Here is a 115,343-nt window from a genome sequence, read left to right on the forward strand (position 1 = left end):
GGTGCCCCAGAGATCAACGCTTGCCACCCAGGATACGGCATCCGACGCGGCAAGGCGCAACTTTACCGAGACCTTCGGGCGAGCCGCCGACCGGACAATCCAGCGGAATATGGACGTGCAGCCAACGTTGCAGATTCGGCCTGGCTACAAATTTAACGTACTGGTGGATCAGGACATCATATTTCCAGGCCAATACAATTGAAAAACGCGATGCATGTAAGATCCAGGCCGAATTAGTGAGGATCAGTTGCCCGAAGACCGGCCGGTATCTCTGGATGTGAAAAATCTCATTGTGCGCACTGCGGCAAGCGATACCAAAGACCACAATGCGAGGCATGCAGTGCTTAACGCGAGCAGTGCACCGAGGAAGAGAATGATCGCCAGTTTGCGCTGATCGGAAAACTGAATTGGGGCTCTCTTAGAGAAAGTTGGTTTGCTTGATCGGCTCACCGGCCTTTGATCCAATCGATGAGCACGAAGATGTCTCGGCTTCGCGGACGGGGCCCTTGCGGAGATCGATGCCGCTCACCGGTCCCGCGCGACCATTGGAAGACAACGACGTTTACCGGAGCGCTTAGGCTATCCGGAATGAGCGCCCCCATGGTCCTGGACGGTGCGATGAACGGGGTGGCGTTCCAGGCCTATGTCGAGGCCGGCGATATTGTAGTTGACACGATTGGCGTCGGCGATGCTCCGGGAGCGAACCTTGACGAGACATGCGTTCTCGCCGCAATCAAAAAAAGGCTGCGGAAGACCTGAAGTAAACCCCGTCCGTTCGCGACGGAGATAGCAGGGTGGATGACGGGCTTAGCCAGTCCGGAGTTCCACCTCCGCCGAGGCGCGATTTTCTGCGTGGCAACGATGATACAATCACCCCGGCGCGCCCCAGATGAACCTCATCAGGTGCCGCGAACTATCACTTTGGGCGTCAATACAATGTTTTTTTGCGACAGCCTGCGATGATCTATCTCCGCCAGCGCGAGCTCCATCGCTGTCTCGCCAACACGTTGGCTTAGCAGGTCAACGGTACTCAATGGGATGCGGCCGTTGGCCGCAAAGGCGTTATGGTCGCACCCAATGACGGAGATATCCGTCGGCACACGAAGCCCAGCTTCCAGGAAAGCAAGTAGCATTTCGGCGCCAATCACATCCGTGGCTGCGATCACGCCATCGACCTGTCCCATCTGCGCCAGGCGCGCAATGTCCTTTGCGTGGGCTGCCGCTGCCTGCCGCGACAGGCCATGGACGTCGGACCGCATCACGGATATTGGTCTTGCAGCTTCTACAGCTCCGGTATAACGATCCTCCACAACCGCGCGAACTCCGTCCGGGCCAACAAAATGCAGGCGTTTCTTGCCAGCCGACAGCAGATGACGCGATGCCAAGCGGCCTGTTTCCAGGTTATCAATTCTCACGCTCGGACAACCGAGAGCTACACCGTCGTAGTCAATTAGGACTAGGCGCGTGTCTCTTGCGATCGCTTTTTTAATTGACTCATCCGAGTGCGGCATCGGCACGAGGATAACGGCTCCAACTCCTGCGCCATGAAAATATCGCAGGTGCTTGTCCTGCAACGACTTGTCGTGATTGCTGCAGGTTATGACCATATGCAATCCTTCACGCAGCGCAATCTCTTGCGCGCTGGTGATCACTTCTGACGAGTAGGAGTGGTCGAAGCCGGAAACGACAATGCCAATACTATCTGCGCGGCCCGCTGCAAGCCGCGCTGCAACACTATTTCTGACGAATTTCAGTTCTTCCATCGCGATTGTAACCGCAATTCTGGTTTCCGGTTTGACGCGATCGGGGTGATTGAGGACATTGGAAACTGTAGCGCGCGAGACGCCAGCTATGCGCGCAACCGCCGCCATATTCGCCACTTGCGCTCGTTCCTCGCTCATGAATCTCCTCCCTGTCGCCCACCGCGCGCCCATGTCGTGAAGACGCAACTCATAGGCACCCGGTATCACAGATCAGCACGTTTTACGACATGGTAGCGATATCCCGGAGACGAATGCGCAAACGGTCCTCCTCAATGGTCGGAATGGATAGTCCAACACATCGGCTGAGCTCTTCGAGCGGCCTATCAAGATAAGGAAATGCTGCTGTTGCAATCTGCTTGGATGTCCACAGCGGGCGAGACTCCCTGATCGCTACCTCGACCCTGTCCCAAGTCTCCTCGTCATCTATTGCCGCGCGCGTGAGAAGTAGGGAGTGGGCGACGCTGGAGCCGTTCGCGAAATCGAGAATTCGCGACAGCGAATGTGTTCCCGGACGAAGTGCAATGCTTTCTTGTGGCAAATTGACCACTGCGCTAGTTCCTTCTGGAACGCTGATGCGCACGTGTAGCTGGCCGTCCCCATAGTGCCATGATGCACTGATGCTGCCGGACGGACTGTCGAACTGTGCTTCGGCTTGACTGAGACCGCTCCAGGTTGGTGGGGTAACGGAAAACGTCTTCCAGCCAACGCTTTCGCTGCGCAAACCGGCCAAATTGCGATGCATCCAGTCGGCCACTGCACCGAAGGCGTAATGATTGAAGCTTGTCATTTCGCCGGGGTTGACGGTTCCATCGGGGAGCATGCTGTCCCAACGCTCCCACATCGTTGTTGCTCCCATCGTTACCGGATACAGCCATGAGGGGCATTGCGTCTGGGTAAGTAGACGCATAGCCACATGTTCATTGCCGGTTGCTGTCAGGGCATCGAGAATGACTGGCGTGCCGAGGAACCCCGTCGCAATCGTAAATCCGGTTTTTCTCACGAGATCAGCGAGGCGGTGACCTGCATGTTGCATCTGTTTTCCATGCAGCAAGCCGTAGCTGATTGCGATGGCGTATGCGGCCTGCGTCTCAGAAGTGAGGCGGCCTTCCCGAGTGACGAAGGTCGCGTGAAACCTGTCAAATATTCTGTAGGATAAGTCACGGAGCCTCTTTTCGTCGACTTCGCGATCGAGGGTACGTGCACAGTCGGCAACGATCTTCGCGGACCTGTAGAAGCAGGCTGTCGCAACAAGGTCCCGGTCGGTCATGGCGGCTGCAGGATCGTCGGGTGGGGCGGTCGGATCCAGCCAATCACCGTATTGATGCCCGCCTCGCCAGATAAGATCCGGGCCTGTCGATCTCTCGATGCGCTCGAGCCAGCGCAACATCGTATCAAATTGCGATGCGAGTATTTCCTCGCGACCTGAATGATTGTAGAGCACCCAGGGAACGATCGTCGCGGCATCACCCCACCCCGCCGTTGCAACCGACTGACGTCTGTAGATATCCGGGACGATCACCGGTACCGACCCGTCCGGACATTGCGACAATGTCAGATCCTGTAGCCAGGATTCAAGCAGGTCCATGCAGTTGTAGAGATACAGGGCAGTGGGTGCAAACACCTGGATGTCGGCAGTCCAGCCGAGACGTTCATCCCGTTGGGGGCAGTCCGTCGGTATCCCCACGAAATTTCCTCTGAGACTCCACACGACATTCTCGTGAAGCTTGTTCAGCAAGGAGTTGGAACAAGAAAACCATCCTGTCCTGTTCATTGCAGATCCGATGACGACGGCTTCAATGGTCGCGATCTCGTCTTCGCGAACACCGTCGATCGATGCGTAGCGAAAACCATGAAACGTAAATTCGGGTGCCAGGATACTGTCATCGGGGCCGGAGAGATAATAGGTGTCGGTCGCCTTGGCATCTCGTAGTGGGCGCAGTGCCAGGCGCCCATTCTCAAGCGTCTCGGCATGCCGAATGACAACCTTGCGGCCGCTTTCGGGTTTCTTGAGCGATAGTTTTACCCAACCGACGAGGTTCTGTCCGAAATCGAATAAAAGGGAACCATCATCCTGCGTTCCGAGAGCGTTGCCGTGGCGCATCTGGGTGACCCTAATTCCGGGAAAATTTTGACGCTCAAGGATTGTTGTGTCAAACGCGATCCTTTCGACACCAAGAGCCTGCGGCTCATGCCGAAAATCCAAAGAACAGCCATCATAAAGGTCATCCGACTGGATGAACGAACTTGACGCCGTCCAACTCTCGTCGCTGGTTACTATGATAACCTTGCCGCTCTGCAGCGTGATCTTGAGCGACGCCAACAAGCCAAGCCGATCGCCATAAAAATCTCTGCGCGATGGCCGGCCAAGTTTGCCTCGATACCAACCGTTCCCGAGCAGCACATCAATGGTGTTCCGACCAGTACTGATGTGTTTCGAAACGTCGTACTGGCTGTACATGAGCCGATATCGATAGTCGGTCCACCCCGGCGCAAGGACGTCATCGCCAACTCGAACACCATTGATTTCGGCCTTGTACAAGCCGAGGGCCGTAATCGACAAAATGGCCGAAGCGATTTCTCCATCGACCAGAAACTGCTTCGAAAGACGAGGCGCGCCGGCCGACAGATCCTTGGCTCGGGAAGGCCCTATAAGATCACATCCTGCGAATGGATCATCATTTCCTACTGAAAGGCTCATCAAATCGACGGCGTGATTTTCTGTCTCCTGAGCAGCCCGGTCTGACCGGGTAAACGTATTGGTTCTGGAAAGATTCATGATCGGGCCGCTCTGGTTTTTTGGCATACGTGCGTTTTGCTAGTTGCAGATTGCGCCGCTAAGCGATTTCCTCGGCATGGGTTTCCGCACTTGCAACCGGCTGACGTGCGGTCGTGCGGATAATGATGTGGCCGACGAAAGCTGAGACTATGGCAAGACCGACAAGCATCCAGAAAAGAGCGGAAGGGCTCCAAGCTATGATGGTCGGAGTGACAAGCGCGAAGCCGGCGAATACAAACCGGGCAATGGCGTAAGTGAAACCTTGCACGGTTGCGCGCGCGTTGACCGGAAAAGATTCCTGGCTCCAGACTTTGTAGATCGCCTCACCCGCAAACGGGTTGCTGAGATTGTAAAGAACCAGGACGCCCAGCATGATCCAGAGTATTTTGCCGCCAGACAGGGCTGCAATCGTCAAACTGATAACGAGTAGGACAGCACCGAAATAGAACAGTTGATTTCTCTGCTCGCTGTCCGCCGAGCGGGCGAACAGCGATGCGCAAGCGAGACCGATCAACGTTGCTGCAAACGAGAATCCCGTTGCAGTTGATTGGGTTGCTTCGCCAACCGTCACAAGGAAATAGGTCTTGAATTGACCGAACGTGTTGGCGACGAGACCATAGAAAATGTAGAAACCGGCCGTCAGCAAAATGCCCTTGACGAAGTGCGGCGCTGTTAAAATCATCTTCAGCGGGATGGCGATTTCATCTTCATTTACAGTGTTCCTCGCCTTTGTTTCATCCTCCAGCTCCTGGAACGACTTGCTGAAAAGCCGTACTAGCAACGTCGGCAGCGCAACAATGATGAGATGCGCGAACAGTATTTTTACGCCAGTCATCCCAAGGTTCGCGACGACGAAGCCCAGAAGGGTGCTCACCACGATGCCTATTGTCCACATGACTTGCGTGAACGCCACAAGCCGGCCTTGGCCATCCTTTGGTGCGCGCTCCGAAATGACCGCGATCGACGTTGGAAGATCGGCGCCAGCAGCAAGTCCTGTTACTATAACGCCTGCTATGAGAGCATTCTGGCTCGGAGCGAGAATAATGATAGCGACGCCTAGTATAAAGAGCGTCAGATCGAGGTTGAAGATCAACCGACGACCGAAAACGTCGGCAATCCGGCCACCAACCAGTGCCCCCATGGCGATGCTTAATGTAAGAGCTGCACTAATGAAGCCGACCGCCCACGGATCCATGCCGTAAGCGGTCTTCCAGATCGCGAGACTGATGCCGACTGAAATGATGGCTGACGAATCCAGATATGATGCCATTCCACCGGCAATGGCGAGTTTCCAGTAACGTGCATCCAGTGCCGGCGCACGGCCAAAGTCTTTCATGAGAACCTCCTCAGATATTTCCCCCTCCGGGTACCAGTCGATACTTAAAATAGAAAATTGTCGCGCGTCAATTGGCATTTAATAATTATTGTCGCGCGTCAATTTGTGAATTGGAGCGATGTGTTGATGCAATCCAACTGGAGACGGCGTTTGAACTAAGTGACGTGCGCAAGTCGCTGAGGCCGATTATCTGGCCAGCATCACAGGTTGGTCGATGCGCAAGGATGCTTGTTGCAACGGTGGACAACGATCCATAGCCTTGGCTTCGGAAGCCGACATGTAATCCATGCATGCCCGTGCGGCGGATGAAGGCCATAGGCTGAGGCAAAATCGTCCCTAGAAACGTATCTGAACCAGCAGGCAATTTTCGATATTGCCGTGAGGAGAGACGAGATTGATTTCTTGGAGGTGAACGACTGCGTTCAGGTCGAACATCCGGTCACGGAGGAAGTGACGGGTATCGACATCATCCGGAATGTTCACTACCGTCGAAGGGAACTCACTCCCGTTCTCGAGTATGCTAGTGAGGGATATCCATCGAATTCCGTATCAACGCCGAAGACCCTTGGGCTGATTTCCGCCCAGTCCCAGGGAAGTCCGAAGCATGGTGTTGCCGGAAAGTCCGGGTGTACGTCTGGACTTCTGATATTTTGAGGGCGACACGATCTCGCCCTACAACGATTCTCTCATTGGCAATCTGATTGTGACCGGTCGAGACTGCAAGCAGGCTACTGAGTGACTTGCGCGCCATCAGCGACTATGGATTGCGCTTTTTTCAGGGATGGGCGAAATCGTTGAGCCGTTTATGTGTCGGTAAACGCAGAAGTGGCTGCAGACTATTTTACTGCGCCGCCAAGTGAAAAACCTGCTTTAAATTGACGAGACATCCCGAGAAACAGGAGGATCACCGGGAGCGAGTAGACAATCGAATAGGCGGCTATTCCACCGTAGTTGATCGAGTTCGACCCCATGAATCCGAACAGCTGAACAGGGGCGGGCTGATGCGACAGGCGGTTGATCAAAACAACTGGCATCAGGAAATTCCCCCAAGCGTTCACGAAGCCAAAAATCGCGGAAGAAGCAAGGCCGGGTCGTGTCAGTGGCAGAATAACGCGGGTCAATATCTGAAACGTGCCGGCCTGTTCGAGTGCTGCGGCCTCCTCGAGTTCGACCGGTACGGCGTCGATGAAGTTTTTTAGCTGGTAGATCTGGAACGGAATAGCGGTCACACCGAGCAGAACTCCCGTCGGAATGATTGACAGCCACCCCAGCGTCGAAAACATTTTATAAACGGGGACAATCAATATCGAGATTGGAACACCAGAAAGGAACAGGATGGTCAACAAGAGGGGATTCTTGAAAGGAATGTTGTGTTTTGAAAAAACGTAGGCGGCAGTGAATGCTGCAACTGTTCCAACAACCGTTGCGACCGTTGAAATAAGGAGGCTATTGCCGAGCGCGGCAAGATTGCTCGCCTGGACTGCAACTAGGTAGTGCTCTGCAGTAAGATCGGGAGACCTTAGCTGATTTGTTGCACCGTGATCAACGGAGGCAAGCACCATCCACAACATCGGCAGCGCGAAAAAAACCGCCAGAAAAATGGCTGTCGAATTTGCGACAATCCACTCCGATGTATATTTGTTTGGTCTATTTGCTTTCTGTCCATGGGGTGGGCTTGAAGCTGGCATGGCAGAGATATTCTGCATCGCAGTAACCTTTTATAGTGAGCCTGGTGTGAAATTCTTAACTATTGCGGGCGACGAGCTTTCGTCACCCAAACAAACATCGCGCCGAGGCCAGCGGATAGAAGGACCATGATATTGCCCAATAGAGCGGCATAACCCAGGTTGTGAAACTTAAATCCCTGTTGATAGGTATAGACGGGAAGAATATTCGTTTCGTTATTCGGACCTCCGCCCGTCATCAGGTATATCAGCGTGAAGTTGCCAAACGTCATCAGCATCATGAGCAGTGCGCATGTTACGATTGTTGGTTTAAGCATCGGCAGGGTTATTCGCCGCAATGACTGAACGGAAGTGGAACCCTCCAACTGGGCGGCCTCCATCAGGTCTTCAGGTATGTTGCGAAGAGCTGCGGAAAACATGGTCATAGCCAGCCCGGCCAACGACCAGGCGTTTGCAGTCGAAACTACGAACATGGCGTGCTGGTATAGAAGATCAAGGCGCTGATTGCCGGCGAGGATGGAGATGAGACCCGATTGAGCACTCGTTGCCATCCACAAAAAAGCGATGGTGGTTGGCGGCAGCGTCCAGGCAAGGATGGCGGCGGCGCTTGTTATCCATCTTATCGGGGCCGAGCATTTCTGTATTGCCAAGGCCAAGACCAATCCAAGCAATGTGGTCGCAATCGCACCCGATCCAATGACGAAAATCACGGTAAGCCAGAGTGATTTGTAGAAGATCATGTCGTTCAACATGAATATGATATTGCGTAGTCCGGTGAACCGATAATTGACGGCGTTGACCCCTATCAGTTGGAGATTGGTGAAGCCGAGATAGACTGCATAGAGGACGGGCCCAAGAAAAAGCGTGGCAAGAAGCAACGCCGCCGGGGAGAGCAGAACGAAGCTTATGGCGTTCACACGCGGCTCGTCCAGACGCGGGTTATTCTCCGGCCGGGAAGCTATCGAACCTGCGTCCTCGGGGCCAGTCGAACGAACTGGCCCCTCGTCGGTCCTATGTGTGTACTTCGAATTCAAGGCATGGTCTCCAGGTTTTCCTCTCCCACCTGGTTCGCCATATAGGATCGCAAAATCTTTACACCCTCCTCGATTGTCGTCGCGGGCTTCAGTACCATCGCCTGGGTTGCCTGCTGAAACGCATTGCCCCAAATCGGAAACTCCGCCTGGGACGGCATTCCCCTGGAGGTCGCGCTCAAATCAGCGAATGCCTTCTGGAAGGGTGATCGGCTCAGCGAGAGATAGGAATCGTCGGACTTCAAAGACTCTACGGCTGGTACAACCGCCACCCAGGCGGCGATGTCCTGCATGTTCTGCTTTTCCTGCATGATTTCAATGGCTGACCAGGCGAGGTCGGGATCCGAAGGGTTCTTGGACATGGACAAGACGACCCCGTTGAAACTACTTCCGGTTCCTGGTGCCTGTCCGTCAGATGTCGGAACTTCGGCAAAGCCGATCGTCTCTTCCTTATCGTCCCAGCAAGGAGCGCATACGGTCTTGCCCCAGAACATCGGGATCCAGTTTCCAGCAAAGGAAATCCCGAACTTGTGGTCATGCATTGCCTGGGCTGGGTTGTTGGCGCCGTTGGCATCCATCATTTGTGATGTTGGCGCAAGGAGACCTTCCGTCGCCGCGGTCTTGTAGAAGTTGAGAACTTCTCGGATGCCCTTGCTATCGACGACCCATTTTTTCGTTTGGGTGTTGTAGATGGTCGGTGTGCTCGATGCGGAGAGAAGCAGGCCGGGGCCTGCGACCACGCCAAATGTGCCCTGGGCTGTTCCTGTCACGACGTAGAGGGGCGAGGCGTCCGGAGACGTTTTCTTGATCGCCCGTGCGGCGTCAAGAATGTCGTTCCAGCTTTTCGGCGACCAATCCGCAGGAAGGCCTGCCTTGCTGGTCAGAGTACGATCAAAAAGCATGCCATAGGTGTTGATGCCCTGTGCTACCGAATAGACTTTGCCATCGAACTTACCAGATTCTTTCACGGCATCAGGAACCTCCTTCCACCAGGATGCATCGGCGACCCTGTCATCGAGCGGGGCGAGAAGCTCACTGGCTGCGAATTGGCCGACGTTAATATCGAAATATTGGACAATATCCGGCTTTGTGTCCGCCGAGTTGTAGAGAAGGCTGAGTTTGGTGATAAAATCATCGTAGGTGCCGGGCAGGGGGACGAGTTCCATCGTGTCACCCGGATGTTTCGCCTCAAACTGTGTTTTGATCGCTCCAAACCACTTTTCGGCTAGCTTGGGATCGGCGAACGTCCAGTTGAGTGCGAATGCAACCTTTACATTTGCAGCCTGTGCAAAGTCCAAAGGTAATATGGAGAAAGCAGTGGTGGCCATAAGTGCGGCCAGGTAGTATCGATGCAATATAGGAAGCTTGGACCTAATATTTTTTATTATTCCAGAATCGATCTGTGGTGATGTGGGGGGGTGATGGCGGTTGACGCCAGATTTTTTGTCCGAGTTGATGCGCATCGGGGTGTAAATATTTCGCGCTTGCATGTGTATTTCTCCCGTTTTCGAGCTGTTCCACTAATTTTTATTGTTTGACATGAATTTTATGCTTTTCCCGGTTTCTGAATCGAAAAGATGCAGATCTGCGGGATCAAAGACCAAATCGACCGAGTCTCCGCGCTTCACAGGAGCAAAGCTCGGAAATTTGGAATTCACTTCCGTTCCCTCGACATCGACCAAGACAAAAGTGTCCGACCCGGTCGTTTCGAGCGATGTAACAATGCCCGTTATTTTCTCGGTACACCTTGAAGGTGCATCCTTTATCCATTGGATCTCATCCGGCCGAATACCCAATTCGATCTTGCCTGACAGCCGGTCCTTCGGAAAATGACAGCCCTCCATTGAAAAAGTCGTACCGAAACAACGGATGTTGACAGTCTCACCTGCGAGGGAAACATGAGCCGGGAGGATGTTCATTCGCGGTGAGCCGATGAACATGCCGACGACCTTGTTGGCCGGTGCACGATAAAGTTCCGCTGGCGTTGCAACCTGTAGAATGTGGCCATGATCAAATACGGCGATCCGGTGCCCCATGGTCATTGCTTCAACCTGATCATGTGTGACGTAAACGGCCGTCACACCCAGTTGCCGCTGCAGCTCGACAATCTCTGTGCGCATATGAGTGCGCAAGCTTGCGTCCAGATTTGACAGAGGTTCATCGAGAAGGAATATCCGGGGACGACGGATCATCGAACGCGCCAGGGCTACTCTCTGTCGCTGCCCACCGGAAAGTTCGCTTGGAAAGCGGTTCAGCAACGTATCGAGCCCAACAAGACTTGCTACCCTGTCAATTCCAGCCGCGATGTCAGATTTCTTATCACCACGAATCTCGGGCCCAAACGCAAGATTCTGGCGGACCGTCATATGCGGGTAAAGCGCGTAACTTTGAAACACCATTGAGATGTTGCGTCGACCAGGCGGCGTCAGCGTTACATCTTCATTCCCAAGCATGATTTTGCCGTATGTCGGGGTTTCCAAACCCGCAAGCATTCGAAGAGTTGTGGTCTTTCCGCATCCGGAAGGGCCGACGAACACCATGAACTCGCCATCTTTGATTTCGAGGTTGAGGTTTTCGATAGCGGTGTGCGTACCAAATTGCTTCCAGACATTTGCGAAAGTGACTGAAGTCATAAGCTCTCCTTCACAGGGTCAATCGACTGCTGAAACTGAATGACCTAGAGGGCAATGTGCACCGGAGCGCTTGCGCAAGCGTGCGCCGCTAATCGCTCCGGGCGCGAGACTTAGCTTCTCTCGCCCTTGATCCCCTTTTTTTGTTGAAGGCAGTGAACACTATGATCCGACATGATGTCAATGGGATCATGTGATCCTATCGATTTATTTGTCGCTCGTCTGCGTGCCCTTAAATTGAGAGGGGCAACGTTGGCGTTCACGCAAGAGGGTGTAACTGCATGCATACTTGTCGCTGGCTTGCCCGTGCTGACGTCAATCCAGCAAATTTCGTCGAAGGCTTTTTTCTCAACCCGGTCCGGAAAGGAAGCGGGATTTTGGCAATAAGCGGAGACGCGTTCCCCCGCCTTCGTCCCGAGCGGAAGGAACATGCTAAGGATCACTTGATCCTATTGACATAATATGGGATCATAGTGTTCACTGGTTTGAAAGCAAGGGAAACGTGCATTCGGGTGCAGTGTGGTTTCGCCAATGCTTCGTAATGCATTTTATTCGGAGCCACTTTTCCGGTTGGCAGAGCCGTATGCCGCGAATGACGCTGACTTTGGACCGACCCAATCGGATGCCTGAAAAACCGGTTGACCGCCCCATCCGCGCTGCGAGGTTTGCCAATGAGGTGCTGGACGCGCCCGATGCTGGCGAGTCCGGGGTAGCTGTCGGGCATGGCTTGCGGGATAAGTAATAGAGAGGACAATATTGATGAGCGAAGCTAAATTTTGGGTAATGCACACAATGGTGCGTGTAAAAGACCTTGATAAATCAATTGATTTTTATACGCGGCTTTTGGGAATGAGCTTGCTGCGCAAGTTAGATTATCCTGAAGGCAGGTTTACACTCGCCTTCGTCGGTTATGGTCCGGAAGAGTCCCACGCGGTGATCGAGCTCACCCACAACTGGGATCAAGAAACTGCTTATGATCTTGGGACCGGCTACGGGCACGTCGCACTCGGTGTCCGGAATATCTACGGCATCTGCGATGAGTTGGCGGCGAACGGTGCCCGGATTCCCCGACCTGCAGGACCCATGAAGCATGGGACGACCGTGATTGCCTTCGTCGACGATCCCGATGGATACAAGATCGAACTGATCGACCTCGACACGACGAACTGAAGCCCCATCAAATTCTTATCAAATGCGGAGAACTGACAAGATGACTATGGCAAATGAGACGGGGATTATCCTCGTCGCTCCCCACCGCTTCCCGAATGTAAACAGAGAACGTGCGCTCGCTGAACGCTTCGGTCGAGAGATGGTGGTTGCCGAGGATCAGGAATCTTTCAGCAGTCGCATGGCCGATGCGGAAGTGGTCATGGTTACACCCTACGCCAAGATGACGGCGAAAGAATTTGGCATGTTGCGGCGCTGCAAGGCCGTGGTGCGTTACGGCGTCGGCTACGACAACATCGATGTTGCGGCTGCAAATAACGTCGGCGTTCCCGTGACCATTGTTCCCGACACCGCGTCCGAGGAAGTCGCGTCACATGCTTTTGCGATGGGATTAAGCCTGGTGCGGCGAATCCCGCAAGGTCAGGCTGCCATCAGCGCGGGCGAGTGGGCGGGAATGATTGGTCTGGATACACCTAAACTGTCGAACCTCCAGGTTGGCATAGTTGGAATGGGTCGCATCGGGAAGCTGGTCGCCAGATGGTGGGCTGCTATCGGCGCGAAGGTCCATGCCTTTGACCCAGTGTCAATCTTTTCAGATGTCCCTGTCGCGACCCTGAAGCAGGTGTTGGAAGAGTCGGACGTCATCTCACTTCATCTGCCGCTCACCGCAGATACCCGCCACCTTATCTCGGCTGACGTATTGGAGCGCATGCGTCGCAATGCGGTGATCATAAACGTTTCGCGCGGTGGCCTGATCGACGAGGAGGCGCTCGCCATTGCTCTTCGTGCAGGACGTATTGCCGGCGCAGGCATTGATACGTTTGCCCAGGAACCTTTGCCGGTTGGCCATCCGTTACGCGCTGCGCCGAATACGGTCTTTACCCCTCATGTTGCCTGGCGTTCGACCACGTCACTGGATGCGTTGCAAGAACAGGCCGTGGAAAGGGCGCGGCGGGCGCTTCAGGGAGAAGCCCTTCCCGATCTGGTGACGCGGTAACGTTCTTGGCGTTTAAGAACTGCATTTGTGATTGTCGCCGACTTGGGTGCTGAAAAACGGATGCGGGTCAGGCGTCGATAAACGGAACATTGCCGATGCAAAAAATCGACAGCGTGCTTTTGGATCTGCCTGCCGAGGTGGTAACGAAAGACCAGGATATCGTATCGTCCTACGTCACGGATTTTCGCCGACAGTATTTCGGAGCGACAACCGCCTTGTTGCGTCCACGCAATACTGCGGAAGTTCAGGCGATTATCCGGGCATGCGCGAAGCATAAGGTTGGTCTTGTACCCCAGGGGGGGAATACCAGCTATTGCGCCGCAGCAACGCCGAACGCCGATGGGCAGGAATTGCTCATCAGTCTGGAAAGAATGAATAGGCTCCGCGATCTGGACCCCGGAAATCTCTCCGTCACCGCGGATGCAGGCATCATACTCAGCGATTTGCAGCGGGCCGCCGATGATGTGGGCCTATTGCTGCCCCTCGCTTTGGGCTCACAACAGTCATGCCGCATCGGCGGCAATCTCTCGACCAATGCCGGCGGAACCAACGTCGTCCGATACGGGATGGCACGCGATCTGGTGCTCGGGCTTGAAGCCGTATTGCCAGACGGATCGCTGTTTAGCGAGCTTAACCCGCTTCGGAAGAATAATTCAGGCTATGACGTGAAGCAGCTTTTCGTCGGGGCTGAAGGAACGCTTGGGGTTATCACCGGCGTTTCCCTCAAGCTGGCAAGGAAACCCAGCCAGACGATTACCGCTTTTCTGGCTGTGCGCGACATTGCCTCGCTTGTTACCATCCTCGATGCGGCCCAGATACAAAACGGAGAGGCGATTACGTCATTCGAGTATATTTCCAGCACGTCATTAAATCTGCTCCTCAGCGCCAAAGGCCATCTCAGGAATCCGCTTGGCGAGGAAAGCGCGCATTACATCCTTCTGGAGGCCGCGACTTCCTCTCCTGTATTGAACCTGGGAGAATGTATGGATGTGCTTCTTGCCGGGCTGTTCGAATCCGGATTGATCAGCGATGGCACAATTGCCGCGAGCAAACAGCAACGGGCAGACCTTTGGCATCTGCGCGAGACTATACCCGAAGCCGAGGTTCACCACGGCGGATCGGTCAAACATGATATTGCGGTGCGAACATCCCGCCTTGCCACCTTCATTGAATCGGCGTGCCAACTGATTCGCAGTCATCGGAGCGATGCTATTCTCTCGGTCTACGGCCATGTCGGTGACGGCAACGTCCATTTCAATATTCTCTCCCCTGAAGGACATGACAAGGAAGGTTTCAAACGCTACGTGGAACTGAATATCTCTCCGGAAATCTACAAGTTGGCGTTTGAAATGGGAGGAACGTTCAGCGCTGAATATGGGATAGGGCGCGTCAAGCTGGATCTATTGCGGCTCTATGGCGCCGAAGGGAAAATCGACTTGATGAAACGGATAAAGACTGCGATCGATCCGCACGGGCTGCTGAACCCCAACAAAGTAATCCCCTAACACCGTACACGTGGCTGGAATTTGACGATGTAGCCGTCCCGGCCTCCACGGCTGTCGGGAGGCGTGCTCTTGACGAAAGAGAAGTCCCGGCGAACGGTTCCAACCACAATCCGATCGAAGTGAGTGGGCGTTTCGCGCAGTGACGTGACAAGATTTCTGTTTTTCAGATTTAGGCGGGGGCTGATTTTTCCCGTACATCTAGAAAGACGGCTCCTCTGGATTGGATCCGTTCGACCGTCTCCATGATCTCGTCGTAGTCCGGCGTCTCGTACAAGGCTTCCTGTCCCGGATATCGCAATTTTCGGGCGACAGCGTCGTCCAGGAAAAAAGCGCCGGCAATTAAGAACGAAATGACATAGAAATCGTCGGCGCCGAGAGAGCGGATCGTGTCCAGTGGATCGTTCGGCCGCGCGTCAGGGAGCCGCGACAGCGCCTTGAAAAATGCCGGCGCCATATCGTCGCGCTCCTTCAGGGCGCGGGGCAGCAGGTGATCCAGCATGCCGGCTTCCATGGCTGAAGGCATGTCAAGATTTGCGTCTGACGGGATAAGGGCGTCGGCGACCCATGTAATCCTCGTGTGAAAGTCATCAATGATAGTCGTCATGGCTTAAAATCCCACCTTTTGCGCTTCGGCAGCCCGGCTGACGGGCTGAGAGCGTCGGTTTTCAATCATCGATTCGGCGTTTCGCAGCGCCAGCGCTGTCACAGTACCGGTCGGGTTGACTGCACCCGACGTCGGCATAACGCTGCCGTCCATGACGAAGAGGTTTGGCACGTCATGCGAACGCCCAAACGAATCGACCACCGATGTGCGCGGATCGCCGCCCATTCGCACCGTTCCGAGGATATGCCAGCCGGTTTCTCGCATCAGCGGCGTTTCCGCCACTTCATACGCACCCGCTTCCTTCATGGAATCCGATGCGCGCGCCAAGTTGTAGTTCAGGAGATCCGTTGTGTTTTGCGATGCCTTATACCTGACCTTCGCGGCGGGCATTCCATGGGCATCGGCCAAATCGGGATCGAGAGTAACTCTATTTTCCTCATCTGGCAGATCCTCCGCCATGATCCCCCAGTAGGCTGAGCGCCCAAAACGCTTGTGCACGGTTGCATGGAAATTTTCGCCCCAGACATCGTCGTTGCTGCCCCATGGCCAACTTCCCACCGATGCCAGAGGGCCGCCCATTCCCATGAGCTGCCATTTTGCTCCTCGGATGAAATTCGTATCCTTGCGGGTCTCGGCAAATTCCAGCGAGTAGGCCCGTTGGCCATAAGGTCCCTGCCAATTTTCGAAAAAATCGTCGAAAAGCCCCGTTACGGTCCTGTACGGGTGCATCATCAATCGCTTGCCTACTAGGCCGGAGGAATTTGCCAACCCGTTCGGGTGGTCGTTCGAAGCCGAGTTCAAAAGTAGTCTGGGCGTGCCTATGCCATTGGCCGAAACGATGACAGTCCGGCCTGGCTGAAAATGTGTATTGCCTGTTTCCTGGTCTACATAGGTAACGCCCGTAGCGAGACCGTCGGCTCCGGTTTCCACACGCATAACGCGCGCGTTCTGCACGAGTTTCACACCAAGTTTGATGCATGCGGGCCAATGCGTACGATCAACGGAGGCCTTGGCGCCGTCAAAGCAACCCCAAGCGCAGGCGCCGCGACGAACGCATGGCAAGAGCCCATTGTGCCTCACCGTTGCTATCGAATTACTGCCGGGCCACCAGTGCCATCCAAGACGGTCATGTGCGCCGGCAAACTTTTTCTCCATCTTTCCCATGGGGAAGGGCGGTAGCGGGATATCAAAGCCGGGCGGATACGCCGGGTCGCCTCCAACGCCGGAAACTGCAAAATCGTTCTCGACTCTTGCATAAAATGGTTCAAGGTCGGTATAGCTCAATGGCCAGTCGTCTGCGACGCCATCTACTGTCCGTACTCGAAAGTCGCTTGGCTTCAGCCTATGCCAAGCGGCTGTATAGACGATCGAGCTCCCGCCAACTCCATTCCACATCAGCGGTTCGACGTCCGAATCCGCAACATTGATCGGGTAGTCGGAGGAAGACTTTCTTCTGTTGGGGTTTGATGAAAAATGCTGAGATTTGGTCAGTTCGAACTCTAGACCCGAATGCCGAAGCTTCGTGTAGTCAGGGTAGCCGCCCTGTTCCAGACAGATAACCGACATTCCCTCTTCCGCTAGGCGTTTTGCGGCGACCGCTCCAGACGGACCGGCTCCCACAATCACAACGTCATAAACGCTCGTTTGGTCCATATGAGTCATCTAACGGCCTCCTCAAAAGCATTCGAATTGTGTCTTCGGCGCGGCTTTGCAATCGGAATATTTCCTAACCGCAGTTCCCTCAAAGCGGTCGGTTTGAACACGCAGTCGCAAGTCCGCAGCATATCCAGGGAGCAACAAAGTCACCGGAATGTGGTTTACGATTTTCTTCTCGGACTGGTGGCCCCGGTTCCAAGTCAAATAATCTTTCCGAGAAGTGTTTTCTATTTTCATGAGCGCCAACAGGCCCATGCTCTCCATCCCCGGCAATCAACATCATGATCCAGATGTATGTCAAGTGGATCAACTGATCCAAAGTCAAGATTTACTCGTTTTCTGAGCCGAATTCGGAATTTGTCGGAATTCATGGGAGTGGCCGGAGGTCGCGGCAAGCGCCTGGCCTTTTACGAGTGGGTTGTCTTTTGGCGGCATATTTTTGCACCTTCTTCCACACGCCTTCTCGGTGCGGATTACGGCGACGGCTTTCCACAAGCCAGAAAAAACAGGCATGGATCACATGATCCTGTTGACACAGTTTAGGATCATGTGTCTACTGCCACCTATTGAAAAGCGGATGGAGTATTCAATGAAATCGGGTCCAGGGCACAACAGCGGCAACGCAGTTCCAACCATCGGCGAGCGCTCCGAGGCCGCATATGTGCGAGAGCGAAAAGTGGTCCCGGGGGGATCTATGCGGGCGGCGTCTTGGCTCCAACCGCATCCGCCTTATGCTGCGCGTGGTGAAGGATGCTGGGTCATCGATATCGACGGGCGGCGACTTCTTGATTGCGCCAATAACTTTTTCTCACTCATCCATGGCCACGCATATGGCCCAGTTCTAGATGCGGTCCGCAATGCGATGACCAGAGGCACGGCATTCGGAATGCCGACCGAGAGTGAAATCCTTCTGGCCGAAGCGCTGGCCGCGAGAAGTCCGCGGATGGAACAGACCCGCTTCTGCAATTCGGGAACCGAGGCGGTCCTGGCCGCTATTAAGGGCGCGCGAGGCCTGACCGGTCGACACCGGATTGCCAAGTTCGAGGGCTGCTATCACGGGGCGTATGACTGGATAGAGGTGAGCCTCGATCCTACACCTTCCAATTGGAACGACGAGAATGGTGATCCTGCATCCATCCGTTGCAATGCCGGCACACCGGCTTCTGTTCTTCAAGAGGTAGTGGTTCTCCCCTATGATGATCCCCAGCGTTGCGCCGACATTCTTCGACGCGAAGGGGGCACGCTGGCGGCAGTGATCGTCGATCCAAATGCTTCGCGCGCCGGCGCAGTGCCGATGTCGAGAGAGACGACTGCCGTCATCCAGCAGGCTTGCGCCCGTGATGGCATCATCCTCATTGCCGACGAAGTGATCAGCTTCCGTCTTTCCTATGAAGGCGCTTCCCCTCTTTTCGGTCTCGAGCCAGATCTGATCACAACGGCCAAGATCATTGGCGGCGGATTGCCGATCGGAGCCGTATCCGGGCGCGCTGAATGTATGTCGGTATTCGATCACTCCGCCGGCAAGCCGAAAGTGTCGATGGGAGGCACGTTTAGCGCCAACCCACTCAGCATGGCTGCAGGCCTGACCTCGCTGGAGCATTACTCTCGGCCAGTGGTGGATCGGCTCAACAAACTTGGCGATGTCTTGCGCGCGCGAATTACCAGGGGGCTTGCGGATGCTGGCGTGGCCGCAACGGTTACCGGGATGGGGTCCCTCTTTCGACTTCATATCGGAGCGGGGAAGGTCACCGGCTATCGTAGTGCTTTTCCGACTGCGGAGGCTGCAGAGCGCATCCGTCGGGTCCAGTTGGCCATGTTGGATGAAAACGTCCTTCTCACGCCCAACTGCTCCGGGTCGCTTTCCAGCCCGATGACTGAGGTCGAAGTCTTTTCGATAGCGGATAAGCTGGTGAGCGTCGTCGAAAGAGAGTTTGACACACACCGGGACTCGGTCGTTTGAGGCCGGGGGCCCAGTAGCCTCTGACAGAAGATATTAGATATGGTGAAGCAACGATGAGTGGACAGCCGATGTTAATTGCACCCTACCGCGTCGGAGTTGATATTGGCGGTACCTTTACCGACCTTGTCATGGTTGACTCCAGAGGGGCCGTGCGCGCGTTTAAGGCTCCTTCGGTTCCTTCCGACCCTACGGAGGGTGTACTTTCGGCGATCCGGCTGGCGGCCGGAGCTTTGGCGATCGACGTCGAAACCTTCCTTTCCAATACCGAATTGTTTGTTCATGGCTCGACCATTGCCACAAACACGCTGCTTGAAAAGAAGGGTGCAAAGGTCGGGCTTCTGGTTACCGAAGGCTTTCGTGATTCGCTGGAAATCAGGCGCTCCATGCGGGAGTTTGTCTGGGATCACCGAAAGCCGTTTCCGGAAGTCCTGGTGCCCCGTTATCTGCGCCTCCCCGTCACCGAACGACTGGAGCAGGACGGTACAGTCAGAGTTCCTTTCGATCCCAATTCAATCGCCGCCGCCGCACGTATTTTCGAGGAAGAGAGTGTCGAGGCGATTGCGATCTGCTTTTTGCATTCCTACGCCAATCCGGCCCATGAAAGAGCGGCCAAAGCTGAACTGAAGAAGCTTCTTCCGCATGTGTGGGTCACCGCCTCATCGGAAATCGCCCCGACCATCGGCGAGTATGAACGGACGTCGACGACCGTCGTCAATGCCTATGTTGCGCGCCGCGTCGTGCCATATCTCGAGAGCCTTTCCCAGCGGCTGTCGTCGCTAGGGCTGAAGCGCAAGCTGTTGATGATCCAGTCGAACGGAGGAGCGATTTCGATCGACGAGATCGGACACGCGCCTGCCAGCCTGGTTCTGTCGGGTCCGGCGGCGGGCGTCGGCTCTTTAAAGTTCTTCGGCCAGGACACGGGATCTGAGCACCTCATGTCAATCGAGGTCGGCGGAACAAGCTGTGATGTGACGTTGATGGAACATGGTATGGTCTCCATGACCGATCAGATCGTGGTCGATGGTTACCATCTGAACATTCCCTCCGTTGACATTCACACAGTCGGCGCAGGCGGAGGCACGATCGCCTCTGTGGACGGCGCGGGGCTTCTGAAGGCCGGTCCTGAAGGTGCGGGCTCGACCCCCGGACCGGCATCTTACGGTCGTGGCGGCACACGCCCGACCGTGACTGACGCCCAACTCGTGCTTGGACGACTAAAGCCGGGTCCCTACGCGGGCGGCGTTATCACCCTGGACCGGGAAAAAGCGGTCGAGGCGATCGAAACGCATGTCGCAAAACCTCTCGGTCTCAGCGTCGCGGATGCAGCCGCAGGTATTATTCAACTCGTCGAACAAAACATCCTCCACGCTGTCGAGCAGGCGTCACTTGAGAAGGGTTATAATCCAAGGGCGTTTACGCTCGTTGCATGCGGCGGAGCAGGCCCCTTGCATGGCCCATCAACCGCAAGGCTGCTTGGCTGCTCAAGTCTTTATATTCCACGGCTGGCAGGCGTGTTTTGCGCATTCGGAATGTGTAATTCCGACCTGCGCCATGACTATGTCCGCAGCTGGCTCAAAGAGCTGGATAACATGGAGGTCTCGGGACCGGACCAATTGGAAGCGGCTTTTGCCGAATTGCAGGCGGAAGCAACGAATGTACTGGCACGCGAAGGCTTTACCGGCGAGAAAGCTGTTCTGAATCGTGCTTATGACCTGCGTTATTTTGGACAGCAATGGACCATACCCGTGGAGTGCTCCTCGACGGATGCAGTGACAATACGGTCGGCGTTTGAGCAGGTCTATCAGCGTCTTTTCGGTTATGTCCAGCCTGCGGGTACAGTTGAGGTCGTCAATCTCCGGTTGGCTGCGGTCGGTAAGCTGAATGCATTGGAAGTTGCCACGGCGTCGGCAATCGTATCCGACCCGCTGGCGATTTCCCGCCGGCCGGTCTGGATCAACAAGGAACTGGGTTTTGTTGAAACGCCTGTTTACGACGGTACGGTTCTGACCCCGCGCCAAAAACTCGTGGGACCTGCCGTCATAGAGGAGGCGACGACCACGCTTATTCTCGGTGCCGGCGACAAGCTGACGATGACCGATGCCGGCAACTATCATGTCGAGATTTTGCAGGGCGAGGCCGCATGAACAAGCACAGCATCCTTGGCCACGATTTGAAAACCACCGGATTTTTGGTGTGTCGGCGGTTGAATTCTCCGGAAGGTGAATTGGTTTTTGCTAGAATTGACGAGGTCGAACTATGAGCGCTGTTTTATCTCCAGAATACGATCCGGTCCTCATTGCAATTCTGCAGCGACAACTGGATCACATCAGCCTGCAGATGGGCACAATCATGACCAGGACCGCGCGCAGTCCGATCTTCAGCCAGAGCCATGACTTTTCATGCTTCCTGAGCAATGCGGACGGTGAGACGATCGCTCAGGCGGACGGCCTGCCGATCCATTCCGGCAGTGGCGGATTTGCCGTGCGCGCCGTCCTTCGTGATTTCTCCGGGCGTATCGAGCCGGAAGATGTCTTTATTTTGAGCGATCCCTATGCCGCCGGAGGCAATCACCTGCCCGACTGGACCCTTATACGTCCCGTTTTTGTGGAAGGCGAACTCTTCGGCTTCTGTAGCAATCGCGCCCACCAGTCCGATATTGGCGGCGGCGCGGCTGGCACTTACAATGCTAGGGCGACCGAGATTTTTCACGAGGGAATTCGCCTGCCGGTACTCAAGTTGATCGAAAGGGGCCAGTTGCGTGACGACCTGTGGCGGATGCTGCTGCTCAATTCGCGCTGCCCGGATCTGCTGGAAGGCGATCTCGGCGCAATGATCGGCTCGACACGGATCGGCGGTCAGCGGCTGGCTGACGTCATCGCCCAACTTGGCATCAAGAAGGGGCGCGCTTATCTCGACGCTCTTCTCGACTATGGTGAGCGGCGAATGCGTCAGGCCATCTCCGAGCTGCCGAACGGTGTGTGGCATGCCTCGGACTTCAGCGATACCGATTGCTTTGAGCTTGTCGATATTGAAACGCGTATAAAGATGACTATCGACGAAGACATGATCACCTTCGATTTCACGGGTACATCGCCGCAGATCAAAGGTTTCAAAAATAGCGGGATCGCCAACACGCATTCAGCGGTCTATTGCGCTCTCTCGGCTTTCCTTGATCCCGCGATCCCGCACAACGAGGGCACCTACCGGTGTGTGAAAATTATCGCGCCTGAAGGCAGCGTGGTGAACGCCCTGCCTCCCGCACCTATGACGATGAATACTGTGTTCCCGGCGATCGACATCATGAATGCATGCTGGGGAGCGTTGGCCCAGGCGGATCCCGAGCGTGCCTGCGCAGGCTGGGGCAAGTCAGTGTTCGGCATCTCCTCAGGCAAGAAACCCGACGGGAATGTGTTTGTTCTCTACCATTGGCACGGAAGTTCCGGCGGCGGCGCGGTCAAGGGGCGCGATGGATTTGCAACTTCAAGCCATCAGATGACGCTCGGCGGCATGTTCATCCCCAATGTCGAAACCTATGAGCAGTCCTATCCGATCCGCGTGCATCGCTACGAGATGCGGTGTGATACCGGGGGAGCCGGCCAGTATCGCGGCGGAACCGGTGTCGATTACGTGGTCGATGTGCTGGCGGGCGGCGAACATCTTCTCAGGGGAGAGGGCGCTCGCAAAAAGACAGCCGCTGGCGTCAATGGCGGGCATTGGGGTGAAAAGGGGTCGATCAGGGCCTTCGATCTGGCGACGGGAGCGGAGTTGTATTGCCCGCCCTACGGCGTTGAAGAGGTCAAGCCGCTCCATTTGGTGATCGAGGCTACGGCCGGCGGCGGTTGGGGACATCCGCACCAACGCGACCCCCTTTCCGTCTTGCGGGACGTTCGTGATGGCGTCGTATCCCAACAGGCGGCACTCGACATTTATGGTGTCGCGATATCCGCCGATGGAAAATCCATTGTATCGACCGAGGGGCGTCGGGTGTCTGCATAATTTCACGGTTCAATACGATCAACGCCCACTTAACGATAAAGGGGAACCCACATGAGCAAGAAACGTGCGAGCGATATTCTTCGTGAGTACCACGAAGCATGGTCGAGCGGAGATGTTGAGAAGGGTTGCAGCTACTATGCTGAAAATCTTGTCGTCCATATGGGGGGAACGCATCCTGTTCTATCCGGAGACTTCCATGGCGCCAGCGGCTTCGTCGAGGGGTGGGTAAACAAGGTCGCAGCTTATACCGACAGATGGATCGTCGGCGGCGAGGCCGGGCATGACGAACTCATCGCAGAATCGGACGATGCCATTCTGATCATGGTCCATGAGATTTGGTCGCGCGGCGACAAGCAGGTTCGTACAGACCGGCTTGCCGCCTATCGCTTCGAAAACGAGCAGATTGTAGAATGCTGGTTTTGCGACATGCGGCAGGCGGAAGTCGATGCGTTCTTCTCGGGCATATTCTAGGCGGATCGGTGCCTGTTCACTTTCGGATGTGAGTTGCTTTCGGTATACAATCAAAAATTAGGATGATGTGATGCCCGATTTTATCGTGGTAGGCGGAGGATCGGCTGGATGCGCGATTGCGGGTCGGTTGAGCGAAGATCCTGACGTCTCGGTTACGCTATTTGAGGCCGGTCCGAGGGACAGCAGCATTTGGATCCGCTTTCCAGTCACGTTTTATAAGTCCTTCAAGAGTTCTCTCCTTCATTGGTACAAAGTCGAGAAACTCCGACATCAAAATGACACCGAGCCAAATGTCGGACAAGCGCGCGTTCTCGGCGGCGGTAGCTCTCTTAACGCGATGATCTATATGAGAGGCGCACCATCTGATTTTGATCGATGGGTTGATCATGGAGCCGAAGGTTGGGGTTACAAAGATGTTCTCCCCTATTTCCGCAAGGCAGAAAACAACGAGGTCTATTCGAACGATGTTCATGGTCAGGGTGGACCATTGAGCGTTTCAAACCAGCAATATACCTTGCCGCTAACCAAAGCCTGGGTGAAGGCCTGTCAGGAGGCGGGGATACCCTATAATCCGGATTTCAATTCTGGAAACCTTCAGGGAGCCGGGCTCTACCAACTGACGACGAAGAATGGCCGTCGATGCAGCTCGGCTGATGCTTATCTTCATCCAGCTAGAAAGCGTCGGAATCTCAAGGTTGTTACCGACAAGCAGGTCACGAAGATTATTATAGAGGGCGGTCGCGCTATCGGCGTTCAGTATGTCGAGAATGGCCGCGTCGAAACCATGCGAGCGGAGCGGGAGGTCGTCATATCCTCCGGGGCAGTCGGATCGCCGCGCCTGCTTCAGCTTTCGGGAATAGGGCCTGCTACCGAACTTCAGCGGGCCGGAGTCCAGGTGGTTCACGATCTGCCAGGCGTCGGGCAAAACCTGCAGGACCATACCGACTGCTTTCTGATCTATAACCTGAAGTCGAATACGAGCTACGACAAATACAAGAAGCTTCGGTGGCAGGCGGCTGCGGCAGTTCAATATGCGTTTTTCGGATCTGGTCCGATTACCTCCAACATCTGCGAAGGCGGAGCCTTCTGGTGGGGCGACAAATCGGATCCTACGCCCGACCTTCAATACCATTTCCTGGCCGGCGCCGGCATCGAGGAGGGGGTGGAGACGACGGCGAGCGGTAATGGATGTACGTTGAACGTCTACGCCTGCCGGCCGAAATCCAGGGGTCGGATTACTCTGCGTTCATCTGATCCGAGTGTTCCTCCAATCGTGGATCCTAATTACCTCAGCCATCCCTATGACGTCGATCGCCTCGTAGACGGGATTCGCCTCGGGCAGGAGATCATGGAGCAGCCATCGATGAAGGCGTTTGTCAGCGAGTCGCATTTGCCTGCCAAACCGTTGAGGACGCGTACAGAGTTCGAGGCTTTCGTCAGGAGATATACCCAGGGAGCCTATCATTTCAGCGGCGCTTGCAAAATTGGCAGGGACGAGATGGCTGTTGTCGACCCGCAGTTGCGCGTTCATGGAATCGACGGTCTGCGTGTTGCCGACACCTCGGTTATGCCGTTCGTCTCATCGAGCAACCTGAATGCCCCGGCGATTATGATTGGGGAGCGCGCTGCTGACTTTATGAAAGGGAACCGGCTCTAGGTTCGAGCTATCTGCAGCCTTGGTGGGGCGATCGGTTTTCAGCAGTGGAAGAGGTGCCAGGCTGCGGCAATCGTCCGTTGTTTGACTCATGCAATTCTCATTTTTGACTTGAAAGCACCGGCACGGTGCAGGAGGACCAATGAAACTCGTTACGTATGATTCTGGTGACTCTTGGAAGGCAGGTATCGTAATTGATACATCGATCTTCGATGTGGATACGCTACTTGAAGGCGGGCCGGGCGGGCGCGGGGAGCCAATCTCTTCTGTGCGTGAATTACTGCGGCGACATGGGGGAGAACTGCCACAACTCTCGGCGCGACTGACTGCGGCAGCCAGGGCGAATCCAAAAGCGAATGTCGGCCCGTTCGACAAGGTGCGGCTCGGCCCGCCGGTCACGGATCCTTCGAAAGTTCTCTGCATTGGTCTCAACTACAACGACCATGTCGCAGAGACCGGCCGGGCGCTTCCGTCGCATCCCGACATTTTTGCGAAGTTCGCAAGCTCTTTGATTGGCCCTTTCGACACGATATCATGTTCCAACATCACACCGAACCTCGATTTTGAAGGCGAGCTTGCGATCATAATTGGCAAGGAATGCCGCTCCGTCTCCGCAGAGGATGCATTGGATTTCGTAGCCGGCGTGACTGTCCTGAACGACATCACCGCGCGGGATCTCCAGTATCGTGGGACACAATGGCTGGCAGGCAAGGCTGTGGACGGTTCGACACCAGTCGGACCGGTACTTGTTACACTCGATGAGGCTGGGGACCTTCAGAACCTCGATATACAGACTCACGTCAACGGCGTGCAGGTTCAATCATCCAATACGAATCTCATGATTTTTCCGGTTCGCCAGTTGGTGAGCTATATTTCTTATTTCCTGTCTCTTTCCCCCGGTGACATCATTACGACAGGTACTCCCCAGGGTATTGGCGCCAAACGACAGCCGCCGGTGTGGTTGAAACCGGGTGACGTTGTTGAAGTGGAGCTGGAAAATGTAGGCGCCCTGCGTAACATTGTTCGTTGACACTCCCCAATTGTGGGCCATCGATGACTGTGAATATCGGCCCACACGCATTCGTTTTGCGGGATTTTCCACCTGATGCTTGGAGATGTTAGTCCTTCATTGCTTTATTCGGCCGATTGGGGAAAATGGTCCACTTTGAAGACCTTATATGGCCGACGTCCAGAGAGAGTTATGACCAAACCAGATGTGATCGAGCGAGTTAAGAAAATCTGCGTTGAGCTTTCAGGGCAGACGGTGGATGCGGCTCACTACCTCATCAACAATCCTGATGAAATTCCATTCTATACCATGCGTGAAGTTGCCAGGCGGGCGAACATCCAACCTGTCAGTCTCGTCCGGCTGGCACAAAAGCTGGGCCTTGCAGGATACGGTGAGTTACGTCAGCAATTCATTGATATTGCACAGGAGCGCCAGCAAAGAGATCGACAGTCTATAAACCGTAATGAGCTTAGCGCGCGAACGCTGATTGCGGAAATGGGTAAGAATTCCGGGCTACAGCCGTTTATCGATTCGTTCTTCGCAACGGAACTGGCTGTCGTTGAACAGGCAAGGGCACATCTGTCGGAAGAGAAGCTCGAAAGGGCGGTGCAACTTCTTGCCCAAGCACCGAAGGTTTATATTATTGGTCGCCGGACGGCCTTCACGCCCGCTTTCACCCTTGCCTACGCCTTACGCAAAGCGCGCCCTAATATCGTTCTGCTAGATGCTCCCGGGGGGGCACCGGAAGGTCCACTGGACGATATCCAGCCAGGCGATGTCGTCGTTGCTGTGACTTTTGCGCCCTTCAATCGCGTAGTTCACACTTTGACCGAAAAGGCGTCGCTTGCGGGAGCCCACATCATCTCGATCACCGACAGTTTTGCGGCGCCTATCAGCAAGTTTGCGGGGCCTTTGCATTTTGTAGCGCAGTCGTCTGGCCAGGCATTTCCCGAATCTGCGCTGGGAGCTATTGCCGTCACTAACCTACTGGCCGCATTGACCATCAGCCGGCTTGGCGATGTGGCGCAACAGCGAATTCGCGAAAATGAGCGTTTCCTGGTGGATTCGGGCGAATATCTTCTGTCCGCCGCTCCAAAGAAACGGCAAAATCTGCCCCAAAAAAAGAATGAACCCCTTCGGTTATCAAAAACCAGAGGGGATGCTGCCGAATAAACGAAGTCGAGCGGTTGTGACTGCATATCGACGTCAAAGCTCACGAAACCGGTGGAACTCCGCACGATAAGCGGCGAGACGCCCTGTCACGTGGAGCGACTTCGATTTCATTGCGCATTGCAATGGCGATGCGTGGCATAGCAGGCTGATTTTCAGCAAAATGAGCGTTGAACCGACGATCGGGCAAACAGCATCGATTCAGCATAAAGCCGCCCCTGATACTCGCGCGACAATGATTTCAACGCCCAACGAAAAAGATCGATAGGAAAGCCGCCGATGAAAATCCTTGTCCCCGTTAAACGAGTCGTCGACTACAACGTGAAAATCCGCGTGAAGTCGGATGGTTCTGGCGTTGAGCTTGCCAATGTGAAGATGTCGATGAACCCGTTCGACGAAATCTCGGTGGAAGAGGCCCTTCGCCTGAAGGAAGCCGGCAAAGCCGAAGAGGTCGTGGTCGTCTCCATCGGCCCGGCCAAGGCGGAAGAAACGCTGCGCACCGCGCTTGCCATGGGCGCCGACCGCGCCATCCTGATCGAGACCGACGAAACCGTCGAGCCGCTCGCCGTCGCCAAGCTCCTGAAGGGCGTGGCCGAGGCTGAGCAGCCCGGTCTTGTCATCGTCGGCAAGCAGGCGATCGATGACGATTCGAACCAGACCGGCCAGATGCTGGCAGCCCTGCTCGGCTGGGGCCAGGGCACGTTTGCCTCCAAGGTCGTGCCGGCTGACGGCAAGGTCGCGGTTACCCGTGAAGTCGATGGCGGTCTGCAGACTGTCGAGCTGAAACTGCCAGCCGTCGTCACCACCGATCTTCGTCTGAACGAGCCGCGTTACGCCTCGCTGCCGAACATCATGAAGGCAAAGAAGAAGCCGCTCGACAAAAAGGCTCCGGCCGATTTCGGCGTCGATGTCTCGCCGCGCCTGAAGGTGCTGAAGACCGAGGAGCCCGCGGGCCGCAAGGCCGGCATCAAGGTCGGCTCGGTTGCCGAACTGGTCGAAAAGCTCAAAGCCGACGGCGTCCTCTAAGGTTTCGGAAAAGGGAGATATTCTTATGGCCATTCTTCTTCTGGCAGAACACGACAACGCAACCCTTTCCGACCTGACGGCAAAGACGCTGACGGCGGCAACGCAGATCGGCGGCGATGTGCACGTGCTGGTCGCCGGTTCTGGCGCCAAGGGCGCTGCTGACGCGGCGGCAAAACTCTCCGGCGTCTCCAAGGTGCTGCTCGCCGACGACGCCTCCTATGCCAACGCGCTTGCCGAGCCGCTGGCGGCGCTGGTTGTTTCGCTCAGCCCCTCCTATGACGTCATCATCGCGCCGGCGACGGCATCTGCCAAGAACGTGTTGCCGCGCATGGCAGCGCTTCTCGACGTGGCGCAGGTCTCGGAAATCATCGAGGTCGTATCGCCTGACACCTTCAAGCGGCCGATCTATGCCGGCAATGCCATCCAGACGGTGCAGGCAAGCGACGCCAAGAAGGTGATCACCGTGCGTCCGACCGCCTTTGCAGCCGCCGCCGAAGGTGGTTCGGCATCGGTCGAGACAATCGCTGCCGCTGAAAATCCCGGTGTCTCCAGCTTCGTTTCCGATGCTCTGGCTTCTTCCGACCGTCCGGAACTGACCTCTGCGAAGATCATCATCTCCGGTGGCCGCGCGCTTGGCTCGTCGGAAAAGTTCAAGGAAGTCATCCTTCCCGTCGCGGACAAGCTCGGTGCCGCCGTTGGTGCCAGCCGCGCGGCCGTCGATGCCGGTTACGCGCCAAACGACTGGCAGGTGGGCCAGACCGGCAAGGTGGTCGCCCCGCAGCTTTACATCGCTGCCGGCATTTCGGGCGCCATCCAGCATCTGGCGGGCATGAAGGATTCGAAGGTCATCGTCGCCATCAACAAGGATGAAGAAGCGCCGATTTTCCAGGTGGCCGATTACGGCCTCGTCGCCGATCTGTTCGTGGCCCTGCCGGAGCTCGAAAAGGCACTTTGATGACGGAAGCGATGGAACTGCCCGAACGCGAAGCGATGGAATTCGACGTTGTGATCGTTGGTGCGGGTCCTGCGGGTCTCAGCGCGGCCATCCGGCTGAAGCAGGTGGAGCCCGAGCTTTCGGTCGTCGTTCTGGAAAAGGGCGCGGAAGTTGGCGCGCATATTCTTTCAGGCGCAGTGGTCGATCCCATCGGCATCGACCGGCTGCTGCCGGGCTGGCGCGAAGAGGAGGGGCATCCCTTCAAGACCGAGGTCAAGGACGACCAGTTCATGTTCTTAGGGCCGGCCGGCTCCATCCGCCTGCCGAATTTCATGATGCCGCCGCTGATGAACAATCACGGCAATTACATCGTCTCGCTCGGGCTGGTCTGTCGCTGGCTGGCGGAAAAGGCGGAAGCGCTCGGCGTCGAAATCTATCCGGGCTTTGCCGCCACCGAAGTGCTTTATAATGACGAAGGCGCCGTCATGGGCGTCGCCACCGGTGATATGGGCATCGAGAAAAACGGCGAGCCGGGCCCGAACTTCACCCGCGGCATGGAGCTGCACGGCAAATATGTGCTTGTTGGAGAAGGCGTGCGTGGATCGCTTGCCAAGCAGCTGATCGCAAAATTCGACCTGTCCAGGGATCGCGAGCCGCAGAAATTCGGCATCGGCATCAAGGAACTCTGGCAGGTCAAGCCGGAACACCACAGACAGGGCCTCGTGCAGCACTCCTTCGGCTGGCCGCTCGGTTTCAAGACCGGCGGCGGCTCGTTCCTGTATCATCTTGAGGATAACCTCGTCGCCGTCGGCTTCGTCGTTCACCTCAACTATAAGAACCCCTATCTCTATCCCTTCGAGGAATTCCAGCGCTTCAAGACGCATCCGTCGATTCGCGACACCTTCGAGGGCGGCAAGCGCATCTCCTATGGCGCACGCGCCATCACCGAAGGCGGTTACCAGTCGGTGCCGAAGCTCACCTTCCCCGGCGGCGCGCTGATCGGCTGTTCCGCCGGCCTCGTCAACGTGCCGCGCATCAAGGGCAGCCATAATGCGGTGCTTTCGGGCATGCTGGCGGCGGAAAAGATCGCCGCGGCCCTTTCCGCCGGCCGCGCCCATGACGAGGTGGTCGAGATCGAGGCAGAATGGCGTGAAGGCGATATCGGCAAGGACCTGAAACGGGTGCGTAACGTCAAGCCGCTCTGGTCGAAATTCGGCACGCTGGTCGGCGTCGGCCTTGGCGGTCTCGACATGTGGACCAACCAGCTGTTCGGTTTCTCGGTCTTCGGCACGCTGAAGCACGGCAAGACGGATGCGCAGAGCCTCGAACCGGCATCGAAGCACAAGCCGATCGCCTATCCGAAGCCGGATGGCGTTCTGACCTTCGACCGCCTGTCTTCGGTGTTCCTCTCCTCCACCAATCATGAGGAGGACCAGCCGGTGCATCTTCAGGTGAAGGATATGGAATTGCAGAAGCGCTCCGAACACGACGTCTTTGCCGGTCCCTCGACGCGGTATTGTCCGGCCGGCGTTTATGAGTGGGTGGAGAAGGATGGCGAGGAGGTCTACGTCATCAACGCCCAGAACTGCGTGCATTGCAAGACCTGCGACATCAAGGACCCCAACCAGAACATCAACTGGGTGCCGCCACAGGGTGGCGAGGGGCCGGTTTACGCTAATATGTAGGGGAAGTCTTTGCCGCAATCCTGAAAGCAAAGAAGAGGCATTAATGGCATAAGCGGCCCGTCACGAAGACCGAGATCGAATTTGCTCAATATGTTGCTAGTCAGCCGGATGCGGCCAGCCTTGCGAATTCGATTTCCACAATGTTCGACGTAACTGTAGAGCAGTTGATTTCGATAGCAATATGGGTTGAGTAAGACGGCGCGCTTTCGCGATCCTGATAGAGTTGCGTCAACTCCAGCTGGCAGACCTTTATACGGGTCTCCGATGAAAGCGCAGCTGTTGCCGGCTGTCATTTCGACAGATCTTGGCGTGTCGGCTGGAAATGGTCAGTTTGCATGCCTGATGCTCTTGTTCGATATTCAATCTCCAGACTCGTATTGTGGCCGAAGAGGCTATGAATCCTCCGATTAATGCCGCGCGCCCGTGAGGTCGCGCGGCAGGTAGCTGCTTAAGATGCAATCGCGTAGGGCAGAAGTTCGGTTCCGTATTGATTGCCGGTTTTGAAATTTCCAATCAGCATGGCCAATCTCTCCGTCTCATGTGTAAGGCTCTGGGCGGCGGCAGTGGTTTGCTCTACCATCGCTGCATTTTGCTGAGTGACCTTATCCATCTGATCTCCGGCGGCGGAAACTTCTCGCAGACTGAGGGCCTGATCACGGGCTGAGACCGCAATATCCTTCACGGTCATGCTCATCGCGCCCACCTGCTTGACAATCTCGTTGAGAGAAACCCCGGAATCCCCGACCAGCTGAACTCCAACATCGACTTGTGTGGATGATGTGAAAATGAGCTGCTTGATTTCTTTGGCAGCATTTGCCGAGCGTTGAGCAAGCTCACGCACCTCCTGGGCGACGACCGCGAAGCCCTTTCCGGCTTCTCCGGCCCGGGCGGCTTCGACCCCGGCATTGAGTGCAAGCAAGTTAGTCTGGAATGCAATCTCGTCAATTACGCCGATAATGCTTTCAATTCGTGCCGAAGAGTTCTGAATTTCGTTCATCGCCGAGATTGCCTGGCCGACAATTTTTCCACCTCTCTCGGCATTTGCTTGGGCGGTGGAAACGGCATCATTGGCATGAGCGGCACCTTCTGCCATTCCGTTGACGCCACGCGTCACTTCCGATAGGGCTGCCACCGTTTCCTCGAGCGAGGCGGCTTGCTGCTCTGTACGGCGCGCAAGATCATTGGTCGCCGTCGAAATCTCGCCAAGTCCAGAACGGATCGTGCCAACGGCCTGGATGACGGCGCCGAATGCCCCTTCGAGGCTTGTTACAGATTCATTGAACCGATCGCGGATGACAGTATAGCGTGGATCCACTTCTCTAATCCGCGCAGTCAAGTCTCCCGAGGCCAGGGAATCCAGGCCTCTGGAAATTTCGATGAATGCCTGTTCCATTGCTGTCGCATCAGCAATACGCTCGTGCTCTTGGCTGCGTCTTTGCTTTTCCGAGGCGAGCCGGGCGTCTTCTGCTCTGGTATCGGCGAGTATCTTGGCGTGCTTTGTCTCCTGAAACACCACCAGCGAGCGGGCCATGGCACCAAGTTCATGGCGGTTAGCAGCGCCCGAGAAATCCTCGAGGTTTTCGCCTCGTGCCAATCTTTCCATTGATATAGCCATTTTCCGCACCGCGCCTGAAATTAATCGCCCAAGATAGTAGGAAAGAGCGAGGCCGATGATGACTAATGCGACGCTGACAATCAAAGTGGTGGTTGTCGCAGAAGACATTGTTTGCTCGACTGAGGCGTCCAACGAGGTCTGCGTACTTGCGACGGCTGTTTGAAGTGACTGAAAACCATTCGCGATCTTGGGAGCCAGTTCATTCAATTCCGTCTTGCGGATGTTGATGGTCTCACTCCAGACATCCCGCATCTCACGAAGGCGTGATGTGTAGTTTTGCATGAGCTGGGCGGCACCGGCAAGGCGGGTGCGTTGTAACTCATTCTGGGCGTTTTTCGTCGCAGTCGTATTTAGTCCCAAGGCTTCGTTAAGAGCGGCTTGGGCCCTTTCGTAGGCTTGGAGATCACCTGTCGCAACAAAACGCTCTGAGGCATAGAGGCTACGATTAAGTGCTTCCAGTGTCTGCGTCGTGGCGTAGACCAATTGTAAGTCGTTCTGCCTCCACCCGCTCCGTAATACGTCATTCAATGCCACACTGGTCCAAGGGCCAAACTCTGTAACTTTCGATGCAAGCAAATCGTGGCGAGCTTGCAACGACACAATTTTGTCGAATGCCTGATCGTAAGCGGATATTTGTGTTCGGATGGTAACAAGGGCTGCCAGAAGGGCAGAATTCTGCGCAATTCGCGGATCATTATTCTCGAATGAGCTGACACCGGATTTGAAGCGCTCAACCAACTCCTTCGAGGGCGCGGACCGAAATGCCTCTACAGACATCTTAATATCATTTAGGCGATCGCTGTAGTTCGAAATTGCAAGGCTTTCGCCGACCGTGGCGCGGTAAGAGGAAAAAATTGCGGTGAGCTTATCCATGCCCGATACGACATTGAGCGATAGCAAACTCATGAAAAAGATCAGAGGAAGAAATCCAATCGTTATTTGAGCTCGTATGCTCAGTTTGTTCCAGTAATTCATCACAGCCTCACGAAATCAGTGGCTTTCCAACAAATATTGTTCGACATTTTGCCGAGTGACCAACTCGAATGGGATGTAAATTTCCCGCGGTATTGACTGGCCCTGAGCAAGTTTTAGCGCCGCTTCAACCGCGCCGGCTCCTTGGGCGGCTGCATTTTGAAACACGGTAACCTTAAGATCGCCGTCGCGAATTGCTTTAACTGCTGGCGGGATAGCATCAATCCCAGCGACGATGACTTCCTTTGGCCCAATATTGTTGCGCCGGAGCGCGCTGATGGCACCAAGCGCCATGTCGTCATTGTTGGCCAGGATTGCGTCGAACTCAACGTCGGCGGCAAGCCATTCCTGTACCTGCGCGTCGGCATGTTCCGGCGACCAGTACGCGGATTGGCGTTCAACAACCTTAAGACCGGAGCATTCGCTCGTCGCGATGACATCGTCTATGTCTTGCGTGCGTGCCCGGGCAGCGGCATGAAAGGGTTCGCCGACAAGTACAGCAATGCGACCTTTGCCGCTCAGGAGTTTGCAGACTTCCTTGGCCTGAAGAGTTCCGGACTCCTTTTCGTCCGATGCAACAACCACTTGGTTCGCGGGCAAATCTGCAACATTTGCTGGCACGTTGTTCACGAAGACAAGGGGAACACCGGCGTTTGACGCGATTGGAGTCAATTGAGCGCCCAGATCACCATCCGCAAGAAGAATTATTACCGCATCGACCTTTTGCGCGATCAGATCAGCGACCTGTCTCTTTTGGAGTTCACCATCACCTTTTGAATCCGCGCTAATAACTTTGGTTCCCGACATCTTACGGGCATGATCTACGAGTCCGTTTAGTAGCGTCGTGTTGAATTCGTCGAGGCCAGCTACCGAAATTCCAATTGTCGCTGCATTGACCGATGATGTTAACGTTAACATAAACGATAACGAAATAACGAACGTCCTCATTGTTCCCCTCCTCAATCCCAAACTGATCGGAGAATGATGAACAACTTAAGTAAAAATTGATTTAATCTCCCTTACGAACCGGCCCCTCATTCATCACTTCGATGAGGGAGGTAAGCTCCTCGGCCGAGACCAATAATTGCGCAGACCGGAGACAAGACGGTGGAAATAGCAACCTAAAAACGCGTTTTGCGCACGCATTGACGTTGTTGACCTTATAGATGCTGTTAGATTCAGGTCTCTTAAAATAAAAATATATATTTTTTGGTTGGTTGGTTGCGCCGCCTGTTTTCGATTTCAACGTTAGTTATTCAGGAAATTAGATTTATCGAAAATTAGTTATCCTTTGAAACTGCCCTTCAACAATATTTGGCTAAGTCTCGCCTCCACAAGGGTTTCGGGGGCGAAGTTGAAAAATATCTGGCAGGATAAATCAGGGAATTTCGGTATTCTCAGCGCCTTGCTGATGGTGCCGCTGATCGGGGTTGCCGGTGTGGCCCTTGATGTGACGCACGGCATGACCGTCAAATCGGACCTGCAGATGGCGGCGGATGCCGCAGCGCTTGCGGTGGTTGCCGATACGTCGGCGAGCGTTCATAAAGCGAAGGAAATGTCGGGTGATGGTGTCGTTACGCTTGGCGGTGATGAAGCCTCGGCCTTCTTCGATGCCAACAAGCGGGCCAATTCGGACTACAAGCTCCTGTCTCTCGATGTGTCGGTGATCAAGCGCGGAAACGCCATCGAATCCTCCGTCGACTTCAAGGCATCCGTCGGGACCACGCTTTCGCAGATACTTGGAAAAGATCTCATCACCGTTTCGGGCAGGGCGACAGCCAAATACGAGACGGAAACCTTCAGCGACTTCTACGTCCTTCTTGATAATACCCCTTCGATGGGTGTCGGCGCCACGCCGACCGATGTTGCCACCATGGTTGCAAATACGAGCGACAAATGCGCTTTCGCCTGTCATATCGTGAAGGACGGTGTGGTGGATACGAACAGCTATTATTACAAGGCTAAAAGCCTTGGCGTGACCACGCGCATCAATGTGGTCGCAAAGGCGACAGCGAGCCTTATGGATACGGCAAAGTCCATGCGCAAAAGCAGCAATCAATATCGCATGGCAGTCTATTCCTTCGGAGAGAAAGCCGAAGATACAAAGCTGCTTGAAGTCGTGCCGCTGACATCGGATCTGGCGACAGCGAAGAAGAAAGCCGCTGAAGTCGACCTGATGTCGATCCCCAAGCAAGGGTTCAACAACGACCAGCAGACGGATTTCGACCGGGCGCTGACCCAGATTGGTGACAAGATCGGCTCTTCGGGCACGGGCGCGAGTTCGGCGAGCCCGGAAAAGATCGTCTTCTTCGTGACCGATGGCGTCGGCGATAGCTACAAGCCGTCCACCTGCACCAAAAAAACGACGGGCGGCCGCTGTCAGGAACCGATCGACCTCAAATATTGCACGAAGCTGAAGGAAAAGGGTTTTCGCATCGCCGTGCTCTACACCACCTACCTGCCGCTACCGACCAACGACTGGTATAATAGCTGGATCAAGCCGTTTCAGCCGGAAATCGGTGCACGCATGCAGTCCTGCGCTTCGCCGGGGCTGTTCTTCGAAGTCAGCCCGTCGCAGGGCATCAGTGATGCGATGACCGCGCTTTTCAAGAAGGCTATCACATCACCTCGCCTGACGGGGTGATGAAGGACAAAGCCTTTAGCCTTCAGCCTTCAGCCGATGGCGTGAAGCTTTTCGAACAGCTGATGATGGTTGCTATCGGCACGGTAGAACACTGCCGGCTCGCTGAACTGCACCGGGTTTGCCGGAGCCATTTGGTTTAAGTTATGGGCCATAGCGGGTTCGTCCAGCACGGCGTAGTAGCGTTCTTCAGCCTCGGCTGGCGGTATGTTTCCGATGGACTCCGTAAGTCGTCGGTGGTTGAACCAGTCGACCCATTCCAAAGTGGAGAATTCCACCGTTTCGAAATTCCTCCATGGCCCGCGCCGATGGATGACCTCGGCCTTGTAGAGACTGTTGATCGTTTCGGCGAGGGCATTGTCGTAACTGTCGCCAACGCTTCCGACAGACGGCTCGATGCCAGCTTCTGCCAATCGCTCGGAATACCGAATGGACACGTATTGGACGCCGCGATCCGAGTGATGCACGAGACCGCCTCCATGAGCGCGACGCCGATCATGGAGTGCGCTGCTCTAGCGCATCTAGGACAAAGCTTGCGTGTGCTGTCCGGCTGGCCCGCCAACCGACGATGCGACGACGTCGATCACGAAAGCCGCATAGACGAAGCCCTGCCAGGTGGCGACATAGGTTAAGTCTGAAACCTGCAGCCTGTTTGGTGCTGGGGCTTTGAACTGGCGGTTTACCCGGTCAAGCGGGCTTGGAGCTGTCTTGTCCGAGTACGTCGTGCGGATTGGCTTTCCTCGAATGACCCCCTTGCAGGCTTATCGATCTCATAAGCCGGGCGACAGTGCAACGGGCGGTGTCGAAGCCCTCCCGCTGCAATTGCCGCCAGACCTTACGCACGCCATAGACCTGGAAGTTCTCATTGAACACCCGTCGTATCTCGATCTTCAGACTGATATCGCTGCGGGCGCGAACCGACAGGCGGTCCACACCAAGCGCTTGGCGACGTTCTCGTAGTAGGTTGATGGAGCAATCGGCAGTAGTCTGCAGATCGGCTCGACCCCGAACACGCCACGGTGTTCATCGATGTACGAGATCATCGTTTGAAGGGGCGGTCGAGCTCCGCCTGGGCGAAATAAGCAGACGCCTTGCGCAATATCTCGTTGGCTTGGCGAAGCTCACGGTTCTCACGCTCCAGAGCCTTCATCTTCTCGGCCACGTCACTCGGCAGGCCTGCTCGTTCGCCGCTATAGAAAAAACGGCTGCCTACCGTGACGGATGTTCTGTTTCGTGATCCAGGACCATGCGGATCGCACACTCACGGACTTCAGGTGAAAGCTTGTTCGTTGTCTTGCTCACATCGGCTCCACTCTCTCAGAAGTTGGAGCCTCCGGCAAAACCGGTGCGGTTCAGTCGTCAGTTAAACTCCGCGAGATATTCCAAGGCAGATATCAGGCGGCTGGCACTTAACTCATGGATTAACTGCAGTTTTTCGCGTCGAAGATTTTCTTCGTGAAATCTTTGGCCACGTCATGCGCGAGGGTAGCGACCGCCTCTCGCAAGGGAGCACCGTTGCTCTTCAAATAACTAGCTGTGAAGTACATTTCAGGTAACGTCGCTTCACGAACTGTAAGTTCACGCAAATTTCCGTCTCTGATGTGTTTGGCAACGACTTGAGGTGGAATAGCTGCCACGCCAATTCCATCAAGTGCCATTTGAATTATTGAAGAGAGTGACGCGTTCGAAAATATTCGCATATGACGTAACCCAGCGGCTTCAAATAACGCCGTTATATGCCAGAACGGGTGTGTTTGACGTGCAAAAGTAATTATAGGAAATGCAGAAAGATCCTCAATTGCTAACGGCCTGAGCGTTAAAGGAAAATCTTTATGGACGATCCAGCTCAGTTGATAGGTGCAGAGTGATATATTCGAAAAACCCGTAGCCGCCACTGGCCCCATCAATAGTGCCACGTCCAGGCCGCCACCGATGAGAGCATTTGTGAGATTGATCGAACTATCGACACTAATTTCGAGGGTGATACCCGGATAAACACAACTCAATTGTCTAAGGAGTTCAGGTAAAATAGTATGGACGAGTGTTTCGGATACACCTAATTGTACCGTCCCTTCCAATACGTCAAATCCTGAGACTGCGGTGATCATTTCAATACGCAGCGCCAGAATCCGCTCTGCATATTGCAGGACTTCCCTTCCTTTCACGGTGAGCCTGCTGCCGCGGTTGTCCCGTTCAAATAGGCGGACTTTCAACTCATTTTCGAGTTGTGCGATGCGGGCGGAAACAGCAGGTTGAGTCGTATGAAGCTTCTCCGCCGCTTTATGAAAACCGCCAGTGCCGGCAACAACTACAAAAGTTTCCAAAGTTCGAAGATCTATCATACCGTCTCCTAAGTCTGCTTCTTGCAGTCTTGCGTTGTAGTGGCCCCCTAAATCTCCGGACACGATCTCCCACTTGTTAAGTGTTAGGAGTAATGTGCCCATTATGACCAGTCACATACCTAAGATAGAAGTGCTGTCCGGCCCTGAGCGCCGCCGTCGCTGGTCGACAGCGGAGAAGCTCGCGATAGTCCAGGAGACCTACGAGCCTGACGTCACGGTTAGCATCGTTGCTCGACGGCATGGCATTCAGCCGAACCAGTTGTTCGCCTGGCGTAAATTGGCGGCGCAAGGTGCGCTGACGGCGACGGCATCGCAGGAAGAGGTCGTCCCGGCATCCGAATACAGAGCGCTTCAGAACCAGGTAAAAGAACTGCAGCGCCTCCTCGGCAAAAAGACGATGGAAGGCGAAATCCTCAAGGAAGCGCTTGAGATAGCATCAGGGTCAAAAAAACACCTGTTGCGCTCGCTCTCGTTGCCGAAGGACGGTTCGCGATGACGGCGGTGTGCGAGACCCTGGGTGTCGCCCGATCCAACATAGCGGAACGTGTGAGGCAACGTCCTTCTCGAGCCAGAGGGCGGCCGCCGCTCGCTGATCAGAAACTGTTGGAAGAGATCAAGTCGATCATCGATGACATGCCGACCTACGGATACCGCCGGGTTCACGCGATCCTGCGCCGTAAAGCCCGCAGCGAAAACCGTCCATGGCCAAATGCCAAACGCGTCTACCGGGTGATGAAGGTCCACGGCATGCTTCTTCAGCGCCACACCGGTGCAAGTGACACTCGTCGCCACGATGGCCGTGTCGCCGTCGAGCAATCCAATCTGCGCTGGTGTTCAGACGGGTTTGAAATCGGCTGCGAAAACAAGGAGAAGGTGCGCGTTGCTTTCGCTCTCGATTGCTGTGATCGCGAGGCCATCGCCCATGTCGCGACAACCGGGGGCATCAAGAGCGAGGACGTCCAGGACCTTGTCATCACGGCTGTTGAGAACCGTTTCGGTCTCATCAACACCCTTCCAAAGCCAATCGAATGGCTGACGGACAACGGCTCCTGCTTCATCGCAAAGGACACCAGATCGCTGCTCATCGATATCGGCATGGAGCCGTGTTCAACGCCCGTTCGAAGCCCCCAATCCAACGGAATGGCCGAAGCCTTCGTCAAAACCTTCAAGCGCGATTACGTCTCGGTGAACCCCTTGCCGGACGCCATGACCGTCATCGCGCAACTGCCCTCATGGTTCGAACACTACAACACCCTTCACCCGCATAAGGCATTGGGTTATTGCTCGCCTCGTGAGTTCTTAAACCGTCAAACCGAAACCTGATCCTGTCCGGTTTTTAAGGGGCAACTCCACTTGCAGTCTTGCGTCGAGTCGAAAAGCGTCGGTTTCGTCGCGCGGGATGGTATGACCCAACTATATTCTCGCACAAGGCTTCCGTCCCGTCCTTTTATCAGTCGTCGATTCCATCCCGACATTTCAAATGCACGGTGAATACTGATAAAATTTTCTTATCACTAGTGATCGTCAAAGATGATTTGACGTGTGTGTTTCCCTCATGGAGGATATTAGGCGTAACGCTTTGGAGGAGGCGGATCGTACCGCGTGTGAATTTTAGCCTAAGCGCGCATTTTAGCCAAATCCAATTCTGAACGGTTCTATCAAGATAACGGTAGCTGGCGGCATAAACATCGCTCCCGCCAGCTTCTTGTAGCACCAATTAATCGAACTGCCGTTAGTTAGATGAACACAAAAAAGGGGAGCGGGATGGGTTACTCATCACCGCAGTGTCAATCTATCGTCAGAGAGGTACCGAAATGACCAAATTGGACTCACTTTCCGCGACACGCCGTACATTCCTTAAATATAGTGGAGCCGCGTTGTCGGCATCGCTAGCAACGCCGACGCTCATACGCAGTGCTCGGGCAGATCAAGATGAGATCACTCTGCTCACTTGGGAGACATATGCCGAGCCTGACTGGATTGCAGAATGGACGGCCGCCAACGGAGCGAAAATCAAGCCTGTCTTTGTTTCGTCACTTGATGAAGTATTTGCCCAACTTCAATCTGGCGCCGTCAAACCAGACGTAGTTTACTCGGAAGCATCGACTGCGGGTCGTTTGAAAACGATCGGGCAGATTGTTCCATTCGATATCTCGAAGGTTCCGAACACGTCCAATATTCTACCCGGCCTCAGCTGGCGCGATCCACTTTCCGTGGGGGGCGAACTTATGGGAATTCCCTGGCATTGGGGCACGCAGCCGCTTCAATATAACGCCGACGTAATCAAGGAAACGCCGATTTCCTGGGCAGCTCTTTGGGACAAGCAATACCAAGGAAAAGTGACAGTCTTTGACGATGCCACAGTAACTATCCCGATGATTGCGCTTTACGTCGGAGCGAAGGATCCGTTCCATTTGACTGACGAGGAGTTTTCCAAAGTCATCGCGGCCCTTCGCGAGTTGCGGTCGCAGGTGCGCGTCGTCACCCGGGGATTTGACGATGCGGCCAACCTCTACGCCACTGGTGAAGCGCTCCTCGGCTACTGCCACAACGTTACCGTCGTTAACATGCTGAAAAAGAAGGGTAACAATGCGAAGTACACCCTTCCGAAAGAGGGAACCCCTTCTTGGATCGAAGGCATTTTCGTAACGCCGGGGGGGCAGCGGGATATTGTTTACAAGTTCATTAACGACACGATGTCAGTTGAGTGGCAAGCCCGATTCATGAAGCTCTCCGGGAGCAATGGTGTTCTCACTGCAGAGGAGGCCCGTAAGGGCGGCCTAACGGAAGAGCAATTGCGCGACACCAACATCCCGGACGCAGATGATCCCGACTTCAAGAACAATCTCGTATTCTTCAAGGAGCCCGAAGACGTCGAGCGCCGTGTCCAGATCTGGAACGATTTCCTTGCAGGAACTCTCTAACGGTCGGTGATATTCATGACGGATACAATCGCTTCGGTGCTCACGTTGAGCAATGTTTCGAAGACCTACGATGGGGCGCGCAAGCCGGCTTTGGAGGAGGTAAGTTTCTCGGTGCAACCGGGAGAGTTTTTCTCCATCCTTGGGCCGAGCGGCTCGGGCAAAACGACGATTCTCAGAACCGTCGCAGGCTTTGAAAAACCGGACTGCGGCCGAATCCTAATGGATGGTGGGCTGGTCAACGAAGTCCCTCCGAACAAGCGCGACGTCCGCACCGTGTTTCAAAGCTATGCACTTTTCCCGCACCTCACGGTGCGGGAAAACGTTGAGTATCCTCTCCGGGTGCGTGGAGACGCAAAGGCCGTGCGACGAAAGGCGGCTGAGGAAGCGCTTTCTCTGACGGAATTGACGGCCTTCGCAGATCGTCTTCCCCATCAGCTTTCCGGGGGGCAGCGTCAGCGTGCGGCACTAGCAAGGGCAATCGTTTCTCGTCCCCGATTGCTGTTGCTTGATGAGCCGCTTGCCGCGCTCGATCTCCGCCTGCGTCAGCAGATGCAGCATACGTTGGTGGCGCTTCAAAGGGAGCTCGGCATAGCGTTTATGTACGTCACGCATGACCAGAGTGAGGCGTTATCGATGTCGGACAGGGTTTGCGTACTTAATGAAGGTCGTATTGCGCAGCTGGCCACCCCGCGAAAGATCTACTTCTCTCCGGAAAATGAGTTTGTTTCCCGCTTCGTCGGCCGTTCAAACCTGATCCCTGTCGAATTCGTGAACGGCCAGGGACTGATCGAGGGTAGGAAAATCGCCGGGCTGCAATCCGCAAAATCCGGGTCGGCTCGAATGGCTATTCGATATGAGGCCGTGACCTTGGAGCCCGCAACGGACTTCGGAGCCAAGGATGATGTCCTTGAGGGGCGGGTTGAGGACGTCCTTTTCCTTGGAACGAATTGCGAGGTCAATGTTCGCTGTGGTGGCGTGAATCTTATCGGCGCGGTGCCGGCGCTGCGGAACAACACGTTCACGATAGGCCTTCCGGTTCACATTGCATTCGACCTTTCAAATGCACAGGTGTTCCATGACTGACGTTGTTAACGATGGGTCGAGGTTGGACACGCCATATTCTCGGCTTGGACGGACTCTTTCGGTAAAGCTCACAAGCGTGCCGGTATATGCTTGGCTGCTTCTTGTCGTGTTGATGCCAAACGTTCTTCTGATCGGCACGAGTTTTTTGAGGAGTTCTTCGGGGACTATCCTCTTCGAGCCGAATTTCAGCAATTATGCAAGATTTTGGAATTCCACCGGCTTCTGGGTTCTTCTGTTTCGGACACTGGCGTATAGCTTTGGGGGTTGCTTCATCGCGACGTTGATCGCTTATCCACTGGCCTATTACGTGGGTCGTGTCGCCACCAAGAGCAAGGCTTTCCTCACCGTCTTGATAGTTTTACCGCTGTGGATCAGCCTCCTCATGCGGATATTTGCCTGGCGTGTCATCCTGGGGCAATCAGGACTCCTCAACGGGTTTCTAGTTTCAAGCGGCATCCTGGACGCGCCTTCTGAAGCCTTTTTGTATAGTCCGATCGCTGTAGTTATTGTTTTCGCGTATGTTTCGGTGCCGTTCATCTTCATCTCGACGATAAGCGCATTTGAGAAAATACCGCAGGATCTGATTGAAGCTGCCAAAGATTCTGGCGCCTCCTCTTTTCAAACCTTCTGCCATCTCATTTGGCCGCTGACGCGTAGAAATCTTGCTATCGGTTTTTCCTTGGCATTTCTGGTCACTGTGGGTGATTTCGTAACGCCCGCCATGATCGGTGGGATCGACGGGACGACATTGGGCGTCGTCATATCCACGCAGTTTGGTTTCGCGAACAATTGGCCGTATGGCGCCGCAATAGCCGTCGCGTTGATGCTGAGTGTCGTGATCCTTCTCAGCACACTGATCGCACTTACCCCTGTGAAAGGGGTGATGGTCGGGGGAGAAGGCGAAGGAGCGCTTCAGCCGAATGGCGACACATTCGGGCGGCATGGTAAGCGCCTCGGCCTCATAGGGTACGCGCTCGCTATCCTGTACTTATATCTTCCGCTCCTGATTATCGTTCTTTTCTCGTTCAACGCTGCGAATGTTCAGACGCTTCCGCTGCAAGGATGGACCCTCAACTGGTATCGCGAGCTGGCGAATGATGCGTCCCTGGTGGAAGCCGCCCAGCGATCGGTCGTCGTCGCGCTGTGTGTTGTCACCATATCGGTCGTCGTTGGAACGGCATTTGCCCTGATTGTCCACTATTTGAAACCGAAGGGCGCCCGATTCTTTGAATTGGCGTTTGCTCTGCCAGTCGCAACACCGGGGGTCGTTCTCGGTATCGAAATGGTTCTCGGGACTGAGATTCTGGGTATCCCTTCTGGCATTTCTCGCATCGTTGTAGGGCAGATGAGCTTTGTCATGCCAGTGACGTTTCTCCTGCTTCTGGTGAGGCTTCGCCGTCTGGACCCATCTATCATGGAGGCGTCGTTGGACCTCGGTGCCAGCCGGTGGCAGAGTTTCAAGATTGTCCTCTTGCCTATGATACGGGGAACCATAGCTGCAGGTGCGTTCCTTGGCATGACCCTTTCCGCCGACGACGTTATGGTAACGCTCTTTCTTTCCGGGGGCGCTCCGACATTGCCGATCTGGGTATTCAACCAGATGCGCTTCGGATTCACGCCATCGATCAATGCCGTATTTTCACTCCTCCTGATCTTTTGCTTGATCGTGGCCACTGTTGCGAACCGTAGGAGCGCATTGCCACGCGCTGGAGGCTCAACTTGACGACGTGAACCCGCTGCAGGTTCGCGAGCATTGAAATTGAATGTTCGTCCGATAACGCAAGTCCATGCGGAGTTGCGAACCCCTTTTTGCGATCAAAATTTTGAGGGAGTTGACATGACTGACACGACAAAGTGGCCCCAGGTCGGGATTGATGGATACCGAGGGGCCTTCGCCACGGTTGATGGAGTGCGTCTGCATTATGTGACGGGTGGGAATCAGGACGGAGACGTCGTGGTGCTCTTTCCAGGATTTCCGCAAAGCTGGTACGCATGGCGGAAAATTTTGCCCGGATTGGGCCAGAAGTATCGGGTTATCGCTCTCGATCTGCCCGGCCAAGGTGATTCAGACCGATTGACTGGGGTTGCTGACACGTCGGCAGCGGCGAAGTTGGTGCAGGGCCTGATGGACAGGCTTGATGTGCGCGAGCATTACATTGCGGCGCATGACGTTGGCGCCTGGGTTGCCTATCCTTATACCGCTATGTACCGGGACAATGTTCTCGGGCTTGCAATCCTCGACACAGGTATTCCCGGAATAAGTCTGCCGGACCTTTTGCCGTGGGCTGCTGACACCGCCTGGCGAACGTGGCACGTGGCGTTTCACAACCTCGTAGATCTCCCTGAAATTCTTATTGAAGGAAAGGAGGAGGTTTACCTGCGTTGGTTCCTTGAAAGGAAGGCCGCCGCCCCACGCTTTTTCTCAAACGCAGATTTCACCGAGTACCTGCGCGTGTTCGTCAAGAATGGGCTGAAGGGGGGGCTCGCATACTATCGCGGCATAACCATATCCGCCGAGCAAAATCGCCAATTGGCGAAACAACCGAAGCTTGGGATGCCGGTTTTGGCTGTGCGGGCGGACCAGGGATCAATGCCTGATCTGGTTGCGCAATTGGAGAAGGTTGCACTGAACGTTCGAGGAACGGCAATTGAGAACTGCGGGCACTACCTCGCTGAGGAGCAGCCTGATGCGCTTCTTCGCGAACTACTGAGCTTTTTCCGATGAAGGTGTTTGATGGCCCGCCCCACCCAAGAGGGGCAGATCACCCCGGCTGCGTCGGTTGACCGGAACCGCAGCCGTACACGGGGTGCCAATCCATCCACCGAATATACCAATAATCACATGGAAACCTGAGAGAGCGAGCAAATGTCAGGACTTCAGTTACCGCACGCCGAACTTGTTTCGGTTTACCGCACGATGCGGACGATCCGGCGTTTTGAAGAGCGCGTGATGGACGAGATGGCGACCGGTGACATTCCCGGCAACACGCATCTCTATGCCGGCCAGGAGGCAAGCGCGGTTGGCGTCTGTCTGCACCTGAATGGAGACGATTACATCTCGTCGACCCATCGCGGCCACGGCCATTCGATCGCCAAGGGCGTCGACATCGACAGCATGATGGCGGAGCTCTTCGGCAAGGCCAATGGCACCTGCGGTGGCAAGGGCGGGTCCCAACACATTGCGGATCTTCGCAAGGGCATGCTGGGAGCGAACGGCATTGTTGCGGCCGGTGCTCCGATCACCTGTGGCGCGGCCTTGAGTGCCAAAATTCAAGGGACGGGGCAGGTGGCGGTTGCCTTCGCCGGCGATGGGGCGATGAACGAGGGCGTGATGTCCGAGAGCTTCAACCTCGCCAAGATCTGGGACCTGCCGATTATCTTCGCCATTGAAGACAACGGATTTGGTGAGGCAACTGCAAACGAGCATGTTTCCGCCGGCAGCTTCATGCGGCGGGCCGAGAGCTATGACATTCCCGCGATTGAAGTTGATGGAACGGATGTATTCGCCGTTTATACCGCGGCAGGCGAGGCTGTCGCGCGCGCGCGCACTGGCGGCGGGCCGACGATGCTGCATATCCATGTTCCGCGCTACTACGGCCACTACAGCGGCGATCCGGACAACTACCGGACGCCGGAAGAGAAGGCGGCGATGCGCCAGGATCGCGATTGCCTGGTCAAATTCCGCAAGCACGTCAAGGATGTGTCGCTTCTTGATGCCGCCGAACTCGATGCCGTGGATCAGGCCGTGGAGGCTGAGATCGATCGCGCGGTCAGCGCTGCGCGCGCTGCGCCGTTTCCGCCGCTTTCCGCTCTCACGACCGACGTCTACGTCAAGTATCTGTAAGGACCACGATCATGGCCAAGAAATCTTTTCGCCAAGCTCTGAATGATGCGCTCCACGCGGAGATGGCACGAGACCCCCGCGTGATCATGATGGGCGAGGACCTGACCGGCGGCGCCGGGGCGAAGGGTGTGAAAGACGCCTGGGGTGGTCCGTTCGGGGTGACCAAGGGTCTGCTTGATGCCTTCGGGCCGGAGCGTATTCGTGACACGCCAATCAGCGAAGCAGCCTTCATCGGCGCGGCGGCCGGTGCAGCCCTGACGGGACTTCGGCCGATCGCAGAAATCATGTTCGTAGACTTTGCCGGCGTGTGTCTCGACCAGATCATGAACCAGGCTGCGAAGTTCCGGTACATGTTCGGCGGCCGCGCCAAGACGCCTCTGGTTATCCGTGCCACCTATGGCGCCGGCAGCCGCTCCGGTTCACAGCACACGCAGGCGCTCTATCCGATCTTCACCCATATTCCGGGTCTGAAGGTGGTCATCCCCTCCAATCCCTATGACGCCAAAGGCCTCCTTTTGCAGGCCATCCGGGATGACGATCCGGTGATCTTCCTGGAGCACAAGATGCTCTATGACACGGTCGGGGAAGTTCCGGACGGGTCTTATACGATCCCGTTCGGCGAGGCGCGCGTGGTTCGTGATGGTAAGGATGTTCTGATCGTGGCCATCGGCCGGATGGTCGGTGTGGCCGAAGAAGCGGCTCGCCAGCTTGCCGCAGAGGGTATTTCCGCTTGCATCATCGATCCGCGCACGACGTCGCCGCTCGATGAAGACACGCTGCTTGAGGAGGCCGAACGTATCGGTCGTATCGTCATCGTCGACGAGGCCAATCCGCGCTGCTCTGTTGCCACTGATATCTCGGCGCTCTTCGCGGACAAGTGCTTCGATGCCCTGAAGGCGCCGATCAAGCTCGTTACGGCCCCTCATACTCCAGTGCCCTATGCGCCCAATCTTGAGGACGCCTACGTGCCGACCCCCGACGCTGTGGCGCAGGCCGCCAAATCTATCGTGAAGAGGTAATCCGATGTCGCTTATCGAAGCCGTCACCGTTCCCAAATGGGGAATGACAATGACCGAGGGGAAAATCACCCAATGGATGGTTGGGCGCCGTTAAATGCTTTCTAACTCAAATCGAAAGGACTATTAATGACAAACTATGCGGATAAAGTAGTAATCGTCACAGGCGCAGGTTCCGGGATGGGGCGGGCCATGGTCGGTGAATTCGTCGGCAGAGGCGCATTTGTTGCTGCTTTGGACATAAACTACGACCGTGCCGTCGAAACCGTACAAAGTTTGATGAAGCCGGAGATGGCGCTTTCATTGAAGGTTGATGTTAGCGATCCGGAGAGCGTGAACAAGGCAGTGGATGCTGTCCTTGGCCGCTGGGGCAGGATCGATCTGCTTTGCAACAACGCGGGAGTTCTTGATGGTCACGCGCCTGCACATGAGACGAGCGTAGAGGAATGGCATCGTGTGATGGCGGTCAACCTTACAGGCCCCTTTCTTATGTCCCGCGCTGTAATTCCCGTCATGCTGAAACAAAAGAAAGGTGCGATTATCAACACATCATCGACGTCCGGGTTCAGCGCCGCTGGTGGGGGTACCGCTTACACTGCTTCGAAGCATGGCGTCATCGGTCTGACGCGTCAGCTAACGTTCGAATACGGCCATCTCGGAATTAGGGTAAACTCGATTTGCCCTGGCGCAACTGCGACACCGCTTGCGCTTCCAGAACATAATTCAGCATCCCCCGATATGGAACTCGCGATTAGCAAAGTTCCCGCACGCCGTTGGTGCCGGCCGGAAGAGATAGCAAAACTCGCTGCATTTTTGGGGAGTGATGATGCCGATTATGTCCATGGGAGCGAATATGTAATGGACGGTGGCTGGCTAGCGGGCGCGCGTGATCCATTCTGACGGCGTGCCTGACTCCGATTGCAATCGGAGCGGATGTGGTGGTGAATGTATACGAGAGTGAAACATGTGCGGTTCTGGAGTGGGGCTTCAGCGAACTGAAGCCCCATAGGTAATGAATGAGGAAAACATATGTTGCCATCAAGCGTGCTTGGCGCCTGTGATGCACTGAGAGAGCATCTAGATCAGACCGACTGGTCGGAATTATCCAGCGGTCGAAGAAGGATTCTTGAAGTTTTCCTGAGACTGGCCTCAGTTGAGGGGTACTCCGCGGTAACAATGCGGACCTTGGCGAAGAGTGCAAACGTTAAGGCCGCGAGTATTTATTTCCATTTTCCTGATGGGAAAAGCGAAATAGTCTCAGAATCGCTTCGATGGCACTATTCCCGCTGGGGATACACGGTCCTGAATGAGATCCAAGCCGCCGCGTCGGTGGATGAATTTTGGGATAAACTCGTTCTGTCGGTACTTCATCACCAAGTCACCCTTCCAGCGGCAGACCTATGGGACCTTCTTGTCCGCATGGATCGCGTCGGCGGCTTCTTGGAGCCAGATTTCAGGCGCGAAATCGATGCGTGGCTTACACTTTGTTTGCAACTGTTCGAAGCCGCTGCAACGGAGATGGGTTACAGACCCGACCGGCAGACAATCAAGCTCATCATGTCAATTCTCGATGCATCGACAAGTTGGTGTGAATGTTTGGACCACGAAAATCTGTTCGAGAAGTGTGGCCGGAAAGCGATCGAACTGACGCGCTCTATTCTAAGAGACCAGCAGGAATAATTGCTAACAGGATAATTAACTCGATTAATCCCCAGCAACGTACAGAGGTCACAAATGAAAAAGGGACTACCTGGTCTTCGTGGTCTTGATCACATAGGGATAACGGTGCCCGATCTTGACGCAGCAATTAATTTTCTAAGTGAGGTTCTAGGCTGCATCGTCGTCTATCGGGCGCCTGCGTTTGGGGATCAAACGGGAACCTTCATGAAAGATCAATTGAACGTCCATCCAAGGGCAACAGTCCGAGGTGTGGCATTCTTGCGATGTGGGCACATGAATTTAGAGATTTTCGAATTCCAATCATCGGACCAAGCCTTGGATTTACCCAAGAACAGTGACGTTGGGGGTCATCATATTGCTTTTTATGTCGATGATATCGAAACAGCAGCCGAACATCTAAAAAAATACGATGTCAAGATGTTGGGAAAGCCGATCGTTGAGCGCGACGGGCCGGATCTCGGCGTGATATGGCAATATTTTTTGGCTCCTTGGGGGCTTCAGATGGAGCTAATTAGCTATCCAGATGGAAAAGGTTACGAGCTGGAAACAAGTGATCGACTTTGGAACCCTTGTAATGCTTAGCGGCATCAACCGTCGATTGTCATTTCAGGTCATCAACACTCAGGCGGCGAGCAGGAGATGGCTGCCGTAAATTTTATCCGCGATTACTTTCTTGCTTTCGAGGATGAAAATGGCGGGGCGATGAATAGCGCCGAATTGATCGAAGCCATGAGTCGAAGATATCTCGATCTAACGCGACCAGGCTGTCTAGAACTCGGCGCGAAGGTTGTGAAAGGCGAATTGAAATTGGGCTGAACTGATCTTTTTGTGCCACTTCCCGAGCGTAGGGTATGAAATCAATAAGCCGAGCAACGTCTCTCACACACGATCCTAAAAAACTACCGGATCGGCAGATAAGCGTGCTTTTCCTGTAACAAGACGCCCAAGGAGTTGAGTGCTGAAGTGGCCTCAACCCCAAAACTGAGGTCGTTCACGCTACGGTCAGTGGACGCGCAGACCGCACGGTTATTCTTTCGATGAACGATCCAGTAGCTTAACGAAGCTGATCTTGGATTCTTTTTTTGTTCGCTGGAGGGCACCCAAGATGGCTCGTTCTGATTTCAGTAAATACGATTCAAGAAGGGTCAATGCAGCAGAATTATCTTGAGCCTCAATGAGAGACGTAATCCGAGCGTTGAGAGGCAGGAACGGGTCATGAAAACATGTAATGTCATCCAGCTGACCAAATACGAGACTCAATTCAGCCAATGCGAGATCGAACGCGCTATCGATTCGAGGGCTGTCGCATATCGTGACCATCGCGCGATGAAATTCAAGGTTGAGTTTCGCCGCTGTCTTCCAATCCAAATGGCTCGCCGCCAATTCTCCGGCTTCCGCCGCTGCGCGCATACGGATCACACCGGGATGTGTTTTGTAAGCTAGTTGTAACGCTCGGGTTTGGAGGGCGGACCGTACTCTGAAAATATCTATGATTGCTGCTTCGTCCGGTGCTGCAACATATACACCACGGTTGGGGATGTGTGTAAGCAACCCTTGTGCGGTCAGTAGTCGAAATGCTTCGCGCAAGGTATTGCGTGAAACTGCCAATCGAGCTGCAACGATATGCTCCGACAGCTTTTCGCCGGCACGAAACTCTCCCTCTACCATCAAGCCGCGCATGCGAGCAACGATAGCGCCAACGAGGAAGGATTCGTCATAACTTTCTGAGTTTTCTTTCATTGTAGCCTTAAGGGAAACGACGACCAAGAAAAATTGAATGCAATGTTAACGATTACATTTGAATATAAACCAAGGTTAGTCAACGTCTAGATGCCGTTTTCCTTTTTGGCGCGCTGGTGCATAAAAATTGGATTTGAAACCGTGTATTGTGTTTATGCCGAACCCCGAAAGTTAAGTTTGAACGGGACCAGTATATTCTGGCTTGCGAAAGGCACATTAGGGGGATGGACGACCAAGCGGGCGATAGCGGGCCCAAAGTCGGTCGCCGGTACAGATACTGTTGATAACCATGGGGCTAGCCACTCATTCAGGCGATTATCATCAAATCCCATTAATATGAGATCCTCAGGCACTCTCAGCCCTAGCTCCAACGCGGCGCGGTAAACACCGTAAGCGATCATGTCGTTGCCGCAAAAGATGGATCGCTTGGCGTTTGAAGACGTCAACAGCTCCCGGCCACGTTCATAGCCAGATTCCATGGTGTAGTTGCCTTCAATTTGCTGGACCACGCAAGAGTTGCCCAAACCCGCGATGAATCCGTCTAGCCGCTCGGTACTGCCCGAATAGTTTTTTGGGCCGTGAAGCGCGACGCAATTTTGGTACCCTCGTTCAGCGAAGTGTTTCCCTACGGCGAAACCCGCCGCATAATTGTCAACGCCAACATAGGGAGCGACGATACCATCCGCAGGGCGACGATTGACAAAAATAACATTGTTCTGTCGAGCGCAAATTTCCCGAAGGCGCGGCGTATCGATCGCGCCCTGCAATACGATTGCTCTCGCACGCAAACCCTGCGCATCGACAAGGAGACGGTCCTGTTGTTCGGCGTCTTCCGATGCATTTGCCAAAACCATCGAGAGGCCGACTTCTTTCAGGGCGTTCTCTACCGAGGCGGCGACGTCCGCGGTAAAGTGGTTGGTCGCGTCGGGAACCATCATCACAACGACCCTGCTTCGCGCAAGGCGAAGCGAACGGCCAATTTCTGAGGGTGTGTACCCTAGAGCTTCCGCTGCTTTTTTTACTTTCTCAATCGTGTCAGGAGCGATTGCATCGGCCTTGCCTCCGAAATATCGAGAAACGGTCGCAGTGGACAATCCAGAGAGACGGGCCACATCGTGAACTGTTGGGGGCTTGGTCATGTTGCAAAAACTCGAATACGAATCCTAGGGTGCCCAAAAAATATATCCTGGAACTCAAGCATAGCGGACAAGATGGTTGGCCGATAGGTGCGGAGTAAGGGCCATGTGGCTCTCGATGTCCTGGGCCGGAATACTTCCACATGCTTTGAGAATTCACCGCAGGGACCTTTCTGCATATGGACAGCGTGTGAGGATGGAAGCGACTGATAAGTGCGGGCCAGGAAGCCGCCACAGTGTTTTTTAGAGCAGTCCAGACCCTTCTTTCTGCATCTTACTCCCTTATGCCGGTCTATCAGATAATACAATTTCACTTTGACGCTGCCAGCGGTTCCAATCCTGTCCACTGACGGGGACACTTAACGATTTTACCTGCAATGGATATTGGCGAGCGCCCTTTCGTGGGCATCATGAGACACTACAAAAATTTAGGATGTAATCGTTGACATTATGATTTTTGTGTTGTTGTATACGTTAACATCCAGAATTTGACGGCCTTGACGGCTGCGGGAACTTACGATCAAGGGCATTGATTATGTGCTGCCCAATGGAGGCCTACCAGTGAAGAAGTTGAATGTTGCGCTTATTGGCACGGGGTTCATGGGCAAGGCCCATTCGATAGCGACGGCGGTTGTGCCGATCCTGTTCGGCGCGCCGATCGAGATTGAGCGCAAGGTGGTCGTCGATATCGACGAGGAGTTGGCGCAGAACGCTGCCAAGCAATATGGTTTTGCGGAATATGCGACTGACTGGCGGGAGGTCGTTTCACGGCCCGATATCGACATCGTTGATATCTGCACGCCCAACAGTACCCACGCCGAGATTGCGATAGCCGCCGCCAGGGCTGGCAAGCACATCATGTGCGAGAAGCCGATGTCGATGACGGTCGCCGAGGCGGAAGCCATGCTTGCGGCTGCGGAAGAAACCGGCGTTGTGACGATGGTGTCTTATAACTACCGCCATACGCCGGCCTTGCAGATGGCCAGGAAGCTGATCGAGGAGGGACGTATTGGCGACATCCTGACCTTCCGCGGTTATTATCTGCAGGACTGGGGCGCTGACCCGGAAAAGCCGCTCTCCTGGCGCTTCAACAAGGCTCTGGCGGGCTCTGGTACGCTCGGTGATATCGGGACGCATGTGATTGACGCCGCGCGCCTTCTGGTCGGCGAGTTCGCTTCGGTCAACGCAATCGTCAAGACCTTCATCCCGGAGCGTCCGCTGCCGGCGGGCCGCTTCTTTGGTCCAAGCGGGGCTGCGTCGACGGAGAAGGGCAAGGTCGATGTCGATGATACCGCGCTGACGATGATCAAATTCTCGAACGGCGCGCATGGCACGATTGAAGTGACGCGCAATTCCTGGGGTCATCATAACCAGCTCGGCTTCGAGATCCACGGCTCGAAGGGCTCGATCGCCTTCGATTATCAGCGCCTCAATGAGCTGCGCGTCGCCTTTGCCGATGATCCGGCCGATGCCTTCGGCTTCCGCACCATCTATTCCGGTCCGAACCAGCCGTTCGGCGACAAGCTCTGGCCGGTTGCCGGCATGGGGCAGGGCTACATCGATATCAAGTCGATCGAATGGTACAACTTCCTGAAGGCCATCGCCGACAAGACGGCGGCTTCGCCGGACTTCAAGGACGGCGTGCAGATCGAGCGCATCGCAGAGGCAATCCTCATCTCAGGACAGACCGGTGCCTGGGAAAATATCGAACAATCTGCCGTCTGAGGAGCGTTCCATGACCATTAAACTTGCAATGCATACATGGCCTTATGCCAGTAATCCGACATGGCTGCCGGCCTACACGCTCGAAGAAACCATTCGGCGTGTAAAAAAGATCGGCTATGACGCAATCGAAATCGGCTTGGCCAGCCCGCACGTCTTTCCCCAGACTTTGAGCGCTCAGCGCAGGAAGGACCTGGGTCAAATGTTGAAAGATTATCAGCTGGAACTGGCGGCAACCCTGCCGGCTCATGGTGGTGGTCCGGGCAATAACGTGGCTTCGCCCATTCCTGAAGAACGGCGTTGGGCCATCGACAATTACAAGGACACGGTGCGGCTTACGTCCGATTGGGGCGGCAATCGTGTGATCTGCCTGCCAGGCTGGTATATCTTCGGCACCACCTACCGGCAGGCATGGGATTGGGCGAGGAATGCGATAAGCGAGATCGCCCGATTTGCACAGGACTTCGGCGTCGAGATCGTCATTGAGCCCACGCCGGAAGACAGCAACATCGTGAATACGTGCGACAACACCATCGACATGATGAAGGACGTTGGCGAAGCAAATGTAAAGCTGATGTTCGATGCGCACCACGTTCTGGCTGAGAAAGAAGTGATGAGCGACTACGCCTATACCATGGGCAAGGACCTCGTCCACATTCACGCATCGGACAACGACCGACTTCCACCGGGTATGGGGCGAGGCGACTGGCCGGCCCTGATCGATGCTCTCTGGGAAACAGGGTTTGACGGTTATCTGTCGATGGAATGCGGCTTTCACAAGCGGGGTATCGAACCGGATTGGGTCGCCCGCGTGTCGCTGGAGTATCTCAAGCCGCTTGTCGACGCTGCAAATGCTCGCAAACCGAGGTGAATAACTAACTGGCAACATTTTGGCCGCCCCCGGGAGTGGGCGGTCCGGCTAAATCTCGGTGCCGCCGGACACCAGATATAAAAAGGGGAATATGATATGAAACAATGGATTCTTGGCGCAACCCTGGCAACCTTCACTGCGTCGGTTGCTCATGCAGGCGACATCGGGGTCACGATTTCTCACAGTGACTCCAACCTTGCGGTTCTGGTTCAGGGCGTGAAGGATGAAGCCGCAAAGGTGAAGCAGCCGCTTCAGATCGAATTTGCAGAAGGCGATGTGAACAAGCAGCTCTCGCAGGTGCAGAACTTTATCGCTGCTGGCGTGGACGCAATTATTGTCAATACGGTCGAGACGTCAGCCACCCCAGCTATGACGAAGATGGCTGCCGATGCGGGCATCCCGCTGGTGTACGTGAATAATACGCCCAGTGATGTGAAAGAGCTCGGCCCCAAAGCTGCATTTGTTGGATCCGATGAATATGTTGCGGGAACCCTCCAGGCAAAGGAAGTGTGCCGCGTTCTCAAGGATTCTGGCAAGACGAAGGATGCAGGTATCCTGATCATTCAGGGCATCCTGGCGAATGAAACGGCCGTTCTGCGAAGCAAGGCCATTCACGATGTCGCCGCTGCCCCCGATTGCAATTTCATGAAGATCATCGATGAGCAATCGGCGAATTGGGACCCGGTCAAGGCGCAGGACCTGATGACCAATTGGATAACCGCAGGCTACAAGCCCGCTGCCGTTCTCGCCAACAACGACGAAATGGCGCTTGGCGCCGTCAATTCGCTGAAGGCGGCTGGCTGGGACACGAAAGATGTCGTCATCGCCGGCATCGACGCGACACAGGAAGCGATGCATTACATGCAGAACGGTGACCTTGCCGTGACCGTATTCCAGGACGCTCTCGGACAGGGCGCAGGGTCAGTTGACGCAGCTATCAAGCTTGCGAAGGGCGAAAAGGTCGAGTCGCCGATGTGGATTCCCTATGAACTGGTCAATCCGGCAAACGTTGCGCAGTACCTGAAAAAGAACTGATCACGGTGAACCCGGCAGATGTATCCGTTGCGGATACATCTGCCCCTGCTGAGATTATGCCAGAACAGAGAGAGTACAGACGATGACGACTTCATCGGAAGCCACGGCAGTGGCGGAAAAGCGTGCACCGAAAAGGAAGTTCCAGAGCGAGATGTCGATGCTGGTTGTGCTGGTTGGCATTGCCCTGACATTCGAGGTTCTCGGCTGGATTTTTGTCGGCAATTCGTTCCTTGCCAATCAACAGCGGCTGTCGATCATCATCCTCCAGGTTTCGGTGATCGGAATTCTGGCGGTGGGCGTGACGCACGTCATCATTACCGGCGGCATCGATCTGGCGTCCGGCTCGGTGGTCGGCCTGACCGCCATGGTCGCCGCGTCCCTGGCCCAGAGTTCCACCGATCTGCGCGCGCTTTATCCCGCTCTGACCGACCTGTCGCCCATATGGCCGATCCTTGCCGGTCTGATTGTCGGGCTGTTGGCCGGCTGGATCAGCGGCGTGCTGATCGCCAAGACCGCCATTCCCCCCTTCATCGCCACGCTCGGGATGATGGTCTGCGCCAGAGGCGTCGCCAAGTGGTATACGATGGGGCAGCCGATCGCGCTGCTGACGCCGGAGTTCACCTGGCTTGGCAAGAGCTTCCTCATCCTCGGCTTCCCGGTTCCGTTGCCGGTCCTCATCTTTCTCGCGGTCGCCATCCTGTCCCATATAGCCCTCAGCTATACGCGCTATGGCAAATACACCTATGCGATCGGCTCGAACCCGCAGGCCGCGCGCGTCTCCGGCATCGACATCGGCTCGCATCTCATCAAGGTTTATGCGGTGGCGGGACTGCTCTCGGGGCTGGCCGGCGTGGTCACTGCGGCGCGGGCGGCTTCGGCGCAGCCGACCATGGGCACCGCCTATGAGCTCGATGCGATCGCGGCGGCTGTCATCGGCGGCACCTCGCTCGCCGGCGGCGCAGGCCGGATCACAGGGACCCTGATCGGTACGATCATCCTCGGGGTGATCACCTCCGGCTTCACCTACCTGAAGATCGGCTCCTATTACCAGGAGATCATCAAAGGCGCCATTATCGTCTTCGCCGTCGTCATCGACCAGTACAGACGATCCAGGAAAATAAGAGCCTAGAGCGCGGCCCGATCTGGCCTGCCCGAAGCGCAAACTATATCCACGAGGAAATTATGTCAGGACTTCAGTTACCGCACGACGAACTTGTTTCGGTTTACCGCACGATGCGGACGATCCGGCGCTTCGAAGAGCGCGTGATGGACGAGATGGCGACCGGTGACATTCCCGGCAACACGCATCTCTATGCTGGCCAGGAGGCAAGTGCCGTCGGCGTCTGTCTGCACCTGAATGGAGACGATTATATCTCGTCGACCCATCGCGGCCACGGCCATTCGATCGCCAAGGGCGTCGACATTGACAGCATGATGGCGGAGCTCTTCGGCAAGGCCAGCGGCACCTGCGGCGGCAAGGGCGGGTCCCAACACATTGCGGATCTTCGCAAGGGCATGCTGGGAGCGAACGGGATTGTTGCGGCCGGTGCTCCGATCACCTGTGGCGCGGCCTTGAGTGCTAAAATTCAAGGGACAGGGCAGGTGGCGGTCGCCTTCGCCGGCGATGGGGCGATGAACGAGGGCGTGATGTCCGAGAGCTTCAACCTCGCCAAGATCTGGGATCTGCCGATTATCTTCGCCATTGAAGACAACGGATTTGGTGAGGCAACTGCAAACGAGCATGTTTCCGCCGGCAGCTTCATGCGGCGGGCCGAGAGCTATGACATTCCCGCGATCGAAGTTGATGGAACGGATGTATTCGCCGTTTATACCGCGGCAGGCGAGGCTGTCGCGCGCGCGCGCACTGGCGGCGGGCCGACGATGTTGCATATCCATGTTCCGCGCTACTATGGCCACTACAGCGGCGATCCGGACAACTACCGGACGCCGGAAGAGAAGGCGGCGATGCGCCAGGATCGCGATTGCCTAGTCAAATTCCGCAAGCACGTCAAGGATGTGTCGCTTCTCGATGCTGCCGAACTCAATGCCGTGGATCAGACTGTGGAGGCTGAGATCGATCGCGCGGTCAGCGCTGCGCGCGCTGCGCCGTTTCCGCCGCTTTCGGCTCTCACGACCGACGTCTACGTCAAGTATCTGTAAGGACTACGATCATGGCCAAAAAATCTTTTCGCCAAGCTCTGAATGATGCGCTCCACTCGGAGATGGCACGAGACCCCCGCGTGATCATGATGGGCGAGGACCTGACCGGCGGCGCCGGGGCGAAGGGTGTGAAAGACGCCTGGGGTGGTCCGTTCGGGGTGACCAAGGGTCTGCTTGATGCCTTCGGGCCGGAGCGTATTCGTGACACGCCAATCAGCGAAGCAGCCTTCATCGGCGCGGCGGCCGGTGCAGCCCTGACGGGACTTCGGCCGATCGCAGAAATCATGTTCGTAGACTTTGCCGGCGTGTGTCTCGACCAGATCATGAACCAGGCTGCGAAGTTCCGGTACATGTTCGGCGGCCGCGCCAAGACGCCTCTGGTTATCCGTGCCACCTATGGCGCCGGCAGCCGCTCCGGTTCACAGCACACGCAGGCGCTCTATCCGATCTTCACCCATATTCCGGGTCTGAAGGTGGTCATCCCCTCCAATCCCTATGACGCCAAAGGCCTCCTTTTGCAGGCCATCCGGGATGACGATCCGGTGATCTTCCTGGAGCACAAGATGCTCTATGACACGGTCGGGGAAGTTCCGGACGGGTCTTATACGATCCCGTTCGGCGAGGCACGCGTGGTTCGTGATGGCAAGGATGTTCTGATCGTGGCCATCGGCCGGATGGTTGGTGTGGCCGAAGAAGCGGCTCGCCAGCTTGCCGCAGAGGGTATTTCCGCTTGCATCATCGATCCGCGCACGACGTCGCCGCTCGATGAAGACACGCTGCTTGAGGAGGCCGAACGTATCGGTCGTATCGTCATCGTCGACGAGGCCAATCCGCGCTGCTCTGTTGCCACTGATATCTCGGCGCTCTTCGCGGACAAGTGCTTCGATGCCCTGAAGGCGCCGATCAAGCTCGTTACGGCCCCTCATACTCCAGTGCCCTATGCGCCCAATCTTGAGGACGCCTATGTGCCGACCCCCGACGCTGTGGCGCAGGCCGCCAAATCTATCGTGAAGAGGTAATCTGATGTCTCTTATCGAAGCCGTCACCGTTCCCAAATGGGGAATGACAATGACCGAGGGGAAAATCACCCAATGGATGGTGGGCGAAGGCGACACCATCGTTCGAGGTCAGGAGATTCTTGAGATCGAAACGACCAAGGTCACCAATGTGGTCGAGTCCGCCGCCAGTGGTACACTGCGACGCATCGTTCTGGAGGAAGGTACAACGGCTCCGGTCGGCGCGCTTGCCGGTGTTATCACCGACGACGCAGCAACACAGGACGAGATCGAAGCCTTCATCGCGAGTTATGCCGACAGGATGGGCGTCGGCGAGGAGGGGGGCGGTAATGCAATCGCCCCGCGTTCTGTGGCTGTTGGCGGCGGCACGGTAAATCTTCTCGAGGCTGGGGAAGGGGACAAGGATATCGTGCTGTTCCTGCATGGTTTCGGCGGCGACCTGACGACCTGGCTCTTTAATCAGCCCGAGATCGCCCAGACGATGCGTACGATCGCGGTAGACTTACCGGGGCACGGCAATTCCACCCCCATTACAGGCCCTGATGTTCTTTCCGGAATCACATCGGCCGTGCTGGGGTCAATCCAGGATGTCGCAGCAACCAGGATCCACGTCGTTGCGCATTCATTCGGTGGCGCCGTCGCAGCATCGATAGCGGCCCGGGAGCCGTCTCGCATTGCGTCGGTCACGTTGATTGCGCCGATCGGCTTGGGCAAGGAGATCAGTCGCGACTTTCTCATCGACTTCATCGCGGCTGAGCGCCGGCGGCCGTTACAGGGGGTTTTGGAACGGCTGTTTGCTGATCCGTCGAAGATCACCAATGACATGGTCGAGGGAACATTGCGTTTCAAACGGCTCGAAGGCGTATCCGAGGCACTTACCGAGATTGCGGGCGTGATCGCCAATGAGGCCGGGCAGGTCCAGGCGATTAGTGAAACGCTCTCTGCACTCTCGTGTCCGGTCTTGCTTATCTGGGGCCAGGATGACCAGATCGTGCCTTTGCCACGGCGTGAGGATCTACCCGCAAATGTCGAGTTGCGCGTCATTCCTTCCGTCGGACACATGCCGCAAATGGAGGCATCATCTACGGTCAACGAGGCAATCAGGAAAAATATACAGCACGGTTGAACGACGTTCGTTTGCCGCTCGTATTTTTACCTAAACGAACTTAATTGGGAGATACCGAATGTCCGGAAGACTGTCAGGAAAACGCGTCCTTCTAACGGGAGGTGTCGCCAATATTGGCCTTGCTATTCTCGAAGCTTTTGTTGCCGAGGGTGCAACGGTGTCAGTTGTCGACATAGACTCGACACGTGGTGCGGAGGTCGAGAAGCGATTTGGTGAACGCGTCCGTTTTATAAAGGCGGATATTTCGAAGGAAGATGAAATCGAGGCTGCCATATCCCGGTCAGTAGACTGGATGGGCGGTTTGGACACGCTGTGCCTTAATGCGGGCATCCAATTGTCCGGAAAGTTTGAAGAGTTCACCACAAGTAATTGGGACAAGGTATTCGCGATCAATGTCCGTGCGAATTTCATTTTTGCAAGGGAGTCCGTGAAGCATCTACGGGCGGCAAAAAAAGCCTCGATCGTAATGATGTCGTCTCTGGCTGGTAAGCGAGGTGCGCCGGGCCTTCTCAGTTATTCATCCTCCAAGGCCGCTGTTATCGGATTGACGACGACGCTTGCGCTCGAACTTGCTCGCGATGGCATACGCGTAAACGCGGTTTGCCCAGGTTGGATCGACACCCCGTTTAATCAGCCAGCCATCGAGTATCTCGGGGGCAGGGACAAACAGGAATCGCTGGTCCCGATCCTGATTCCGCTGGGCCGTCAGGCCTCACCGGAGGAGGTGGCGCCACTTTTTGTTTATTTGGCGTCAGATGAAGCGTCCTACGTCACCGCACAGGCCATCAACGTCGACGGCGGCATCTACAACTAGGCCCATGGTCGGCCAATCAGAAGGAGAATACGGCAATGGCTTCCACGATTACCCATGAAGCTGCGATTAAGGCCATTATGGCCGGTGCTTCGAAGGCGCGAGAAATTGAAGAGCCGTCTTCGCTTGCGATTGTTGATGCTGGAGGCAATCTGCTTGCCTTTTTGCGGGTTGATGATGCGGCGCTTTCCACGGTTGAGATCGCACAAGGCAAGGCCTACACCGCACTTGCCTTGCGCTCACCTTCTGGCAACTGGCTTGATATCGTACAGCCAGGCCGCGAGCTTTACGGACTGGATTCTCTCGGCGGTCGGCGACCGTTCGTGGTTTTCGGCGGCGGCCTGCCGGTTCGCAACGGGAAGTCGGTAATTGGCGGAGTAGGCGCGTCGGGCGGACCGGTCGAAGCCGACCTTCAGATCGCGCAGGCTATGGTCGATGTGCTCGAACACGCCTGAAGGTCCGCGTCGCAGCAAGCTCTGCTGACGATATCGAAGCAATTATAGAGGATACACGTTATGTCCGAGCACTCGGTTCGCCTCGAATGGAAGGCGAAGCCCCATATCGAAAATGCAGGAACCTATAGTCGCGACCATCGTGCGCTCTACAGTTCGAGCGTGTCTGTTCCGGTCTCTGCGGCGACAGAATATATGGGTAGTGGCGAATTGGCGGACCCGGAACAGCTTCTCGTCAATGCACTGGCCAGTTGCCACATGCTCTACTTTCTCGCGATATGCGAGGGAAGTGGTTATAAGGTCGAGACCTATCAGGACAATGCTCTAGGCAAAGTCTCGAAAGGATCGGACGGAGCGTTCTGGGTTTCCGAAATCACTCTCCATCCCAAAGCCACTTTCAGTTCAGAAAAACAGCCGGATCATAAGGCACTTGAGCGCATGCATCACCGCGCGCACAAAGGCTGCTTTATCGCGAATTCGATCAAGACGCCGGTTTCAATTGAACTAAGCTGAAACGCGCGGACCGGAAACAACAACCACTTCGACGAAAGCGGACAGGTATTCCAAATGAAAGACAAGTTATTTGTTGTTGCAACGATCGTGGCCAAGACAGAGTGGCGCTCGCAGCTTGGGGACGCACTGGGCACTCTCGTACCCATTGCCAAAACGGAGCCCGGATTTGTGCAATATGATCTGCATGAATCGATCGAGAATCCCGGTACTTTTGTATTTTATGAAATTTGGGAAGATGAATCTTCTCTGGAAACTCACAATAACACGCCGTCGATGAAGGCGTTTGGTGAGAAAATTAGCGGGTGGGTCGAATCCGTAAAGCTTGAGAAATTTAGGCTGATCTCGTAGCCGCAAGATTAATCCAGTCCAAATGGCTACACGTTTGGAAGTTCAGGATGAAGAACCCGCAAATGAACGTGATGAACCCTCAGAATATTCGCGCCGATATTCGCAACGGTTTAATTGTGGATCAAACCTCGGGGATGGCACCGGGTTTTGCGCAAGGCAATCTCGTTGTGCTTCCGAAGGTTTGGGCTACCGATTTTTTGCAGTTTTGCTTGGCAAACCCAAAACCCTGCCCTCTGCTTGCTGTGGGCAATCCTGGAGATCCTTCACTTCCTGGGGCAGGAGCAGGCATCGATATTCGTACCGATCTTCCGCGTTATCGCGTCTTTCGGGATGGAGCGCTGGTTGATGAGCTAGATGACATCCGTGCTCTTTGGCAGGATGATTTCGTTACGTTTTTGATTGGTTGTTCTTTTTCCTTTGAAGGAGCGTTGATGGATGCCGGAATTGGTGTTCGGCATATTGAACTCGGCACGAATGTGCCGATGTACAGAACAAACATCCAATGTCAGTCAGCCGGTCCGTTCAAAGGGCGCTATGTCGTATCCATGCGACCATTTTCGCCGGCGGACGCTATCCGTGCCATCGAGATTACAGCCACGATGCCACAAGTACATGGTGCTCCTGTGCATTTTGGGGATCCGTCCGCGATCGGGATTTCCGATTTGTCGTCTCCCGACTTCGGAGACAGTGTACCGGTGCGCGATGGAGAGGTGCCTGTATTCTGGGCATGTGGTGTAACACCGCAGGTGGCGTTGGAACAGGCGAGGCCGCCAATCGCAATCGCTCACAGTCCTGGATATATGTTGATAACCAATATTAGCGAACAGGATTTACGGAGCGGTCAGTTTCAGTTTCAAAAACCCCACTGGTGACATTTGGTCCACCCTGCCTCCCAAGGCATCCGGGCGTTTAACTGAAGAAGGCATCATTCGAACCATAAGAACGAATATGTCGCAAGTTAAAGTAAGTCCCGGAATTACTCGTTTTATTCGATATTATGTTGTCTGCCTCTTCGCTGGTCCAGTCTGTGGCGTCTGTCGAGTATCTCTTGAATATATGAATGCAAAGGCCCCTGCATTCACTTGCTTTTAAGGGGCGGCCTTAATCAAAGGTTACCAAACACCCCGTTGGATTTTTAAGTTTGCCTCTAGGTGCTGAGATAAAGAAGCGCGCTCACCGCGAGCCCAACGGCGATGATAAAGATTGTTTGGCGATGTGAGATTTGACCGTAGTACCGCATTTTTACGCTCCCCTTTTTTGATCATCCTACGCTTATGAACAGATCGGTCAACAAAAATGTAATCGTTGACATTATGATTTTTGTGTTGTTGTATACGTTAACATCACAAATTTGACAGTCTTAATGGCTGCGGGAACTTACGATCAAGGGCATTGATTATGTGCTGCCCAATGGAGGCCTACCAGTGAAGAAGTTGAATGTTGCGCTTATTGGCACGGGGTTCATGGGCAAAGCCCATTCGATAGCGACGGCGGTTGTGCCGATCCTGTTCGGCGCGCCGATCGAGATTGAGCGCAAGGTGGTCGTCGATATCGACGAGGAGTTGGCGCAGAACGCCGCCAAACAATATGGTTTTGCGGAATATGCAACTGACTGGCGGGAAGTCGTTTCACGGCCCGATATCGACATCGTTGATATCTGCACGCCCAACAGTACCCACGCCGAGATTGCGATAGCCGCCGCCAGGGCTGGCAAGCACATCATGTGCGAGAAGCCGATGTCGATGACGGTCGCAGAGGCGGAAGCCATGCTCGCGGCTGCGGAAGAGACCGGTGTTGTGACGATGGTGTCTTATAACTACCGCCATACGCCGGCCCTCCAGATGGCCAGGAAGTTGATCGAGGAGGGACGCATTGGCGACATCCTGACCTTCCGCGGTTATTACCTGCAGGACTGGGGCGCGGACCCGGAAAAGCCGCTCTCCTGGCGCTTCAACAAGGCGCTGGCGGGCTCTGGTACGCTCGGCGATATCGGGACACATGTGATTGACGCCGCGCGCCTTCTGGTCGGTGAGTTCGCTTCGGTCAACGCAATCGTCAAGACCTTCATCCCGGAGCGTCCGCTGCCGGCCGGCCGCTTCTTTGGTCCGAGCGGGGCTGCATCGACGGAGAAGGGCAAGGTCGATGTCGATGACACCGCGCTGACGATGATCAAATTCTCGAACGGCGCGCATGGCACGATTGAAGTGACGCGCAATTCCTGGGGTCATCATAACCAGCTCGGCTTCGAGATCCACGGCTCGAAGGGCTCGATCGCCTTCGATTATCAGCGTCTAAATGAGCTGCGCGTCGCCTTTGCCGATGATCCGGCCGATGCCTTCGGCTTCCGCACCATCTATTCCGGTCCGAACCAGCCGTTCGGCGACAAGCTCTGGCCGGTTGCCGGCATGGGGCAGGGCTACATCGATATCAAGTCGATCGAATGGTACAACTTCCTGAAGGCCATCGCCGACAAGACGGCGGCTTCGCCGGACTTCAAGGACGGCGTGCAGATCGAGCGCATCGCAGAGGCAATCCTCGTCTCAGGACAGACCGGTGCCTGGGAAAATATCGAACAAGTCGAGCCGGCTCTGGGCGAAAGGGCGGCGTAGAAATCGAATTTGTTGGTTTTCTGATGAAGGTTCCGTAGAAACTTGGTTGATGTCGATGGCAAAGCCCCCAACTATTAGAGACGTCGCCCGCCTTTCAGGTGTGTCAACGGCGACGGTCTCGAGATATTTTTCCGGGAAAGCCGATGCGGTGTCGCCTCACAAAATCGAGAGCGTGCAGCGGGCGGCAAAAGCGCTTGGCTATACACCATCCGAGATTGGGAGGTCTCTGCGCCTATCACAGAGTCGCGTCGTCATGATGTTGGTTCCCGACGCGACAAACCATTTTACAGCGGATGTTGCGGTCTCCGTGGAAAGCGCCCTCAAAGACATCGGCCTTTCCATGGTCCTGGCTAATACGGGTGAAAAAGCGGCTCAGCAAGATCGATTGTTGTCCGACGCACAGGGGTTACGCGCACGGGCGATTATCCTGCAGGGAGCAATTGATACGCCGCGATTGCGCGAATTCGTGGAGCAGCACCGTAACCTCATTTTCGTTAATCGTCGGCCTGCGTCGGGTATAGTTGCACCCTATGTCGGTATCGACAACTTTCAGGCTGGGTTTTCCGTGGGACGATACTTTGTCCAGCAAGGATATGCCAACCCCGTGGCGATACATGCACCAAGGCACTATTCGGGCAGCACTGATCGTCTCGATGGATTCCTTGCGGGTCTCGGAGAAGGGGTAAATGTGCGTCAATTCGAGTGCGCCTACACGATGCAGGCCGGATATGACTGCGCGCGGTCGCTTTTGGCGAATGCTTCGGTGAAGTATTCGATTTTCTGCGCAAATGACATGATCGCCTACGGGGTGCATCGCGCTGCGATAGAGCAGAGCTTCAGCATACCCGAGGACCTTGTCATCTTTGGGTTCGATGACAATCGCCTCAACGAATGGCTCGCACCCTGGCTTTCAACCGTGAGAGTGCCGGCGTTGGATTTTGGTCCGGCTATCGCCGAATTAATCTCGTCGGGTCAGACCGACCAGCCAGAGACAAGAAACATAATCCTGCCCTTCTCTCTGCAGTTGCGAGAGTCGGCTTAGATCCAACGCTGACATACAGCGTCTGGCGGCAGAAAAACCGCTGAACAAAAACAAGGGGAACACGAGATGAAACGCATAACTGTCGAAACAGGCCCCGTCGCTCGATCAGCGTCTGCAGGTCCTATGGGATTACCCGCTTTCTTCGGCATAAAAGCATGCGACGCACAGCACGTCTCCTGCGGTCGGGATTGAGGAGCACGATATGGAAAAGGTATCCCCGTCGACCATCAAAGCCGTGCGTGAGAGCGGCGCTGTCCCCGCAGCTGAGTACTTGTTGGAAGTTCGAGATGTTCGAAAGGAATTCTCGGGAAACGTCGCGCTGGATAATGTCTCCTTCTGTTTGAAAAGAGGCACAGTCCACGCGCTGATGGGTGAGAACGGCGCTGGTAAGTCGACTCTGATGAAGATCATTGCCGGAATTTATACACCGGACGCCGGAGAGTTCTTCCTGAACTCACTCCCCATTCGACTTCGCAGCCCGCTTGATGCGTTGGATAACGGCATCGCCATGATCCATCAGGAGCTGAACCTGATGAATCACATGACGGTTGCGGAAAACATTTGGATCAGGCGGGAGCCGAAAAACCGCTTTGGGTTGGTCGACCACCACGAGCTGGCCAGAAGGACTGAAGAGCTATTTCTGGAACTCGGCATTGATCTGGATCCAGAAGAACGTGTGGGTGACCTCTCTGTTGCAAGCCGACAGATGGTTGAGATCGCAAAGGCCGTTTCTTACGAATCGGATGTGCTCATCATGGACGAACCGACGTCGGCGCTTACGGAGCGGGAAGTCGAGCACCTTTTCCGCATCATTCGAACCCTCAGGGAACGCGGCAAGGGCATCATCTACATCACGCACAAGATGAATGAGTTGTTTGAGATCGCCGACGAGGTCTCGATATTCCGCGATGGGAAGCATATTGCGACCAAAGCTGCCAGCGAACTGACCCGTGACGAGGTCATTCGGATGATGGTCGGCCGCGAGATTTCGCAGATGTTTCCGAAAATGCCGGCGAAGATCGGTGACGTCGTTCTCAGCGTTAAAAACTTATGTCTGGCGGGCGTGTTTGAAGATGTGTCGTTCGACTTGAGGGAAGGAGAAATTCTGGGCATTGCGGGGCTTGTCGGCGCCGGACGCTCGAATATTGCCGAGACGATTTTCGGCGTCACTCCCGCAACATCCGGTACGATCGAAATCAAGGGCGCGCGTATTGACGTGCGGTCGCCCAGCATTGCGATGGAGCACGGCATAGCTTTTCTCACGGAAGACCGGAAGGAATCCGGCTGCTTTCTGCTTCTCGATATCCAGGCGAATATGCAAATGGCCGCGCTCCGCAGCGGGTATGTGCGACATGGGTTTGTCGAGCAGACACGGCTCGCTGATGAATGTGAGATTATGAGAGAGTCACTTCGCGTCAAGACGGCGAGCATGGACGAGCCTATCATCAACCTGTCAGGCGGCAATCAGCAAAAGGTCCTGATCGGGCGCTGGCTGCTGACGAAGCCACGCATTCTCATTCTGGACGAACCGACGCGGGGGATCGATGTCGGCGCCAAGGCGGAAATTCACCGTATGATCTCCACACTTGCCGGGGAAGGCGTCGCCGTCATCATGATTTCCTCGGAATTGCCGGAGGTTCTGGGCATGAGCGATCGTGTCGTTACGGTGCGTCAGGGACGGGTCGCCGGCATTCTTGATCGCGCCGAGGCTGATCAGGTCAAGATCATGGAGCTTGCGGCTCAATGACGACTTCATCGGAAGCCACGGCAGTGGCGGAAAAGCGTGCACCGAAAAGGAAGTTCCAGAGCGAGATGTCGATGCTGGTTGTGCTGGTTGGCATTGCCCTGACATTCGAGGTTCTCGGCTGGATTTTTGTCGGCAATTCGTTCCTTGCCAATCAACAGCGGCTGTCGATCATCATCCTCCAGGTTTCGGTGATCGGAATTCTGGCGGTGGGCGTGACGCACGTCATCATTACCGGCGGCATCGATCTGGCGTCCGGCTCGGTGGTCGGCCTGACCGCCATGGTCGCCGCGTCCCTGGCCCAGAGTTCCACCGATCTGCGCGCGCTTTATCCCGCTCTGACCGACCTGTCGCCCATATGGCCGATCCTTGCCGGTCTGATTGTCGGGCTGTTGGCCGGCTGGATCAGCGGCGTGCTGATCGCCAAGACCGCCATTCCCCCCTTCATCGCCACGCTCGGGATGATGGTCTGCGCCAGAGGCGTCGCCAAGTGGTATACGATGGGGCAGCCGATCGCGCTGCTGACGCCGGAGTTCACCTGGCTTGGCAAGAGCTTCCTCATCCTCGGCTTCCCGGTTCCGTTGCCGGTCCTCATCTTTCTCGCGGTCGCCATCCTGTCCCATATAGCCCTCAGCTATACGCGCTATGGCAAATACACCTATGCGATCGGCTCGAACCCGCAGGCCGCGCGCGTCTCCGGCATCGACATCGGCTCGCATCTCATCAAGGTTTATGCGGTGGCGGGACTGCTCTCGGGGCTGGCCGGCGTGGTCACTGCGGCGCGGGCGGCTTCGGCGCAGCCGACCATGGGCACCGCCTATGAGCTCGATGCGATCGCGGCGGCTGTCATCGGCGGCACCTCGCTCGCCGGCGGCGCAGGCCGGATCACAGGGACCCTGATCGGTACGATCATCCTCGGGGTGATCACCTCCGGCTTCACCTACCTGAAGATCGGCTCCTATTACCAGGAGATCATCAAAGGCGCCATTATCGTCTTCGCCGTCGTCATCGACCAGTACAGACGATCCAGGAAAATAAGAGCCTAGAGCGCGCTGCTCAATCGAGATTTGGTGCAAAGCGCAGCAGCTGTCGAACGCCGCTCATGAAGCCGGCTTCTGACGAAGAACGCAAATGCAATGGATAGTGAAAGTGGCAAGTATCGATTTGAACAGCGACCTTGGTGAAAGCTTCGGTCCTTGGCCTATGGGCGATGACATGTCGATGCTGTCGCTCGTCACCAGCGCGAACGTCGCCTGCGGTTTTCATGCCGGTGACCCGGCGGGCATCATGAGCGTGCTGGCGGAGGCCGCCAGTCGTGGCGTTTCCGTGGGCGCACATGTCGGTTATCGCGATCTCGTCGGCTTCGGCCGCCGCAACATGGACCCTTCCAGCGCCGAACTCTTCGGCGATACTGTCTATCAGATAGGCGCGCTGATGGGACTCGCCAAGGCCGCCGGAACGACGGTGCGCTACGTCAAGCCTCACGGTGCTCTCTATAACACGATCGCCCATGATGCCCGTCAGGCCGCCGACGTGATAGACGCCGTCAAGGCGGTCGATCCGTCACTCATATTAATGGTTCTTGCCGGCGCGCCGATCGTGGAGAAGGCTCGCGAAGCTGGCCTCACGGTTGTCTGCGAGGCTTTCGCCGATCGCGCCTACAATGCCGACGGCAGTCTCGTCAGTCGACGCCTTCCGGGCTCCGTCATCCATGATCCGGCAGTTGTCGCGGACCGTATTTTGCGCCTCGTGACCGAGGGCTGTATCACCGCCATAGACGGTTCTGAGGTTCGGCTCGAAACTCAATCGATCTGCATTCACGGCGATACGCCGACGGCCGTAGGGATCGCGCGCAACCTGCGTGAGACGCTCGTCACCCGCGGCATCGACCTGAAGCCCTTTGCCGCAGGGATTATTGGCCATGCGTGATCGTCTTCGCTTTCTTCCAGCAGGCGGCAACGCTCTCCTCGTTGAGCTTGAAAATCTGGAAACGACGCTGACATTGCTCGACGGTCTGCTCGCCGCCCGGCCGGAAGGCGTGACGGAACTGGTGCCGGCTGCCCGCACGGTAATGGTTCACTTCGACCCATTATTCACCGATCGCGCTCGCCTTGCGGTGGCGATCTCCGCCATCGACCTGTCCGTTCGCAGCGCGAGGCAGGGCCAGGTCTTCGAAATCCCCGTCATTTATGACGGCGAGGATCTCGGCGATGTGGCGGAAATCCTTGGTTGGACGGTGGAGGAGGTCATTCGTCGCCACACCGAAGCCACGTTTACCGTTGCCTTCACCGGCTTCGCGCCGGGCTTTGCCTACATGACGTGCGACGATCCCGGTTTCGACGTGCCGCGCCGGAAAAGCCCGCGCGTGCGCATTCCCGCCGGCTCCGTCGCCATAGCGGGCACGTTCGGGGGGGTCTACCCGTCCGACAGTCCCGGCGGCTGGCAGCTTCTCGGCAGAACTACGCTCGCGATGTGGGACACCAATCGCCCACGCGCCGCTCTCCTCGCGCCTGGCGACCGCGTGCGCTTCCGCGGCATGGCGAAGGGCGCGACCATGCCGTTATCCGCTTCGGCTCGGCGGGAACAAGATGCGCGCTCTTCCGAAGGTCTCAAGATCACCCGCGCCGATCGCCCGGCGCTCTATCAGGATTTCGGACGCCCTGGCCGGGCCGATCAGGGCGTTTCGGAGGCTGGTGCGCTCGACCGTGCAAGCCTCGCCGAAGCCAATCTCTGCGTGGGCAATACCCGCGGCGCGGCGGTCATCGAGATCGCCTTTGGCGGCTTCGCGCTCAAGGCGGACCGGCCGGTGACGCTCGCCGTGACCGGCGCTCCCAGCCCGCTTACTATCCGCACGGCGGCCGGGCGCGAAATATCGGCTCCATTCGCCCGCCCTTTCTCGCTTGATGCGGGGGACGAGTTGACACTCGGTTTTCCGCCTGAAGGTACGCGTAGTTATCTGGCATTGCGGGGCGGCTTTGCTGTCGAGTCCATTCTTGGTTCGGCATCCACCGACACGTTGGCGAAAGTTGGCCCCCCGCCCGTTATCGCAGGCGACATACTCGGTATAGCGAATGCTTACGCTGCCGCCGTCGACGCCGACCGGCCGCAGCCGCCACGCCTGCCGCGTGCCGGCGAGACGGTGACGCTCGACGTCGTTCTCGGGCCTCGCACCGACTGGTTCACGGACAAGGGCGTGGAAACACTGCTTTTACAGGAATGGCAGGTGACGGCGGAGTCGAGCCGCGTTGGAGTACGGCTTTCCGGCGCCGATCCGTTGGAAAGGCGCGACACGGCCGAGCTTCCCTCGGAAGCAACGGCGCTCGGTGCGATCCAGGTGCCGCATAGCGGCCAGCCTGTACTCTTCCTAACCGACCATCCGCTGACCGGCGGTTATCCGGTGATCGGCGTCGTCGCGCGCCATCATCTCGATCTCGCCGGCCAGATTCCCATCGGCGCGAACATCCGCTTCAATTCTATCGCCGCCTTCGATCCTCTTATCCGGGAAACCGACTGATGAAAAAGCTGCTCATCGCCAATCGCGGCGAAATCGCCATCCGCATCGCCCGCGCCGCCCGCGACTACGGTGTCGCCTCGGTCGCTATCTACTCGGATGCCGACGCCAGCTCGCTTTATGTTGAGCTTGCCGACGAGGCCTATGGCCTCGGTCCCGGCCGGCCGGCGGACACTTATCTCGACATCGGGAAGATCGTGGAAATCGCGCGGCGTGCGGGCGCGGACGCTGTTCATCCGGGCTATGGCTTCCTGTCGGAGCGTGCGGAGTTCGCTCAGGCCGTGATCGACGCCGGGCTCATTTGGGTCGGTCCAAGACCTGCGGTCATCACGGCGCTCGGCGACAAGGTGGAGGCCCGGCGCATCGCCGAAAAGGTCGGCGCACCGCTCGTCAAGGGGTCGCCGGGCCCTCTGGCATCGGCGGCCGAGGCTGTCGCGTTCGCGAGGGAAGCCGGCTTGCCGCTTGCCATCAAAGCCGCGTTCGGTGGCGGCGGACGTGGTATGAAGGTGGCGCGCAAACTGGAGGAAGTCGGCGAACTCTTCGATTCCGCCGTGCGCGAGGCCAAGGAAGCCTTCGGCCGGGGTGAATGTTACGCCGAGCAGTTCCTCGACAAGCCACGCCATATCGAGGCGCAAATCGTTGCCGATAGCCACGGCAATACCGTCGTTCTCGGCACGCGCGACTGCTCGCTGCAGCGTCGCAACCAGAAGCTGGTGGAGGAAGCGCCCGCGCCTTTCATCACCGAGGAACAGCGTTCCCGTATTCACGACGCTGCACGCGCCATATGTGCAGCGGCGGGTTATACCGGTGCGGGCACGGTGGAATTCCTGCTCTCGCAGGATGGCGTGATCTCGTTCCTCGAGGTTAACACACGCCTTCAGGTCGAGCATCCGGTGACGGAGGAAACGACCGGCATCGATATCGTCATCGAGCAGTTGCGCATCGCCGACGGCTTGCCGCTTTCAGTGACGGAGACACCGCCGCCGCGCGGTCACGCATTTGAGTTCCGCATCAATGCCGAAGATCCCGGCCGTGGCTTCCTGCCGACGCCGGGCCTCATCACTCTCTTCCGCGCCCCCTCCGGGCCGGGAATCCGGCTCGATGCGGGGGTGGAGACGGGTTCGGAAATCCCCGGCCTATACGATTCCATGATGGCGAAACTCATCGTCACCGGGGCGACACGCGAGGAGGCGCTGATACGCGCCCGCCGGGCGCTCGCCGAGTTCAAGATTGAAGGTGTTGCTTCGGTGCTGCCCTTCCACCGCGCCGTGCTTGATGAGCCTGCATTCACCGGCGAGGATGGCTTTGGGGTCTTCACCAACTGGATCGAAACGGAATTCCGCGGCATTGAGCCCGCCGCTCGTGTGGATGCGGTCGAACGCGGTATTCTGCGCAGCTTTATTGAGATTGACGGCAAACGCCACACGCTCGGCCTGCCAACGGCACTCTTCTCCGGCCTTGCCGCGGCGCCTCCAGGTCCGCAAGCTGCGTCGGGAGTTTCCTTGGCCGAGGGCGCGGTGACAGCTCCCATTCCCGGCACGCTCCAGCAATGGCTGGTTGAGGACGGGGCGGAAGTCGCGCAGGGCGAGGCCGTCGCGCTTATCGAGGCAATGAAGATGGAAACCCGTGTTCTGGCCCCGAAGTCTGGCCGTATTCGAATTCTGGCCTCGGCGGAGCTTGGGAAAACAGTAGGCCTCGGCGAACACCTTGCAACAATCGAGTAGTGGCGGCGGGCTATGGTCACTATTCTCGACAGGACGTCGTCCGAAGAAAAGCGCATTCGCCACCCGGAAAAGGCGCATCGGCCCGATACCGAGGTCATGCGCAAGCCGGAATGGATCCGCGTCAAGGCCCCGACTTCCAAGGGCTATCACGAGACGCGCGAACTGGTCCGCTCGCACAAGCTCGTAACGGTGTGCGAGGAAGCCGGCTGTCCGAATATCGGCGAGTGCTGGGAGAAGAAACACGCGACCTTTATGATCATGGGTGAAATATGCACCCGTGCCTGCGCCTTCTGCAACGTCGCGACCGGCAAGCCCAATGCGCTTGACATGGACGAGCCCGAAAACGTCGCCAAGGCCGTGAAGCAGATGGGCCTTTCGCACGTCGTCATCACCTCGGTTGACCGTGACGATCTCGCCGATGGCGGTGCTGAACATTTCGAAAAGGTCATCTGGGCGATCCGCGCCGCGTCTCCGACGACGACCATCGAAATCCTCACCCCAGACTTCCTGAAGAAGCCCGGTGCGCTGGAGCGTGTCGTGGCCGCCAAGCCTGATGTCTTCAATCACAACATGGAAACCGTTCCGGGCAATTACCTCACGGTTCGCCCCGGCGCGCGTTATTTCCACTCCGTGCGCCTGTTGCAGCGGGTGAAGGAACTGGACCCCACCATGTTCACCAAGTCAGGCATCATGGTTGGTCTCGGTGAAGAGCGTAACGAAGTGCTGCAGCTGATGGACGATCTGCGCAGTGCCGATGTGGACTTCCTGACCATCGGGCAATATCTGCAGCCGACTCGCAAGCACCACAAGGTCGAGGCCTTCGTGACGCCGGAAGAGTTCAAGTCCTACGAGACGGTCGCCTATGCCAAGGGCTTCCTGATGGTCTCCTCCAGCCCGCTGACCCGTTCCTCCCACCATGCCGGTGAAGACTTTGCGCGCCTCAAGACCGCGCGCCAACGACTTTCCTAACAAACGTACTAGCCGCGTTAAGCCGTCCCAATATAAGGAAAACCTATAGTTCGGCATTAGATAAAATAATTTTCCAAAATGATCTTCGTGCCATTCAATCAAAGAAACTGGCCTACGGAGGATGAAATACCGAATATACACAGAATAAAAATCTTAGGTTGTGAAATTATTTAGTCGCATTAAGAAGTTGAAAAAACAATATGTGGCTTATTCGAATATAATTTGAAGAAACCAATGTAACGAGAATTGTATAGTTCAAAAAAAGGGGGAACTATGAAAATTTCGGCGATTGTTACAGGAATACTTTTCTCGGCCTCCACGTTGATGCTTTCGAGCCCGGTTGTCGCAAAGGACGGGGAAATTGTCATCGGCATGGCCTACGCGAAAACGGGCTGGATGGAGGCTTACGACGGCGACGGCGCCAAAATGGCCGAACTCTGGATTGAGCGGGTTAATGCCTCGGGTGGAATCGGCGGCAAAAAGATCAGGCTTCTGACGGCCGACACGAAGACGGATCGGGTAGAAGCCGCGAAAGCTGGCCAACGGCTCGTATCCGAAGGAGTTGATCTCCTCATCGTGTCTGCGGATTATGACTACGGTTCTCCGACCGCCCTGCAAGGCCAGAAGGCGGGCGTTATCTCTGTCTCCCTTGGCGCGGGCGACCCCAAAATGGGCGTTGTCGGCATTGGCCCACTGGTTTTCACTTCCGCCGTTGCTGCTCAGTTGGAAGGGGCTACAATGGCCGACTGGGGCATCGAGAAGAAAGGGTTCAAAAAAGGTTATGAACTCATCGATGACATCAACGAATACTCGAAATCAGTCTGCGCGGGATACAAATGGGCGTTCGGCTCAAAAGCGAAAGTAGTTGGTAGCGATTCATTCAAGCTTACCGACGCTGCTGTCAACGCCCAGGTGACGCGACTTGCTGAAGCCGTCAAGAACGACGGGGTTGATAACGTGATGGTGTGCTTTAGCGGTACGCCAGCAGCAAGCGTTATCAGGCAGATTCGCGCGGCGGGTATCACTATTCCCATCATGTCGGGCACTTCAATGGACGGAACCTATTGGGTTAATTCCGTTCCGGATTTGAAGGACTTCTATCTTCCGACGTCTGCACTTCCTCAGGGCGATAGCCGGCCGGAAGTCAACAAAATTACCGAAGCGTTCAAAGCGAAGTACGGTTCTGTGCCCAGTACACAGTATCCTTATCCGATTTATGCTTGGCTTGACCTCTGGAGAAAAGCCGTCGAAGCGACCGGAACTACCAACACGAAAGCTGTCGTCGCCGAACTGGAAACCTATTCGGATGTTCCCACAGTACTTGGCCTCCGGAGCTTTAGCCCGAAGCTTCACATCCAGACGCGATCACCTCTTTTAATAACGGGTTATGCGGATGGGAAACAAGGGTTTGTGGAGGAATGGCGTATTCCGACGGACATCCCGGCCGACGTTCTCTACAGAACCAAAAAGTGAACCGATACAACTAACTAAGCATCAATTTGGTGTTGCCAGCCGCGGCGCCAAATTGACGCTCAATCGAGTGTAATAGATGTTGTTGTCGAAGCTTTTTCCGAAGGATGCCTTCGGAGCCGACGGTGCTCATCGTGAGTTGACCGTAAACAATCTCACCGTGCGTTTTCAAGGACTTTCCGCGATCTCGAATGTGACGTTGTCGATCGGGGGTAACGAGATTCTCGGCCTGATCGGTCCGAACGGCGCAGGCAAGACGACGCTCGTGAACTGTCTTACCGGCTTTCAAAAGCCGACCGAAGGTCAAATTCTGTTTAATGGCCATGACACCACCCGATGGACCGCGAAAACCTTCAGGCGAAGAGGCGTCGCGCGTACCTTTCAAGCCGGACGCCTTTTCAAAGATATGACCGTCCTTGAGAACGCACTGGTCACCGGTGTTGCCCTTGGCATGGGCAGTCGGGAGGCGAGGGCGCAGGCCCGAGCGCTGTTGGATTGGACAGGGTTGAAGGACAGATACGATCATTTGGCGTCTAGCCTCGCCTACACCGACCAGCGTCGTCTTGGTATCGCGAGGGCGCTGATGGTTTCGCCGAGATTTGTGTTGCTGGATGAGCCGGCCGCCGGCATGTCCGATACTGAGACCGAGGAACTTATGGGAATTATCGGCGAAATGCCGAAGATGTTCGACTGTAGCGTCATGCTGATCGAACATAACATGCATCTGGTGATGAGCATATGTGGTCGGGTTCATGTGCTCGATGGAGGAAAGACCCTAGCCGAGGGTGCGCCTGAAGAGATCAAGCGCCATGAGGCCGTCATCAATGCTTATCTCGGGATGGAGGAGTAAATGGCGCCCTTGCTCGCAATTGATGATCTCCATGTCCATTACAGTGGAATGATCGCTCTGAGGGGTATTTCCCTTGAGGTCAACATGAATGAGATCGTGTGCATTATCGGCCCGAATGGCGCCGGTAAGTCCACAACGCTTGCCGCCATCGCGGGCGGTGTCAAAGCAACCAAAGGCTCCATTCATTTGGCCGGCACGAATACGGCGGCCTTTGGTCCTGAAAAGCTGGCCGACATGGGCGTCTCGCTTGTCCCGGAGGGAAGGCATATATTTTCATCCCTTTCCGTAGATGAGAATTTGATGATCGGGAGCCATAGGCGCACGGACAAGAAGGCGGTTCGGGCAGATCGAGATCGGCTATTGGGCTTGTTTCCCCGGTTGGTCGAGCGGTTGAATTATCCCGCAGGTCGCCTTTCCGGCGGTGAACAGCAAATGCTGGCCATTGCACGAGCGATCATGACGAAGCCGAAACTCCTGCTGATCGACGAGCCTTCACTGGGTCTGGCGCCGAAGATTGTCGAGCAGATCTACAGCATCGTCACAGAGTTACGGGACCGCGACGGGTTGACCCTTCTGATAAATGAACAGTCATCCAACCGTATCCTGAAGCACGCAGATCGAATCTACGTTCTTCGCTCCGGCCAGATTCAATTGCATGGGCGTGCAGATGATCTGAAGGACGGTGAGCGCATTCGGTGGGCATATTTCGGCTTTGAGGGAAACGGTCATGGTTGAATTTCTGCAATACAGCATCGATGCGTTAAGTTTAGGCAGCATCTACGCTCTGACCGCATTGGGTATCGGTCTTCTTTTCGGAATATTGCGGCTGATCAATTTCGCCCATGGCGATCTCATAACGATCGGCGCCTATGCTCTGATCGTTCCGTCCTCCAACGTGGCGGCCGAGATGTTCATCGGTTCCTTCGACATCTACCTGATGATTCCGCTCATCTGTCTTATTGTCGTCGTTGCGGCATTGCTTACGGATATTGCGGTTTTTCGACCGTTGCGGCGCGCCGCATCGCCGACGCTGCTGATCGCATCGTTTGCAGTCAGCTACATTATTCAAAACGGTATTCTGACAGTCTACGGCGGTCGAGCCAAAAGCGTAAACTTGTGGAACAATCTTAACCAGCAGTTCGCGCTGGGCGAGTTGCGGGTCCCTATCCTTCAGCTTGTGACTATGATCGCCACCATGGCACTTATGCTGGGCCTGATCCTGTTCCTGAAATGGACCAAGTACGGGAAGCAAATGCGGGCTGCTTCCGAAGATTTCCGTATGTCGCAGTATCTGGGTATCCGAGGCAATCTGGTCATTGGTCTCGCGTTTGTCATCAGCGGCGTTCTGGCGACGGCGGTATCCCTGCTTTACACGACCCAAACAGCCACCGTCAGCTATACGATGGGCGTTCCCCTGGCACTTTTTGCGTTTGTCGCCGTTGTCGTCGGCGGCATGGGAAATCTCGCCGGCTCGGTCATCGGCGGTTATTTGATCGGCTTCCTCGTTACGATGCTCCAGGCATATCTCCCGCCAGATTTGAGAGGATTCCGCGACTGCTTTGCTTTTGCGCTGGTCATCTTGATTCTCCTGGTACGTCCCTCAGGTCTGATCCCCGGACGAAATACAATCGAACGAGTCTAGGAGATTAGATCGTGATTACGGAAAGCCGTTATACTTGGCGCAAGGCGATATTTGACTGGCAGGCGCCTGCAATTCTTGTCTCCTGTATTGCCCTCATCGTCGTTCTGGCTTCATTCTTTGATTCTAGCGTTATATCGACAACGATTGTTGAGATGATGATTAGAATTGTCGTTGTCGTCGGTATCTACATCTTCATCGGAAATTCCGGCATTGTGTCCTTCGGCCACATCGGGTTCATGTGCATTGGAGCCTATGCGGCGGCCTGGGTGGGTGCCGATCCCATTTTCAAGGATGTCATGCTTTCCGGCCTGCCGGACATTGTCAGGCTGCATCAATATCCCTTTATGGTCGGAGTTGCACTGGCGGTATTCTTATCGACATGCGTCGCGCTCGGTCTCGGCATTGCGATTATGTGTATTTCCGGCGTCGGCTCATCAATTGCGACTTTTGCGTTCCTGATGATCGTGAATAGTCTCTATTCGAACTGGGAGTCGGTTACGGCCGGCGTCAGCTCCATCACCGGAATTCCCACCGTGGTCGAACCGTGGATCGCCCTGGTCTTTGCCGGAATTGCTATTTGTATCGCTTTCGCTTTCCAGACATCGCGAATTGGCATCATGTTGAAGGCGACCCGGGATGATCCGGTCGCAGCAGTTGCGTCAGGTGTCAGTCTTGTCGGCGTGCGACTATTGGCCTTTGTGCTGAGCGCCGCAGTCGTTGGAGCTGGCGGTGGATTATATGCCTATTTTCTCGGCATTCTGACGGTCGATCCATTCTACCTGCAGCTGTGTTTCCTGACGATCGCCATGCTCGTCGTCGGCGGTATGTCGAGCCTGACAGGTGCTGTTTCGGGGGTGATTTTTGTGACCCTTGTTACGGAGTCGCTTCGCGCACTTGAGCGAGGTGATGGGTTTATCGCACTTCCAACGGGAAGTCAGGAGCTCGGACTTGGCGTCCTCATGGCTGTGATGTTGGTGGTGCGGCCGCTTGGGTTGAGCAATGGAAAAGAGATCTTGCTGTTCAAATTTCAAAGGAACAAGCCGCCTCGCAGCCAGCGAAGTGACGTTCTCGACTCTATCTGAATGTTAGGTGCGACGCACTTGTCGATGGGAGAACAATTGTGAACTCAACAAACAAATCGTTTCGTGGTGAAAAGGTTGATGTGTTGATCGTCGGCGCTGGTCCCTCCGGCTCGGTTGCCGCGAAGCGTCTCGCCGAAGCAGGCATGTCAGTTGTCTGTCTTGAGCAGGGCGCGATGCCGGATGCGGCGGATTTTCCAGGGGTTCGCGACGAATGGGAACTTGTCAATCAGAAGCAGTGGCATCCTGATCCCAATATACGTGACCGTGTCGCGGACTATCCGATTGAAACCTCGGAATCGTCGATCGCGCCCCTCATGTATGCGGGGGTTGGCGGAAGCGCCATCCTGTATGGCGGGCATTGGGCACCGTTCCTACCATCAGACTTTCGCACGAAGACCCTGGACAATGTGGGGTTTGACTGGCCTTTTACCTATGAGGACATCCTGCCCGATCTGATCGCGGTTGAGCAAGATGTCGGAATTTCGGGGCTGCCTGGCAACACAGCATATCCGGATAGGGACGACTCTCATCTGATGCCGCCCCTTCCGATCGGCAAGGTCGGTAAAAAGGCCGCTGAGGGAATGAACAAGCTGGGTTGGCACTGGTGGCCCGGCATTCATGCCATCGCTTCTCGCCCTTATAACGGGCTTAACCCTTGCGTTCGTCGCGGCACGTGCATGACGGGATGTACGGAAGGTGCGAAATCGACCACCGACATAACGCATTGGCCGAGCGCTATACGGGCCGGCGCCCAGCTCCTTACAAACTGTCGGGTCGCTGAAATCGAACTGAACGATGCCGGGTTGGCAAAAGGGGTCGTTTACATTGATAGCCGCGGTCGCAGGCGGCGGCAGGAGGCTGATGTGGTCATCCTGTGCGCCAATGCGGTTGGTACGCCCCGGCTGATGCTGGCGTCAGCGACGGGAAAGCACCCGAATGGACTGGCCAATAGATCCGACCAGCTGGGACGCAACCTCATGATGCATCCCTATGCCGCCGTGCTTGGGATATTCGATGAGAATCTCGAGAGTTGGCGTGGTCCGTTTGGGCTGTCGCTGGAATCCTACGAGTTCTACGAGACTGACGCCACCCGCGGGTTCAAGCGCGGTGCAAAGTGGAACATCATGCCGACCGGTGGACCGCTTGGCGTTACGGGCATGTTCGGCAGCGACGTACTGGGCGAGGCTCACTCGGACCCCTTCGAAAGATGGGGCAAGGCATTTCCAGAAACAATCCTGCGTCGTTTCGGAAAGGGAATTCTCTATGGCATCCAGGGCGAGGATCTTCCGGAGGAGAATAACCGGGTCGTTCTCGACGAACACCTGACTGACAGCGATGGAATACCGGCGCCAAAAGTCATTTACCGTGTATCCGAAAACTCGCGAAAGTTGCTCGAATTTAACGTCGCACGCTGTGTTGAAGCGGCTGAGGCTTCAGGCGCCATCGAGACGCACGTCATTCCGCAGGTTCGTGAAACCGGCTGGCACCTTTTGGGAACCGCACGAATGGGGGATGACCCGGAAACATCGGTCACCGACCAGTGGGGCGCTACGCACGATATCCCCAATCTCTACATTCTCGACGCAAGTACATTTCCCACATCAGCGGCGGTAAATCCGACGGCGACGATCATGGCCGTCGCCCATCGCCAGGCGGGAAAAATCATTGAAACGCGCAGAGAGTTGGAGAACCGATGAGCAATCCTTCCGATCCCGGTCCTCTGAGCGCCGGTGAAACATCGCGACTGGTACAAATTGGCAATATTCTGATCCCGGCCTACGACAGTTTGCCGAGGCTGCAAGACACGCCGGTCATCGAAAATACCATTCAACGGGTCCTGAATTACCGGCCCGACCTGCTGGACGACCTTCGAAAAGGGCTTGCCGCCTCCACAGATATGGCGCCGCTCCAAGCAGTGACGCACTTGTACGCTCAGGATCCCGCTGCAATGCGCGCGATCGGACTTGTGCTCTCTGCCGCCTACCTGATGACCTCCGATATTCGCAATGTACTCGGCTATCCGGGCCAGGAAAGGGTGGAGCGTGAGCAGAATGACCCAACCGAGATACCGACACGGGAAATGCTGGCTGGCGTTATCGCCAGCGGCACCATCTGTCGTCTCACTCCATGACGAGTTGCAGGAAGGTTTAGAGCAATGAAAATCGCCGTATTGATGCGTTTGGTACCCAATCTCAGTGAGGGTGTGGATCTTAACGAGGACGGAACCGATGTTGATCGGGAGTGGACCGACACCCAGGCCAACGAGACCGACGAGCAGGCCCTCGAAGAGGCGCTCGTTGTCAAGGAGGCGACTGGCGCCACAGTCACCGCGGTCGCATTGTCGGACGAAGGGGTAGAACGCCTTCTGCGGTCAGCTCTGGCCAAGGGTGCGGATGACGTGGTTGAACTGGATCTCGGGATTGAACAAGCCCAGGCTCTTTCGTCGGCTGCAACCGCTCAGCTTATTGCCGATTGGCTAAGCGACCAGCAATTTGACGTGATCCTGGTTGGAAATCAGAAGGTGGATGATCCCTTCGGAGGCCTTGCCGCACATCTGTCGGCAGCTTTGGAACTCCCTGTCATCGCAGGCGCAACACAGGTGAATGTCCCGGATACTTCACGACTGAGGATACGCCAGGAATACGGTGGCGGGAACTCGGCATGGATTGAGTTTTCCGGAAAAGCAGTCATCGGTGTACAGGCAGCGAGCCGCCCGATCCGCTACATTTCGGGCTCCAAGCTACGTGAGGCGATGGCCAACCCTTCCTATCAAAAGGTTTCGGTATCCAATGATCGGCTTCGCACGAATGTTCCCAGCTTGAAGCTGGAGTTTCCTCAGTCTGTCGAGGGCATCGAGTTGATCGCTGACCCTGCAGAAGCGGCGGCCCGCCTGATGGCCATTCTTGAAGAGCGCAACTACATCTGAGGTGAAAGTGATGACGCAAGTTCTAATTATCGGCGAGACAACTGGCGATGCGGTAGCACGTGGGACGCTCGAGCTGATTTCACTGGCGCGATCGTTGGCCGCGGCGGCCGAAATTACCATATTGCCTCTCTACGGCAGCGACACGGCGTTGGAAAAGATGGCATCTTACGCTTCCGTCGTTCGACCACAGTCCATTCCCTTGGACTATAATCCGGTTCTGGCGGCCGCTTCCGTGCGTAATGCAGTTCGTCAGCTATCGCCGGATCTTGTTCTGATGTCCTATTCGCTTGCCGGTGTGGAACTGGGACCGGTGTCGGCAGCGGCCTGCGATGGATGCTGCATTAGCGGAGTGCAGCATGCAGATATCGCCAGCGGCAGCATAAATTGCGACGTGTTGCTGTATGATGGCAAACTCGTGGGCAAAGCGACAGGTTCGCTCCCTGCGTCGCTTATCATTCTCGTCGGCGCTTACCCACCCGCCGAGCCGCTCGACAGTCGCGCCGCAATAAGCGTCCTCTCCGACACAGACCAATTCACGATCGTTCCCATGTTGGCGACGCCCGTTCCGCCGGACCTGGAGGTTTTCGATCTCGCCAGCGCCCGCGGTATCGTAAGTGTTGGGCGGGGTATAGGCAGCCAGGAAAAACTGGGTGCCTTCCGCGAGTTGGCAAGCCTCCTGGGTGCCGAAATTGCAGGAAGTCGGCCGGTTATCGACAATGGCTGGCTTTCGAAGGATCGTCAGGTCGGCAAATCGGGACAATCCGTGCGGCCGGAGCTGTACTTGTCGATGGGCATTTCCGGTGCGGTGGAGCATCTTGAGGGCATTGTCGGTGCAGAATATGTGGTGGCAGTCAATACGGACGAAAAAGCTCCTATATTCCGCCGGGCCGACCTGGGAATAACATGTGACATTTTTGACTTCGCGGATGCGTTCGGTGAAGCTCTTCGCAAGCGGAACGGATAGTTCAATGTTTCTGGTCGCTGGTTGGATCGCCACTGCCGCATTTGCGGCCATGATGTTTGCAAGGTACTTCCGGCTCTATAAGGCTATAGCGGTTCCGGGTGGACCCTTGCGCAACGAGCGCCGTAGGGAGCGGCTCCTGGGAATGGTGCAGGATATCTTCCTGCACCAGCGATTGCGGCGGTTCACACTTTCCGGCCTGCTGCACGGGTTCATCTTTTTCGGATTCCTGTTTCTCATTACCGCCGCGTTCCAGTCCATATTCGGCGCGCTGTTTCCCGTTTTTGACGAAGCAGTCTCCAGCGTTTCGCTGAGCTGGTTCGGTGCGTTGCAGGAATTCGCCGCCATCTCCGTCTTGGCAGGGGTCGGATTGGCGGCCTGGCACAGATACGTGATGAAGCCTCGTCGTTTTCGCGGGTCAAATGAACGCGACGCACTGTTCATATATGGCTTTGTTTTGGCTATAATTCTGTCGATGATGGTGGAGTTCGCCGCTCTGCGCGTGCTCCACGGTCTACCATTTTCTATGTCCCATCCCATATCCTCGCTTCTAGCCCTGCTTTTTCCTTTATCGCCACCATACGGTCAAATCGTGCTTGAAGCGGCGCGATGGTTGCACATCTTCGCGATTCTGAGTTTTCTCGTTTATATCCCCGGCTCAAAGCATCGGCATATCCTTCTCGCTGGTCCTAACATATTCTACCGAAGCCTTGAGCCGAAGGGTTGGTTGCCAGAGCCGAACCAGCGCATTCTAAAGGATGACGCGCAAGACAAGATTGACTTGTCCTGGAAAGACAAGCTTGACGTTCTGGCGTGCACCGAATGCGGTCGATGTCAGGCCGTCTGTCCCGCTGCGGCCAATGGTTCGGACCTCAGCCCAAAGCTTTTGATCATGACATTGCGCGATCAAAGTTTAGGGGAAGGAGAAGTCCGATACGAGGCGGGAATTTCGGAAAGTGCACTTTGGGCCTGTACGACCTGTCGCGCCTGCGTGGATGAATGTCCCATCCACATTGAGCATCTTCCCAAGATCGTCGATCTGCGACGAATGCTTGTGGAGAACGCTGCGGTTGAACCTAAGTTGGCTGCGGCATTTACCAATCTTCAAAAGACCGGCAATTCCTTTGGTAAACCCGGCAAGAGCCGGGCAAAATGGACGAAAGATCTTGCCTTTCGGATACCCGATGCCCGGGATCAACCGGTCGACTGGCTCTGGTTTGTCGGAGACGTTGCTGCGTTTGATCCCCGCGCCCTGGAGACGACGCGCCGTTTGGCCGAGCTGTTTCATCGCGCCGGACTGAATTATGGCATTCTTTATGATGGAGAGAGTAACTCGGGAAATGACGTGAGACGCGCCGGAGAAGAAGGCACGTTTCGTGCTTTGGCATCCAACAACATCGCCGCCTTGTCGGAGGCGCAATTCAACAGGATTGTTACTTCGGACCCGCACAGTTTGAATGCGCTCAGGAACGAATACCCGTCACTCGGTGGAAATTTCGAGGTTCATCACCATGCGTCGGTCCTTTTGGCGGCGGTAACGGACGGGCGCCTTGCTCCTCCAAAAAATGCCGATAAAACCAAGGTAACCTATCACGATCCATGTTATCTCGGCCGCTACAACGGTGATTACGATGCTCCTCGAGCCCTCATTACCGCTGCGGGGTATGATCTTCTGGAGATGCCGCGAAATCGCGAGAACAGCTTTTGTTGCGGTGCCGGTGGCGGCCGCTTTTGGATGGATGACAGCGATTTTACGGAACGACCGAGTGAAAACCGTATCAAGGAGGCGATTGCACTCGGCGAGATTCAGCGTTTTGTTGTTTCTTGTCCGAAAGACAAGGTCATGTATACTGCGGCGGTCAATAATCTTGGCCTGGCTGACCAGATTAAAGTCGTGGACGTCGTTGATCTTATGTTCGAGGAAATCACGTGAGTTCGGTGAGGGCGGCAACCTGTCCCCGGCTCTTTTCCACGTTTCTCAACGCCCTCCACTCAACCAAATTTTCCCCGGGAGCGCATCAAAGTTGCCACTTTAGATGCAAGGACATCTTTGGTCTTTGACCATTCTCATCTCAGCCGTCCCGGGTTTTATTTTTGGAAGCACAGGCTGACGTCGGGGCTTAAGCGTTTTTGATGACGAACCAAGGGCGAAAAGCAATGTTCGATCTTAATGGAATAGCATTCGCAGACGATCTGTGATCAGACAAGGTAGCGCTAGGCATGTTCAGCTTTCGAAGTCTCGAAGTCTTTTACTGGACCGCGCATCTGCGGAGTTTTTCCCGCGCCGCAGATAAGCTTCACACGACGCAACCAACGATCTCCCAGCGAATTGCGGCGATGGAGGGCTTGATAGGGGCAGCACTTTTCGATCGCTCCGCAAAACCCATAGCGCTCACTGCTGTTGGCCGTATTCTTTTTGGGCATTCGGAATTATTACTGCGGCACGTTGACGCGATGGAGCGTGATCTCGAACTGAGCAATCGTTTCGAAGGTACCGTGAGGCTTGGGGTCTCGGAAACGATCGTGCAAACCTGGCTCGCGACATTCCTTGAACAAGCCGCCCGCCATTTTCCTCGGCTTGATATAGACATGACGGTGGACGTGACACCATCGATGTTGAACGCTCTTCGCAGCGGTGAAATTGATATGGCGTTGATGCTGGGACCAACGATCGTGGAGGGCTTCAGTTGTCTAAAGCTACGCGATTACGCCCTTAAGTTTTATGCAATCCCTGATCTGGTGTCGACAGATGTTTTCTCGGTCGATTCAATGCCGATGACACCGATTATCACTTATCCACGAAACACATATCCCTATACCTATCTGAGAGAGATCATCTTCAGGGAGATTGGCCGCATCCCGCGCATTTTTACGAACTCGTCAATTTCCACGATCGAGAAAATGGCGCTGGACGGTTTGGGCGTTGCCCTGGTCGCCGAAGGGGCATTGAGCGATCAGGCGCTGGCTAAAATGAAAGTTCTGCAAAGCGACATCGAATTGCAGCCACTGAGCTTTTATGCCTATTTTCAGAACGGTGTGCGTGGAGAGGTATTCGAACAACTCGCCGGTATCGCTTTGGATGTTGCATCGGCAACGGAGCTGTGAACCGACCATGTATTCAATTCTCTAATGAAAATTGATCGAATAATATAATTTCACTTCAATATGCTCCCGCGATTTAATCCTCCCATAACACCTTGGGAGATTGATTTGCTGAATACCCCGCACCCCAAAGACTTTAGGCCAACCGTCGCCGAAATCGCGGGAGCGAGAGTGCGAATTGTAGAATATGCGGTTTGCACGCCAATACTCGAGAGTGAAGTTCTGAACCGACTGGCAGACGCCAAGGTCTTCATTAAGCCGGAGAACCTGCAACGGTCGGGATCCTTCAAACTTCGGGGAGCGCTCAACAGGGCTTTGCAACTCAGCCCGACAGAGCGCGAAGGTGGTATCGTCGCCTGGTCGTCGGGCAACCATGGACTTGCCATTTCCTATGTGGCGAAAGCACTCGGCATAAAGGCGACTGTGCTTATGCCGCAGGAGGCACCGAGAACGAAAATCGATGGTGTCCGGGCTAACGGTGCAACCGTACGTCTCTACGACAAAACGAAGGAAGTACGAGAAGAAATCGGTGCGAAGATTGCTTTGGAAACCGGCGCTGTGATCGTGCCTCCCTATGACGACCCTTATGTCATCACCGGACAGGCGACGTTGGGGCAGGAGATAGCAGAGCAGGTTCAAGATCGAGACTACGAACTGGATCTTGCACTGTTCCCATGTTCGGCGGTGGGCTTGTCGCCGGTGCCGCCTGTGGCGTCCACACAATCATGCAGCAGGCGTCTATTTTCAGTGTGGAGCCTGACAATTTCGATGGAATGGCCCTCTCGCTCGCAAGTGGGACCCGCCAGAAAGCGCCAGCGACCGGGAATTCTATCTGTGATGCTCTCTTAGTGCCTGTTCCAGGCGATCTCACCTATCCTATATGCAGATCTCATCTGGCGGGTGGCTTGTCGGTATCGAACGACGAGGTCATTGAGGCGATCCGATTTGCATATCGGGAGTTGAAGCTCGTGGTTGAACCTGGAGGCGCAGTAGCCTTGGCAGCCATTCTCGCTCGCAAACTCGATGTCAAGAAGAAGAAGGTTGCAATCCTTCTCAGCGGCGGAAACGTCGACGCCGGAAAATTTGCCTCATACATTCTGTAACACCTGCCCGGGACACCGATAATGTTCGATCTGGAAAGCGCTAAGGGCAAGAATATTGCTCAAACCATCGAACACTTCATGACACTTGACCTCACGGGGGTGGGGCTCATCGGAAAGATTTATGAAGCCCTGCAGAAACGACAGCCCGGCTTCGCCTGTATGTCGGCCGCAAAGCTTATCGTTGAGCGAGTGCGTGACCATGGCGGGCCGGTCGTCATTGCGACGGGGTTTCCAGAAGGAGCGGGTGTGCCCGAAACTGATGGCCCGGTAGGAGCGGCATTCATCGCTCGGGCTTATTTCTCGGCCTGGGCGTTGAAAGTGTGATCCTCACCGACAATGATTGGGTCGGAATGATGGAAGGGACGTGCCGCGGTGCGGGTCTTGCACCCTTGCCCTTCCCTGAAGACGGCAAGATAAAGCCGATCGATTTTATTCGTCCGGTCTATATTCGCAGCGTCCCGAAAGACGATGCGGGTTGCAAAGCAATAACGGACGAACTCCTCGACGTTACGAGACCCTCACTGGTGCTCTCCATCGAACGTCCAAGTCGCAATGATCGAGGCCTCTACCATGGTCTTGGGGGCAGGCCGCTTGATAAACTCGTGGCCGATCTCGACCAATTCTTCCTGCGTGCAAAAGAGCAAGGCGTACCATTCATTGGTATTGGTGATGGCGGCAACGAACTGGGCATGGGGGTCATCGCGGAGGAATTGAAAGAGTTCTCGCCGAAGGCGAGGGATAGCGGCCATCCAGGGAGAGGGGGCGTCGCCGCGGCTACTGCCGCAGATCATCTTATCGTCTCCAATGTCTCCAATTGGGGGGCGACCGGTCTTGTGGCGGCGCTTTCAGCGCTGCTCGAAAAGCCGTCGGTGTTTCACGACGGCGAGCTTGAACGCCGGTGTATCGAGCAATGTGTCTCCTTCGGTGGCGTAGACGGCATGTTCATGGGGCCGGAGCCGGCCGTAGACGGCATTTCCGCGCAGGAGTGGGAAGGGCTTGTCAATACACTTCGTAATACCCTGGAGAGACTTGCAGGCAGGGTGACAGGATGGAAAGGGGATAGCGGGGACTGGCGGCAGCTAAAATGAGTGGTCAAATGAACACAATTGAAGACCGGTTGTCAGGCCTCGGAATTGAGATTCCCCAGGTCAATCCTCCCCAGGGCAATTATTTGTCCTATGTCCGAACTGGCTCGCTCGTCTTCGTCGCAGGGCAGGGCCCCCGGCAGAACGGCCAATTGCTCTATAAGGGCACCGTTGGCCACGATCTGTCCGTCGAGGACGGTCAAGCCGCAGCACGTCTCTGCGCACTGAATGTTTTGGGGCAACTCAAACATGCATGTGAAGGGGACCTCAGCAGAATTGTCAGAATGGTTCGTGTTGGTGGTCTTGTCCGCTGCACCGACGATTTTGAGGAGCAGGCTCGCGTACTGAACGCGGCCTCAGACTTAATTTGTGAAGTTCTTGGTCATGCCGGCAAACATGCTCGCATCTCATTCGGAACCAACGCCCTTCCTTCGGGGATGGCAGTTGAAATTGAGGCTATAGCAGAGGTGGATTAACTTACCGGGAGGCAAGAATTTCCAATCTGCTTCGTATTTTGATCAATTCCGGGGGTGATTATGGAGGAAATCCAGACCTCACCTTCGGTTCACTTGATGCACAGGGTTGACGGGCAGTTCGTCGATTAGCCCGGCAAACTTCCTTGAAAAGATCGTTTGCTGCAGGTCTTCCACCAGCACAGTGTCTGTGCGTTTTTTTGCTAAGGCTCAGCTATCGATTTTACCTCAGCCAACCATATCATATATTTTACCGATTGACATATGTGGTAAAATTAATTTACCAAAGATCAGTGCCATAAGCCACGGGCTGATCTTTAAGGGGACGGCAGAGGGTTAGGCGCTGTGCTGTCGGGGTGATTGCCGGAGCATTTGTTTTTATCCGAAAGGTAGGAAATTCAGTGTCCAGAGCCATTGCCCGTTGCAGAAATGTCGACGATTTTCGTTTGCTCGCCAAAAGGCGCCTTCCCGCTCCGATTTTTCACTATATCGACGGCGCGGCCGACGATGAGATTACATACCGCCGCAACACCGAGGCGTTTGCGACCTGCGATTTGGTACCAAATGTGTTGGCTGGAGTGGAGACCGTAGACATGTCCGTCACGGTCATGGGTAAAAAGCTGGATTTGCCGCTGTTTCTTTCACCAACGGCGCTCCAGCGCCTGTTTCATCACGACGGCGAGCGGGCGGTGGCCCGAGCGGCAGAAAAATTTGGCACCTTCTTCGGTGTTTCGTCACTTGGCACAGTGAGTGTCGAGGAGATCGGAGAGACAATTCAGACTCCCAAGATGTTCCAGCTTTATTTTCACAAGGATCGTGAACTGACCTGGAGCATGGTAGAACGGTGCCGTGAGGCAAAATTCGATGCCATCGCTTTGACCGTTGATACCATCACTGGAGGAAACCGTGAGCGCGATTTGCGCACTGGATTTACATCCCCCCCAAAACTGACGCTTTCCAGCCTCGCAAGCTTTGCGATGAAACCCAGATGGACATGGAACCATCTGACGAAGGAAAAATTCAGCCTGCCCCAGCTTGACGGTCATGTTAGTCAAGGCACCAACATTGCCATTTCGGTGGGGGAGTATTTTTCAACGATGCTCGACCAATCGATGAGCTGGAAAGACGCTGAACAGGTGAGGGAGCGTTGGGGCGGTCATTTTTGCCTAAAAGGTGTGATGAGTGTCGAAGACGCCAAACGTGCCGTGGACATAGGTGCGACGGCCATCATGATTTCAAATCATGCCGGTCGCCAACTCGACGGTTCCCGTGCGCCGTTTGACCAAATCTCGGAGATCGCCGATGCTGTCGGCGGACAAATTGAAATTATTTGTGACGGAGGGATCCGTCGGGGAACGCACGTACTTAAGGCTATGGCTGCCGGTGCTACTGCCTGCTCGGGTGGTCATCTCTATCTCTACGCGCTGGCCGCAGGTGGTCAGCTTGGTGTGGAAAAAACACTTTCAAATCTAAAAGCTGAGATTGAGCGCGACATGAAGTTGATGGGATTAACGAAGCTTGATCAACTCAACTCCGGGCATCTTCGTTTCCGGTAGTCATTATTTCGAGTTTTGAGTTCCCCTCTTTTGAGCGGATAGAGAGCAACCTGCAACAACCAGCCAACCTCGTCCGCGAACGAAATTCAATGAAAACCGCCTCCGACAGCCTCAGCTTTTCAAAGTGCTGAGGCCACCACTTTCAAGACGACGAAGGGAAATCTCGAGTTTTTCTTCCGCTTCTCGAATTTCTCTGGACGCCTGTCTTAGATAACTGAGGTGTTCATGTGCGGCGGATTGCGCTGCCTCAGGCTTTCTGTCGATGATTGCTTGCGCAATAGCGATATGTTGATCGCGCAGGAGATCCCGAACATAGGGGATCGCGAAAAGGCGCCGTCTATTATGCAGAACGTCGGTTCTGAGGTTTTCGGAGAGTGCACGCATGATCTGGAGAATTACCAGATTGTGGCTAGCTTCGTAGATTGCGATGTGCATCTCCGCGTCGGCATCCGCCTCCTCGACTGGGTTGTTGGCTTTGTGCGCCGCTTCGATCTTCAGCACGCATTCTCTAATGCGTTGAATCTCTGGTTCGTTTGCTCGTTGTGCCGCCAGCGCGGCAGCTGAGCTTTCCACCACGTCCCGGAACTCGAGGTAGTCGTCCGCGACTTCGCTGCGCTCAGAGAGCATCGCTATCAGTGGATCCGTAATAGTTGTCGCTCCGATCTGGGCCACCTTCACGCCTTTTCCTTCCTTGCTTGTCAGGAAGCCTCGCTCTTCGAGAGATTTTAACGCGTCACGAAGTGTTGGCCGCGAAACGTTAAGTTTCAGCGCCAGTTCTCGCTCCGGGAGCAGTGGCACGCCAGGGCGTAAAGAGCCTTCGAGAATAAGGGTCTCAATATGCCTCGCCACGGTGTCTGCCGCTCTTTCTGGTCTGTTTGGTGCGTTCCCATTCATGTTTGCCACCTACCTTCTAATTTCTATTGCGCCGCCCGACGGTAAAGACCGGGAGGCGTATCACCCGCTCGCGCTCTGGCGTCGGCCCTTTTGTGCCGAACCGGCGTTGGGGTTGAAGGACAGGGCGGTTTTGCTCCCATCAGTCTCTGTGGCGAGGAAGGTTGAGCAGCGGAGATCCGAGTTGCAGCGATATTTCATTCGCGGCATCCGAAACCAGTTGGCCGATCTCTCGGACCCTTTTGTCCGGCATACGTATTGTTGGACCGGAAACGGAAATTCCTGCCACGGCCTCGCCATAACTGTTCACAATGGAAGCTGCAACGCAGCGCATGCCTATGGTTCTCTCTTCGTCGTCGACGGAATAGCCAAGACGGCGCGTTTGCTGAATTGATTCGCGCAATTCTTTGATGTTCGCGATAGTCTTATCAGTGAAGCGGGTGAACGTCGCGGTTTTAAGGAACGCTTCCAGCCTATCGTCGTCAAAAGCGCTGAGAAGCGCTTTTCCTATTCCTGACGCATGCAGGGGGGAGCGGGTGCCGGGAGGGAAGAATGCACGGATTGTGTCGTGCGTTTCCACCTGACTTATAAACAATACGTCGCCATCTCTTTCGATGCCAAGATTGGAGGTCTCTCCTGTCCGGGCCATAAGATCGCGCATCACTGGTCGACTTCGTTCGACGATATTCGTTCTGCGCAAGAAAGCCGAGCCCAGGCGAAAGGCTTCCGGTCCAACAAACCACTCTTGCCGTTCCGTGTTGCTTTCAACGTATCTCCGGTTTTCAAGCGTTGCGAGTATGCGGTGAAGAGTTGCCGGGGACTGATCGAGGTATTTGGACAATTCCGTGAGAGTAACGCCATCGTGGGACGCCAGCGCCTCGAGCACATCAAGCGACCGGGCGAGAGCCTGAATGCTCGCCGCTGGCTGAGTTGGCTTGGCACCCTTTGGGCGTCCTCGTTTTCTGACCGTTTGCTGCATGGCTTTAGGGTAGAAAAAATAATAGTAAAATCAACTTAGGAAGAATGAAAAAATACAATTCTATGTTTTTAAATAGCTATTTCTATCTTTCTAAGAAAATGAAAAATCATTTCAAAAAAATTTACTAAATGAGACGTGCGTGGTAACTTTCTTGTTGAACAAGGAGGAGTAGCCATGAGCACCCAGAATCCTATTTTCATTCCCGGCCCGACGAACATCCCCGAGGTGCTCCGTAAAGCCGTTGACATGCCGACCATTGATCACCGTAGTCCGCTTTTTGGCAATATCCTTCATCCTGCGCTTGAAGGCGTCAAAGCGATCCTCAAGACCTCCAAGGCTGAAGTTTTCGTGTTTCCTTCCACCGGTACCGGTGGTTGGGAGACCGCGATTACGAATACCCTGTCGGCAGGGGATAAGGTCCTGGCGACGCGTAACGGCATGTTCAGCCACCGCTGGATCGACATGTGCCAACGCCACGGCCTCGACGTTCAGGTCGTGATGCAAGAATGGGGGGATGGCGTCCCCGCAGACACGTTCGAAGAAATTCTGACGGCGGACAAAGGTCACGAAATCAAGGTTGTGCTTGCCACGCACAACGAAACGGCAACGGGCGTTCGTTCTGATATTGCCGCCGTGCGCCGTGCGCTCGACAACGCAAAACATCCAGCCCTGCTCTTCGTCGATGGTGTGAGCTCAATCGCCTGCTACGACTTTCGGATGGACGAATGGGGTGTCGATGTCGCCGTCACTGGATCCCAGAAAGGCTTCATGCTTCCACCTGGCCTCGCAATCCTTGGCTTCTCCCAAAAGGCTTTGGCAGCGACCGGTTCCGCCAGACTGCCGCGAACCTTCTTCGATGTCCGTGACATGGCCAAGGGTTATGCTTCGAATGGATATCCCTATACACCTCCGGTCGGTTTGCTGAACGGGTTGAAGGTGGCGACCGACATGCTGCTGGATGAAGGGCTCGAAAACGTCTTTGCCCGGCACCATCGGATTGCCGAAGGTGTCCGTCGCGCTGTTTCCGCCTGGGGGCTGGAGCTTTGTGCCGCCCGTCCCGAACTCTATTCGGACAGCGTCAGCGCCATCCGCACGCCGGAAGGATTCGACGCCAACAAGATCGTCGCTCACGCGCTCAACACGTATGGCGTTGCTTTCGGAACGGGCCTTGGCGATGTCGCGGGGAAAGTGTTCCGCATCGGTCATCTGGGCAGCCTGACCGACGTCATGGCGCTGTCCGGTATCGCCACCGCCGAGATGGTGATGGCGGACCTCGGGCTGCCGGTCACTCTCGGTTCCGGCGTCGCTGCGGCTCAGCAGTCCTATCGTCAGAGCGCAGGAAACGCCCAGAGGAAAGCCACGTGATGAGCGATACCGAGATGTATATTCCCAGCTATGAGGACATGCTCGCCGCCCATGAGCGGATCAGGCCTCATATCCGGCTTACACCAATCCGGCAGTCGGATTATCTCAACGACCTCAGCGGCGCGCAATTATTCTTCAAATGCGAAAACTTTCAGGAGCCGGGCGCCTTCAAGGTGCGCGGCGCCGCCAATGCCGTATTCGGGCTAGACGAAGCACGGGCAACCAGTGGTGTGGCCACGCATTCCTCAGGCAATCACGCTTCATGCCTGTCCTATGCGGCCATGCGGCGCGGGATCCCCTGCAATGTCGTCATGCCCCGCACGGCGCCTCAGGCCAAAAAGGACACCGTGCGCCGTTATGGCGGCAGAATTACCGAGTGCGAGCCTTCCACCTCCTCACGGGAAGAGACTTTCGCGAAGGTCCAAGCCGAAACAGGAGGGGATTTCGTCCATCCCTATAACGATTCGCGCGTGATTGCCGGTCAGGGAACCTGCTCGAAAGAATTCATGGAACAGGCCGATGGGCTTGAGATGGTCGTAGCGCCGATCGGCGGCGGCGGCATGATTTCGGGGACCTGCCTTACTCTATCGACGCTGGCGCCCGAGACGAAGGTGATTGCGGCCGAACCTGAACAGGCCGATGACGCCTATCGCAGCTTCAAGGCGGGTTACATCATCGCGGACGATGCGCCGAAGACCGTCGCGGATGGGCTGCTTGTGCCGCTGAAAGATCTCACCTGGCATTTCGTGTCGAACCATGTCTCCGAGATCTATACCGCCTCCGATCAGGAGATCATCGATGCGATGAAGCTAGCCTGGAAGCATCTGCGCGTGGTGCTGGAACCGTCCAGCGCCGTGCCCTTGGCAACCATCCTGAAGAATCGGGAGGCATTTGCCGGCAAGCGTGTCGGCGTCATCATCACCGGCGGTAACGTCGATGTCGACAAGCTGCCCTGGAACTGAGGAGAAAACCATGAACGCCCATACAGAATTCGCCGGCCTTGAAGTCGGATACGATGTTCCTGCCTTTCCGGGCATGGATGAGAAGGACATTCAGACACCCTGCCTGATCCTCGATCTCGACGCCTTGGAACGCAACATCAAGAAGATGGGCGACTATGCCAAGGCGCACGGTATGCGCCACCGCGCCCATGGCAAAATGCACAAGTCCGTCGACGTTCTGAAGCTTCAGGAAAAGCTCGGCGGCGCCATTGGCGTGTGCTGCCAGAAGGTCTCGGAGGCCGAGGTCTTTGTGCGTGGCGGTATCAAGGACGTCCTCGTATCGAACCAGGTCCGCGACCCGGCCAAGATCGACCGTCTGGCGCGTTTGCCCAAGTTCGGCAGCCGGATTATCGTCTGCGTCGATGATCTCGCCAATGTCGATGATCTGTCGGCTGCGGCGCAAAAGCACGGCGCGACCCTCGAATGCCTCGTCGAAATCGACTGCGGCGCCGGGCGCTGCGGCGTCAAGGCGGCGTCCGAGGTGGTAGAGATAGCCAAGGCGATCGACGCAGCAGCGGGCTTGAAATTCACGGGCATCCAAGCCTATCAGGGCGCGATGCAGCATATGAACGACTTTGAAGACCGCAAGGCCAAGCTCGATGCGGCGATTTCCCAGGTGACGGAGGCTGTCCAGGCCCTCAAGGCCGAGGGGCTTGTCCCGGAACTGGTCTCGGGCGGCGGTACCGGCTCGTATTATTTCGAGTCCAACTCCGGTGTTTACAACGAGCTTCAATGCGGCTCATACGCCTTCATGGATGCAGACTATGGCCGCATTCACGACAAGGACGGCAAGCGGATCGACCAAGGAGAGTGGGAAAACGCCCTGTTCATCCTGACCTCGGTGATGAGCCACGCAAAGCCGCATATCGCAGTTGTTGATGCCGGCCTCAAGGCGCAATCTGTCGATAGCGGTCTTCCGTTTGTCTATGGTCGCGACGATGTCAAATACGTCAAATGCTCCGACGAGCATGGCGTGGTGGAGGATATGAACGGGGTTCTCAAGATCAATGAGAAACTGCGTCTCGTACCCGGTCACTGCGATCCGACCTGCAATGTCCACGACTGGTATGTCGGGGTGCGCAATGGCAAGGTCGAGACCCTGTGGCCGGTCTCGGCGCGCGGCAAGGCTTACTAGAACAGGCGATAGCAACGGATAGAATTCACCGCCGGGGCCATCTGGTGTCCCCGGCGCGCTATCCAGGCGGGAGTAATTTCATGATCATTGTCCCCGAACACGAGATCGAAAGCCTCGTTTCTGCGTCAGATTGCTTTACTGCAGTGGAGCGGGTCTTCGCATCGATGGCGCAGAAATCCGCCTACAACTTCCCGGTGATCCGCGAAGCCATCGGGCATGCCGACGCGCTTTACGGCTTCAAATCGGGTTTTGATCGGGAAAGTCTAGCCCTTGGCCTGAAGTCCGGTGGCTTCTGGCCCAACAACATCGAAAAAGGGCTGACGAACCATCAGTCGACTATATTTCTTTTCGATGCGGATACCGGCAAATGTCGGGCCGTTGTCGGCGGCAACCTGCTGACAGCGTTGCGCACGGCAGCAGCCTCCGCAGTGTCGATCAAGTATCTGGCGCGGCCTGATGCCAAAGTACTCGGCATGGTCGGGGCGGGCCATCAGTCTACCTTCCAGCTTCGGGCGGCCCTCGAGCAGCGCGCTTTCGAGAAGGTCGTTGGATGGAACATTTATCCCGAGGCGCTTGACCGTCTCGCCAAGATCGCTGCCGAACATGACGTTCCATTCGAGGCAGTCGACCTTGATCGACTGGGCGCGGAAGCCGACGTCATTATCACGATCACTTCGGCTTTCGCGCCGATCCTGAAGGCGGCGCAAATTCGCCGGGGAACTCATCTTGCCTGCATGGGTACGGATACCAAGGGGAAACAGGAAGTAGAGGCCGAACTGCTGGCGGCGGCGACCATCTTCAGCGATGAGATCGCGCAATCCGTTACGATCGGAGAAGCGCAGCATCCGGTCGCCAGGGGATTGATCTCTCCCGACAGGATCACCGAGATCGGGGCGGTTATCAACGGCGCTCATCCGGGTCGCACAAACGCCGATGAGATTACAGTCTTTGACGGGACCGGCGTCGGGCTTCAGGATCTGGCCGTGGCGTCGAAAGCGGTCGATCTGGCTGTTCAAAAAGGTGTTGCCGTTGTCGTGGATTTTTAGTCGCCGGAGTAACTGTCAGCCGGGAAGAATAGCGATGTGCATAGGTCTGTTCAGGTTGATCGGAGGCCACAGAACTTCGGAAACTGGTGCAATTTCGATCTTGAAACCCACGATGCAAGGTCTGTTCATATGAGAGTCGCGATAAACGGTTTTGGCCGCATCGGACGCTCAATATTGCGTCTGGCTATAAGGTGCGATGATTTCGACATTGCATTGATCAACGATGTCGCCTCCCTCGAAACCTTGGCGTATCTTTTCGAGTTTGACAGTGTCTTCGGACCTTGGGCGGGGCGTGTGGAAATAGAGGGAAATTGCCTCGTAATCGACGGTCGCGCCATTCCATTTCATCACCACCAAGACCTCGGCGCCGTGGATTTATCAGGCGTGGATGTCGTTCTCGAATGTACGGGACACCACGACGCGTTGGCGTTCTCGCGCTCTTCATTGGCAGCAGGCGCGCGCCGCGTCGTCATATCGGGGCCGGCGAAAGGGGCCGATGTTACCCTTGTGATGGGCGCAAATGACGAGACCTATCGCGGCGAGCACATTGTCTCGAATGGTTCGTGTACGACGAACGCGATTGCTCCTCTGCTTCGGATCGTTGATGAGCAGTTTGGTGTGGTTGGTGGACACCTGACGACGGTCCATTGTTATACCGGAAGTCAACCTACCGTCGATCAGCCAAGAGGCGATCCGGCGCGTAGCAGAGCGGCTGCCTTGTCCATGGTGCCGACAACGACCAGCGCTCATCTTCTGTTAGGTGAAATTCTTCCTCAGTTTGCCGGGCTCATAGAAGCGCGCGCCATTCGCGTGCCCACGGCAAGTGTTTCGGCAATTGACCTCACTGTTGCTTTACGGTCGCAAACGGATATCGGGAACGTAAGAGATACTCTTCAGGACTTTTGCGAGAGATCGTCTGTCCTTGGTTGGATCGAGAAACCGCTGGTTTCTGTGGATTTGCGCGGACGTCCAGAGTCGCTGATTGTGAGCAGGCCAGAGCTTTCGATGTCCTCCGCTGGCGGATTGCTGAGAATTTTCGGTTGGTACGACAATGAGTGGGGCTTCGCAAATCGTATGCTCGAAATGGCGTTGCGGGTAGGCGAATGGAATCGGGAGAATCGTCCGGCCTTCTATACGGGGCGGGGGGCATAATTGACAATCTCGCCACATTGCTGCTTTGCAATCTCACATTTCGACGCGCCGAATACTGGAACGGCGAGGACCGCATGAACGATCCAGGCGCGCATGCTCGACGTGAGATTGCTCTCATCGCCAATGATGTGCTCAAGCCGAAACACCTGCACCGCATCTATGATGCGCTGAATCTGCGATTGCGATCGCAGCCCGCTCATTCATACGACGAGACAAAGATTGAAACTCGCTCGCACAGTTAAATCAACGCGCTTCTGAGGCAGCGGACGCTGCCTAGTCTATCATAAAGTTCCATAATAGAACTTATGCAATCTTACATATGTAAGGGCTATTTAGTAATGCGACAGTTGGGCCAGTTAGAGATGCGATAGTCTCGCCTCTCGACGACTGGTCAATGCCAATGTCGGGAGCAAGGATGACGATCTTCAGCCTGGTCGAGACCATGAGCGGTCGGAGTCGTCATGTCCTGTTTGATCACTATGTCGCAGAAAGAATTGCATCGCCTCGAACTCATCCAGAAGATCCGTGACGAACGCCTGAGCGTTGTCCAGGCCGCCGAGCGGCTCGACCTCAGTCGAAGTCAGGTCCATCGGCTGCTGCAGGCTTATGACCGGGATGGTCCGGCCGGGCTTGTTTCCAAGAAGCGATCGCGACCGAGCAACCGGCGCCATAGCGAGGAGTTCCGCAATGCGGCGCTGGACCTGATCCGCGAACGCTATCTGGATTTCGGTCCGACGCTGGCGCGTGAGAAGCTGATCGAGCTGCACCGGATCTCGGTCGCCAAGGAGACCCTGCGGCAATGGATGACCGAGGCCGGCATCTGGGTCTCGCGTCGGGAAAGCAAGAAGCGGGTTTTCCAGCCACGCGGCCGACGTGATTGCTTTGGCGAACTGGTGCAGATCGATGGCTCGCATCACTGGTGGTTCGAGAACCGTGGGCCCAAATGCGCCCTGCTCGTCTATATCGACGACGCCACCGGCAAGCTGCTGCATCTACGGTTTGCCGGCTCGGAGAACACCTTCGACTATCTGCACGCGACCAAGGCCTATCTGCAGCAATGGGGCAAACCGCTGGCCTTCTACAGTGACAAGCACGGTGTCTTTCGTTCGACCCATGCGTCGGAGAAGGACCGGACGAGCGGCCTGACACAATTCGGCCGCGCGCTTTATGAGCTGAACATCGATATCATCTGTGCCAATACCCCGCAGGCCAAAGGCCGCGTCGAACGTGCGAACCAGACACTGCAGGATCGGCTGGTCAAGGAAATGCGGCTGCGCGGCATCGACACGATCGAGGAAGCCAACGCCTATGCGCCTGAGTTCATTGCGGATTTCAACGCGCGTTTTGGCAAACAGCCGCGTAATCCGAAGGACATGCACCGGCCGTTGGCCGACCACGAGAACCTCGATGGCGCCATGTGCCGCAAGGAAGTTCGCACGCTGTCGCAGGCTTTGACGCTGCGCTATGACAAGGTGCTGTTCATCCTTGATCCGATAGATCTTTCCAGGTCCCTGGCGGGTAAGAAGGTCGTCGTTTGCGACTATCCGGACGGGCGCCTCGAGATCATGCACGAGAGTTTTGCCCTGCCCTACAGAACCTTTGACACGTTACGCTCCGTGCATCGCGCCGAGGTCGTCGATAACAAGCGGTTGGACGACATGCTGTCTGTTGTCGCCGAGCTGCAGGCTGGGCGGGAGCAGCAGCGCAGCAAGGGCGGACCACGGCGAACTGGGCAGACGGACCATATGTTCGGCATTCGCGATGGCAGCACGGGGAACGGCTACCAGAAGCGTGGACGCAAGCCGAGAACGGATTACATGAACGATCCGGCGGTGATCGCACGGCGGGAGAAAGCGTTATTGAGGCAGCCGACTGCGGAATAAAGGGCGTCAATGCACGCCGATATCGCTTTGCGTATCTGACTCCAATTGCAGGCAGGCGGACCAAAGCGGCGTCTTGTGGAAGGCTCCGTCTTGAAGAAGCGTGAGCCCTTCTCGTGCCTCATAAAGCAGGCCCAGCCAGCACAGGCGCCGCAGGACGCCATATTGGAGATCGGATTTGAGCTCCCAGGCTTCCAAGGTCATTTCGGTGGCGGACAGAGGTGCCATGTCTGGATAGAGGATCTTCACGACCTCCGATGGCGTACAGCCCTCTCTCGCCTTGATATTGAGAAGATTGAGGAACATGCGCCACCAACGTAACCGAGCTTGGACCTCTTCTTTGCGCTCGGTAGCGTGGACATAGGAGTAGAGATAATCCGTGGCGACGAGATCGAAGAAGGCTTGCGGGTTCACCAGAAACTCGTGACCTCGTTTGGTTGGCAGCAGCACATCCTTTTTCTGGCGAAGAAGCTTCAGATGGCGGGTCATGTCCCGCACGACCCAGAGCGGCGGCATGTCACTTTCGTTCAGCACTTTGCTCATGCTGTGGAGGTCTTCGGCTGTGAAGTCGGGCCAAAGGAAATTCACAGCGGCCCAGTGCACGAACTTGCGGTTCATGGCGCCGGTCGCGGTCAATCCTATGCCACCCTCAGCGTCAGCATAGGCAACCGCAAGAAGCATGCCGCGAAGAAGAGGTGACAGCGCGGCGCCATCGACGTCACCCTGCAGCTTGATTTCCGGAAGCATCGTTCCGCTTTGATCCCTACCCGCCCCATGCGGCGTAAAGGAGTATCAGCCGGCGATGGAAGAATTGCTACTGAGAAAGCTAAAGCCGAAGGGGTGGTCCCTCACCCGCCCCCGCTCCGCCCTTTCAACCCGGCCCAGCCGGCCGGATCGGGGGCTGATCATCAGAGCCGGTGTCGCGTTTCTAACTGGCTGGCGACACCGCATCTCTAACCAGCTTTGACAAAATAGGGAATTGGGTACATTCTATTTTCAAGTGCGACATGCCAATGATTTCAATGGCTTCACTTTGGAGATTTTGGCATGTCCCGATGCTATACGCAGATCACCCTTGCCGATCGCCGCCGTCTTCATCATCTGGTGGCGGCAAAGGTTCCCGTTAACGAGATGGCGCGTCAGCTTGGCCGTCATCGCTCGACCATTTACCGTGAGATCAAGCGCAACACGTTTCATGACCGTGAACTGCCAGATTATGACGGCTACTACAGCACGGTTGCTCACGACATCTCCAGAGACCGTCGACGCCGATTGATAAAGCTGCGGCGCCATCCGGCTTTGCGCGCCGAGATCATCAACCAGTTGGAGGCCCGCTGGTCTCCGGAACAGATTGCCGGACGTCTGCAGTCGGACGGCTTCGGTCGTATTCGCGTATGCAAGGAGACAATCTACCGCTTCATCTACAGCAAGGAAGATTACGCGCTTGGTCTCTATCAGTATCTGCCTGAGGCTCGCCGCAAACGTCGCCCAATGCGTTCGAGGAAGCCGCGCGACGGTGCGTTTCCCTCTACCCACCGAATATCCGAAAGGCCTGATTCATTGGAAATAGATCGAAGTTTGGACATTGGGAGGGAGACCTCCTCATCTTTGAACGCCCACTCGGCCATGCCAATGTCACCACGCTCGTGGAGCGCAAGAGCCGCTACACCGTTCTTATCAAGAACCCGAGCCGGCACTCGGGGCCAATCATGGATAAGATCGTCAGAGCGTTTTCGCTGTTGCCGGCATTCGCGCGTCAGAGCTTCACATTTGATCGGGGCACCGAGTTTGCCGGGTTCAGGGCTTTGGAGGAAGGGATCGGTGCGTGCAGCTGGTTTTGCGACCCAAGCGCGCCTTGGCAAAAAGGGACCGTCGAGAATACCAACAAGCGAATTCGACGCTTCCTGCCAGGCAGCACAGACCTGGCAGTCGTGTCACAGCGCGACCTTCTCCGCCTCACGCGTCATATCAACGATCAACCGCGCAAATGCCTTGGATACAGGACGCCGGCCGAGGTGTTCATAGCTCATTTGCAAGAAGGAGGGTGATCCCCTACCCTAAAGCGCAGGCATGGTGCACTTGGGTTAGCTTCTCCACTGCAAAGTTAGAATGTCCTGTTTCTACAAAGTTGGAATGTCACACTCCCCGGATCTGATTGGCCTCTGGGAGAGAGCAGATGGGACTGATTACGATAAGCGAGCGCGATGAACAGCGTGTGTTCCGCGAGACCGTCCGCTCGTGTGTCCGCCACTCCATGACTGACCGGATCAAGCATGGTTGGCCGCCAGTTTTGTGGAAAAGTTCATCGTGACTGGAGAGCTGGCGGCCTGGTCATGCGACTTACCACCGCTGGAGACCGTCTTTGGGCGCGCTATGAATGAGAAAGTATCGGTCACGTCCGGACTATTTGAGCCGGATTACAGACTTTAGTGGAATTTTTGCGATCAGAATTCCGTCACTGCGCACTACTTCAAACGCGGCGCCATCCAGAATCTCGTCTCTGAGAATTTTCTCGGCCAGCATTTCCTTTGCAGCCTGAACTGCCTCACGCTTTGCTTGCTCATCCGTAGAAAGAATTGCTCCTTCCATGTCTACAGAGAGTCCCTGCGCATCGCGCACGTGGAAAAAGTACCTTGGCATTGCAAAATCCCGATATGATTAGGTGGGAACCTTAGTCGCTAACGAAATTTGCGGTTTCAGGTTCCCAATCTTGTAACGTAGCCCGATCCCCAAGTCGGCTTCTCGCATCTGCGCCCAAGGGCTTGCTGGTCAGGCTTTTGCGCCTGCGATTCCTTCACTGTTTGTGACTGGCAAGCGGTTAAGACCCATCTGGGATGCGCCGGCGGGCTCGCAGTTTCCCGCCACCGTGCCCACACTACCGGTAATAGTTCAATTAACGGCAGTGCTGCTCAAATCTCTGTTCTATCCGGCATCGGCACGCGAACATCGTCCGGATATGGAACCCTGATTGAAAAGGTTTCTCCCGCCCAAGCGCTCTGCGCATCCCCTCTTCCTGTTCCGTTGATGCGCCATAAGGGAGCCGTTCGAATATCTTTCCAATCGAATTTAATATGACGCTCATGTCTTCCGTTCCGCTCGATCGTATCGATCCTCATTTTCCGTCCGTCGCCCCTTATAAAGCGAGATCGAGCTGCGGTTGTTCCTCATCCTCCGCCTCCTGATCATTGGTGAGAGAGGAGAGCGTCACACCGAGCAGCCTGACCGATCGACGGAAGGGGTAGACTGTCGCCAGCAGAGCCGACGCTGCCTCAAGGATCTCTTGAATTCCGTTAACCGGCAACGCGCTTGTCCGACTGCGTGTCGCCTGGGTGAAGTCGGAATATTTGACCTTCACTGTAACTGTCTTACCGCTGACGCGCTGCGCCTCGCAATGGTGCCAGACTTTTTCGGCAAGCGGCCTCAACTCGGCAGTGGCGAGATCGAGGTCGTTGATATCGACGCTGAACGTGTCCTCGGCGCCCACCGATTTGCGAATGCGATCAGGCCGGACCTGCCGTTCATCGATGCCGCGAGCAATGCCGTAGAAATATGCCCCGGACTTGCCGAAATGCTCGGCAAGGAACTGCAGCGATTTGGACTTCAGGTCGGCACCCGTTTCGATACCAAACCGATGCATTTTCTCGGCGGTGGCTGGACCGACACCATGGAATTTCTTGACCGCCAGCTGTTCCACAAATGCCGGGCCGTTCTTCGGCGTTATGACGGCCTGCCCATTCGGCTTGTTGAGGTCTGACGCCATCTTGGCCAAGAATTTGTTATATGAGATACCGGCGGAAGCATTGAGACCGGTAATCTGCTTGATCCTCTCCCGAATTTCCGACGCAATTTCCGTAGCGATCTCCATTCCCTTCAGGTTTTCTGTGACGTCGAGATAGGCCTCATCGAGCGAAAGCGGTTCGATCAGCCGCGTGTATTCAGCGAATATTGCCCGAATTTGCTGGGATACAGCCTTGTAGACGTCGAATCGCGGCGGTACGAAAATCAGGTCGGGACACCTTCGGGCAGCGGTGACGGACGGCATGGCCGAGCGCACGCCAAATTCGCGTGCTTCATAGCTTGCGGCTGCGACCACACCTCGTGCAGCCGCACTGCCAACCGCAACCGGTCTGCCGCGCAGTTCGGGATTGTCCCGCTGTTCCACCGACGCGTAAAAGGCATCCATATCGACATGAATGATTTTGCGCATCGGTATTGTGGCTGAGCCTGTCATGGATTTCGTTCAATTGCGGACGGAAACAAAGAGAGAACATATCATCTGGTGGAAACGAATCCAAGGTGTTTCCAGACAGTTTGGCATTTGCTCGAAATCGAGTCACGACAGCGACATGGGTCGATCAAAGCGGGAGGACAGCAGAATATGCTGATGACAGCACGACCATGATGCCGACCGCCCTCGATCTTTGTTTTCTGATATCTGTAGTTGACGCATGCGGCCTGGGTATAGTTCGGAATTCACCCTTCCGCTTCGGGTGAGTTTTCGAACACCATCAATCCACGTAATGTGCCACATGTCGGGTCGGTTGCATCAAGCAAACGTTCCGGAGGCGTCCATCCGATTGATATGCCGACGGCCGTGGCGACGGCCCAGCCCGGCTCATTGTCCGCCCGTTCCACAAGGCGCGGCACCTGTGTGGCCAGGCACTCTCTCGATTGTTGCACAACTTCGACAGGGAGATTTGCACGTTCGAGAGCACTCTTCATCTCGGCCTGAAAGGGATCTACAACAAACAGGGTGAAAATCCATGCAGCGACGTCTGCAATCATGATGCTCCTCATGGCGCGGCGTAAATGTCGTTTTAGAGGTCCGACATCGCAAAAGCGCCGTAACTTTCACCAGAGGGGCCCGGACCAGCGGGTAGTTAGTCATGTGGGAAATGATCGGTACGCGTTCAAGTCTGACGAGGTCAGATGAGACAAATGAAATTTCCACGCGCATGTGTCGATGATCTCAAAGTTATGCTCTTGACGTACCGCAACGCACCATAAACATATGGCATCGGGTAATCGGCCGGAGACATGATGACATCCTCGAATTCCACTGTTCCCGACAGCCGGTCTGAGACGAAGAAGTTCCTCGTTCTCCTTCTTGGTTCGATTGGTGTTGTCTACGGAGATATCGGTACAAGCCCATTATACGCGTTCAGGGAATCGTTGCGCCCGTTTACGGCAAACGGTGTGCAGCACGAGCACGTCGTCGGCCTGATCTCTTTGATGATCTGGACATTGACCATCATCGTGACTTTCAAATATGTGCTTTTTCTCCTTCGCGCCGACAATGACGGTGAAGGTGGTACTCTCTCCCTGCTCGCACTTTTGATGAAAAAGACGGGCAGCTATATGCCGGTTCTGTTTTTTGGAGGCCTGATAGGCTCGGCACTTTTCATCGGCGATGCGATGATTACCCCTGCTCTTTCAGTCATGTCGGCACTGGAGGGCATGAAACTTGTCACGCCTGCCTTCTCCGATTACGTCCTGCCGCTCTCCGCGCTAATCATGGTAGGATTATTCGCCGTCCAGTCCAAGGGTACCGGCGCCGTCGCCGTCTTTTTCGGTCCGATTACGGTCGTTTGGTTCCTCGCAATGGCCTGGGGCGGTCTCATCCACATCGGCGACGACTGGACCATTCTGGAAGCGGTCAATCCTATCAATGCTCTGTGGTTCATAACCCATGCGGGATGGGCCGGACTGATCGTGCTCGGTGCTGTCTTCCTTACCGTGACAGGAGCGGAAGCGCTTTACGCTGATCTTGGACACTTCGGACGCAAGCCCATCAGCGTGGCCTGGTTCATTCTCGTCTTCCCGGCACTTGCCCTTAATTATCTCGGCCAGGGGGCTCTCGTATTGAGCAATCCCGCAGCGATCGAAAACCCGTTCTATCTGCTCTACCCGGAATGGGCGCTGTTTCCGATGATTATCCTGGCGACAATGGCGACTGTCATTGCGAGCCAGGCTGTCATCACCGGAGCATTTTCACTGGCACGCCAAGCGGTGCACCTCGGATTTCTGCCGAAACTAATGATCCGTTTCACGTCAGAGACCAACACCGGGCAGATTTACGTGCCGGCCGTCAACATGGTACTGTTCATTGGTGTCCTCGTGCTGATCTTCTCATTCGGGGATTCGGAATCGCTTGCGACCGCATATGGCATTTCTGTTACCGGTGCGATGGTCGTCACGACACTGATGGCCTTCCAATTTCTTCGGTCGATCAGAGGTAAGTCAGCATTCACTGCCGCGATCTTATTGGCACCGCTGTTTTCGATTGAAGCCGTTTTTCTGGCCGCCAATTTGCTGAAGGTCCATGACGGCGGTTGGGTACCGCTTGCCCTGGCAGGAGTAATCATCCTCGTGATGTGGACGTGGACAAAGGGATCGCGCTATCTGAGAGAGAAGATATCCAAGAATGATGTCTCCCTCGATACTTTTATAACCTCACTGGAACGATCGATCTCTCGCGAATCCCGCAGTGCTCCCGTTTTGGTGTCGGGAACCGCGGTCTTTCTCACAAGTGTGCCTGACAAGGCTCCAAGCGTTCTGCTTCACAATCTCAAGCACAATCACGTGCTTCATGAGCAAAATGTCATCCTGACGATCTGGACCCATGACAAACCCTATGTCGCTGACACCGACCGTGTGGAGATAACGCGGATATCCAAGCATTTCATGCGACTAGATATCAATTTCGGTTTTATGGATGATCCGAATGTCGTAAAGGCGCTGCCTCTCTGCAAAAAGAAAGGTTTCAAGTTCGAGATCATGCAGACCTCGTTCTATCTTGGCCGCCGCAACCTTATCGCCACGCCGAATACCGGCCTGCCTCGCTGGCAGGAAGATTTGTACATCGCACTGGCGGATTTTGGGGTTGATCCGTCAGCGTACTTCAAGCTCCCGCCCAATCGGGTGATCGAGATCGGTGAGCAGGTCGCGATCTAACAAAAAATCTTTTCAGGGTGGGAGCCAACCCGCATGTCGTCCGTCTGTGCCCCGGTCAATAGCCACCCGTCAGAAAGATTGTCTCTCCCGTCATGAAGCTGCAAGCCTCAGACGCCAGGAACAGAGCCGCCCCGACCATCTCCTCTGGTCGTCCAGCACGCCCCATCCAGTTCAATGTCCTCACATATTCATCCCAGCCCTCCGGATCTTGAGCGCGTCGGTCGGCGTTGCGGTCCGTATCGACAAGGCCGGGAGCAAGAGTGTTGAGCAACACGTTATCGCCAGCGAAGTCTCGCGCCTGGCTTTGGATCAAATTGTGCTGCGCAGCCTTTGTTGCAGCGTAGGCGGTGACAACGCTTTTGGGCCTCAGCTGATTGATTGAGCCTATAGAAACTACCCTGCCCCACTTGCGCGCCACCATTTTCGGCAGCGCAGATTGCAGCATATCGACGGTCGAACCCAGATTGACAGCCAGCTGAAACGCCAGATCATTCGGCGTCAACGCAGAAAGCGTCGCATTGATCTGTGCACTCGCGTTGATGACGAGAATATCGACGGGTGCAATCGCCTCGGCGCGCTCTATCAGATCGGTGCCAGCGCCGGCTTCGGAGAGATCGCCCGCCAGTTCCTGCGCTGTACCGCCGCTCGCGATAATCCGTTGTTGTACGGCCGCCGTGGAGCCCGGCTTTACGCCATGCAGAATGACATGCGCACCAGCGCCGGCGAGACCCTCGGCGATTGCCGCTCCTATCCCGCGGCTTGAACCGGTGACGAGTGCCGTACGGCCTCTCAATCCAAAGATCGTTTCGAGACGCATGCTTTATCCTTCAAACATGGCAATGCGCGCGCCGGAAATTCCCGGGCGGCATGAAAACAGGCCGCCAGACAGCGGCGCGTCGGCAAGTGTGGATGCAGGCAGTCGTGTGCGGGCGCTGGTGATGAATAGCGTCGACAGGTCCGGCCCGCCAAAGGCAATGCTGGAAGGGCGCGGCACCGGCATGTCGATCACCTGGTCCAGCTTGCCGTTAGGAAGATAGCGACGCACGCACCAGCCATCCCAGATCGCGCACCAGACACCGCCTTCCGCATCCACGGCGAGACCATCCGGCCGGCCATCGGCCACCGGAATGCGGGCGAATTCACGGCGCTGCGACAGCGCACCCGTCGCCGGATCGCAATCATAGGCATGGATGAGGCCGGGCACGGTATCGACGAAATAGAAGGTCCTGCCATCTGGGCTCCAGCCGAGACCGTTGGAGACGATGATGCCGCCTTCCTTGCGCTCGGATGCGCCGTTGGCGTTGATACGATAAAGCGCACCCGTGGGCTTGGAGGCATCGATGCGCATCGAGCCGACCCAGATCGCGCCATCCGGCCCGCATTTGGCATCGTTCAGGCGGTTGTCGGCGATGCCGGCCTCCGGGCTGACGAACGGGGTCAGCCGGCCGGACGCGAAATCCAGCCATTCAACGCCATCCTGCGACGCGACCAGCAACCGTCCGCCGGTGACCGGTATGACGGCGCTGACCAGCTTGCCGGTCTCGCAGGTTTCGTTGCGGCCAGTGGCGGGATCGAAACGGTGTACGGCAGGATGGAGAATATCCACCCAATAGAGCGCATCTTCGCCCTCGTGCCAGACCGGACTTTCCCCCAGCTGCGCACCCCATGGCAGAATGCAACTGAGTTCGGCGCTGGGGCGGCCCGTTGCGGAACGCGGGCGTGGTCGCGAGCTGATCGCCACGGCCCCGGCGGCGCCGGTAATCCGGCGGGCGGCGGCAATCAATTCCCGACCGGCGGGATGAATATTGGAGGAATCGAGCCGCGATGACGGCCCAAGCGCAACAAGCACACCCATCGGCGTATTGTCCCGGCCCATGACAGGCGCAGCAACCGAATTCACGCCCGGCAGATGTTCTTCATAAGAAATCGAATAACCCCTCGCCCGCGTCAGCGTCAGATCGGCCTGCAGCGCATCGAGGGTGGTGATGGTCTTGGCTGTCTGCAGATCGAGTGTCAGGCGATCCAGCAGGGCGCGGCCGACAGCGGGATCCTGAAACGCGAGCAGCGCCTTTCCCGGCGCCGTGCAATGCAGGGGAACGCGGCGTCCTACCTCGACGCGCACGGAAAGACCGTTCGGCGAGCGCTCGGCGAGATATTGCGTCATCGTGCCGTCAAGCCGGCACAGCGCAACCGTCTCCCCCAGTTCGGCGGCCAGCCGCTCGAGTTCCGGCGTCGCTGCCGAGACGAGATCGAAGCTCTCCCAGACCTTATGGGACATTTCCAGAAAACGCTGGCCGAGAACATAGGTGCCACGGGCCTCATCCTGACGCACGAGGCCATAGGCGATGAGGGTCCGCAGGATGCGCGCAAAGGTCGGCTTCGGCAGGCCGGAGGCGCGCAACAACTCGGCAAAACGCGGCGGTTCAGGCGCATCGGCAACCATGTCGAGCAGGGTCAGACCCTTGGCCAGCGCCGCCGTGCCGCCCGGCGTCTCGGGTTTCATCGCCTCTGCTCCTTCGCGAGCCGTTGCCGCCTTGCGGTGGCCGCTTCTTCCAGCATCCTGTCCATCGTCCATTCTGCTTCAAACCCCAAAGTGTTTCTGATCCGCTCATTGGACGTATGGTAATAAACGCCGTCGCCGGGAAAATCGACTGTCACGATGGGAAGGCCGGTCAGCGCCGCAATTTTCGGCAGAAGCGCGGCGAAATCGGCCGGTTCATCGGCACCGAGATTGAAGGTGCCGCCCGCCGCTTCGGGGTGATCGAGAGCGAGCAGAATCCCCGCCACCATGTCACGCGTATCGGTTATATGCATACGGAACGGTCGGCCGTTTTCATTACGCGCCAGAATGTGCGACGGCTCACCGATATCGCGGGATTGGAGCAATTCGGCGATGGCAGCGTTTCCGAAATTCTGCTGCTGGTGAATGCGCGGCCGCAGGAAAAACCGGGGACCGGAAAAGAAACTGTCCTCATCCAGCAGCTCTGTCGCATCCTGCGTATGCGAAAAACGCAGGATCACCGTTTCCATGGCGCCGCTTCGCTGATGAAATCGCACCAGCTCTTCGCCCAGAAGCTTGGTCAGACCATAGGGCGAATTGGGGCAAAGCGGATGGTCCTCGGTGACCGGCAGGAACTCCGGCCGGTTTTCCGGATAGACCTCACCCGAGGAGGCGAAAACGAACCGCCGCACACCAGCCGCCGAAGCCGCATCCAGAAGCCGGCGCGTGCCCTCGACATTGACGGCAAACATGCGGTCGCGATCCGCCGGAGCCCAGGACATAAAGGCGCCAAGATGCAGGACGGCGCTGACGCCCATGATGGCATCGGACAGTGCCTGCCCATCCTCCAGCGACCCGACGACCTCCTCGCCGCCGGTTCCCGATGGCCTGAGATCAAAACCGCGAACGGTGCGGCCCTGTGTGCGCAAGGCGGCAACAACGGCACGGCCGACACGGCCTGCCGATCCGGTGACGAGGATCATAGCCGTGCTCCGGTCTTTGCATCGAAGAGATAAAGCTGGGCCGGATCGAAACCGAGCCGGAGCGCCTCATTGCCGGGAAGGTTACCGGTGTGCGAGACGCGTGCGATCAGCCCCTTGGACTTGCCCTCCTCACCGTCAGCGACCCTTGCACCTTCCGCATCGAAATAGACGTATTTTTCAGATCCCAGGCTTTCTACCAGCGTCGGCCGAACATCGAAGGTGACCGGCGCGTCGCCCAGAACGAGATGTTCCGGCCGCAGGCCGACGATCACGCTGCCCTCCCGGCCGACAGCGCCCGGCAGGGAAACCGGTTGCCCAAACAGGGTCACCGCGCCGCCGCGCAGTTCCGCGTTGAGGAAATTCATGCCGGGCGAGCCGATGAAACCGGCAACGAAAAGATTGGCCGGATTGTTGAAAAGCTCGTCCGGTGCGGCGATCTGCTGGATGATGCCGCCCTGCATGATGACGACACGGTCCGCCATCGTCATCGCCTCAACCTGATCATGCGTCACATAAACGGTTGTGACACCGATGCGCTTGTGCAATGCGCCGATTTCCGCACGCATGTGAACGCGCAGCTTGGCATCGAGGTTGGACAGCGGCTCATCCATCAGGAAGGCCTGCGGCTGGCGCACGATCGCACGGCCGAGCGCGACGCGCTGGCGCTGACCGCCCGACAGATCCTTGGGCTTGCGATCGAGATAGGGTGTGACTTCCAGAATGCGCGCCGCATCATCGACCCGCCGGTCGATCTCGGCCTTGTCCGTGCCGCGCATCTTCAGGCCGAAGCCGATATTCTGGCGAACGGTGAGGTGCGGATAAAGCGCATAATTCTGAAACACCATGGCGATGTCGCGGTCACCCGGCGCCAGATCCGTCACCTCGTTGTCGCCGATGAAAATCTGCCCTTCGCTTGCCGGTTCGAGACCGGCAAGGATTTTCAACATCGTCGACTTGCCGCAGCCGGACGGCCCGACCAGCACAACGAACTCGCCGTTCTCGATCTCAAGCGAAAAGGGCCTGAGCACGTTCAGCGCGCCATAGGACTTGCTGACGTTGCGAATGGAAATATTGGCCATGCTTATTTCTCCGCGCCAGCGGTGAGACCGCCGACCAAATAACGTTCCAGGAACAGGTAGATTGCGATGATCGGCAGCGCGATGAACACGGATGCGGCGGAAATGTCGTTCCAGTAGGTGACATATTCGCCCTGCATCGTGGTGATGCCGAGATTGGCCGTCCAGTTGTCCGGCGAGTTGACGAGGAAGGTGCGCGCATAGGCATAGTCTGCCCAGCTGAGCACGAAGGCATAAAGTGCGGTGGCGGCAAGCCCCGGCGTGGCGATGGGAAGCACGACGCGCACCATTGCGCCGATCGGCGAGCACCCGTCCACCATGGCGGCCTGCTCCAGCTCCTTCGGAATGGTGTCGAAATAGCCTTTCAGCATCCATGTGGCGAAAGGAATGATCATCGTCGAATGCGCCAGAACCAGTGTCCACAGGCTGCCGATCAGGCCGAAGCTCGAAAAGATCGAAAACAGCGGAATGACCAAAAGCGTCGCGGGCAGCATCTTCGCCGTCAGCACGAAGAGACCCATGGTCGCACCACCCCTCATGGAATATCGCGACAGCGCATAACCGGCGCTGACCGAGACCAGCATCGACAGCGCCACCGAGCCGATGGCCGCCAGCATCGAATTCCACAGCCATAGCAGGATCGGTTTTGCCGCCCAGACCCGGGCGAAAATGTCCCATTGCGGATCGTCCGGCCAGAAGGTCGGCGGCAGGCGATAGAGCTCATCGGTGGTGGAAAGTGCGGTAACCAACAGCCAGTAGACCGGGAACAGGACCATCACCAGCGTGAAGATCACAGTCGCGTAAAGGGCAAGGCTCTGTAAAAATGTCCGTTTCATCAAAGCCTCCTCAATAGATGGATTTCGAACGCCGGCCGAGCATCAAAAGGCTCGCGACGATGCAGATCACCAGCGTCAGCACGCCGACGGCGGCGGCGCGGCCGAAATTGTGATATTGGAAAGCCTGGTCATAGGTCATGATCGACAGCGTCTGGGTCGAACGCAGCGGCCCGCCACCGGTCAGAACCTTGATGATGGAGAAGTCGCGGAATACCCACAGCAGCGTCAGCACCAGCGTCACGCCCAGCACCGGCATCAAAAGCGGCATGGTGATCCAGCGGAAACGCTGCCACACACTCGCGCCATCGACCTTCGCCGCCGCATAATAATCGGCCGGGATGGACTGCAGGCCAGCGAGACACATGATCGAGACGAAAGGAAAACCCTTCCAAACCATTGTGATTGCCACCGCCCAGAAAGCGGCCGTGGAACTACTGACCCACGGGATCATCTGGTCGGTAAAACCAAGTTTGATCGCCAGCCAACCGAACAGACCGAAGGACGTGTCGAACATCCACGCAAAGATGACGACCGCGATGATTTCCGGCACTGCCCAGGGCAGCGCCATTCCCAGGCGCGCGACGGACCGGCCTTTGAACCGGTTGTTGGCGAGAAGCGCCGTGCTGAGCCCAACGGCGACGCTGCCGGCGGTAACGACCACGACCAGCTTCAGCGTTACCCAGCAGGAGAGCCAGAATTCCGGCGACGAGAACAGCCATGTATAGTTGCTCAGCGAAAACGGCCGACTGGCGCCGCCGAGCCTTGGTATCTTCACCTGCTGGAACGACAGGTCGATGGCCAGAACGAGCGGCCAGACGATGATGGCGGCAACCATCAGGACCGCGGGCGCGATCAGAATATAGCCGAGGAGATGTTGTCGGCTGGGACGCGCAAGATCGAAGAACTTGCGACGCCCAGCCCGAACGGGTTCGGTCATGGATGGTCCTCCTGCCAGATGCGGATGATGGCCATGGCCCTTTGCGGGCCATGGCAGGACAACAAGATCAGGACAATGGGGGATCAACCCTTGATGGCTTCGGCCTTTGCCTGCATGGTTTTCGCCACCTCTGCGGGATCAAGATCCTGAATGATCATCCGCTGGCTTTCTTCCATCACCATCTTGCTGAACTCGTTGTAGAAAAGTTCAAGCCCGGTCGGAATGCGGTCGATACCCGCCTCGGACGCGGCCTTCATCGTCTCGATCAGCACCGGAAAATGCGGGATGGTCTTTTCGACGCCCGAGACGTCGGCCTTCGGACTTGGCGGGGTGTTGCCGCCAAGGGTTGCGTAACTGCGCTGGAATTCCGGCGTCATCGTCAGCTTGATAAAATCCCAGACCAGTGCCTTCTGGTCATCGGGAATATCGGCCGGCATGGCCAGCACGTTGGACGATCCGCCAAGCGGCGGATGAAGCGGCGGCGCGACATAAACGATGTCGCTTTTGGCCGAACCCTTCTCGGTGGTGCCGTAAAGCCAGGGCCCATCGAGCCGCATGGCCATCTTGCCATCGGCAAACAGCTTGCGCACGTCACTGGCGCTCATGTCGACCGGGCTGATGCCGCTCTTCATCACGGTTTTCCAGCGTGAAAGGCCTTCGACCATCTGCGGCGTATCGATGGTGATATTACCGTCCTTGTCGGTCCAGTAGGCGCCGGCATCGAGGATATAGTTCAGCATTTCCGTCAGATATTGCCCCGGACCGCCCTTGGTTTCGTGGCCGGTTCCGAACTGGTCGATGATGCCGTCGCCGTTCAGATCCTTGGTCGTCGCTTTTGCCGCGGCCAGAAACTCGTCATAGGTCTTCGGAACCGCAACGCCCGCATCTTCCAGAAGCTTCTTGTTGTAGGCCATGACGAAACCGAAATAGTTGGTCATGATGCAGACGGTTTCGCCGTTCCATTCGCATTTTTGCTGGCCGGCCCAGCCCGTCATGTCGATGCCGTCCTTCTTCAGCCACGGATCGAGCGGTTCCAGCCAGCCACTATCGGCAAACATCTGGAACTCGAACGACGCCAGATGCACGATCTGCGGCGGCTGGTTGGCGGCAAAAAGCGTGGTCATCGTATCGGCGCAGGAACTGCGCTCCGCCTTGGTGAACTCGATTTTCACACCCGGATGCTGTTTCTCGAAGGCGACGATGGCGGAGCGCCACCATTCCCCCGTTCCGGCATCGTCGGTCTGCCAAGAAATGAATTTCAGCACGGTATCGGCCATCGCAGGCGCGACAGCGCCCATCGTCATCAAAACGGCGGTCGCGGTGCCCAGCGCCAGCTTTTTCATTCTTTTGGTCATGGTTTCCTCCTCCAAAAAACCAAATCAGATACGTTCAATCAGACCGAGTGCCGCCTCCGACGGTCTTACCCCAAGTCCCGGTCCGGACGGCAGGTGATATCTGCCCTCGCGGCAATCCATGTCACCTTCCAGCAGACGGCGGTTCGGCTCGAAGATCGAGTGCTGGAATTCGTGTCCCTTCAGCATCGACAACGTCGATGACGCCTGCAGGCTGGCGGCAAGGAAGATGCCGGCGCCGACGGTGGCGTGCGGGATCACGTCAATGCCGTGTTCGGCGGCAAGTGCACCGATGCGGATGAAATTGGTGATGCCCTTATGGCCCATTTCCGGCTGCACGACCGCGATGCGGCAGCGTTCGATGCGGGCGCGCATATCCCAATGGGTGCGCCATTCCTCGCCGACGGCAATCGGCACGTCGGTGTTCTTAGAAACCTTCTCCAGACCGGCAATGTCCTCCGTCCAGACGGGAGCCTCGGCGAACCACGGGTCAAAGGACTGCATTTCGGCAATCAGTTCCAGCGCCCGTTCCGGCGTCTGGTTCCAGTGCATGTCGGCGGCGATCTTCGCCTGTGTGCCAAGCACCTGCCGGAGATTGGCAATTTCCGCCGCCGGGCCGTCATCAGCTACCGGTGTTGCGAATTTGAAAGCGTTGAAACCGCGATCCTGCCAGTATTTCGCCAGCTCCCCGCGCGCCTTCAACGTTCTTTCAGGCAGGCCGGAAACATAGGCCGGAAAACTGTCCACGCCGCCGCCGAGAAGGTCGTGGATGGATTTTCCGGCTTCCTGCCCGGCAATATCCCAGAGCGCAATATCGAGCGCGGCAAGTGCATCGACGTAAAAGCCGCCGGTATAACCGCGCACCCGCATCATGTCATAAAGGTCGTCATAAACAGCCGAAGGATCGGACGCATCACGGCCGATCACAAAACCGGCGAGAAGATCATTGATGAGGGCGGCAACCGCGCCGGGGGCGACGATACCATAGGTCTCGCCCCAGCCGACAGTGCCGGCCTCCGTCGTCATGCGCACCAGCACGCTGCGGTCGAAGGTGGGGTAGACCGTGCGATTGCCCTTGCGCACGATATAGCCGTTGGGATTGACCACCTCGCCTTCCCTGAGCGCGCCAAGATAGGGAACCTTGCGCGGCTGGGTCAGCGTGAAGACTTCGACGGTTGCGATGGGGCTGTTCATGCGGCCTCCCCGGCAACAAGGCCGAGTTCGACCAGATTGGCGTCGATATCGGCAAGCGCCGCCGTATCAAGCTCGGGTGTCGGGGCACGCACGCCGACGCCGTCGATCACG

Annotated in this window: 97 protein-coding genes, 6 pseudogenes and 1 other annotated feature (2 of these 104 cut by a window edge); of the genes and pseudogenes, 73 read left to right on the forward strand and 30 right to left on the reverse strand. The window is 56.1% G+C overall.

Features of this window, described 5'->3' with window-relative positions:
- Positions 1 to 202: pseudogene (gene trbI, locus GSF67_RS25025) on the forward strand (IncP-type conjugal transfer protein TrbI) (it extends 1,105 nt beyond the left edge of the window).
- A gap of 266 nt (positions 203 to 468) precedes the next feature.
- Positions 469 to 693 (forward strand): annotated as a pseudogene (locus GSF67_RS25030) (IS630 family transposase); the annotation flags it as partial.
- Positions 694 to 899: 206 nt separating this feature from the next.
- Here GSF67_RS25030 and GSF67_RS25035 read toward each other — a convergent pair.
- The 3 genes from GSF67_RS25035 to GSF67_RS25045 all read right to left on the reverse strand — a co-directional run bounded on the left by GSF67_RS25035 (position 900) and on the right by GSF67_RS25045 (position 5,875).
- Positions 900 to 1,901 (reverse strand): LacI family DNA-binding transcriptional regulator, encoded by a 1,002-nt coding sequence (locus GSF67_RS25035; RefSeq protein WP_006312346.1) that lies wholly within the window; start codon positions 1,899 to 1,901, stop codon positions 900 to 902.
- An 82-nt stretch (positions 1,902 to 1,983) separates the two neighbouring features.
- A complete protein-coding gene (locus GSF67_RS25040) occupies positions 1,984 to 4,566 on the reverse strand; it encodes an alpha-L-rhamnosidase (RefSeq protein WP_006312347.1) in 2,583 nt (860 codons plus the stop codon).
- A 31-nt stretch (positions 4,567 to 4,597) separates the two neighbouring features.
- Positions 4,598 to 5,875, reverse strand: a complete 1,278-nt coding sequence (locus GSF67_RS25045; protein WP_006312348.1) for an MFS transporter — start codon at positions 5,873 to 5,875, stop codon at positions 4,598 to 4,600.
- 408 nt (positions 5,876 to 6,283) lie between these two features.
- Between GSF67_RS25045 and GSF67_RS25050 the strand changes: the two genes are divergently transcribed.
- Positions 6,284 to 6,529 (forward strand): hypothetical protein, encoded by a 246-nt coding sequence (locus GSF67_RS25050; RefSeq protein WP_244399819.1) that lies wholly within the window; start codon positions 6,284 to 6,286, stop codon positions 6,527 to 6,529.
- A gap of 182 nt (positions 6,530 to 6,711) precedes the next feature.
- Here GSF67_RS25050 and GSF67_RS25055 read toward each other — a convergent pair whose 3' ends face one another.
- The 4 genes from GSF67_RS25055 to GSF67_RS25070 are packed head-to-tail and all read right to left on the reverse strand — an operon-like array spanning position 6,712 to position 11,224.
- Positions 6,712 to 7,581: a carbohydrate ABC transporter permease gene (locus GSF67_RS25055; RefSeq protein WP_006312349.1), complete on the reverse strand. Its 870-nt coding sequence runs from the start codon at positions 7,579 to 7,581 to the stop codon at positions 6,712 to 6,714.
- Positions 7,582 to 7,622: 41 nt separating this feature from the next.
- Positions 7,623 to 8,594: a carbohydrate ABC transporter permease gene (locus tag GSF67_RS25060; RefSeq protein ID WP_006312350.1), complete on the reverse strand. Its 972-nt coding sequence runs from the start codon at positions 8,592 to 8,594 to the stop codon at positions 7,623 to 7,625.
- A complete protein-coding gene (locus GSF67_RS25065; protein ID WP_244399815.1) occupies positions 8,591 to 10,081 on the reverse strand; it encodes an extracellular solute-binding protein in 1,491 nt (496 codons plus the stop codon). Before GSF67_RS25065 ends, GSF67_RS25060 begins: the two co-directional genes overlap by 4 nt.
- A 30-nt stretch (positions 10,082 to 10,111) precedes the next feature.
- On the reverse strand, positions 10,112 to 11,224 hold the full coding sequence (locus tag GSF67_RS25070; RefSeq protein WP_006312352.1) for an ABC transporter ATP-binding protein: 1,113 nt from the start codon (positions 11,222 to 11,224) through the stop codon (positions 10,112 to 10,114).
- 756 nt (positions 11,225 to 11,980) lie between these two features.
- On the opposite strand from GSF67_RS25070, the gene gloA reads away from it, so the two are divergent.
- The 3 genes from gloA (at position 11,981) to GSF67_RS25085 (ending at position 14,890) form a co-directional block, all read left to right on the forward strand.
- Positions 11,981 to 12,391, forward strand: coding sequence for a lactoylglutathione lyase (gene gloA / locus GSF67_RS25075; protein WP_006312354.1), 411 nt, complete (start codon positions 11,981 to 11,983; stop codon positions 12,389 to 12,391).
- A gap of 40 nt (positions 12,392 to 12,431) precedes the next feature.
- A complete protein-coding gene (locus GSF67_RS25080) occupies positions 12,432 to 13,385 on the forward strand; it encodes a C-terminal binding protein (RefSeq protein WP_006312355.1) in 954 nt (317 codons plus the stop codon).
- A 95-nt stretch (positions 13,386 to 13,480) separates the two neighbouring features.
- A complete protein-coding gene (locus GSF67_RS25085) occupies positions 13,481 to 14,890 on the forward strand; it encodes an FAD-binding oxidoreductase (RefSeq protein WP_006312356.1) in 1,410 nt (469 codons plus the stop codon).
- A gap of 169 nt (positions 14,891 to 15,059) precedes the next feature.
- On the opposite strand, the gene GSF67_RS25090 is transcribed toward GSF67_RS25085, so the two are convergent.
- Together GSF67_RS25090 and GSF67_RS25095 are read right to left on the reverse strand one after the other, a co-directional pair.
- On the reverse strand, positions 15,060 to 15,494 hold the full coding sequence (locus tag GSF67_RS25090; RefSeq protein WP_006312357.1) for a hypothetical protein: 435 nt from the start codon (positions 15,492 to 15,494) through the stop codon (positions 15,060 to 15,062).
- Between the two features lie 3 nt (positions 15,495 to 15,497).
- Positions 15,498 to 17,156, reverse strand: a complete 1,659-nt coding sequence (locus GSF67_RS25095) for a GMC family oxidoreductase (RefSeq protein WP_006312358.1) — start codon at positions 17,154 to 17,156, stop codon at positions 15,498 to 15,500.
- 505 nt (positions 17,157 to 17,661) lie between these two features.
- Between GSF67_RS25095 and GSF67_RS25100 the strand changes: the two genes are divergently transcribed.
- The 10 genes from GSF67_RS25100 (at position 17,662) to GSF67_RS25145 (ending at position 31,055) form a co-directional block, all read left to right on the forward strand.
- The gene (locus tag GSF67_RS25100; RefSeq protein ID WP_006312360.1) at positions 17,662 to 19,110 is read left to right on the forward strand and encodes an aspartate aminotransferase family protein; all 1,449 of its coding nucleotides are present in this window, start codon (positions 17,662 to 17,664) and stop codon (positions 19,108 to 19,110) included.
- A 68-nt stretch (positions 19,111 to 19,178) separates the two neighbouring features.
- Positions 19,179 to 21,254, forward strand: coding sequence for a hydantoinase/oxoprolinase family protein (locus tag GSF67_RS25105; RefSeq protein ID WP_006312361.1), 2,076 nt, complete (start codon positions 19,179 to 19,181; stop codon positions 21,252 to 21,254).
- 112 nt (positions 21,255 to 21,366) lie between these two features.
- Positions 21,367 to 23,106 carry a hydantoinase B/oxoprolinase family protein gene (locus GSF67_RS25110; protein ID WP_006312362.1) on the forward strand — a complete coding sequence of 580 codons (1,740 nt, stop codon included), beginning with the start codon at positions 21,367 to 21,369 and terminating at the stop codon, positions 23,104 to 23,106.
- Between the two features lie 51 nt (positions 23,107 to 23,157).
- Positions 23,158 to 23,577 carry a nuclear transport factor 2 family protein gene (locus GSF67_RS25115; protein ID WP_006312363.1) on the forward strand — a complete coding sequence of 140 codons (420 nt, stop codon included), beginning with the start codon at positions 23,158 to 23,160 and terminating at the stop codon, positions 23,575 to 23,577.
- A 70-nt stretch (positions 23,578 to 23,647) separates the two neighbouring features.
- Entirely contained in the window at positions 23,648 to 25,234 is a 1,587-nt protein-coding gene (locus GSF67_RS25120; RefSeq protein ID WP_006312364.1) for a GMC family oxidoreductase, read from the forward strand.
- A 139-nt stretch (positions 25,235 to 25,373) separates the two neighbouring features.
- Entirely contained in the window at positions 25,374 to 26,261 is an 888-nt protein-coding gene (locus GSF67_RS25125) for a fumarylacetoacetate hydrolase family protein (protein WP_006312365.1), read from the forward strand.
- Positions 26,262 to 26,432: 171 nt separating this feature from the next.
- Positions 26,433 to 27,413, forward strand: coding sequence for a MurR/RpiR family transcriptional regulator (locus GSF67_RS25130; protein ID WP_050813478.1), 981 nt, complete (start codon positions 26,433 to 26,435; stop codon positions 27,411 to 27,413).
- A 276-nt stretch (positions 27,414 to 27,689) separates the two neighbouring features.
- Complete coding sequence (locus tag GSF67_RS25135) at positions 27,690 to 28,436, forward strand: electron transfer flavoprotein subunit beta/FixA family protein (protein WP_010973172.1); 747 nt, start codon at positions 27,690 to 27,692, stop codon at positions 28,434 to 28,436.
- Between the two features lie 25 nt (positions 28,437 to 28,461).
- The gene (locus tag GSF67_RS25140; RefSeq protein ID WP_128822123.1) at positions 28,462 to 29,391 is read left to right on the forward strand and encodes an electron transfer flavoprotein subunit alpha/FixB family protein; all 930 of its coding nucleotides are present in this window, start codon (positions 28,462 to 28,464) and stop codon (positions 29,389 to 29,391) included.
- Positions 29,391 to 31,055 carry an electron transfer flavoprotein-ubiquinone oxidoreductase gene (locus GSF67_RS25145; protein ID WP_006311553.1) on the forward strand — a complete coding sequence of 555 codons (1,665 nt, stop codon included), beginning with the start codon at positions 29,391 to 29,393 and terminating at the stop codon, positions 31,053 to 31,055. The genes GSF67_RS25140 and GSF67_RS25145 overlap by 1 nt, the downstream gene beginning before the upstream one ends.
- Positions 31,056 to 31,503: 448 nt before the next feature.
- On the opposite strand, the gene GSF67_RS25150 is transcribed toward GSF67_RS25145, so the two are convergent.
- On the reverse strand, positions 31,504 to 33,645 hold the full coding sequence (locus GSF67_RS25150) for a methyl-accepting chemotaxis protein (protein ID WP_006311551.1): 2,142 nt from the start codon (positions 33,643 to 33,645) through the stop codon (positions 31,504 to 31,506).
- A 15-nt stretch (positions 33,646 to 33,660) separates the two neighbouring features.
- A complete protein-coding gene (locus GSF67_RS25155; protein WP_006311550.1) occupies positions 33,661 to 34,590 on the reverse strand; it encodes a substrate-binding domain-containing protein in 930 nt (309 codons plus the stop codon).
- 406 nt (positions 34,591 to 34,996) lie between these two features.
- On the opposite strand from GSF67_RS25155, the gene GSF67_RS25160 reads away from it, so the two are divergent.
- Positions 34,997 to 36,286, forward strand: a complete 1,290-nt coding sequence (locus GSF67_RS25160; protein ID WP_035214833.1) for a pilus assembly protein TadG-related protein — start codon at positions 34,997 to 34,999, stop codon at positions 36,284 to 36,286.
- A 29-nt stretch (positions 36,287 to 36,315) separates the two neighbouring features.
- Here GSF67_RS25160 and GSF67_RS25165 read toward each other — a convergent pair.
- Together GSF67_RS25165 and GSF67_RS25170 are read right to left on the reverse strand one after the other, a co-directional pair.
- A pseudogene (locus tag GSF67_RS25165) lies at positions 36,316 to 37,531 on the reverse strand (IS3 family transposase).
- Positions 37,252 to 37,368: a sequence feature (AL1L pseudoknot), on the reverse strand. (Overlaps the previous pseudogene by 117 nt.)
- A 173-nt stretch (positions 37,532 to 37,704) precedes the next feature.
- The gene (locus GSF67_RS25170) at positions 37,705 to 38,625 is read right to left on the reverse strand and encodes a LysR family transcriptional regulator (RefSeq protein WP_006311544.1); all 921 of its coding nucleotides are present in this window, start codon (positions 38,623 to 38,625) and stop codon (positions 37,705 to 37,707) included.
- Positions 38,626 to 38,728: 103 nt separating this feature from the next.
- Here GSF67_RS25170 and GSF67_RS25175 point away from each other — a divergent pair.
- The 11 genes from GSF67_RS25175 (at position 38,729) to GSF67_RS25225 (ending at position 49,988) form a co-directional block, all read left to right on the forward strand.
- Positions 38,729 to 39,948 (forward strand): IS3 family transposase gene (locus tag GSF67_RS25175; RefSeq protein ID WP_085944109.1). Its coding sequence is split into 2 segments (ribosomal slippage): positions 38,729 to 39,068 and positions 39,068 to 39,948, totalling 1,221 coding nucleotides; the frame shifts between segments, so codons are not numbered across the junction.
- A gap of 491 nt (positions 39,949 to 40,439) precedes the next feature.
- A complete protein-coding gene (locus GSF67_RS25180) occupies positions 40,440 to 41,549 on the forward strand; it encodes an extracellular solute-binding protein (RefSeq protein WP_006311565.1) in 1,110 nt (369 codons plus the stop codon).
- A 15-nt stretch (positions 41,550 to 41,564) separates the two neighbouring features.
- The gene (locus GSF67_RS25185) at positions 41,565 to 42,632 is read left to right on the forward strand and encodes an ABC transporter ATP-binding protein (RefSeq protein WP_035214840.1); all 1,068 of its coding nucleotides are present in this window, start codon (positions 41,565 to 41,567) and stop codon (positions 42,630 to 42,632) included.
- Positions 42,625 to 44,355, forward strand: coding sequence for an ABC transporter permease subunit (locus tag GSF67_RS25190; protein ID WP_006311563.1), 1,731 nt, complete (start codon positions 42,625 to 42,627; stop codon positions 44,353 to 44,355). Before GSF67_RS25185 ends, GSF67_RS25190 begins: the two co-directional genes overlap by 8 nt.
- A 114-nt stretch (positions 44,356 to 44,469) precedes the next feature.
- Complete coding sequence (locus tag GSF67_RS25195) at positions 44,470 to 45,357, forward strand: alpha/beta fold hydrolase (protein WP_035214839.1); 888 nt, start codon at positions 44,470 to 44,472, stop codon at positions 45,355 to 45,357.
- Between the two features lie 141 nt (positions 45,358 to 45,498).
- Complete coding sequence (locus GSF67_RS25200; RefSeq protein ID WP_128822121.1) at positions 45,499 to 46,476, forward strand: thiamine pyrophosphate-dependent dehydrogenase E1 component subunit alpha; 978 nt, start codon at positions 45,499 to 45,501, stop codon at positions 46,474 to 46,476.
- 11 nt (positions 46,477 to 46,487) lie between these two features.
- The gene (locus GSF67_RS25205) at positions 46,488 to 47,495 is read left to right on the forward strand and encodes an alpha-ketoacid dehydrogenase subunit beta (protein WP_176072105.1); all 1,008 of its coding nucleotides are present in this window, start codon (positions 46,488 to 46,490) and stop codon (positions 47,493 to 47,495) included.
- A 126-nt stretch (positions 47,496 to 47,621) separates the two neighbouring features.
- Positions 47,622 to 48,392 (forward strand): SDR family NAD(P)-dependent oxidoreductase, encoded by a 771-nt coding sequence (locus GSF67_RS25210; protein WP_006311579.1) that lies wholly within the window; start codon positions 47,622 to 47,624, stop codon positions 48,390 to 48,392.
- A gap of 129 nt (positions 48,393 to 48,521) precedes the next feature.
- A complete protein-coding gene (locus GSF67_RS25215; RefSeq protein WP_006311580.1) occupies positions 48,522 to 49,172 on the forward strand; it encodes a TetR/AcrR family transcriptional regulator in 651 nt (216 codons plus the stop codon).
- Between the two features lie 54 nt (positions 49,173 to 49,226).
- Positions 49,227 to 49,754: a VOC family protein gene (locus tag GSF67_RS25220; protein ID WP_006311581.1), complete on the forward strand. Its 528-nt coding sequence runs from the start codon at positions 49,227 to 49,229 to the stop codon at positions 49,752 to 49,754.
- Between the two features lie 57 nt (positions 49,755 to 49,811).
- Complete coding sequence (locus GSF67_RS25225; protein WP_006311582.1) at positions 49,812 to 49,988, forward strand: hypothetical protein; 177 nt, start codon at positions 49,812 to 49,814, stop codon at positions 49,986 to 49,988.
- Between the two features lie 210 nt (positions 49,989 to 50,198).
- Here GSF67_RS25225 and GSF67_RS25230 read toward each other — a convergent pair whose 3' ends face one another.
- Both GSF67_RS25230 and GSF67_RS25235 read right to left on the reverse strand, forming a co-directional pair.
- A complete protein-coding gene (locus GSF67_RS25230) occupies positions 50,199 to 50,912 on the reverse strand; it encodes a GntR family transcriptional regulator (protein ID WP_006311583.1) in 714 nt (237 codons plus the stop codon).
- 152 nt (positions 50,913 to 51,064) lie between these two features.
- On the reverse strand, positions 51,065 to 52,051 hold the full coding sequence (locus GSF67_RS25235) for a LacI family DNA-binding transcriptional regulator (protein WP_006311584.1): 987 nt from the start codon (positions 52,049 to 52,051) through the stop codon (positions 51,065 to 51,067).
- A 558-nt stretch (positions 52,052 to 52,609) separates the two neighbouring features.
- On the opposite strand from GSF67_RS25235, the gene GSF67_RS25240 reads away from it, so the two are divergent.
- The 36 genes and pseudogenes from GSF67_RS25240 (at position 52,610) to GSF67_RS25410 (ending at position 89,951) form a co-directional block, all read left to right on the forward strand.
- Positions 52,610 to 53,773 (forward strand): Gfo/Idh/MocA family protein, encoded by a 1,164-nt coding sequence (locus GSF67_RS25240; RefSeq protein ID WP_176072106.1) that lies wholly within the window; start codon positions 52,610 to 52,612, stop codon positions 53,771 to 53,773.
- Between the two features lie 10 nt (positions 53,774 to 53,783).
- The gene (locus GSF67_RS25245; protein ID WP_006316471.1) at positions 53,784 to 54,641 is read left to right on the forward strand and encodes a sugar phosphate isomerase/epimerase; all 858 of its coding nucleotides are present in this window, start codon (positions 53,784 to 53,786) and stop codon (positions 54,639 to 54,641) included.
- Between the two features lie 96 nt (positions 54,642 to 54,737).
- On the forward strand, positions 54,738 to 55,676 hold the full coding sequence (locus GSF67_RS25250) for a substrate-binding domain-containing protein (RefSeq protein WP_006316472.1): 939 nt from the start codon (positions 54,738 to 54,740) through the stop codon (positions 55,674 to 55,676).
- Between the two features lie 82 nt (positions 55,677 to 55,758).
- A complete protein-coding gene (locus GSF67_RS25255) occupies positions 55,759 to 56,805 on the forward strand; it encodes an ABC transporter permease (RefSeq protein WP_045025142.1) in 1,047 nt (348 codons plus the stop codon).
- A 53-nt stretch (positions 56,806 to 56,858) separates the two neighbouring features.
- Positions 56,859 to 57,836, forward strand: coding sequence for a thiamine pyrophosphate-dependent dehydrogenase E1 component subunit alpha (locus GSF67_RS25260; protein WP_128822120.1), 978 nt, complete (start codon positions 56,859 to 56,861; stop codon positions 57,834 to 57,836).
- Positions 57,837 to 57,847: 11 nt separating this feature from the next.
- Positions 57,848 to 58,855: an alpha-ketoacid dehydrogenase subunit beta gene (locus GSF67_RS25265; protein ID WP_176072107.1), complete on the forward strand. Its 1,008-nt coding sequence runs from the start codon at positions 57,848 to 57,850 to the stop codon at positions 58,853 to 58,855.
- Positions 58,856 to 58,859: 4 nt separating this feature from the next.
- Positions 58,860 to 59,978 carry an acetoin dehydrogenase dihydrolipoyllysine-residue acetyltransferase subunit gene (locus tag GSF67_RS25270; protein ID WP_006316609.1) on the forward strand — a complete coding sequence of 373 codons (1,119 nt, stop codon included), beginning with the start codon at positions 58,860 to 58,862 and terminating at the stop codon, positions 59,976 to 59,978.
- 58 nt (positions 59,979 to 60,036) lie between these two features.
- Complete coding sequence (locus tag GSF67_RS25275) at positions 60,037 to 60,792, forward strand: SDR family NAD(P)-dependent oxidoreductase (RefSeq protein WP_006316608.1); 756 nt, start codon at positions 60,037 to 60,039, stop codon at positions 60,790 to 60,792.
- 35 nt (positions 60,793 to 60,827) lie between these two features.
- The gene (locus GSF67_RS25280; protein WP_006316607.1) at positions 60,828 to 61,244 is read left to right on the forward strand and encodes a heme-binding protein; all 417 of its coding nucleotides are present in this window, start codon (positions 60,828 to 60,830) and stop codon (positions 61,242 to 61,244) included.
- Positions 61,245 to 61,304: 60 nt separating this feature from the next.
- Positions 61,305 to 61,754 carry an OsmC family protein gene (locus tag GSF67_RS25285; RefSeq protein WP_006316606.1) on the forward strand — a complete coding sequence of 150 codons (450 nt, stop codon included), beginning with the start codon at positions 61,305 to 61,307 and terminating at the stop codon, positions 61,752 to 61,754.
- Positions 61,755 to 61,808: 54 nt separating this feature from the next.
- A complete protein-coding gene (locus GSF67_RS25290; protein ID WP_006316605.1) occupies positions 61,809 to 62,102 on the forward strand; it encodes a putative quinol monooxygenase in 294 nt (97 codons plus the stop codon).
- 47 nt (positions 62,103 to 62,149) lie between these two features.
- The gene (locus tag GSF67_RS25295; RefSeq protein ID WP_006316604.1) at positions 62,150 to 62,974 is read left to right on the forward strand and encodes a putative hydro-lyase; all 825 of its coding nucleotides are present in this window, start codon (positions 62,150 to 62,152) and stop codon (positions 62,972 to 62,974) included.
- Between the two features lie 552 nt (positions 62,975 to 63,526).
- Complete coding sequence (locus tag GSF67_RS25300) at positions 63,527 to 64,711, forward strand: Gfo/Idh/MocA family protein (RefSeq protein ID WP_176072108.1); 1,185 nt, start codon at positions 63,527 to 63,529, stop codon at positions 64,709 to 64,711.
- A gap of 55 nt (positions 64,712 to 64,766) precedes the next feature.
- Positions 64,767 to 65,753 (forward strand): LacI family DNA-binding transcriptional regulator, encoded by a 987-nt coding sequence (locus GSF67_RS25305; RefSeq protein ID WP_035214860.1) that lies wholly within the window; start codon positions 64,767 to 64,769, stop codon positions 65,751 to 65,753.
- Between the two features lie 202 nt (positions 65,754 to 65,955).
- Positions 65,956 to 67,500 carry a sugar ABC transporter ATP-binding protein gene (locus GSF67_RS25310; RefSeq protein WP_006311629.1) on the forward strand — a complete coding sequence of 515 codons (1,545 nt, stop codon included), beginning with the start codon at positions 65,956 to 65,958 and terminating at the stop codon, positions 67,498 to 67,500.
- Positions 67,497 to 68,543, forward strand: coding sequence for an ABC transporter permease (locus GSF67_RS25315; RefSeq protein WP_045025142.1), 1,047 nt, complete (start codon positions 67,497 to 67,499; stop codon positions 68,541 to 68,543). Before GSF67_RS25310 ends, GSF67_RS25315 begins: the two co-directional genes overlap by 4 nt.
- Before the next feature lie 103 nt (positions 68,544 to 68,646).
- On the forward strand, positions 68,647 to 69,426 hold the full coding sequence (locus GSF67_RS25320; protein ID WP_035214858.1) for a LamB/YcsF family protein: 780 nt from the start codon (positions 68,647 to 68,649) through the stop codon (positions 69,424 to 69,426).
- A complete protein-coding gene (locus tag GSF67_RS25325; protein WP_006311626.1) occupies positions 69,419 to 71,011 on the forward strand; it encodes an urea amidolyase family protein in 1,593 nt (530 codons plus the stop codon). Before GSF67_RS25320 ends, GSF67_RS25325 begins: the two co-directional genes overlap by 8 nt.
- On the forward strand, positions 71,011 to 72,732 hold the full coding sequence (locus tag GSF67_RS25330) for a biotin carboxylase N-terminal domain-containing protein (protein ID WP_006311625.1): 1,722 nt from the start codon (positions 71,011 to 71,013) through the stop codon (positions 72,730 to 72,732). The genes GSF67_RS25325 and GSF67_RS25330 overlap by 1 nt, the downstream gene beginning before the upstream one ends.
- A 12-nt stretch (positions 72,733 to 72,744) precedes the next feature.
- On the forward strand, positions 72,745 to 73,701 hold the full coding sequence (gene lipA / locus GSF67_RS25335) for a lipoyl synthase (RefSeq protein WP_006311624.1): 957 nt from the start codon (positions 72,745 to 72,747) through the stop codon (positions 73,699 to 73,701).
- Between the two features lie 273 nt (positions 73,702 to 73,974).
- Entirely contained in the window at positions 73,975 to 75,174 is a 1,200-nt protein-coding gene (locus GSF67_RS25340) for an ABC transporter substrate-binding protein (protein ID WP_006311623.1), read from the forward strand.
- Positions 75,175 to 75,250: 76 nt separating this feature from the next.
- Entirely contained in the window at positions 75,251 to 76,021 is a 771-nt protein-coding gene (locus GSF67_RS25345; RefSeq protein ID WP_006311622.1) for an ABC transporter ATP-binding protein, read from the forward strand.
- A complete protein-coding gene (locus tag GSF67_RS25350) occupies positions 76,022 to 76,756 on the forward strand; it encodes an ABC transporter ATP-binding protein (protein WP_006311621.1) in 735 nt (244 codons plus the stop codon).
- Complete coding sequence (locus GSF67_RS25355; protein WP_006311620.1) at positions 76,749 to 77,663, forward strand: branched-chain amino acid ABC transporter permease; 915 nt, start codon at positions 76,749 to 76,751, stop codon at positions 77,661 to 77,663. Before GSF67_RS25350 ends, GSF67_RS25355 begins: the two co-directional genes overlap by 8 nt.
- 11 nt (positions 77,664 to 77,674) lie before the next feature.
- Complete coding sequence (locus tag GSF67_RS25360) at positions 77,675 to 78,745, forward strand: branched-chain amino acid ABC transporter permease (protein WP_176072109.1); 1,071 nt, start codon at positions 77,675 to 77,677, stop codon at positions 78,743 to 78,745.
- Between the two features lie 38 nt (positions 78,746 to 78,783).
- Complete coding sequence (locus tag GSF67_RS25365; protein ID WP_006311618.1) at positions 78,784 to 80,442, forward strand: GMC family oxidoreductase; 1,659 nt, start codon at positions 78,784 to 78,786, stop codon at positions 80,440 to 80,442.
- A complete protein-coding gene (locus GSF67_RS25370; RefSeq protein ID WP_006311617.1) occupies positions 80,439 to 80,876 on the forward strand; it encodes a hypothetical protein in 438 nt (145 codons plus the stop codon). The genes GSF67_RS25365 and GSF67_RS25370 overlap by 4 nt, the downstream gene beginning before the upstream one ends.
- Positions 80,877 to 80,900: 24 nt before the next feature.
- The gene (locus GSF67_RS25375) at positions 80,901 to 81,671 is read left to right on the forward strand and encodes an electron transfer flavoprotein alpha/beta-subunit (RefSeq protein WP_006311616.1); all 771 of its coding nucleotides are present in this window, start codon (positions 80,901 to 80,903) and stop codon (positions 81,669 to 81,671) included.
- A 10-nt stretch (positions 81,672 to 81,681) separates the two neighbouring features.
- Positions 81,682 to 82,635, forward strand: coding sequence for an electron transfer flavoprotein subunit alpha/FixB family protein (locus tag GSF67_RS25380; RefSeq protein ID WP_006311615.1), 954 nt, complete (start codon positions 81,682 to 81,684; stop codon positions 82,633 to 82,635).
- 4 nt (positions 82,636 to 82,639) lie between these two features.
- Complete coding sequence (locus tag GSF67_RS25385) at positions 82,640 to 84,565, forward strand: (Fe-S)-binding protein (protein ID WP_006311614.1); 1,926 nt, start codon at positions 82,640 to 82,642, stop codon at positions 84,563 to 84,565.
- Positions 84,566 to 84,852: 287 nt separating this feature from the next.
- Positions 84,853 to 85,737: a LysR family transcriptional regulator gene (locus GSF67_RS25390; RefSeq protein ID WP_006311613.1), complete on the forward strand. Its 885-nt coding sequence runs from the start codon at positions 84,853 to 84,855 to the stop codon at positions 85,735 to 85,737.
- A gap of 60 nt (positions 85,738 to 85,797) precedes the next feature.
- A pseudogene (locus GSF67_RS26335) lies at positions 85,798 to 86,325 on the forward strand (pyridoxal-phosphate dependent enzyme); the annotation flags it as partial.
- Positions 86,326 to 86,459: 134 nt separating this feature from the next.
- On the forward strand, positions 86,460 to 86,837 hold the full coding sequence (locus GSF67_RS26340; protein WP_244399784.1) for a pyridoxal-phosphate dependent enzyme: 378 nt from the start codon (positions 86,460 to 86,462) through the stop codon (positions 86,835 to 86,837).
- Positions 86,838 to 86,858: 21 nt separating this feature from the next.
- Positions 86,859 to 87,925 (forward strand): annotated as a pseudogene (locus tag GSF67_RS25400) (DUF4392 domain-containing protein).
- A gap of 8 nt (positions 87,926 to 87,933) precedes the next feature.
- On the forward strand, positions 87,934 to 88,398 hold the full coding sequence (locus GSF67_RS25405; RefSeq protein WP_035214850.1) for a RidA family protein: 465 nt from the start codon (positions 87,934 to 87,936) through the stop codon (positions 88,396 to 88,398).
- A gap of 398 nt (positions 88,399 to 88,796) precedes the next feature.
- Complete coding sequence (locus GSF67_RS25410) at positions 88,797 to 89,951, forward strand: alpha-hydroxy acid oxidase (RefSeq protein WP_138921667.1); 1,155 nt, start codon at positions 88,797 to 88,799, stop codon at positions 89,949 to 89,951.
- A 111-nt stretch (positions 89,952 to 90,062) separates the two neighbouring features.
- Here GSF67_RS25410 and GSF67_RS25415 read toward each other — a convergent pair whose 3' ends face one another.
- Positions 90,063 to 90,845, reverse strand: a complete 783-nt coding sequence (locus GSF67_RS25415) for an FCD domain-containing protein (RefSeq protein WP_035214847.1) — start codon at positions 90,843 to 90,845, stop codon at positions 90,063 to 90,065.
- A gap of 139 nt (positions 90,846 to 90,984) precedes the next feature.
- Entirely contained in the window at positions 90,985 to 91,821 is an 837-nt protein-coding gene (bhcR, locus tag GSF67_RS25420) for an HTH-type transcriptional regulator BhcR (protein ID WP_006311602.1), read from the reverse strand.
- 174 nt (positions 91,822 to 91,995) lie between these two features.
- Between bhcR and bhcA the strand changes: the two genes are divergently transcribed.
- The 7 genes from bhcA (at position 91,996) to GSF67_RS25455 (ending at position 99,403) form a co-directional block, all read left to right on the forward strand.
- The gene (gene bhcA / locus GSF67_RS25425) at positions 91,996 to 93,186 is read left to right on the forward strand and encodes an L-aspartate--glyoxylate aminotransferase BhcA (RefSeq protein ID WP_006311601.1); all 1,191 of its coding nucleotides are present in this window, start codon (positions 91,996 to 91,998) and stop codon (positions 93,184 to 93,186) included.
- Positions 93,186 to 94,148 (forward strand): beta-hydroxyaspartate dehydratase BhcB, encoded by a 963-nt coding sequence (gene bhcB / locus GSF67_RS25430; RefSeq protein ID WP_006311599.1) that lies wholly within the window; start codon positions 93,186 to 93,188, stop codon positions 94,146 to 94,148. The genes bhcA and bhcB overlap by 1 nt, the downstream gene beginning before the upstream one ends.
- Before the next feature lie 10 nt (positions 94,149 to 94,158).
- A complete protein-coding gene (bhcC, locus tag GSF67_RS25435) occupies positions 94,159 to 95,322 on the forward strand; it encodes a 3-hydroxy-D-aspartate aldolase BhcC (protein WP_006311598.1) in 1,164 nt (387 codons plus the stop codon).
- 80 nt (positions 95,323 to 95,402) lie between these two features.
- Complete coding sequence (bhcD, locus tag GSF67_RS25440; RefSeq protein WP_006311597.1) at positions 95,403 to 96,368, forward strand: iminosuccinate reductase BhcD; 966 nt, start codon at positions 95,403 to 95,405, stop codon at positions 96,366 to 96,368.
- 129 nt (positions 96,369 to 96,497) lie between these two features.
- Complete coding sequence (locus GSF67_RS25445; protein ID WP_050813473.1) at positions 96,498 to 97,520, forward strand: type I glyceraldehyde-3-phosphate dehydrogenase; 1,023 nt, start codon at positions 96,498 to 96,500, stop codon at positions 97,518 to 97,520.
- 74 nt (positions 97,521 to 97,594) lie between these two features.
- A complete protein-coding gene (locus tag GSF67_RS25450; RefSeq protein WP_157998607.1) occupies positions 97,595 to 97,762 on the forward strand; it encodes a hypothetical protein in 168 nt (55 codons plus the stop codon).
- A 219-nt stretch (positions 97,763 to 97,981) separates the two neighbouring features.
- On the forward strand, positions 97,982 to 99,403 hold the full coding sequence (locus tag GSF67_RS25455) for an ISNCY-like element ISRel10 family transposase (protein WP_035216922.1): 1,422 nt from the start codon (positions 97,982 to 97,984) through the stop codon (positions 99,401 to 99,403).
- Positions 99,404 to 99,409: 6 nt separating this feature from the next.
- Here the strand turns inward: GSF67_RS25455 and GSF67_RS25460 are convergent, their stop codons facing one another.
- Positions 99,410 to 100,147 carry a hypothetical protein gene (locus tag GSF67_RS25460; RefSeq protein ID WP_006316654.1) on the reverse strand — a complete coding sequence of 246 codons (738 nt, stop codon included), beginning with the start codon at positions 100,145 to 100,147 and terminating at the stop codon, positions 99,410 to 99,412.
- A 300-nt stretch (positions 100,148 to 100,447) separates the two neighbouring features.
- On the opposite strand from GSF67_RS25460, the pseudogene GSF67_RS25465 reads away from it, so the two are divergent.
- Positions 100,448 to 101,448 (forward strand): annotated as a pseudogene (locus tag GSF67_RS25465) (IS30 family transposase).
- A 355-nt stretch (positions 101,449 to 101,803) separates the two neighbouring features.
- Here GSF67_RS25465 and GSF67_RS25470 read toward each other — a convergent pair.
- The 3 genes from GSF67_RS25470 to GSF67_RS25480 all read right to left on the reverse strand — a co-directional run bounded on the left by GSF67_RS25470 (position 101,804) and on the right by GSF67_RS25480 (position 104,185).
- The gene (locus tag GSF67_RS25470; RefSeq protein WP_006315784.1) at positions 101,804 to 102,040 is read right to left on the reverse strand and encodes a hypothetical protein; all 237 of its coding nucleotides are present in this window, start codon (positions 102,038 to 102,040) and stop codon (positions 101,804 to 101,806) included.
- A 493-nt stretch (positions 102,041 to 102,533) separates the two neighbouring features.
- A complete protein-coding gene (dinB, locus tag GSF67_RS25475) occupies positions 102,534 to 103,607 on the reverse strand; it encodes a DNA polymerase IV (RefSeq protein ID WP_010974700.1) in 1,074 nt (357 codons plus the stop codon).
- A gap of 266 nt (positions 103,608 to 103,873) precedes the next feature.
- Positions 103,874 to 104,185, reverse strand: a complete 312-nt coding sequence (locus tag GSF67_RS25480; protein ID WP_006315786.1) for a hypothetical protein — start codon at positions 104,183 to 104,185, stop codon at positions 103,874 to 103,876.
- 255 nt (positions 104,186 to 104,440) lie between these two features.
- Here GSF67_RS25480 and GSF67_RS25485 point away from each other — a divergent pair, with 255 nt between their 5' ends.
- The gene (locus tag GSF67_RS25485; protein WP_035216520.1) at positions 104,441 to 106,354 is read left to right on the forward strand and encodes a potassium transporter Kup; all 1,914 of its coding nucleotides are present in this window, start codon (positions 104,441 to 104,443) and stop codon (positions 106,352 to 106,354) included.
- 55 nt (positions 106,355 to 106,409) lie between these two features.
- Here the strand turns inward: GSF67_RS25485 and GSF67_RS25490 are convergent, their stop codons facing one another.
- The 9 genes from GSF67_RS25490 to GSF67_RS25530 all read right to left on the reverse strand — a co-directional run.
- Positions 106,410 to 107,171 carry an SDR family NAD(P)-dependent oxidoreductase gene (locus tag GSF67_RS25490; protein WP_006315793.1) on the reverse strand — a complete coding sequence of 254 codons (762 nt, stop codon included), beginning with the start codon at positions 107,169 to 107,171 and terminating at the stop codon, positions 106,410 to 106,412.
- A 3-nt stretch (positions 107,172 to 107,174) separates the two neighbouring features.
- Complete coding sequence (locus tag GSF67_RS25495; protein ID WP_006315794.1) at positions 107,175 to 108,857, reverse strand: SMP-30/gluconolactonase/LRE family protein; 1,683 nt, start codon at positions 108,855 to 108,857, stop codon at positions 107,175 to 107,177.
- Positions 108,854 to 109,837 carry an NAD(P)-dependent oxidoreductase gene (locus tag GSF67_RS25500; RefSeq protein ID WP_006315795.1) on the reverse strand — a complete coding sequence of 328 codons (984 nt, stop codon included), beginning with the start codon at positions 109,835 to 109,837 and terminating at the stop codon, positions 108,854 to 108,856. Before GSF67_RS25500 ends, GSF67_RS25495 begins: the two co-directional genes overlap by 4 nt.
- Positions 109,834 to 110,916: an ABC transporter ATP-binding protein gene (locus tag GSF67_RS25505; RefSeq protein ID WP_006315796.1), complete on the reverse strand. Its 1,083-nt coding sequence runs from the start codon at positions 110,914 to 110,916 to the stop codon at positions 109,834 to 109,836. The genes GSF67_RS25500 and GSF67_RS25505 overlap by 4 nt, the downstream gene beginning before the upstream one ends.
- Positions 110,917 to 110,918: 2 nt before the next feature.
- Positions 110,919 to 111,749, reverse strand: coding sequence for a carbohydrate ABC transporter permease (locus tag GSF67_RS25510; protein ID WP_006315797.1), 831 nt, complete (start codon positions 111,747 to 111,749; stop codon positions 110,919 to 110,921).
- 10 nt (positions 111,750 to 111,759) lie between these two features.
- Entirely contained in the window at positions 111,760 to 112,686 is a 927-nt protein-coding gene (locus GSF67_RS25515) for a carbohydrate ABC transporter permease (RefSeq protein ID WP_010974697.1), read from the reverse strand.
- A gap of 83 nt (positions 112,687 to 112,769) precedes the next feature.
- Positions 112,770 to 114,041: a sugar ABC transporter substrate-binding protein gene (locus GSF67_RS25520; RefSeq protein ID WP_006315800.1), complete on the reverse strand. Its 1,272-nt coding sequence runs from the start codon at positions 114,039 to 114,041 to the stop codon at positions 112,770 to 112,772.
- 24 nt (positions 114,042 to 114,065) lie between these two features.
- Positions 114,066 to 115,232, reverse strand: a complete 1,167-nt coding sequence (locus GSF67_RS25525; RefSeq protein ID WP_006315801.1) for a mandelate racemase/muconate lactonizing enzyme family protein — start codon at positions 115,230 to 115,232, stop codon at positions 114,066 to 114,068.
- Positions 115,229 to 115,343 carry the end of a dihydrodipicolinate synthase family protein gene (locus GSF67_RS25530; RefSeq protein ID WP_006315802.1) on the reverse strand. Its footprint extends 794 nt past the window's final position, so 115 of the gene's 909 nt are visible here — the last part of the coding sequence; the start codon falls outside the window, past its right edge; its stop codon occupies positions 115,229 to 115,231. Before GSF67_RS25530 ends, GSF67_RS25525 begins: the two co-directional genes overlap by 4 nt.

The sequence above is a fragment of the Agrobacterium sp. CGMCC 11546 genome (genome assembly GCF_013365515.1).
GTDB classification, from domain to species: domain Bacteria; phylum Pseudomonadota; class Alphaproteobacteria; order Rhizobiales; family Rhizobiaceae; genus Agrobacterium; species Agrobacterium fabrum.

Coding starts and splice junctions, on each gene's coding strand:
- GSF67_RS25500 (WP_006315795.1), bottom strand. CDS start 109,837: ATGATCCTCGTCACCGGATCGGCAGGCCGTGTCGGCCGTGCCGTTGTT.
- GSF67_RS25215 (WP_006311580.1), top strand. CDS start 48,522: ATGTTGCCATCAAGCGTGCTTGGCGCCTGTGATGCACTGAGAGAGCAT.
- GSF67_RS25035 (WP_006312346.1), bottom strand. CDS start 1,901: ATGAGCGAGGAACGAGCGCAAGTGGCGAATATGGCGGCGGTTGCGCGC.
- GSF67_RS25350 (WP_006311621.1), top strand. CDS start 76,022: ATGGCGCCCTTGCTCGCAATTGATGATCTCCATGTCCATTACAGTGGA.
- GSF67_RS25180 (WP_006311565.1), top strand. CDS start 40,440: ATGACCAAATTGGACTCACTTTCCGCGACACGCCGTACATTCCTTAAA.
- GSF67_RS25230 (WP_006311583.1), bottom strand. CDS start 50,912: ATGAAAGAAAACTCAGAAAGTTATGACGAATCCTTCCTCGTTGGCGCT.
- GSF67_RS25125 (WP_006312365.1), top strand. CDS start 25,374: ATGAAACTCGTTACGTATGATTCTGGTGACTCTTGGAAGGCAGGTATC.
- GSF67_RS25495 (WP_006315794.1), bottom strand. CDS start 108,857: ATGAAACCCGAGACGCCGGGCGGCACGGCGGCGCTGGCCAAGGGTCTG.
- GSF67_RS25265 (WP_176072107.1), top strand. CDS start 57,848: ATGGCCAAAAAATCTTTTCGCCAAGCTCTGAATGATGCGCTCCACTCG.
- GSF67_RS25085 (WP_006312356.1), top strand. CDS start 13,481: ATGCAAAAAATCGACAGCGTGCTTTTGGATCTGCCTGCCGAGGTGGTA.
- GSF67_RS25415 (WP_035214847.1), bottom strand. CDS start 90,845: ATGAATGGGAACGCACCAAACAGACCAGAAAGAGCGGCAGACACCGTG.
- GSF67_RS25155 (WP_006311550.1), bottom strand. CDS start 34,590: ATGAGGACGTTCGTTATTTCGTTATCGTTTATGTTAACGTTAACATCA.
- GSF67_RS25520 (WP_006315800.1), bottom strand. CDS start 114,041: ATGACCAAAAGAATGAAAAAGCTGGCGCTGGGCACCGCGACCGCCGTT.
- GSF67_RS25460 (WP_006316654.1), bottom strand. CDS start 100,147: ATGCTTCCGGAAATCAAGCTGCAGGGTGACGTCGATGGCGCCGCGCTG.
- GSF67_RS25455 (WP_035216922.1), top strand. CDS start 97,982: ATGTCCTGTTTGATCACTATGTCGCAGAAAGAATTGCATCGCCTCGAA.
- GSF67_RS25315 (WP_045025142.1), top strand. CDS start 67,497: ATGACGACTTCATCGGAAGCCACGGCAGTGGCGGAAAAGCGTGCACCG.
- gloA (WP_006312354.1), top strand. CDS start 11,981: ATGAGCGAAGCTAAATTTTGGGTAATGCACACAATGGTGCGTGTAAAA.
- GSF67_RS25065 (WP_244399815.1), bottom strand. CDS start 10,081: ATGCAAGCGCGAAATATTTACACCCCGATGCGCATCAACTCGGACAAA.
- GSF67_RS25270 (WP_006316609.1), top strand. CDS start 58,860: ATGTCTCTTATCGAAGCCGTCACCGTTCCCAAATGGGGAATGACAATG.
- GSF67_RS25515 (WP_010974697.1), bottom strand. CDS start 112,686: ATGACCGAACCCGTTCGGGCTGGGCGTCGCAAGTTCTTCGATCTTGCG.
- GSF67_RS25480 (WP_006315786.1), bottom strand. CDS start 104,185: ATGATTGCAGACGTCGCTGCATGGATTTTCACCCTGTTTGTTGTAGAT.
- GSF67_RS25220 (WP_006311581.1), top strand. CDS start 49,227: ATGAAAAAGGGACTACCTGGTCTTCGTGGTCTTGATCACATAGGGATA.
- GSF67_RS25135 (WP_010973172.1), top strand. CDS start 27,690: ATGAAAATCCTTGTCCCCGTTAAACGAGTCGTCGACTACAACGTGAAA.
- GSF67_RS25105 (WP_006312361.1), top strand. CDS start 19,179: ATGTTAATTGCACCCTACCGCGTCGGAGTTGATATTGGCGGTACCTTT.
- GSF67_RS25370 (WP_006311617.1), top strand. CDS start 80,439: ATGAGCAATCCTTCCGATCCCGGTCCTCTGAGCGCCGGTGAAACATCG.
- GSF67_RS25325 (WP_006311626.1), top strand. CDS start 69,419: ATGCGTGATCGTCTTCGCTTTCTTCCAGCAGGCGGCAACGCTCTCCTC.
- GSF67_RS25205 (WP_176072105.1), top strand. CDS start 46,488: ATGGCCAAGAAATCTTTTCGCCAAGCTCTGAATGATGCGCTCCACGCG.
- GSF67_RS25375 (WP_006311616.1), top strand. CDS start 80,901: ATGAAAATCGCCGTATTGATGCGTTTGGTACCCAATCTCAGTGAGGGT.
- GSF67_RS25345 (WP_006311622.1), top strand. CDS start 75,251: ATGTTGTTGTCGAAGCTTTTTCCGAAGGATGCCTTCGGAGCCGACGGT.
- GSF67_RS25115 (WP_006312363.1), top strand. CDS start 23,158: ATGAGCAAGAAACGTGCGAGCGATATTCTTCGTGAGTACCACGAAGCA.
- bhcD (WP_006311597.1), top strand. CDS start 95,403: ATGATCATTGTCCCCGAACACGAGATCGAAAGCCTCGTTTCTGCGTCA.
- GSF67_RS25145 (WP_006311553.1), top strand. CDS start 29,391: ATGACGGAAGCGATGGAACTGCCCGAACGCGAAGCGATGGAATTCGAC.
- GSF67_RS25525 (WP_006315801.1), bottom strand. CDS start 115,232: ATGAACAGCCCCATCGCAACCGTCGAAGTCTTCACGCTGACCCAGCCG.
- GSF67_RS25390 (WP_006311613.1), top strand. CDS start 84,853: ATGTTCAGCTTTCGAAGTCTCGAAGTCTTTTACTGGACCGCGCATCTG.
- dinB (WP_010974700.1), bottom strand. CDS start 103,607: ATGCGCAAAATCATTCATGTCGATATGGATGCCTTTTACGCGTCGGTG.
- GSF67_RS25355 (WP_006311620.1), top strand. CDS start 76,749: ATGGTTGAATTTCTGCAATACAGCATCGATGCGTTAAGTTTAGGCAGC.
- lipA (WP_006311624.1), top strand. CDS start 72,745: ATGGTCACTATTCTCGACAGGACGTCGTCCGAAGAAAAGCGCATTCGC.
- GSF67_RS25130 (WP_050813478.1), top strand. CDS start 26,433: ATGACCAAACCAGATGTGATCGAGCGAGTTAAGAAAATCTGCGTTGAG.
- GSF67_RS25080 (WP_006312355.1), top strand. CDS start 12,432: ATGACTATGGCAAATGAGACGGGGATTATCCTCGTCGCTCCCCACCGC.
- bhcC (WP_006311598.1), top strand. CDS start 94,159: ATGAACGCCCATACAGAATTCGCCGGCCTTGAAGTCGGATACGATGTT.
- GSF67_RS25485 (WP_035216520.1), top strand. CDS start 104,441: ATGACATCCTCGAATTCCACTGTTCCCGACAGCCGGTCTGAGACGAAG.
- GSF67_RS25305 (WP_035214860.1), top strand. CDS start 64,767: ATGGCAAAGCCCCCAACTATTAGAGACGTCGCCCGCCTTTCAGGTGTG.
- GSF67_RS25225 (WP_006311582.1), top strand. CDS start 49,812: ATGGCTGCCGTAAATTTTATCCGCGATTACTTTCTTGCTTTCGAGGAT.
- GSF67_RS25290 (WP_006316605.1), top strand. CDS start 61,809: ATGAAAGACAAGTTATTTGTTGTTGCAACGATCGTGGCCAAGACAGAG.
- GSF67_RS25120 (WP_006312364.1), top strand. CDS start 23,648: ATGCCCGATTTTATCGTGGTAGGCGGAGGATCGGCTGGATGCGCGATT.
- GSF67_RS25150 (WP_006311551.1), bottom strand. CDS start 33,645: ATGAATTACTGGAACAAACTGAGCATACGAGCTCAAATAACGATTGGA.
- GSF67_RS25470 (WP_006315784.1), bottom strand. CDS start 102,040: ATGCCAAGGTACTTTTTCCACGTGCGCGATGCGCAGGGACTCTCTGTA.
- GSF67_RS25445 (WP_050813473.1), top strand. CDS start 96,498: ATGAGAGTCGCGATAAACGGTTTTGGCCGCATCGGACGCTCAATATTG.
- bhcR (WP_006311602.1), bottom strand. CDS start 91,821: ATGCAGCAAACGGTCAGAAAACGAGGACGCCCAAAGGGTGCCAAGCCA.
- GSF67_RS25275 (WP_006316608.1), top strand. CDS start 60,037: ATGTCCGGAAGACTGTCAGGAAAACGCGTCCTTCTAACGGGAGGTGTC.
- GSF67_RS25095 (WP_006312358.1), bottom strand. CDS start 17,156: ATGACTCATATGGACCAAACGAGCGTTTATGACGTTGTGATTGTGGGA.
- GSF67_RS25510 (WP_006315797.1), bottom strand. CDS start 111,749: ATGAAACGGACATTTTTACAGAGCCTTGCCCTTTACGCGACTGTGATC.
- GSF67_RS25045 (WP_006312348.1), bottom strand. CDS start 5,875: ATGAAAGACTTTGGCCGTGCGCCGGCACTGGATGCACGTTACTGGAAA.
- GSF67_RS26340 (WP_244399784.1), top strand. CDS start 86,460: ATGCAGCAGGCGTCTATTTTCAGTGTGGAGCCTGACAATTTCGATGGA.
- GSF67_RS25040 (WP_006312347.1), bottom strand. CDS start 4,566: ATGCCAAAAAACCAGAGCGGCCCGATCATGAATCTTTCCAGAACCAAT.
- GSF67_RS25380 (WP_006311615.1), top strand. CDS start 81,682: ATGACGCAAGTTCTAATTATCGGCGAGACAACTGGCGATGCGGTAGCA.
- GSF67_RS25090 (WP_006312357.1), bottom strand. CDS start 15,494: ATGACGACTATCATTGATGACTTTCACACGAGGATTACATGGGTCGCC.
- bhcB (WP_006311599.1), top strand. CDS start 93,186: ATGAGCGATACCGAGATGTATATTCCCAGCTATGAGGACATGCTCGCC.
- GSF67_RS25100 (WP_006312360.1), top strand. CDS start 17,662: ATGGATCACATGATCCTGTTGACACAGTTTAGGATCATGTGTCTACTG.
- GSF67_RS25255 (WP_045025142.1), top strand. CDS start 55,759: ATGACGACTTCATCGGAAGCCACGGCAGTGGCGGAAAAGCGTGCACCG.
- GSF67_RS25235 (WP_006311584.1), bottom strand. CDS start 52,051: ATGACCAAGCCCCCAACAGTTCACGATGTGGCCCGTCTCTCTGGATTG.
- GSF67_RS25330 (WP_006311625.1), top strand. CDS start 71,011: ATGAAAAAGCTGCTCATCGCCAATCGCGGCGAAATCGCCATCCGCATC.
- GSF67_RS25170 (WP_006311544.1), bottom strand. CDS start 38,625: ATGATAGATCTTCGAACTTTGGAAACTTTTGTAGTTGTTGCCGGCACT.
- GSF67_RS25295 (WP_006316604.1), top strand. CDS start 62,150: ATGAAGAACCCGCAAATGAACGTGATGAACCCTCAGAATATTCGCGCC.
- GSF67_RS25190 (WP_006311563.1), top strand. CDS start 42,625: ATGACTGACGTTGTTAACGATGGGTCGAGGTTGGACACGCCATATTCT.
- GSF67_RS25055 (WP_006312349.1), bottom strand. CDS start 7,581: ATGCAGAATATCTCTGCCATGCCAGCTTCAAGCCCACCCCATGGACAG.
- GSF67_RS25450 (WP_157998607.1), top strand. CDS start 97,595: ATGAACGATCCAGGCGCGCATGCTCGACGTGAGATTGCTCTCATCGCC.
- GSF67_RS25195 (WP_035214839.1), top strand. CDS start 44,470: ATGACTGACACGACAAAGTGGCCCCAGGTCGGGATTGATGGATACCGA.
- GSF67_RS25250 (WP_006316472.1), top strand. CDS start 54,738: ATGAAACAATGGATTCTTGGCGCAACCCTGGCAACCTTCACTGCGTCG.
- GSF67_RS25340 (WP_006311623.1), top strand. CDS start 73,975: ATGAAAATTTCGGCGATTGTTACAGGAATACTTTTCTCGGCCTCCACG.
- GSF67_RS25310 (WP_006311629.1), top strand. CDS start 65,956: ATGGAAAAGGTATCCCCGTCGACCATCAAAGCCGTGCGTGAGAGCGGC.
- GSF67_RS25260 (WP_128822120.1), top strand. CDS start 56,859: ATGTCAGGACTTCAGTTACCGCACGACGAACTTGTTTCGGTTTACCGC.
- GSF67_RS25110 (WP_006312362.1), top strand. CDS start 21,367: ATGAGCGCTGTTTTATCTCCAGAATACGATCCGGTCCTCATTGCAATT.
- GSF67_RS25070 (WP_006312352.1), bottom strand. CDS start 11,224: ATGACTTCAGTCACTTTCGCAAATGTCTGGAAGCAATTTGGTACGCAC.
- GSF67_RS25210 (WP_006311579.1), top strand. CDS start 47,622: ATGACAAACTATGCGGATAAAGTAGTAATCGTCACAGGCGCAGGTTCC.
- GSF67_RS25280 (WP_006316607.1), top strand. CDS start 60,828: ATGGCTTCCACGATTACCCATGAAGCTGCGATTAAGGCCATTATGGCC.
- GSF67_RS25185 (WP_035214840.1), top strand. CDS start 41,565: ATGACGGATACAATCGCTTCGGTGCTCACGTTGAGCAATGTTTCGAAG.
- GSF67_RS25405 (WP_035214850.1), top strand. CDS start 87,934: ATGAACACAATTGAAGACCGGTTGTCAGGCCTCGGAATTGAGATTCCC.
- GSF67_RS25385 (WP_006311614.1), top strand. CDS start 82,640: ATGTTTCTGGTCGCTGGTTGGATCGCCACTGCCGCATTTGCGGCCATG.
- GSF67_RS25490 (WP_006315793.1), bottom strand. CDS start 107,171: ATGCGTCTCGAAACGATCTTTGGATTGAGAGGCCGTACGGCACTCGTC.
- GSF67_RS25140 (WP_128822123.1), top strand. CDS start 28,462: ATGGCCATTCTTCTTCTGGCAGAACACGACAACGCAACCCTTTCCGAC.
- GSF67_RS25200 (WP_128822121.1), top strand. CDS start 45,499: ATGTCAGGACTTCAGTTACCGCACGCCGAACTTGTTTCGGTTTACCGC.
- GSF67_RS25285 (WP_006316606.1), top strand. CDS start 61,305: ATGTCCGAGCACTCGGTTCGCCTCGAATGGAAGGCGAAGCCCCATATC.
- bhcA (WP_006311601.1), top strand. CDS start 91,996: ATGAGCACCCAGAATCCTATTTTCATTCCCGGCCCGACGAACATCCCC.
- GSF67_RS25505 (WP_006315796.1), bottom strand. CDS start 110,916: ATGGCCAATATTTCCATTCGCAACGTCAGCAAGTCCTATGGCGCGCTG.
- GSF67_RS25245 (WP_006316471.1), top strand. CDS start 53,784: ATGACCATTAAACTTGCAATGCATACATGGCCTTATGCCAGTAATCCG.